This is a genomic window from Kribbella sp. NBC_01484 (genome assembly GCF_036227145.1).
Classification (GTDB): Bacteria; Actinomycetota; Actinomycetes; order Propionibacteriales; family Kribbellaceae; genus Kribbella.
The window spans coordinates 1651633-1761617 of sequence record NZ_CP109437.1 but is presented as its reverse complement, the minus strand read 5'-3'; the positions used below and the strand labels follow the sequence as shown (position 1 = coordinate 1761617).

The 109985-nt window shown below is 68.5% G+C and carries 121 protein-coding genes, 4 tRNA genes and 1 pseudogene (2 of these 126 only partly in view); 68 read left to right on the top strand and 58 right to left on the bottom strand.

Annotation, left to right across the window (positions count from 1 at the left end):
- The 4 genes from OG555_RS08650 to OG555_RS08635 form a co-directional block, all read right to left on the bottom strand.
- Positions 1-2283, bottom strand: partial view of a helix-turn-helix transcriptional regulator gene (locus OG555_RS08650; RefSeq protein ID WP_329482283.1) — the 5' portion only. Its footprint begins 639 nt before the window's first position; 2283 of the gene's 2922 nt are visible here — the first part of the coding sequence; the start codon lies at positions 2281-2283; its stop codon lies beyond the left edge, outside the window.
- A gap of 113 nt (positions 2284-2396) precedes the next feature.
- Positions 2397-2558 carry a hypothetical protein gene (locus OG555_RS08645; RefSeq protein WP_329482282.1) on the bottom strand — a complete coding sequence of 54 codons (162 nt, stop codon included), beginning with the start codon at positions 2556-2558 and terminating at the stop codon, positions 2397-2399.
- 13 nt (positions 2559-2571) lie between these two features.
- Positions 2572-2700, bottom strand: coding sequence for a hypothetical protein (locus OG555_RS08640; RefSeq protein ID WP_329482281.1), 129 nt, complete (start codon positions 2698-2700; stop codon positions 2572-2574).
- A gap of 230 nt (positions 2701-2930) precedes the next feature.
- Complete coding sequence (locus tag OG555_RS08635; protein WP_329482280.1) at positions 2931-3089, bottom strand: hypothetical protein; 159 nt, start codon at positions 3087-3089, stop codon at positions 2931-2933.
- A gap of 870 nt (positions 3090-3959) precedes the next feature.
- On the opposite strand from OG555_RS08635, the gene OG555_RS08630 reads away from it, so the two are divergent.
- Positions 3960-5042 carry an IS110 family transposase gene (locus OG555_RS08630; protein WP_329476941.1) on the top strand — a complete coding sequence of 361 codons (1083 nt, stop codon included), beginning with the start codon at positions 3960-3962 and terminating at the stop codon, positions 5040-5042.
- 808 nt (positions 5043-5850) lie between these two features.
- Here the strand turns inward: OG555_RS08630 and OG555_RS08625 are convergent.
- The 3 genes from OG555_RS08625 to OG555_RS08615 are packed head-to-tail and all read right to left on the bottom strand — an operon-like array spanning position 5851 to position 8530.
- A complete protein-coding gene (locus OG555_RS08625; protein ID WP_329482279.1) occupies positions 5851-6561 on the bottom strand; it encodes a GntR family transcriptional regulator in 711 nt (236 codons plus the stop codon).
- A complete protein-coding gene (locus OG555_RS08620) occupies positions 6558-7073 on the bottom strand; it encodes a cysteine hydrolase family protein (protein WP_329482278.1) in 516 nt (171 codons plus the stop codon). Before OG555_RS08620 ends, OG555_RS08625 begins: the two co-directional genes overlap by 4 nt.
- The gene (locus tag OG555_RS08615) at positions 7073-8530 is read right to left on the bottom strand and encodes a purine-cytosine permease family protein (protein ID WP_329482277.1); all 1458 of its coding nucleotides are present in this window, start codon (positions 8528-8530) and stop codon (positions 7073-7075) included. Before OG555_RS08615 ends, OG555_RS08620 begins: the two co-directional genes overlap by 1 nt.
- An 82-nt stretch (positions 8531-8612) precedes the next feature.
- On the opposite strand from OG555_RS08615, the gene OG555_RS08610 reads away from it, so the two are divergent.
- The 3 genes from OG555_RS08610 to OG555_RS08600 are packed head-to-tail and all read left to right on the top strand — an operon-like array spanning position 8613 to position 10709.
- Positions 8613-9458 carry an alpha/beta fold hydrolase gene (locus OG555_RS08610; protein ID WP_329482276.1) on the top strand — a complete coding sequence of 282 codons (846 nt, stop codon included), beginning with the start codon at positions 8613-8615 and terminating at the stop codon, positions 9456-9458.
- Between the two features lie 4 nt (positions 9459-9462).
- On the top strand, positions 9463-10020 hold the full coding sequence (locus OG555_RS08605; protein ID WP_329482275.1) for an NADH-quinone oxidoreductase subunit B: 558 nt from the start codon (positions 9463-9465) through the stop codon (positions 10018-10020).
- Positions 10017-10709, top strand: a complete 693-nt coding sequence (locus OG555_RS08600; protein ID WP_329482274.1) for an NADH-quinone oxidoreductase subunit C — start codon at positions 10017-10019, stop codon at positions 10707-10709. The genes OG555_RS08605 and OG555_RS08600 overlap by 4 nt, the downstream gene beginning before the upstream one ends.
- Here OG555_RS08600 and OG555_RS08595 read toward each other — a convergent pair.
- Positions 10700-11890: an NmrA family NAD(P)-binding protein gene (locus OG555_RS08595; RefSeq protein WP_329482273.1), complete on the bottom strand. Its 1191-nt coding sequence runs from the start codon at positions 11888-11890 to the stop codon at positions 10700-10702. The two genes, OG555_RS08600 and OG555_RS08595, sit on opposite strands and share 10 nt — an antisense overlap.
- Positions 11891-11975: 85 nt before the next feature.
- Between OG555_RS08595 and OG555_RS08590 the strand changes: the two genes are divergently transcribed.
- The gene (locus OG555_RS08590; protein WP_329482272.1) at positions 11976-12923 is read left to right on the top strand and encodes a complex I subunit 1/NuoH family protein; all 948 of its coding nucleotides are present in this window, start codon (positions 11976-11978) and stop codon (positions 12921-12923) included.
- A 45-nt stretch (positions 12924-12968) separates the two neighbouring features.
- Here OG555_RS08590 and OG555_RS08585 read toward each other — a convergent pair whose 3' ends face one another.
- Together OG555_RS08585 and OG555_RS08580 are read right to left on the bottom strand one after the other, a co-directional pair.
- Positions 12969-13415, bottom strand: a complete 447-nt coding sequence (locus OG555_RS08585) for a DUF6069 family protein (RefSeq protein WP_329482271.1) — start codon at positions 13413-13415, stop codon at positions 12969-12971.
- Between the two features lie 45 nt (positions 13416-13460).
- Entirely contained in the window at positions 13461-14492 is a 1032-nt protein-coding gene (locus tag OG555_RS08580; protein ID WP_329482270.1) for an RNA polymerase subunit sigma-70, read from the bottom strand.
- Between the two features lie 300 nt (positions 14493-14792).
- Between OG555_RS08580 and OG555_RS08575 the strand changes: the two genes are divergently transcribed.
- Positions 14793-15110: a nucleoside triphosphate pyrophosphohydrolase gene (locus OG555_RS08575; RefSeq protein WP_329482269.1), complete on the top strand. Its 318-nt coding sequence runs from the start codon at positions 14793-14795 to the stop codon at positions 15108-15110.
- Between the two features lie 51 nt (positions 15111-15161).
- Here the strand turns inward: OG555_RS08575 and OG555_RS08570 are convergent, their stop codons facing one another.
- Entirely contained in the window at positions 15162-16412 is a 1251-nt protein-coding gene (locus tag OG555_RS08570) for an MFS transporter (protein ID WP_329482268.1), read from the bottom strand.
- 180 nt (positions 16413-16592) lie between these two features.
- Here OG555_RS08570 and OG555_RS08565 point away from each other — a divergent pair, with 180 nt between their 5' ends.
- Together OG555_RS08565 and OG555_RS08560 are read left to right on the top strand one after the other, a co-directional pair.
- Positions 16593-16937, top strand: coding sequence for a YciI family protein (locus tag OG555_RS08565; RefSeq protein WP_329482267.1), 345 nt, complete (start codon positions 16593-16595; stop codon positions 16935-16937).
- Positions 16934-18136, top strand: a complete 1203-nt coding sequence (locus tag OG555_RS08560; RefSeq protein ID WP_329482266.1) for an RNA polymerase sigma factor — start codon at positions 16934-16936, stop codon at positions 18134-18136. Before OG555_RS08565 ends, OG555_RS08560 begins: the two co-directional genes overlap by 4 nt.
- A 29-nt stretch (positions 18137-18165) precedes the next feature.
- Here the strand turns inward: OG555_RS08560 and OG555_RS08555 are convergent, their stop codons facing one another.
- On the bottom strand, positions 18166-18426 hold the full coding sequence (locus OG555_RS08555; protein ID WP_329482265.1) for a hypothetical protein: 261 nt from the start codon (positions 18424-18426) through the stop codon (positions 18166-18168).
- A gap of 75 nt (positions 18427-18501) precedes the next feature.
- On the opposite strand from OG555_RS08555, the gene OG555_RS08550 reads away from it, so the two are divergent.
- The 7 genes and pseudogenes from OG555_RS08550 (at position 18502) to OG555_RS08520 (ending at position 25398) form a co-directional block, all read left to right on the top strand.
- Entirely contained in the window at positions 18502-19260 is a 759-nt protein-coding gene (locus OG555_RS08550; RefSeq protein ID WP_329482264.1) for a methylenetetrahydrofolate reductase, read from the top strand.
- Between the two features lie 231 nt (positions 19261-19491).
- Positions 19492-19683: pseudogene (locus OG555_RS08545) on the top strand (4Fe-4S binding protein); the annotation flags it as partial.
- Positions 19684-19823: 140 nt separating this feature from the next.
- Positions 19824-20318, top strand: coding sequence for an NADH-quinone oxidoreductase subunit J family protein (locus tag OG555_RS08540; RefSeq protein WP_329482263.1), 495 nt, complete (start codon positions 19824-19826; stop codon positions 20316-20318).
- A 1-nt stretch (position 20319) separates the two neighbouring features.
- Positions 20320-20676: an NADH-quinone oxidoreductase subunit NuoK gene (gene nuoK, locus OG555_RS08535; RefSeq protein WP_329482262.1), complete on the top strand. Its 357-nt coding sequence runs from the start codon at positions 20320-20322 to the stop codon at positions 20674-20676.
- Positions 20673-22436: an NADH-quinone oxidoreductase subunit 5 family protein gene (locus OG555_RS08530; RefSeq protein ID WP_329482261.1), complete on the top strand. Its 1764-nt coding sequence runs from the start codon at positions 20673-20675 to the stop codon at positions 22434-22436. The genes nuoK and OG555_RS08530 overlap by 4 nt, the downstream gene beginning before the upstream one ends.
- On the top strand, positions 22433-23950 hold the full coding sequence (locus OG555_RS08525) for a complex I subunit 4 family protein (RefSeq protein WP_329482260.1): 1518 nt from the start codon (positions 22433-22435) through the stop codon (positions 23948-23950). Before OG555_RS08530 ends, OG555_RS08525 begins: the two co-directional genes overlap by 4 nt.
- Complete coding sequence (locus OG555_RS08520; protein WP_329482259.1) at positions 23947-25398, top strand: NADH-quinone oxidoreductase subunit N; 1452 nt, start codon at positions 23947-23949, stop codon at positions 25396-25398. Before OG555_RS08525 ends, OG555_RS08520 begins: the two co-directional genes overlap by 4 nt.
- Here the strand turns inward: OG555_RS08520 and OG555_RS08515 are convergent.
- Entirely contained in the window at positions 25395-26243 is an 849-nt protein-coding gene (locus tag OG555_RS08515) for an arylamine N-acetyltransferase family protein (RefSeq protein WP_329482258.1), read from the bottom strand. The two genes, OG555_RS08520 and OG555_RS08515, sit on opposite strands and share 4 nt — an antisense overlap.
- A gap of 19 nt (positions 26244-26262) precedes the next feature.
- Between OG555_RS08515 and OG555_RS08510 the strand changes: the two genes are divergently transcribed.
- Positions 26263-26799: a GNAT family N-acetyltransferase gene (locus OG555_RS08510; RefSeq protein WP_329482257.1), complete on the top strand. Its 537-nt coding sequence runs from the start codon at positions 26263-26265 to the stop codon at positions 26797-26799.
- Between the two features lie 17 nt (positions 26800-26816).
- Entirely contained in the window at positions 26817-27830 is a 1014-nt protein-coding gene (locus tag OG555_RS08505) for a lactonase family protein (RefSeq protein WP_329482256.1), read from the top strand.
- Positions 27831-27870: 40 nt separating this feature from the next.
- Here OG555_RS08505 and OG555_RS08500 read toward each other — a convergent pair whose 3' ends face one another.
- Both OG555_RS08500 and OG555_RS08495 read right to left on the bottom strand, forming a co-directional pair.
- On the bottom strand, positions 27871-28164 hold the full coding sequence (locus OG555_RS08500) for a hypothetical protein (protein WP_329482255.1): 294 nt from the start codon (positions 28162-28164) through the stop codon (positions 27871-27873).
- Positions 28161-29024, bottom strand: coding sequence for a phytanoyl-CoA dioxygenase family protein (locus OG555_RS08495; RefSeq protein WP_329482254.1), 864 nt, complete (start codon positions 29022-29024; stop codon positions 28161-28163). Before OG555_RS08495 ends, OG555_RS08500 begins: the two co-directional genes overlap by 4 nt.
- Before the next feature lie 100 nt (positions 29025-29124).
- Between OG555_RS08495 and OG555_RS08490 the strand changes: the two genes are divergently transcribed.
- Both OG555_RS08490 and OG555_RS08485 read left to right on the top strand, forming a co-directional pair.
- Positions 29125-29910, top strand: a complete 786-nt coding sequence (locus OG555_RS08490; RefSeq protein WP_329482253.1) for an AraC family transcriptional regulator — start codon at positions 29125-29127, stop codon at positions 29908-29910.
- Positions 29911-29919: 9 nt separating this feature from the next.
- Complete coding sequence (locus tag OG555_RS08485) at positions 29920-30657, top strand: GNAT family N-acetyltransferase (RefSeq protein ID WP_329482252.1); 738 nt, start codon at positions 29920-29922, stop codon at positions 30655-30657.
- A gap of 47 nt (positions 30658-30704) precedes the next feature.
- On the opposite strand, the gene OG555_RS08480 is transcribed toward OG555_RS08485, so the two are convergent.
- Both OG555_RS08480 and OG555_RS08475 read right to left on the bottom strand, forming a co-directional pair.
- Positions 30705-31643: a phosphotransferase enzyme family protein gene (locus tag OG555_RS08480; RefSeq protein WP_329482251.1), complete on the bottom strand. Its 939-nt coding sequence runs from the start codon at positions 31641-31643 to the stop codon at positions 30705-30707.
- A 57-nt stretch (positions 31644-31700) separates the two neighbouring features.
- Positions 31701-32192: a YajQ family cyclic di-GMP-binding protein gene (locus OG555_RS08475; RefSeq protein ID WP_329482250.1), complete on the bottom strand. Its 492-nt coding sequence runs from the start codon at positions 32190-32192 to the stop codon at positions 31701-31703.
- 82 nt (positions 32193-32274) lie between these two features.
- Here OG555_RS08475 and OG555_RS08470 point away from each other — a divergent pair.
- Positions 32275-32357: transfer RNA gene (locus tag OG555_RS08470), tRNA-Tyr, on the top strand.
- A 119-nt stretch (positions 32358-32476) separates the two neighbouring features.
- On the opposite strand, the gene OG555_RS08465 is transcribed toward OG555_RS08470, so the two are convergent.
- From OG555_RS08465 to OG555_RS08415, 11 genes are all read right to left on the bottom strand, one after another.
- Positions 32477-33913, bottom strand: a complete 1437-nt coding sequence (locus OG555_RS08465; protein WP_329482249.1) for a site-specific integrase — start codon at positions 33911-33913, stop codon at positions 32477-32479.
- On the bottom strand, positions 33910-34110 hold the full coding sequence (locus OG555_RS08460) for a helix-turn-helix transcriptional regulator (RefSeq protein WP_329482248.1): 201 nt from the start codon (positions 34108-34110) through the stop codon (positions 33910-33912). The genes OG555_RS08465 and OG555_RS08460 overlap by 4 nt, the downstream gene beginning before the upstream one ends.
- An 86-nt stretch (positions 34111-34196) precedes the next feature.
- Positions 34197-35657 carry a YfjI family protein gene (locus OG555_RS08455; RefSeq protein ID WP_329482247.1) on the bottom strand — a complete coding sequence of 487 codons (1461 nt, stop codon included), beginning with the start codon at positions 35655-35657 and terminating at the stop codon, positions 34197-34199.
- Positions 35658-35836: 179 nt separating this feature from the next.
- Positions 35837-36721 carry a bifunctional DNA primase/polymerase gene (locus OG555_RS08450; protein ID WP_329482246.1) on the bottom strand — a complete coding sequence of 295 codons (885 nt, stop codon included), beginning with the start codon at positions 36719-36721 and terminating at the stop codon, positions 35837-35839.
- A 61-nt stretch (positions 36722-36782) separates the two neighbouring features.
- A complete protein-coding gene (locus OG555_RS08445; RefSeq protein ID WP_329482245.1) occupies positions 36783-36974 on the bottom strand; it encodes a hypothetical protein in 192 nt (63 codons plus the stop codon).
- 30 nt (positions 36975-37004) lie between these two features.
- Positions 37005-37271, bottom strand: a complete 267-nt coding sequence (locus OG555_RS08440; RefSeq protein ID WP_329482244.1) for a hypothetical protein — start codon at positions 37269-37271, stop codon at positions 37005-37007.
- 246 nt (positions 37272-37517) lie between these two features.
- A complete protein-coding gene (locus OG555_RS08435; RefSeq protein ID WP_329482243.1) occupies positions 37518-39797 on the bottom strand; it encodes a cell division protein FtsK in 2280 nt (759 codons plus the stop codon).
- A 41-nt stretch (positions 39798-39838) separates the two neighbouring features.
- The gene (locus OG555_RS08430) at positions 39839-41398 is read right to left on the bottom strand and encodes a DNA cytosine methyltransferase (protein WP_329482242.1); all 1560 of its coding nucleotides are present in this window, start codon (positions 41396-41398) and stop codon (positions 39839-39841) included.
- 11 nt (positions 41399-41409) lie between these two features.
- Positions 41410-42363, bottom strand: coding sequence for a hypothetical protein (locus tag OG555_RS08425; RefSeq protein WP_329482241.1), 954 nt, complete (start codon positions 42361-42363; stop codon positions 41410-41412).
- A complete protein-coding gene (locus OG555_RS08420; RefSeq protein WP_329482240.1) occupies positions 42360-42623 on the bottom strand; it encodes a hypothetical protein in 264 nt (87 codons plus the stop codon). Before OG555_RS08420 ends, OG555_RS08425 begins: the two co-directional genes overlap by 4 nt.
- Positions 42620-42868: a DUF6284 family protein gene (locus OG555_RS08415; protein ID WP_329482239.1), complete on the bottom strand. Its 249-nt coding sequence runs from the start codon at positions 42866-42868 to the stop codon at positions 42620-42622. The genes OG555_RS08420 and OG555_RS08415 overlap by 4 nt, the downstream gene beginning before the upstream one ends.
- 538 nt (positions 42869-43406) lie before the next feature.
- Here OG555_RS08415 and OG555_RS08410 point away from each other — a divergent pair.
- The 4 genes from OG555_RS08410 (at position 43407) to OG555_RS08395 (ending at position 47110) form a co-directional block, all read left to right on the top strand.
- Positions 43407-44585, top strand: coding sequence for a hypothetical protein (locus OG555_RS08410; protein ID WP_329482238.1), 1179 nt, complete (start codon positions 43407-43409; stop codon positions 44583-44585).
- Positions 44572-45135: an isochorismatase family cysteine hydrolase gene (locus tag OG555_RS08405; protein ID WP_329482237.1), complete on the top strand. Its 564-nt coding sequence runs from the start codon at positions 44572-44574 to the stop codon at positions 45133-45135. Before OG555_RS08410 ends, OG555_RS08405 begins: the two co-directional genes overlap by 14 nt.
- Before the next feature lie 58 nt (positions 45136-45193).
- Positions 45194-45625, top strand: coding sequence for a hypothetical protein (locus OG555_RS08400; protein ID WP_329482236.1), 432 nt, complete (start codon positions 45194-45196; stop codon positions 45623-45625).
- Between the two features lie 1275 nt (positions 45626-46900).
- Positions 46901-47110, top strand: a complete 210-nt coding sequence (locus OG555_RS08395; RefSeq protein WP_329482235.1) for a hypothetical protein — start codon at positions 46901-46903, stop codon at positions 47108-47110.
- Between the two features lie 12 nt (positions 47111-47122).
- Here the strand turns inward: OG555_RS08395 and OG555_RS08390 are convergent, their stop codons facing one another.
- Complete coding sequence (locus tag OG555_RS08390) at positions 47123-48586, bottom strand: hypothetical protein (RefSeq protein WP_329482234.1); 1464 nt, start codon at positions 48584-48586, stop codon at positions 47123-47125.
- A gap of 277 nt (positions 48587-48863) precedes the next feature.
- On the opposite strand from OG555_RS08390, the gene OG555_RS08385 reads away from it, so the two are divergent.
- The 8 genes from OG555_RS08385 to OG555_RS08355 all read left to right on the top strand — a co-directional run bounded on the left by OG555_RS08385 (position 48864) and on the right by OG555_RS08355 (position 56077).
- Positions 48864-49544 (top strand): hypothetical protein, encoded by a 681-nt coding sequence (locus OG555_RS08385; RefSeq protein ID WP_329482233.1) that lies wholly within the window; start codon positions 48864-48866, stop codon positions 49542-49544.
- 994 nt (positions 49545-50538) lie between these two features.
- Complete coding sequence (locus OG555_RS08380) at positions 50539-51330, top strand: class I SAM-dependent methyltransferase (RefSeq protein ID WP_329482232.1); 792 nt, start codon at positions 50539-50541, stop codon at positions 51328-51330.
- Between the two features lie 213 nt (positions 51331-51543).
- The gene (locus OG555_RS08375) at positions 51544-52197 is read left to right on the top strand and encodes a GPR1/FUN34/YaaH family transporter (RefSeq protein ID WP_329482231.1); all 654 of its coding nucleotides are present in this window, start codon (positions 51544-51546) and stop codon (positions 52195-52197) included.
- 317 nt (positions 52198-52514) lie between these two features.
- Positions 52515-53168 (top strand): hypothetical protein, encoded by a 654-nt coding sequence (locus OG555_RS08370; RefSeq protein ID WP_329482230.1) that lies wholly within the window; start codon positions 52515-52517, stop codon positions 53166-53168.
- Positions 53169-53225: 57 nt separating this feature from the next.
- Entirely contained in the window at positions 53226-53513 is a 288-nt protein-coding gene (locus OG555_RS42785; protein WP_442914491.1) for a response regulator, read from the top strand.
- Positions 53500-53898 carry a winged helix-turn-helix domain-containing protein gene (locus OG555_RS42780; RefSeq protein WP_442914490.1) on the top strand — a complete coding sequence of 133 codons (399 nt, stop codon included), beginning with the start codon at positions 53500-53502 and terminating at the stop codon, positions 53896-53898. Before OG555_RS42785 ends, OG555_RS42780 begins: the two co-directional genes overlap by 14 nt.
- Positions 53895-55259, top strand: coding sequence for a sensor histidine kinase (locus OG555_RS08360; protein ID WP_329482229.1), 1365 nt, complete (start codon positions 53895-53897; stop codon positions 55257-55259). Before OG555_RS42780 ends, OG555_RS08360 begins: the two co-directional genes overlap by 4 nt.
- A 260-nt stretch (positions 55260-55519) precedes the next feature.
- A complete protein-coding gene (locus tag OG555_RS08355; protein WP_329482228.1) occupies positions 55520-56077 on the top strand; it encodes a potassium channel family protein in 558 nt (185 codons plus the stop codon).
- Positions 56078-56115: 38 nt separating this feature from the next.
- Here OG555_RS08355 and OG555_RS08350 read toward each other — a convergent pair whose 3' ends face one another.
- Entirely contained in the window at positions 56116-56634 is a 519-nt protein-coding gene (locus tag OG555_RS08350) for a hypothetical protein (protein ID WP_329482227.1), read from the bottom strand.
- 208 nt (positions 56635-56842) lie between these two features.
- On the opposite strand from OG555_RS08350, the gene OG555_RS08345 reads away from it, so the two are divergent.
- The 3 genes from OG555_RS08345 (at position 56843) to OG555_RS08335 (ending at position 59078) form a co-directional block, all read left to right on the top strand.
- On the top strand, positions 56843-57937 hold the full coding sequence (locus OG555_RS08345; protein WP_329482226.1) for a hypothetical protein: 1095 nt from the start codon (positions 56843-56845) through the stop codon (positions 57935-57937).
- A complete protein-coding gene (locus tag OG555_RS08340; protein WP_329482225.1) occupies positions 57937-58383 on the top strand; it encodes a YciI family protein in 447 nt (148 codons plus the stop codon). The genes OG555_RS08345 and OG555_RS08340 overlap by 1 nt, the downstream gene beginning before the upstream one ends.
- A gap of 488 nt (positions 58384-58871) precedes the next feature.
- Positions 58872-59078, top strand: coding sequence for a hypothetical protein (locus OG555_RS08335; RefSeq protein ID WP_329482224.1), 207 nt, complete (start codon positions 58872-58874; stop codon positions 59076-59078).
- A gap of 113 nt (positions 59079-59191) precedes the next feature.
- Here the strand turns inward: OG555_RS08335 and OG555_RS08330 are convergent, their stop codons facing one another.
- Positions 59192-59617, bottom strand: coding sequence for a MarR family winged helix-turn-helix transcriptional regulator (locus tag OG555_RS08330; protein WP_329482223.1), 426 nt, complete (start codon positions 59615-59617; stop codon positions 59192-59194).
- A 92-nt stretch (positions 59618-59709) separates the two neighbouring features.
- On the opposite strand from OG555_RS08330, the gene OG555_RS08325 reads away from it, so the two are divergent.
- Entirely contained in the window at positions 59710-60612 is a 903-nt protein-coding gene (locus OG555_RS08325) for an LLM class flavin-dependent oxidoreductase (protein ID WP_329482222.1), read from the top strand.
- Here the strand turns inward: OG555_RS08325 and OG555_RS08320 are convergent.
- The 4 genes from OG555_RS08320 to OG555_RS08305 form a co-directional block, all read right to left on the bottom strand.
- Entirely contained in the window at positions 60587-61120 is a 534-nt protein-coding gene (locus OG555_RS08320; RefSeq protein WP_329482221.1) for a hypothetical protein, read from the bottom strand. The genes OG555_RS08325 and OG555_RS08320 overlap by 26 nt on opposite strands.
- A 43-nt stretch (positions 61121-61163) precedes the next feature.
- Complete coding sequence (locus OG555_RS08315; protein ID WP_329482220.1) at positions 61164-62045, bottom strand: aldo/keto reductase; 882 nt, start codon at positions 62043-62045, stop codon at positions 61164-61166.
- Positions 62042-62725: an RraA family protein gene (locus OG555_RS08310; RefSeq protein WP_329482219.1), complete on the bottom strand. Its 684-nt coding sequence runs from the start codon at positions 62723-62725 to the stop codon at positions 62042-62044. Before OG555_RS08310 ends, OG555_RS08315 begins: the two co-directional genes overlap by 4 nt.
- Before the next feature lie 101 nt (positions 62726-62826).
- Complete coding sequence (locus tag OG555_RS08305; RefSeq protein ID WP_329482218.1) at positions 62827-63366, bottom strand: AAA family ATPase; 540 nt, start codon at positions 63364-63366, stop codon at positions 62827-62829.
- Positions 63367-63501: 135 nt separating this feature from the next.
- On the opposite strand from OG555_RS08305, the gene OG555_RS08300 reads away from it, so the two are divergent.
- Positions 63502-64782 carry a bifunctional transcriptional activator/DNA repair enzyme AdaA gene (locus tag OG555_RS08300; protein WP_329482217.1) on the top strand — a complete coding sequence of 427 codons (1281 nt, stop codon included), beginning with the start codon at positions 63502-63504 and terminating at the stop codon, positions 64780-64782.
- On the opposite strand, the gene OG555_RS08295 is transcribed toward OG555_RS08300, so the two are convergent.
- The gene (locus tag OG555_RS08295; RefSeq protein WP_329482216.1) at positions 64758-65510 is read right to left on the bottom strand and encodes an isocitrate lyase/PEP mutase family protein; all 753 of its coding nucleotides are present in this window, start codon (positions 65508-65510) and stop codon (positions 64758-64760) included. The two genes, OG555_RS08300 and OG555_RS08295, sit on opposite strands and share 25 nt — an antisense overlap.
- Positions 65507-65803, bottom strand: coding sequence for a putative quinol monooxygenase (locus tag OG555_RS08290; RefSeq protein ID WP_329482215.1), 297 nt, complete (start codon positions 65801-65803; stop codon positions 65507-65509). The genes OG555_RS08295 and OG555_RS08290 overlap by 4 nt, the downstream gene beginning before the upstream one ends.
- A gap of 171 nt (positions 65804-65974) precedes the next feature.
- On the opposite strand from OG555_RS08290, the gene OG555_RS08285 reads away from it, so the two are divergent.
- Positions 65975-66769: a class I SAM-dependent methyltransferase gene (locus tag OG555_RS08285; protein ID WP_329482214.1), complete on the top strand. Its 795-nt coding sequence runs from the start codon at positions 65975-65977 to the stop codon at positions 66767-66769.
- A 98-nt stretch (positions 66770-66867) separates the two neighbouring features.
- Here the strand turns inward: OG555_RS08285 and OG555_RS08280 are convergent, their stop codons facing one another.
- Positions 66868-67686: a TrmH family RNA methyltransferase gene (locus tag OG555_RS08280; protein WP_329482213.1), complete on the bottom strand. Its 819-nt coding sequence runs from the start codon at positions 67684-67686 to the stop codon at positions 66868-66870.
- A 79-nt stretch (positions 67687-67765) separates the two neighbouring features.
- The gene (locus OG555_RS08275) at positions 67766-68764 is read right to left on the bottom strand and encodes a LacI family DNA-binding transcriptional regulator (RefSeq protein ID WP_329482212.1); all 999 of its coding nucleotides are present in this window, start codon (positions 68762-68764) and stop codon (positions 67766-67768) included.
- Positions 68765-68935: 171 nt separating this feature from the next.
- Between OG555_RS08275 and OG555_RS08270 the strand changes: the two genes are divergently transcribed.
- Together OG555_RS08270 and OG555_RS08265 are read left to right on the top strand one after the other, a co-directional pair.
- A complete protein-coding gene (locus OG555_RS08270; RefSeq protein WP_329482211.1) occupies positions 68936-70801 on the top strand; it encodes a glycoside hydrolase family 127 protein in 1866 nt (621 codons plus the stop codon).
- A gap of 2 nt (positions 70802-70803) precedes the next feature.
- Entirely contained in the window at positions 70804-70923 is a 120-nt protein-coding gene (locus tag OG555_RS08265; RefSeq protein WP_329482210.1) for a twin-arginine translocation signal domain-containing protein, read from the top strand.
- Positions 70924-71190: 267 nt separating this feature from the next.
- Here OG555_RS08265 and OG555_RS08260 read toward each other — a convergent pair whose 3' ends face one another.
- Positions 71191-72399, bottom strand: coding sequence for a TerC family protein (locus OG555_RS08260; protein ID WP_329482209.1), 1209 nt, complete (start codon positions 72397-72399; stop codon positions 71191-71193).
- A 101-nt stretch (positions 72400-72500) separates the two neighbouring features.
- Between OG555_RS08260 and OG555_RS08255 the strand changes: the two genes are divergently transcribed.
- Both OG555_RS08255 and OG555_RS08250 read left to right on the top strand, forming a co-directional pair.
- Positions 72501-73109 (top strand): acyl-CoA-like ligand-binding transcription factor, encoded by a 609-nt coding sequence (locus OG555_RS08255; protein WP_329482208.1) that lies wholly within the window; start codon positions 72501-72503, stop codon positions 73107-73109.
- 76 nt (positions 73110-73185) lie between these two features.
- A complete protein-coding gene (locus tag OG555_RS08250) occupies positions 73186-74745 on the top strand; it encodes an FAD-dependent monooxygenase (RefSeq protein ID WP_329482207.1) in 1560 nt (519 codons plus the stop codon).
- On the opposite strand, the gene OG555_RS08245 is transcribed toward OG555_RS08250, so the two are convergent.
- Entirely contained in the window at positions 74712-75275 is a 564-nt protein-coding gene (locus OG555_RS08245) for a helix-turn-helix domain-containing protein (RefSeq protein WP_329482206.1), read from the bottom strand. The genes OG555_RS08250 and OG555_RS08245 overlap by 34 nt on opposite strands.
- A gap of 39 nt (positions 75276-75314) precedes the next feature.
- Here OG555_RS08245 and OG555_RS08240 point away from each other — a divergent pair, with 39 nt between their 5' ends.
- Positions 75315-75836, top strand: coding sequence for a GNAT family N-acetyltransferase (locus tag OG555_RS08240; RefSeq protein WP_329482205.1), 522 nt, complete (start codon positions 75315-75317; stop codon positions 75834-75836).
- Here the strand turns inward: OG555_RS08240 and OG555_RS08235 are convergent.
- Positions 75833-76519 (bottom strand): M15 family metallopeptidase, encoded by a 687-nt coding sequence (locus OG555_RS08235; protein WP_329482204.1) that lies wholly within the window; start codon positions 76517-76519, stop codon positions 75833-75835. The two genes, OG555_RS08240 and OG555_RS08235, sit on opposite strands and share 4 nt — an antisense overlap.
- A 37-nt stretch (positions 76520-76556) precedes the next feature.
- Between OG555_RS08235 and OG555_RS08230 the strand changes: the two genes are divergently transcribed.
- Genes OG555_RS08230 through OG555_RS08220 form a run of 3 tightly spaced genes read left to right on the top strand, consistent with a single transcriptional unit; the run spans position 76557 to position 78889 of the window.
- Positions 76557-77219 carry a response regulator transcription factor gene (locus OG555_RS08230; protein WP_329482203.1) on the top strand — a complete coding sequence of 221 codons (663 nt, stop codon included), beginning with the start codon at positions 76557-76559 and terminating at the stop codon, positions 77217-77219.
- Between the two features lie 18 nt (positions 77220-77237).
- A complete protein-coding gene (locus OG555_RS08225; RefSeq protein WP_329482202.1) occupies positions 77238-78323 on the top strand; it encodes a sensor histidine kinase in 1086 nt (361 codons plus the stop codon).
- Positions 78324-78367: 44 nt separating this feature from the next.
- Complete coding sequence (locus tag OG555_RS08220) at positions 78368-78889, top strand: GNAT family N-acetyltransferase (RefSeq protein WP_329482201.1); 522 nt, start codon at positions 78368-78370, stop codon at positions 78887-78889.
- Between the two features lie 31 nt (positions 78890-78920).
- Here the strand turns inward: OG555_RS08220 and OG555_RS08215 are convergent, their stop codons facing one another.
- Positions 78921-79847 (bottom strand): M23 family metallopeptidase, encoded by a 927-nt coding sequence (locus OG555_RS08215; protein ID WP_329482200.1) that lies wholly within the window; start codon positions 79845-79847, stop codon positions 78921-78923.
- Positions 79848-80188: 341 nt separating this feature from the next.
- Between OG555_RS08215 and OG555_RS42775 the strand changes: the two genes are divergently transcribed.
- The 5 genes from OG555_RS42775 to OG555_RS08195 all read left to right on the top strand — a co-directional run bounded on the left by OG555_RS42775 (position 80189) and on the right by OG555_RS08195 (position 84400).
- Positions 80189-80263, top strand: a complete 75-nt coding sequence (locus OG555_RS42775) for a putative leader peptide (protein ID WP_405072118.1) — start codon at positions 80189-80191, stop codon at positions 80261-80263.
- An 88-nt stretch (positions 80264-80351) separates the two neighbouring features.
- A complete protein-coding gene (locus tag OG555_RS08210; protein WP_329482199.1) occupies positions 80352-82307 on the top strand; it encodes an FAD/NAD(P)-binding protein in 1956 nt (651 codons plus the stop codon).
- Positions 82297-83403 carry an LLM class flavin-dependent oxidoreductase gene (locus OG555_RS08205; RefSeq protein WP_329482198.1) on the top strand — a complete coding sequence of 369 codons (1107 nt, stop codon included), beginning with the start codon at positions 82297-82299 and terminating at the stop codon, positions 83401-83403. Before OG555_RS08210 ends, OG555_RS08205 begins: the two co-directional genes overlap by 11 nt.
- Positions 83400-84179 (top strand): DUF1684 domain-containing protein, encoded by a 780-nt coding sequence (locus tag OG555_RS08200; protein ID WP_329482197.1) that lies wholly within the window; start codon positions 83400-83402, stop codon positions 84177-84179. Before OG555_RS08205 ends, OG555_RS08200 begins: the two co-directional genes overlap by 4 nt.
- Positions 84176-84400, top strand: a complete 225-nt coding sequence (locus OG555_RS08195) for a hypothetical protein (protein WP_329482196.1) — start codon at positions 84176-84178, stop codon at positions 84398-84400. Before OG555_RS08200 ends, OG555_RS08195 begins: the two co-directional genes overlap by 4 nt.
- Here OG555_RS08195 and OG555_RS08190 read toward each other — a convergent pair.
- Entirely contained in the window at positions 84397-85029 is a 633-nt protein-coding gene (locus OG555_RS08190; RefSeq protein WP_329482195.1) for a DUF899 family protein, read from the bottom strand. The genes OG555_RS08195 and OG555_RS08190 overlap by 4 nt on opposite strands.
- Positions 85030-85158: 129 nt before the next feature.
- Between OG555_RS08190 and OG555_RS08185 the strand changes: the two genes are divergently transcribed.
- The 4 genes from OG555_RS08185 to rpmG all read left to right on the top strand — a co-directional run bounded on the left by OG555_RS08185 (position 85159) and on the right by rpmG (position 86658).
- Positions 85159-86103, top strand: a complete 945-nt coding sequence (locus tag OG555_RS08185; RefSeq protein ID WP_329482194.1) for an NAD-dependent epimerase/dehydratase family protein — start codon at positions 85159-85161, stop codon at positions 86101-86103.
- 124 nt (positions 86104-86227) lie between these two features.
- A tRNA-Thr gene (locus tag OG555_RS08180) sits at positions 86228-86300 on the top strand.
- A gap of 50 nt (positions 86301-86350) precedes the next feature.
- A tRNA-Met gene (locus OG555_RS08175) sits at positions 86351-86424 on the top strand.
- A 66-nt stretch (positions 86425-86490) separates the two neighbouring features.
- Positions 86491-86658: a 50S ribosomal protein L33 gene (gene rpmG, locus OG555_RS08170; RefSeq protein ID WP_325036947.1), complete on the top strand. Its 168-nt coding sequence runs from the start codon at positions 86491-86493 to the stop codon at positions 86656-86658.
- A 79-nt stretch (positions 86659-86737) separates the two neighbouring features.
- On the opposite strand, the gene OG555_RS08165 is transcribed toward rpmG, so the two are convergent.
- Positions 86738-87484, bottom strand: coding sequence for a hypothetical protein (locus OG555_RS08165; RefSeq protein WP_329482193.1), 747 nt, complete (start codon positions 87482-87484; stop codon positions 86738-86740).
- A gap of 80 nt (positions 87485-87564) precedes the next feature.
- Between OG555_RS08165 and OG555_RS08160 the strand changes: the two genes are divergently transcribed.
- From OG555_RS08160 to OG555_RS08150, 3 genes are read left to right on the top strand one after another with little or no spacing between them, the layout of a single operon-like run.
- The gene (locus OG555_RS08160; protein WP_329482192.1) at positions 87565-87987 is read left to right on the top strand and encodes an FAS1-like dehydratase domain-containing protein; all 423 of its coding nucleotides are present in this window, start codon (positions 87565-87567) and stop codon (positions 87985-87987) included.
- Complete coding sequence (locus OG555_RS08155) at positions 87984-88385, top strand: MaoC family dehydratase (RefSeq protein WP_329482191.1); 402 nt, start codon at positions 87984-87986, stop codon at positions 88383-88385. Before OG555_RS08160 ends, OG555_RS08155 begins: the two co-directional genes overlap by 4 nt.
- Complete coding sequence (locus OG555_RS08150; protein ID WP_329482190.1) at positions 88382-89407, top strand: UDP-N-acetylmuramate dehydrogenase; 1026 nt, start codon at positions 88382-88384, stop codon at positions 89405-89407. The genes OG555_RS08155 and OG555_RS08150 overlap by 4 nt, the downstream gene beginning before the upstream one ends.
- A gap of 142 nt (positions 89408-89549) precedes the next feature.
- On the opposite strand, the gene OG555_RS08145 is transcribed toward OG555_RS08150, so the two are convergent.
- Genes OG555_RS08145 through OG555_RS08135 form a run of 3 tightly spaced genes read right to left on the bottom strand, consistent with a single transcriptional unit; the run spans position 89550 to position 92395 of the window.
- The gene (locus OG555_RS08145; RefSeq protein ID WP_329482189.1) at positions 89550-90197 is read right to left on the bottom strand and encodes a hypothetical protein; all 648 of its coding nucleotides are present in this window, start codon (positions 90195-90197) and stop codon (positions 89550-89552) included.
- 13 nt (positions 90198-90210) lie between these two features.
- On the bottom strand, positions 90211-90840 hold the full coding sequence (locus tag OG555_RS08140) for a 2'-5' RNA ligase family protein (protein ID WP_329482188.1): 630 nt from the start codon (positions 90838-90840) through the stop codon (positions 90211-90213).
- Between the two features lie 13 nt (positions 90841-90853).
- Positions 90854-92395: a hypothetical protein gene (locus OG555_RS08135; protein WP_329482187.1), complete on the bottom strand. Its 1542-nt coding sequence runs from the start codon at positions 92393-92395 to the stop codon at positions 90854-90856.
- Positions 92396-92649: 254 nt separating this feature from the next.
- On the opposite strand from OG555_RS08135, the gene OG555_RS08130 reads away from it, so the two are divergent.
- Positions 92650-93153 carry a hypothetical protein gene (locus OG555_RS08130; RefSeq protein ID WP_329482186.1) on the top strand — a complete coding sequence of 168 codons (504 nt, stop codon included), beginning with the start codon at positions 92650-92652 and terminating at the stop codon, positions 93151-93153.
- A gap of 21 nt (positions 93154-93174) precedes the next feature.
- Here OG555_RS08130 and OG555_RS08125 read toward each other — a convergent pair whose 3' ends face one another.
- The 4 genes from OG555_RS08125 to OG555_RS08110 all read right to left on the bottom strand — a co-directional run bounded on the left by OG555_RS08125 (position 93175) and on the right by OG555_RS08110 (position 97465).
- The gene (locus OG555_RS08125) at positions 93175-94545 is read right to left on the bottom strand and encodes a TrpB-like pyridoxal phosphate-dependent enzyme (RefSeq protein ID WP_328526075.1); all 1371 of its coding nucleotides are present in this window, start codon (positions 94543-94545) and stop codon (positions 93175-93177) included.
- A 63-nt stretch (positions 94546-94608) separates the two neighbouring features.
- Entirely contained in the window at positions 94609-95190 is a 582-nt protein-coding gene (locus OG555_RS08120; protein ID WP_329482185.1) for a histidine phosphatase family protein, read from the bottom strand.
- A complete protein-coding gene (locus tag OG555_RS08115; RefSeq protein ID WP_329482184.1) occupies positions 95191-96228 on the bottom strand; it encodes an adenosine deaminase in 1038 nt (345 codons plus the stop codon).
- A 43-nt stretch (positions 96229-96271) separates the two neighbouring features.
- Complete coding sequence (locus tag OG555_RS08110; RefSeq protein WP_329482183.1) at positions 96272-97465, bottom strand: pyridoxal phosphate-dependent aminotransferase; 1194 nt, start codon at positions 97463-97465, stop codon at positions 96272-96274.
- A 372-nt stretch (positions 97466-97837) separates the two neighbouring features.
- Between OG555_RS08110 and OG555_RS08105 the strand changes: the two genes are divergently transcribed.
- The 5 genes from OG555_RS08105 to rplA all read left to right on the top strand — a co-directional run bounded on the left by OG555_RS08105 (position 97838) and on the right by rplA (position 100779).
- Positions 97838-97910: transfer RNA gene (locus tag OG555_RS08105), tRNA-Trp, on the top strand.
- Positions 97911-97966: 56 nt separating this feature from the next.
- Positions 97967-98209, top strand: coding sequence for a preprotein translocase subunit SecE (secE, locus tag OG555_RS08100; RefSeq protein WP_130384685.1), 243 nt, complete (start codon positions 97967-97969; stop codon positions 98207-98209).
- A gap of 353 nt (positions 98210-98562) precedes the next feature.
- Positions 98563-99489 carry a transcription termination/antitermination protein NusG gene (gene nusG, locus OG555_RS08095; RefSeq protein WP_442914522.1) on the top strand — a complete coding sequence of 309 codons (927 nt, stop codon included), beginning with the start codon at positions 98563-98565 and terminating at the stop codon, positions 99487-99489.
- Between the two features lie 12 nt (positions 99490-99501).
- Positions 99502-99933, top strand: coding sequence for a 50S ribosomal protein L11 (gene rplK / locus OG555_RS08090; RefSeq protein WP_328526079.1), 432 nt, complete (start codon positions 99502-99504; stop codon positions 99931-99933).
- A gap of 123 nt (positions 99934-100056) precedes the next feature.
- On the top strand, positions 100057-100779 hold the full coding sequence (gene rplA / locus OG555_RS08085; RefSeq protein ID WP_329482182.1) for a 50S ribosomal protein L1: 723 nt from the start codon (positions 100057-100059) through the stop codon (positions 100777-100779).
- A gap of 32 nt (positions 100780-100811) precedes the next feature.
- Here rplA and OG555_RS08080 read toward each other — a convergent pair whose 3' ends face one another.
- Positions 100812-101711, bottom strand: coding sequence for a methionyl-tRNA formyltransferase (locus OG555_RS08080; RefSeq protein WP_329482181.1), 900 nt, complete (start codon positions 101709-101711; stop codon positions 100812-100814).
- A gap of 13 nt (positions 101712-101724) precedes the next feature.
- Positions 101725-102768: an alpha-hydroxy acid oxidase gene (locus OG555_RS08075; RefSeq protein WP_329482180.1), complete on the bottom strand. Its 1044-nt coding sequence runs from the start codon at positions 102766-102768 to the stop codon at positions 101725-101727.
- A gap of 273 nt (positions 102769-103041) precedes the next feature.
- Here OG555_RS08075 and srmL point away from each other — a divergent pair, with 273 nt between their 5' ends.
- On the top strand, positions 103042-104163 hold the full coding sequence (srmL, locus tag OG555_RS08070) for a PheS-related mystery ligase SrmL (protein ID WP_329482179.1): 1122 nt from the start codon (positions 103042-103044) through the stop codon (positions 104161-104163).
- Here the strand turns inward: srmL and OG555_RS08065 are convergent.
- Positions 104160-104654, bottom strand: a complete 495-nt coding sequence (locus OG555_RS08065; protein WP_329482178.1) for a hypothetical protein — start codon at positions 104652-104654, stop codon at positions 104160-104162. The two genes, srmL and OG555_RS08065, sit on opposite strands and share 4 nt — an antisense overlap.
- Positions 104655-104819: 165 nt before the next feature.
- Here OG555_RS08065 and OG555_RS08060 point away from each other — a divergent pair, with 165 nt between their 5' ends.
- The 3 genes from OG555_RS08060 to OG555_RS08050 are packed head-to-tail and all read left to right on the top strand — an operon-like array spanning position 104820 to position 107447.
- Positions 104820-106097 carry a sensor histidine kinase gene (locus tag OG555_RS08060; RefSeq protein WP_329482177.1) on the top strand — a complete coding sequence of 426 codons (1278 nt, stop codon included), beginning with the start codon at positions 104820-104822 and terminating at the stop codon, positions 106095-106097.
- A 13-nt stretch (positions 106098-106110) separates the two neighbouring features.
- Positions 106111-106755 carry a response regulator transcription factor gene (locus OG555_RS08055; protein WP_329484785.1) on the top strand — a complete coding sequence of 215 codons (645 nt, stop codon included), beginning with the start codon at positions 106111-106113 and terminating at the stop codon, positions 106753-106755.
- Positions 106755-107447 carry a DUF4097 family beta strand repeat-containing protein gene (locus OG555_RS08050; RefSeq protein ID WP_329482176.1) on the top strand — a complete coding sequence of 231 codons (693 nt, stop codon included), beginning with the start codon at positions 106755-106757 and terminating at the stop codon, positions 107445-107447. The genes OG555_RS08055 and OG555_RS08050 overlap by 1 nt, the downstream gene beginning before the upstream one ends.
- A 7-nt stretch (positions 107448-107454) precedes the next feature.
- Here OG555_RS08050 and OG555_RS08045 read toward each other — a convergent pair whose 3' ends face one another.
- The 3 genes in view from OG555_RS08045 to OG555_RS08035 are tightly spaced (at most 1 nt apart) and all read right to left on the bottom strand, a layout consistent with a single transcriptional unit that may run on beyond the window.
- Positions 107455-108096 (bottom strand): bifunctional 4-hydroxy-2-oxoglutarate aldolase/2-dehydro-3-deoxy-phosphogluconate aldolase, encoded by a 642-nt coding sequence (locus OG555_RS08045; protein WP_329482175.1) that lies wholly within the window; start codon positions 108094-108096, stop codon positions 107455-107457.
- The gene (locus tag OG555_RS08040) at positions 108093-109700 is read right to left on the bottom strand and encodes an N-acyl-D-amino-acid deacylase family protein (protein WP_329482174.1); all 1608 of its coding nucleotides are present in this window, start codon (positions 109698-109700) and stop codon (positions 108093-108095) included. Before OG555_RS08040 ends, OG555_RS08045 begins: the two co-directional genes overlap by 4 nt.
- A 1-nt stretch (position 109701) precedes the next feature.
- On the bottom strand, positions 109702-109985 hold the final stretch of the coding sequence (locus tag OG555_RS08035; protein ID WP_329482173.1) for an amino acid deaminase. Its footprint extends 1024 nt past the window's final position; only the last 284 of its 1308 coding nucleotides appear in the window; its start codon lies off the right edge, out of view — the gene reads right to left on this strand; its stop codon occupies positions 109702-109704.

Here is a 109985-nt window from a genome sequence, read left to right as displayed (position 1 = left end):
GCCGAGCGCGGCGAACCGGATCCGCGCCAGGAACCATTCCGCCTGGAAGACGTCGGCACACAGCGCGGAGACGTCCGCGATGAGCTTTCCCGCTTCGGCCGGGTGACCCAGCTGCAGGTAGGCGTCCACGGCCGGCTGCAGCCCGATGATCGGCAGCATCACGTCGAGGTCCCACCACTTGCGCAGCCGCTCGAGCTCCTCCGCGACCGCCGTGTCGCCGCGCCCACTCCGGACGGCGAACTCGACCGCTCGCAGCGCCGCCGTCGAGGCCGCAGGTGTCATCGAGTCGGTCCGAGCGGTCGCGGTCGCCTCGTCCCATTCCCCGAGCATGAACTGGGTCAGCGCCAGCATCCGGCGCGCGTCGAATCCGTACACGGCCCATTGCCGCCCGAGCTCACCGGCTCGCTTCATCGCGAACGACAGCACGGACTTCGCGTTGAGCAGATCCCCCTGCTCGTAATGCGTCGACCCGAGCAGGAACCGGCTCCGCACCTCGGCGGCCGGGTCCCCGACGAGTTGCGCCCGGATCGCGGCCTCCTCCAACTGCTTGGCGGCGGTCTCCGGATCACCGGCCCGGCGGCGTAGCTGGGCGAGTGTGATGCCGGCGTCGCCGGCCGCGGACTCCTGTCCGGCCTCCCGGGCGATCTCCAGCGCCTTGTGGGCCCAGCGCTCGGCCTCCATCGGCCGGCCCAGCGCGTCGGACACCCGTGCGTACAGCGAGGCGACCTGGGCTTTGAAGACGGTGGACGGCTCGTCGTGCACCAGCTTGAGCGCCTGCGAAACCGCCTCGTTGGCCTCCTGGTCCTGGTCGATGATCAACGCGATGTCCGCGAGCGGCAGCAACAGCTGGGCTCGTTGCAGCTTCGGCGCGTCCGGGGGCAGGTCCGCGAGCGCCTTCCGGAGCAGCTTGAGCGCCCGCAGGTGCTGCGAGGACAGCGTGGCCGCCAGCGCGGTGTCGACGATCAGCCAGGTCTTGTCGATGGTGTTGTCCGGCGAGGCGTTCGGGAACAGCTCGAGGGCCATCTCGTAGTGCTTCAGCCCCTCCTGCGGGGCGGCGACGGAGATGGCTTCCTGGCCGGCCCGCACCCGCGCCTCGAACGCGGTCGCCAGGTCGTGCGACCGGGTGGCGTGACCGGCCAGCTCAGCCGCCGTACCCGCGACGGTCTGGTCTTTCAGCGCCTGCACGTACGCCGCGTGCTGGCGGACCCGCTCGCCCGGCAGGAGGTCGTCGTACACGGCCTCGGCCAGCAGGGCGTGGCGGAAGTAGTAGCGGTCGCTGGTCGGCACGTCGATGATGTGAGCGTCGATCAGCTCCCGCAGAGCGTCGTCGAGCTGGCGGTCGGGCAGGTCGGCGACGGCGGTGAGCAGATCGTGCGGGACGCGCCGGCCCGCGACCGCGATCACTTTTGCGAGTTGCCGGGCGTCGTCGGACAGCGGATCGAGCCGGACCAGCAGCAGATCGGCCAGATCCGGCGGTACGCAGTCGCCGTCGCCCATCGAGGCCGCGGCGGCCAGCTCCTCGGTGAAGAACGCGTTCCCACCGGCGCGGTCGAGGATGCGCCGTACTTCGGTCTCCGAGAGCGGCTCGCTGAGCAGCGAGTTCAGCAGGACGCGGGACTCGTCGGCGTCCAGGGGGAGCAGGTTGACCCGGCGCACCCGGGGGTTGCGGGACCACTCGGCGATCGGGCGGCGCAACGGGTGCCGGCGGTGCAGGTCGTCGCTGCGGTACGAGACCACGAGGGTCAGGCGCTGCGAGGTGAGCCGGGTGATCAGGAAACCGATCAGGTCCCGGGTCGAGTCGTCGGCCCAGTGGGCGTCCTCGATGATCACCAGGAGCGGCTCGCTGGTGGACAGCGCGGTGAACGCGCCGAGGACGGCGTCGAACAGCGCGGCCCGGTCGAGCTGGCCCTCCTGCGGCTCCCGCTGAGCGCCGATCAGGCGGTGGGTGGGCAGCAGCCGCCCGATCGCCGGGAAGTTGGTCAGCACGCTCTCGACCAGGTCCGGCCGGTCGCCGGCCAGGCGGCCGAACATCTCGGTGAACGGCAGGTACGGCAAGCCGGCGTCGCCGAAGTCGGTGCAGTGCCCGACCAGGACGCCGAAGCCTCGCTCGTGAGCGCCGGTCGCCACCTCGTCCAGCAGCCGGGTCTTGCCGACGCCGGCGTCACCGGACAGCAGAACGGCGCCGGCGCGACGCGTTCTGGCGTCGTCCACGGCGCTCAGCAGTGCGGCGAGCTCGGTCGAGCGGCCGACGAGAGGTGTCGAAGTCCAGGGCACGTCGTCCATTTTCGCCCCTGGCGCCGACACAAATCGACGGCATCCCGTCCGGTGAGCCTTCGCGGACGTGAAAACGCCGTCCCTGATCGCAACTTCCGGATCAGGGACGGCGGTCCCGGCGGTCATGCCGCCGTGGTGTATCGGTCGGCCGGGCGGGCGAGCCCCGGCTCAGGCCGCTCGGCCTGCGCCGCGCGTGCCCGGCGGCTCGTCGTGCGGAACTGGCGCTTGGTCCGCTCGAGCTTGTAGGCGGTCTCCGCCTTGATCGACTGGGGTGTCATGAACATGGTGTGCCTCCCTTCAGGCTTTCCGGCCGAACAGGTGGACGAGGTTCCGGCGGGTCCGGGTGGTCCGGTGCTGCCGGTAGTCACGGGCGAGGCGCTGCCTGCGGTAGTCGACCTCTGCCTTGACCGATTCGTTGGTGAACATCTGCTGTTCCTCCTGGTCTCTCGCCGGCTTCCTGCTGACACCCTCAATCTGCTCGTCTGAGGTAGCCCCGCACATCGGAACTCCTCCCTATCCCCGGACCTCAGCCGCCCTTAGGTGCCCTAGGTACTGCGTAAGTGGTGTCTAGGGAGCCTGGAAATGAGGGCGGCGCGACCGGCTCGGGGGAGCCGGTCGCGCCGCGGGGTGGGGGGTCTGCGGGGGCGCTCGCGCGGTCACATCGCGGGACGTGCGCGGAGCTCGGGCGCGCAGGGCACGGGGATCTGCGGCTTGGGCTTGCGCTGGAACCAGGCCGGGCGCTGGAAATCGCGCCGGATACGGTCCTGCCGGTAGCGGATCTCTGCCTGGAGTGAGTCGGTCGAGTGGAAGAACATGCTGATCTCCTCCGGGAGCTTGTCGATGAGAAGACAGTGCGCGCCTGAGGAGGACCCCCACATCGGCACTTATCCCTATGCCCCCGGCAACAACCGCCTTAGACCGCCTGCGGGCCACCCCAAGCCCCACTCCGCGCGGCTCCCACCCCACCCGACGGTCCTTCCGGGCTACCGCCTCAGCACTTGCGAGCTGCCACCCCACGACGACCGCCTCGTAGTGAGGTGTGCCGTGCATGGGCGACCTCACTCATCAACGGCTTTCCTGTCGTTTCCGTGGGTGCCCGGGACCAACCCAACCCAGCGGACACCACTGCGCCAGCCCCGGTCGCCGGTCGCCGCCACCCGGCCGCCCGACAGCCCCGCCCGACAGCCCCCGACAGCCCCGCCCGACAGCCCCGCCCGGCTGCCCCGCCCGGCAGCCCCGCCCGGCTGTCCGACAGTCCCGCCTGGCTGCCCCCGCCCGGCTGCCTGGCTGCCCCGGCCGGGCTGGCTTGGTCGGTCACTTTGTGCACCAGATCCGTACGGCGCCGGCCCTCCGGGTACGGATCTGGTGCACAAAGTCGATCTCTGCTGTGGCCGAAACCGGTTCGGCCAGGGTCCGGGCTCGATGCCGCGGTGCTGGCACACTCACAGTGAGGATGATGGGTGTGGTCCCCTGCAGTGGTCGTCCTGACTCGACCACTCACTGACTTCGGGTCTTGAATTGGATATGTCGGTCGACCGCTGCGGGGGTCACGTGCACTCACCGGACGAGGGTCTGTGACTTCATAGGAGCCTGTGCCAGCAGGCACCCATCACTGTCTTGTCCGCTCGCCTCGGCTGGTGCGTGCCGCCCTCATCCCTAGCCAGTGGAAGGACGGCAGTACCACGATGCCACGAGCAGGCGCCCAACCTCAGCTCGAGATCACCGGTGGTGTCGACACCCACCGGGATACTCACACCGCGGCCGCGGTCGATCAGACCGGCCGGATGCTCGGCCATGCCACGTTTCCCACCACCCGGGCCGGCTATGCCGCGCTGCTGGCCTGGCTGCAGTCGTTCGGACTGCTGGTCCTGGCCGGAGTGGAGGGCACGGGCGCCTACGGGGCCGGCCTCACGACCTACCTGAGCGAACAAGGCATCACGGTCGTCGAGATCGATCGGCCGAACCGCAAGACCCGCCGCCGGGCCGGCAAATCCGACCCGATCGACGCCGAGGCCGCCGCCCGCGCCGCCCTGGGCAAAGTACGCACCGGAACCCCCAAATCCCGCGACAGCCAGGTCGAGGCGCTGCGGAACCTGCGAGTCGCCCGCACCAGCGCCGTCGACCAACGTGCCGGCTGCATGCGCCAGATCAAAGCCTTGATCGTGACCGCACCCCACGCCCTGCGCGACCAGCTGCGCGGTCTCACCACCGCCCGCCTGATCCACACCTGCCACAACCTAAGGCCCGATTCCACCCAGATCGGCACCCCGGAACAAGCCGTCAAAACGGCGCTGCGTTCACTGGCACGCCGCTACACAACCGCCCAAGAAGAGATCGCCGAACTCGACACACTCATCACCACCCTGATCGAAACGATCAACCCCGCCCTTCTCCAGCTCACCGGAGTCGGCCCCGACACCGCCGGCCAACTCCTGGTCACCGCCGGCCACAACCCCGAACGGATCCACTCCGAAGGCGCCTTCGCGATGCTCTGCGGCGCCGCACCCATCCCCGCGTCCTCAGGTCAAACACAGCGCCACCGCCTCAACCGCGGCGGCGACCGCCAAGCCAACAAAGCCCTCTACATGATCGTCATCAACCGACTCCGCTGGGACCCCCGCACCCACACCTACCTCGCGAAACGCACCGCCGACGGCCTCTCCAAGAAAGACACCATCCGCTGCCTCAAACGACTCATCGCCCGCGAGATCTACTACACCCTCCGCCAAACACAGCCCACACCAAACCAGCAACCGGCCACCGCTTGACATCTATAGGAGCATCCAAGCAACGCGGTCCTGCCCCGGTCACGCCCCGATCCGGGCCGGCGGTGAGCTGACGGTTCGGGTTGGTGAGTGTCTCAGGTCCGCACCCGCACCGATCCCCGCAACAGCGGCGTCGACACCGCCAAGATCGGGCAGCCACCGAGACGCCACAACGCCCGGACAACCCCTCGGCTCGGAGGGTTCTCCCCTCGGACGCCCGCAAACGACCCGGCGCGCGTTCGGATATCGGCTCCACCGTCCAAGGCGCGTTGGGCGGGCGGGGGCGCGGCCATCAGGTCGGGGCTTGGGACAACTCATGCCCTGTCCCAGGTCCCGACACCGGGTCCCAGCTCCCTACTCCGGCTCGAAATCCCCGCCCGCCGCCGCCCGCGCCCGCCGCCGTCGTCCGCCGCCCGCGCCCGCCCGCCACCCGCCGCCCGCGCCCGCCCGCCGCCCGCCGCCGTCCGCCGTCCACCGCCCGCCGCCGTCCGCCGTCCACCGCCGATCGCCGGCGTCGGGCTGGTGGTGGTTGTCGTTCCGCCTGGGTGTGCATCAGTCGAGCGTCGCGGCGGCGGCTCGGTGCTTGATCGGTGGACAACGCCAGGCGGGCCCGAGACCCACGGAAAAGACAGGACGGCCTCATGAACGAGTAGGGGGCACCACGAGGCGGTCGATCGCGGGCGGTAGCCCGCATGGTGCCCGCGGCAGCCGGCGAGGGTGCACCGGCGATAAGCCGGGGGCGGGTGGGAGCGCGCGTAGCTGCCGCGAAGAGGAGCGGAGCGACCAGAGGTGGCTGCGCAGTACGCGGGGGCTAGGTGCCGTAGGAGAGGCTTAGTTCGTAGTGTTCGGGGTCCAGGAGTTCGTCGGCGTACTCGGCGAAGCGGTCGTCGGCGGTCCAGCTGGTGCGGGTGGTGTGCAGGAACCAGGCTCCCTCCGGACGGCGGAGGAGTTCGGCTTCACCGGGGCTCAGTGGGCGGCCACGGAGACGTTGCTCACAGTGGTCGAGGTAGAGCCCGGCGCGGTTCAGGGTGGTGCTGATCGAGCCGTTGTCCAGGCCGCGTCCGGGCAGGTCGCGCAGCGCGTCCAGCGCCGGGATCCGGCTGCGTTCGAGCGAGATCGCCGTACCGTCGGTGAGTTGCCGGACCCGCTCGATCACGATCACGTCGGGGGACTCGAGTCCGGCCCGGTCGGCCAGGTCGGGATCCTGCGCGAGCGCGATCCGCACGGTCCGCATCCGGGTCTCCACGCCCTGCTCGGACAGTGCATGGGTCCAGCCGAGCCGCCCGTCCAGCGGCCGCCCGTCGAACAACACGAACGACCCCTTGCCGGTGCGCGTCGTGATCAGGTCGTCCTCGGCCAGTACGGCGAGCGCGGCCCGGACCGTGTTCCGGCTGACCGAGAACCGCCGTGCCAGCTCGACCTCCCCGGGCAGTTGGGCACCACGCCGTACGACGCCCGACCGGATCTCCCGGGCCAGCACCGCCGCCACCCGCTCGTGCTTCAACGAGATCCGGCGCATCATCGCAACTGGTCGACGCTGACGATCTCCAGCATCGGTGCGTACAGCCGCATGATGTCGATCGCCTTGCGATGGTTGTCGTCGGTGGATCCGGCGCACGCCTCTTCGACCACTTGCACGTGGACGCCGGCGTCGACCGCGGCCAGGGCGGTGCTGATCACGCAGCAGTCCGTGGCCACGCCACCCAGGACCAGCCGCCCGTCCGACCGGGCCGCCAGCTCGGGACCCCAGGCGCTGAACGTGGTCTTGTCCAGCGTCGGAGCGCCCTTGAACTCGTCGACGAGCTGGTAGTCGTCCGCGTCCGGCGGCTGCAGGGCGAACGGGAACGCTTCGTAGTACGGCACCCAGGCACCGGCCGGTTTCTCCGGGGCCACGAAGCGGGTGAAGACGACGTGCGGTGCGAAGAGCTCGATCAGCGCCTTGGTCGGCTCGATCACCCGGTCGAAGTCCGGCGTGGCCCAGCCGGAGTCCGGGTCGGCGAAGATCCGCTGCAGGTCGATGAGCGCGAGGACCATCAGGCGATCGTCTCCTGCTGACGTACGGCGGCCGCGCCGGCGAACCGCTGCACGACGAAGCCGGCCACCAGCGCGACCAGGACACCGAGGTTGGCGAAGGCCCAGTCGCCGGTCTTGCCGCCGAGACCGAACGGGCCGAGCAGGTAGCCCTGCCAGGTCAGCCAGGACGCGAAGGTGTTCGTGACCAGACCCCAACCGATGCCGGTGGCAACGATCATGGTGAGCACCGGCAGCCACCGGATGTCGCCGTACCGGCCGATGGGGGTGTAGAGGTCGTCGTCGGTGTAGTCGCGGCGGCGGGTCGCGATGTCGGCGAGCATGATGCCGCACCAGGCCGCGATCGGGACGCCGAGCGTGATCAGGAAGCCCTGGAACTGGGCGAGGAACTCACCGCCGTAGAACACCACGTAGATGGTCCCGGCGATCATCACCAGGCCGTCGATGAAGGCGGCGACGTACCGCGGCACCGGCAGGCCGAGCGACAGCAGAGCCAGGCCGGACGAGTAGATGTCCAGCACCGCGCCGCCGACCAGGCCCAGCACCGCGACGATCACGAACGGCACCAGGAACCAGGTCGGCAGGGCCTCCGCCAGCGCGCCGATCGGGTCGGCTGCGATCGCTTTGCTCAGGTCCTCCGACGAGCCCGCGAGCAGCAGACCGAAGACGAGCAGTACGACGGGGGCCACCGCGCCACCGAACGTCGTCCAGCCGACCACGCCGGCGCTCGACGACCGGCGCGGAAGATACCGGGAGTAGTCCGCGGCCGCGTTCACCCAGCCGAGTCCGAAGCCCGTCATCAGGAAGACCAACGCGCCGATGACCTGCTGTGCCGATCCGCTCGGCAGCGCCGACACGGTGCTCCAGTGGATCTGGTCGGCGACCAGGATGATGTAGACGACCGTGAGTACGCCGGTGACCACGGTGATCACGGTCTGCGCCCGCATGATCAGGTCGAACCCGAGCACGCCGCAGGCCACGATCAGTACGCCGACCACGATCAGCGCGACCAGCTTCGTCAGGTCGCCGCCGCCCCAGCCGAGGCGCTCGAAGACGGTGGCGGTCGCCAGCGTCGCGAGGATCGTCAGCACGGTCTCCCAGCCGACGGTCAGCAACCACGAGACCAGCGAAGGCAGTTTGTTGCCGCGGACACCGAACGCCGCCCGGCTGAGCACCATGGTCGGCGCCGAGCCGCGCTTGCCGGCCAGCGCGATCAGCCCGCAGAGCAGGAACGAGAAGACGATCCCGATCAGCCCGGCGATCACCGCCTGCCAGAACGAGATCCCGAACGCGAGCGTGAACGCGCCGTAGCTGATGCCGAGCACGGAGACATTCGCCGCGAACCACGGCCAGAACAGCTGCGCCGGCCGGCCCTTCCGTTCGGCCTCCGCGATCACGTTGAGCCCGTTGCTCTCCACGGAGAGCGCGCGGGTCTCCTGCACCTCGAGCCGGTCAGCCATGGTGTCTCCCCACCGGAATGGACCTGTTCAGTCCTGTTCAATCACGGTAAGCCCGGTCCCTCGGGTGGTCAAGAATGAAGACATGCTGAGCAACGTGGTGGACGGATTCCGGCTGGCGTACGACCGGATCGGCGACGGTCCTGCGGTGGTTCTGCTGCACGGGTGGCCCGGTGACCGCACCGACTATCGGGTGCTGGCGCCGATCCTGGCCGAGCGCGGCTTCGAGGTGGTGATCCCGGATCTGCGCGGATTCGGCTCGTCGGACAGTCAGTCGCTGGATCCTGCGCAGTACGGCGTGGCCGCGCAGGGTCGGAGCGTGGTCGGGCTGGTCGAGGAGCTCGGACTGGACCGTCCGGTGCTCGCCGGGTACGACGTCGGCAGCCGGATCGCGCAGGGGATCGCCCGGAGCCGGCCCGACCTGATCGAGGGCCTCGTGGTCGCGCCGCCGTTGCCGGGGATCGGGAAGCGGGTGTTCTCCGAGCACGCCCAGGCGGAGTTCTGGTACCAGGCCTTTCACCGGCTGCTGGTGATCGAGGAACTGATCGACGGCAACCCGGATGCGGTCCGTTCCTATCTGGGACACTTCTGGACCCACTGGTCCGGGCCGGGGTTCGAGCCGGAGCTGGATCACCTGGTCGAGGTCTACTCGGCGCCGGGCGCGTTCACGGCGTCGATCCAGTGGTACCGGGCGGGTGCGGGGTCGGTCGCGATGTCGGCGGCCGAGACGGCGCCGGCGTCGTACGACCGGATCGCGGCACCGACGGTGGTGCTGTGCCCGGAGTTCGACCCGCTGTTCCCGCGGGCGTGGTCGGACCGGCTGGACGACTTCTTCAGCGATGTCCGGCTGCGGTTCGTCGACGGGGCCGGACATTACGCGCCGCTGGAGTACCCGGAGATCCTCGCGGAGGAGATTGTCGGACTAGGCTGACCATATGTCCGAGACCGAGCTGGGGATGCCGACGGTGCGGCCGGCAGTCGGTGCGCTGGCGAAGCTCGCGCCCGAGCCGGTTCGGTACCTGCTGAACTGGGGCCGCAAGTACTCGCTCTGGGTGTTCAACTTCGGCCTGGCCTGTTGCGCGATCGAGTTCATCGCGGCGTCGATGGGCCGGCACGACTTCATCCGGCTGGGCGTGATCCCGTTCGCGCCCGGGCCGCGGCAGGCCGACCTGATGGTGGTGTCGGGCACCGTGACGGACAAGATGGCGCCCGCGATCAAGCGGCTCTACGACCAGATGCCGGAGCCGAAGTACGTGATCTCGTTCGGCTCCTGCTCGAACTCGGGCGGCCCGTACTGGGACTCGTACTGCGTGACCAAGGGCGTCGACCAGATCATCCCGGTCGACGTGTACGTGCCCGGCTGCCCGCCGCGGCCGGAGGCGTTGCTGCAGGGGATCCTCAAGCTGCAGGAGAAGATCGCCGGCGAGAACATGACGAGCCGGTACGACGAACCGTCCGCCGCGGCGCTGACCCGCGGCCTGGTGACGCCTTGAGCCACGACGCTCTGGATGCGCTGACCAGCGCCGGGATCGCCGCGACTGCTGCGGACAGCTTCGGGCCGGTGACGATCGACGTACCCGCGGCGTCCTGGGTGGCGGCGCACGAGGTGTTGCGGGACGCGGTCGGGTTCACGTTCTTCGACTTCCTGAGTGCTGCGGACGAGCTGACCGACGGGTTCCGGGTGGTGTCGCATCTCGCGGACTTCTGGGGCGGCTCGCATGTCGAGCATGTGCTGGTCCGTACGCTGATCCCGCGCGACAAGCCCGTGCTGGCGACGCTCTCGGAGGTGTACGCCGGTGCGAACTGGCACGAGCGCGAGACCTTCGAGATGTTCGGCGTCACCTTCGAGGGCCACCCCAACCTGATCCCGCTGCTGCTCCCCGACGGCTTCGAGGGCAACCCGCTCCGCAAGGAGTTCATCCTCGCCTCCCGCGTCGCCAAACCCTGGCCCGGCGCCAAGGAACCCGGCGAATCCGACCACGCTCCCGCCGGCGCCCCCAGCCGCCGCCGCACCCTCCCACCCGGCGTCCCCGACCCCGAAACCTGGGGACCCCGACCACCCGGCTCCCCCGACCCGGACCCCTTGGCGCCGGCTCAGGCAGCCGCCACCCCGGCCCGACCACGCCGAGCCGGAGCAGAACGCCGTACCCGCCAACAGGCGGACCCACCACCTCAGGAGTGAGGTGGGGTGAAGTAGAAGACTTCCTCGCGGGTGATTCGGCCGGAGTCGACCGTGCAGAGGGAGAGTTTGGTGGTGCGGCTGCGGGTGCCGGTGCGGACGTTGAGTTGGTCGAAGGTGAAGCGGATGGCGAAGCGGTCGTCGAGGACGAGAGGGCCGAGGAGCTGGACGCCCAGGTACTCGATGTCGGCGTTGAGGCGGCGGGTGTTCTCGAGGATGGCTTCCGCGCCTTTGAGCTCGATCTCTTCGCCGCCGGTCTCGAGGGGAGCTACGCGGACGACCTCGGGAGCCGACAGGGCCAGGGCCGCGTCGACCCGGCCGGTGGAGAGGGCGTTGACGTAGCGGTCGGCGACCTCGGTGGTGGAGAGGATGCGGAACTCGTCGGCGTGTTCGTCGGCCCAGGTGGCGAAGGTCAGCGCTGGGCGGCCGGTGAGTTGGGTGACGGTGGTGGTGACGGGCTCGGGGTTGTCTACGAGGGTGGACCAGTAGGTGACGGCGCTGTTGGCGATGGCGGCGGGGGTGCCTTGGTCGAGCATGGCCTGGCGCGCCTCGTCGCCGGTGAGCCCTTCGATGCGCATCGTCTTGCCGACGGCGCGTGCGATGGTCTCGACCTGTTCGGCCTGGGTCAGGACCTCTGGGCCGGTGAGCTCGTAGGTCTTGCCGATGTGGTGGTCGTCCAGCAGCGTGAGTACGGCGACCGCCGCGATGTCTCGCTCGTGGATCAACGACCGACCGGCCTCCGGGTAGGGCAGCCGAATGACGTCGCTGGTGCGGAACTCCGGCGCCCAAGCCTGCGCGTTCACGGCGAAACCGCCGGGTCGCACGAACGTCCAGTCCTTGCCCGCGTCCCGCAGCAACTGCTCGACCTCGCCCCACACGCCGCCGTCCGAGGCGTTGAGCGAGGACAGGTACACCACTCGCCGCGGCAACTGGCCGACCACGGCCTTCGCGCCGGACGCGTCGAACGACGGCCACAGCAGGAACGCCGCATCCACGTCGGCCGCAGCCCGTCGTACGGCGTCCTCGTCGTAGAGGTCACCGCGGACGAGTTCGACGTCCGGCGGTAGCCCGGCGAGGTCCGGCGTACGGACGAGGGCCCGGACGGTCGCGCCCGCCGCGCGCAGGCCCGCGACCACGTGGCGGCCGACGCGCCCGGTGGCTCCGGTGACAAGAACTGTGGTCATCTGAGTCTCCTTCAACTGGTTGACGCGACCCACCCTTGGACCTCAACGCTGGTTGAGGTCAAGTCGGAGTCGATAGGGTGCGGTCATGCTGGAGTTCGTGGTGCGGGTGGTGGGCGTCCTGGTCGCCTTCCTGGTGGCGCCCTTGCTGGTCGGTCAGGCCGAGCACAAGGTGATGGCGCACATGCAGTCACGGCTCGGCCCGATGTACGCCGGCGCGTTCCACGGCTGGGCGCAGTTGGTCGCGGACGGCGTGAAGTTCGTCCAGAAGGAGAGCGTGGTCCCGACCGCCGCGGACCGGCGGGTCTTCGAGTTGGCGCCGATCGTCGCGCTGCTGCCGTACCTGGCCGCGCTCGCCGCCATCCCGCTCGCGCCCGGCATCGTCGGCGCGGACCTCGACTCGGGCCTGTTCTTCGTGCTCGCGGTGATGAGCATCGGCGTACTCGGCTCGCTGATGGCCGGCTGGGGGAGCGGCAACAAGTACAGCCTGCTCGGCGGGCTCCGGGTCGCGGCGCAGCTGATGAGCTACGAGCTTCCGTTCGTGCTGTCCGCGGCGAGCGTCGCGGTCGCGGCCGGCTCGCTCAACCTGACCGGTATCGCGCACGCGTGGAACCCGTGGTGGTTGCTCTGGCAGCTGCCCGGCATGGTCGTGTTCTTCATTGCGGGGCTGGCGGAGTTGCAGCGGCCGCCGTTCGACATGCCGGTCGCTGACTCCGAGGTGATCTTCGGTCCGTACACGGAGTACACCGGGCTGCGGTTCGCGATGTTCCTGCTCGCCGAGTACGCCGGGATCGTCGTACTCGCGGGTCTGACCACGGTGCTGTTCCTCGGCGGCTGGAGTGGTCCGGGGCCGGAGTCGATCGGCTGGATCTGGACGATCGTCAAGGTGGCGTTCGTGTCCCTCGTGGTGATCTGGGTGCGGGTCTCGTTCCCGCGGATGCGCGCCGACCAGCTGCAGAAGCTCGCCTGGCAGGGCCTGGTGCCGGTGGCGCTACTCCAACTCGCCCTCACCGGCATCGGCGTCACCGTCTTCTAAGGCAAGCCCCGCGGGCAAATGGCAAAGAACGCCGTTGCGGGATCGTCAATCGGTTCGGGTGCGGAGGCTCCGCGTCAGGGTGGGGATCATCACCGTCGCAGCGACGAGGTGTAGCCCGAGAAGGGCGGCAGTGGTGGCGGTGTTCGCCCCGGAGAGGAGGGGTGGGACGAACGAGATCGCGGTCAGCGACACTGCCGTCCACACGAATCGCTTGGCCGGGTTAGCGCTCCAACGAAGAAGAGCGACGGCGATGACGACGCCCACGACCGAGAAGAAGCCGGTCACCACGGCGATCCCGGACAACGGGATCGTCTCGCCACCATCGGAGACCTCGAAGTCGACGCCAACGGCCTGGGCAAGCGCAGCGGCGAGAGTGGTGGCTGCAATCGCTGCGAGCGTGGCAATCAAGCCGGTACCGGCGAGCCCGCGGAGTCGGTGGGTGTGGCTGGTCTGGCCCGATGCCGGGCCTGCGACGGCCCCGGTGTCATTCATGCTGTTCCTCCATCGTTCGGTGACTGGCGAGCGTGCACACCGGGACTACTCCGTGCAGTCCGCCGGCAGGCGTTCCGGCAGCCCGAGTCGCGGGAACTGGTCGGCGTGGAACGTGACGATCTCGGTGATCGCCCCGCCGGTGATACGCAGGACGTCGATCGTCAGCGGCAGGTACGCGCCCTCCCGCTCCTGCCAGAGGTAGAAGGCGACGGCGGGCTGCCGGTTCACGGAGGTGAGGACGGCGCGCAGGTGCTTCATGCCCTCGAAGCCGCTCTCGACCCAGTCGTTCACGACCGCGTCGCGGCCGACGTACAGGCCAGGCGTGGGCGGCATCGAGCAGCGGACGTCGTCCCGGAGCAGTGCGGCGATGCTGTCGATGTCCGTGGCCACGCTGGCGTCGGTGTACCGGCGTACCAGCTCGCGCGTCCCGGCGTCCTCCTCGCCGCCGCCGGTCCAGTCCTGCCGCTCGGAGGGCAGGTGCTCCCGCAGGCCGGAGCGGGCCCGCTGCAGCGCGCTGTTCACGGAGTTGACGGAGTCCCCGAGGAGCTCCGCGACGTCCTTCGCCGGCCAGCCGAGCACGTCCCGAAGGATCAGCACGGCCCGCGGGCGCGGCGCGAGGTGCTGGACTGCGACCAGGTAGGCCAACTCGATCGTCTCTCGCGCCACGGCGACGGTCTCCGGCTCGTCCGCGTCGCCCGCGGGCAGCTCGTCGAGCAGCCGGTCCGGATAGGGCTGCAGCCACAGCACCTCGCCGCCGGTCGCAGGCTCCGGGCGGCACTTGGCAAGCAGGTCCAGGCAGGCGTTGGTGGCGATCCGGTACAGCCAGGCCCGGAACGTCGACCGCCCCTCGAAGGTCTCCCGCCGCCGCCAGGCACGGAGGAACGTCTCCTGCACGGTGTCCTCGGCATCCTCGAACGACCCGAGCATCCGGTAGCAGTGCACGTGCAGCTCCCGCCGGTGCCGCTCCACCAGCCCCGAGAACGCCGGCTCGTCGACCTCGCCCAGACCACTCCCGCCCAGACCACTCCCGCCCAGCCCGCTCACGCCCAGCTCCTCCAGCCATGTGTCCGCACTCATCAAGTCATCCTTCCGTCTCGTCGTGTCCCGTCGTAGGTATGACGGGTGTGGGCGCGACAACTCATCACTGGGGTCGGTCGGCACGGCTGAGCGCTCTTCGCCACGCCACCGACCTGCACCGTCAGGTTGGAGATGGCTCGATGTGCAGTGCGGTGAATCGCCGGGCGACGTCGTCGACCCAGGCTTACGGCGTTCGGTGATCCGGTAAGGCTGGGAGTGGCGTTGTCGGTGTGGTGCACTGGTCCACGCCCGTGAGATGGCTCGCGCGGCCGATCGATCCTTGACGGTGCGGAGGAAGAGATGAGTGCGGACGCCAAGCTGGTAAGGGATCGGATTCCCGAGATCATTCGTGCGAGCGGTGGGGAGCCGGTCACCTATCGGGCGGAGCCGAACGAGTACCGCCTGCGGCTGCGGGAGAAGTTGGCCGAGGAGGTTGGCGAGTTTCTCGCCGCCGACGATGAGAATGCCATCGAGGAGCTCGCGGACGTGCTGGAGGTCGTGTACGCGCTCGCCACCGACCTGGGGACCGACAAGGCTCAACTGGAGCGAGTGCGCGAGGACAAGGCCGGCCAGCGGGGCGGATTCGCCGAACGGATCGTATGGACGGGTCTCCGCTGACGGTGACTGGACTGCCACCACCACTGACTGGCCGTGTCGGTAGTTGCCATTTCAGTTCTTTGTGGAGAGGCGTAGTAAGAGTGGCGAGGCGATGAGGACGCCGGCGGCTACGAGGATGGCGAAGGTGAGGAGGATGACCTTGAAGGTCACGTACTGCAGTGCGATTCCGGCGCCGACGACGGGGACCGAGAGGCCGACGTAGCCCACGACGAAGAACAGGGCGAGGGCGGCGGCACGTTCGTTGGGCGGTGCGGTCGAGATGACCACCGACAGCATGCTCCGGAAGATGCTGCCGCTCCCGACTCCCACCAGGGCTGCGCCGGTCAGGAAGAAGGCCAGGCTCGGTGGGTGCACCCACGCCGCGGTCACGATCACGGTCAGCCCGACGATCAGCACGGGAATGCCGAGCGCGAGCAGGCGGCGCAGTGGCCAGGTCGCGGTCGTGACCTGAGTGAGCGCGCCGACGCCGAAGGCGATGAAGACGGTCAGGCCGGCCAGTGCGGGCGAGGAGCGGTGCAGCGGCCCGGACAGGAACGCGGAGGCCAGCCCCGCGAACACGCCGTACACGGTGAACACCAGGAAATCGCCGGTGAGCGCCGCACTGAACTGGGCCCGGGCGGTTCCAGGAATGGCCAGCCGTTGCGGGCGGTAGCGGGGCCGGGGCGTAGGCAGCGACCTGACCTCAGGAGACCGCCAGGTGGCGGCCAGTGCGAGCACCAACAGCGCCGCGAAGGTGAAGTAGATCAGCCGGGGGAGGCTGGGTACGTACGTCGCGAGCAACCCGGCCGCCAGGGGCCCGACCGCCAGGCCGCCGACGTTCGCGACCGTGGACACGATCTGCGATCGCCGGGTCGGGACACCGTTCGGCCCCGAGTCCAGGTCGGTGAGGTAGGCGCCGGCGGTGGCGGTGGCCGCCCCCAGGGCCAGTCCTGTCAGCACTCGCCCGGCGAACAGGGCAGGAAGCGAGGTGGACGTCGCGAAGATCAGCGCAGCCACCAGGCCCGTCAGTAGAGCGGGGAGGAGCACGGTCCGTCGCCCGTACCAGTCCGAGACATGGCCGACGAGGAGCAGGCTTGTCACGACCCCGGCGGCGAAGACGGCGTACACGACGGTGATGGTGATCGACGACAGGTGGTCCTGTCGTCTGTAGAGCCCGTAGAGCGGGCTTGGCGCGGTGGAGAAGGCGGTCAGGATCGCCATGCTCGCGGCGATCGCCCAGAAGCCGGCGGACCGGCTCAGTCGTCCCCGCCTCGTCTCCCCGGTCGCGGGCGCGTGTTCGATGTGGACAGTTGAAGTGGTCATGTCACCGATCGTCTGCGCCGACGACCTCGGTCGCGCCAGTACTGCCCACGTGCACAACCACGGGTCGCGCGGCCGGTGGCGCCAGCCCTGGGGCCGGCGCTGAAACTAGTGTGTTCGCGGGTGTCGATCTGGAACGGCGTAGTTCGTGTAGGTGGTGACAGCACTCACCAGGAGGTTGGGATGAATCAGTACCTGCTTAGCATTTACCAGCCGGATGGGCCGCCGCCCGGGCCTGAGGTGCTGGGGCCGATCCTGCGGGATCTGCAGGCTCTGAACGAGGAGATGCGGGCGGCGGGGGTCTGGGTGTTCGCGGCCGGGTTGCATCCGCCCGAGACGGCGACGGTGTTGAAGGCGTCGCAGGGGGAGGTGCTGGTGACTGATGGGCCGTTCACCGAGGGAAAGGAACACCTCGGCGGGTTCACGGTCATCAATGTCGACGACCTTGATGCGGCGCTGGGCTGGGCTCGGCGGTTGGCCAAGGTGCTGAGTCCGCTGTCGGTCGAGGTGAGGCCGTTTCAGTCGTGACTCCTGACATCGCCGGGGTGTTTCGGGCTGAGCACGGGCGGGCGGTGGCTGTGCTTGCCCGGGTGTTCGGGGACCTCGAGATCGCCGAGGACGCAGTGCAGGACGCGTTCGCGGCGGCGGTGGAGAAGTGGCCGGACATCGGCGTACCGCCCAGCCCGGCGGGGTGGATCATCACGACCGCGCGGAACCGGGCGATCGACCGGCTGCGGCGGGAGTCGGCGCGCGCGGACAAGCAGGCCGAGGCGGCGCTGTTGCATGCCCAGGACGAACCAGTGGAGGAGGGCGCCGTGCACGACGACCGCCTCCGGCTGATCTTCACGTGCTGCCACCCGGCGCTGGCGCTGAACGTCCGCGTCGCACTCACCCTGCGGATGCTCGGTGGGCTGACGACCGCCGAGATCGCCCATGCGTTCCTGGTCCCGGAGCCGACCATGGCGCAGCGCCTGGTCCGCGCCAAGGCGAAGATCCGCGCGGCCGGCATCCCGTACCGCGTCCCGTACGAAGCCGATCTGCCCGAGCGCGTCCGCGGCGTACTCGCCGTCGTCTACCTGATCTTCAACGAGGGGTACGCCGCTTCGTCCGGCGACAGCCTCGTCCGCGACGAACTGAGCACCGAGGCGCTGCGTCTCGGTCGACTCCTGGTCGAGCTGATGCCCGACGAGCCCGAGGCCGTCGGTCTGCTCGCCCTCATGCTCCTGCAGCAGTCCCGCCGCCCGGCGCGGGTCGCCCGCGACGGCTCGCTGATCCGCCTCTCCGACCAGGACCGCGACCTCTGGGACCGCGCGCTGATCGACGAAGGCCAAGACCTGGTACGCCGTTGCCTCCGCCGCAACCACCCTGGTCCGTACCAACTCCAGGCCGCCATCAACGCCGTCCACTCCGACGCCGCCACCGCCGAAGACACGGACTGGCGCCAGATCCTCCAGCTCTACGACCACCTGCTCACCCTCGACCCCACCCCGGTCGTAGCCCTCAACCGAGCCGTCGCGGTGGCCGAGGTGCACGGCCCCGCCGCGGCCCTCACCGCTGTCGACGACCTGGACCTGGGCTCCTATTACCTCTTCCACGCGATCCGCGCGGACCTGCTCACTCAACTGAACCGGCCCGCCGACGCCCGCACCTCCTATGCCGCCGCCCTGGAGCTCACCATCAACCAGGCCGAGCAGAACTTCCTCCAGTCCCGCCTCGACACCCTCTAGATCACCTGCGGTCCACCGACCCGCGCGGTCTAGCGGTGCTTGCGCTTCTCGCGGTCGCGGCGGGTGGTGTACGGCGAACGCCGCGCCGGTGGGCGGGTCACGCGGAGCAACAACCCACCGATGGCGCCGGCGGCGGCGCCGAAGAGGGCTGCGAAGGGGGCCAGGGCGATGGCGGAGTGGCTCCAGTCCTGGTGGTCGGGGCCGCTGGCGAACCACGCGAAGGCGATGCTGACGACAACCATCGCGAACGCGCCGAACACCGCGCCCGACACCGCTTCACGGCTGCCCATGTCACCAAGGTAAGGGCGCCGCCGCGATGTGGAATCCCGACCGGGCGCGCCGCCGGATTCAGTAGGGTCTCAGGTGTGCGGGGATTCGAGCTGGTGTGTGAGGTGGAGCCGCCGACGCGGCCGGATCTGAAGAAGGTGCGGCACCAGATCGGGGTGATGAGTCCGATCGCTGACGCCTTCCTGATCCCGGACAACCACATCGGCCGGGCGACCGTGTCGAGTGTCGCGGTGGCGAACGAGGTCCAGGCGATGGGTTCGCGCGGCATCGCCTGCCTGAACTCGCGGGATCGCAACCTCCTGGGCTTCCGGCGAGATCTCCTGACGGCGGCGGCGTACGGCGTCGAGCAGTTCCTGTTCGTGCACGGCGACGACCCGGCCGAGGGCGCGCGGACCAGCCAGCTGACGGTCCGGACGATGATCGAGCAGGCGCGTGCGACGTCGTACCCGGGTTGCAGTCCGTTCCAGGTCGGCGCGGCGACGCGGCTGCGGCCGGTGCCGGGGTGGAAGGCGGAGGCGGACTTCCTGTACGTGCAGGTCAGCTACGACCTGGACGAGCTGCTGCGCTGGCGGGACAGCGTCGTACTCGACATCCCCGTGTACGCCGGGGTGATGGTGCTCGCGAGCGCGAAGATGGCCCACAACCTGGCGGCCCTGCCCCAGCTCTCGATCCCGGAGACGCTGATCGACGCCGTCGAGCGGGATCGCGATGCCGGTGTCGACCATGCCTGCGAGCAGATTCTGAAGATCCGTGACTCCGGGGCGTTCGACGGCGTTCATCTGATACCGGTCAGCCGCTACCGCCAGGTTGCTGCCCGGCTCGAGCGGGAACTCTGAGGTGGGTGGCACCGGAATGAGCCGGAACCGACTAGTGTCCTGCTAGCAGCGGGTTACGACGGGAGGTGGAAGGTGGGTGTCCCTGGCAAGGGGTTGATCGAGGGGCTGAAGGTCACCGCGAAGACGTTGGCTCGCCGGTCCGTCACCGAGCAGTACCCCGACGTCCAGCCGGAGCTGCCGCCGCGCAGCCGGGGCGTGATCGCGCTGTTCGAGGAGAACTGCACGTCCTGCATGCTGTGCGCCCGGGAGTGCCCGAGCTGGTGCATCTACATCGACTCGCATACCGAGACCGCGCCGTCGGTCGGTGAGCAGGCCCGCGAGCGCAGCCGGAACGTGCTGGACCGGTTCGCGATCGACTTCAGCCTGTGCATGTACTGCGGGATCTGCATCGAGGCCTGCCCGTTCGACGCCCTGTTCTGGTCGCCGGAGTTCGAGTACGCCGAGACCGATATCCGCAACCTCACGCACGAGAAGGACCGCCTCCGCGACTGGATGTGGACCGTCCCCGCACCGCAGCCGATCGACCCCGGCCCCACGGTCACTCCGGCGCCGGAGGACGAGGCGTGACGACTGCCCTCTTCAGCGTCGCCGGAGCAGTCGCACTCGTCGCTTCCGTGTTCGTCGTCACCTCGCGCCGGATCGTGCACGCCGCGCTCTGGCTGGTCGTTGCCCTCGGCGCCGTCGCCGGTTGCTTCGGCGCGTTGCACGCCGAGTTCGTCGCGCTGGTCCAGATCCTCGTGTACGTCGGCGCGATCGTCGTACTCGTGCTCTTCGCGCTGATGCTGACCAAGGCGCCGACGAACCCGCTGCCCGGCCTGACCTCCGGCCGCAGCCCGTTCGCGGCGGTGGTCGCGGGGGTGCTGGCGATCCTGCTGGGTACCGGCGTGGTGCTTGCCTTCGGCAACGAGAAGGTCAGGGCCGTGCCGGACGGATCGCCGGATGCCGTCGGGACCTCGATCTTCAAGACCTGGGTGCTGCCGTTCGAGGTGCTCTCGGTGCTCCTGCTCGCTGCGTTGGTCGGTGCGATCGCCCTGTCCCAGCGCAAGAAGGAGGACTGACGTGCCGCTGATCCTCCCCCTGCTGCTGGCGGTCGCGTTGTTCTGCATCGGGGTGTACGGCGTGCTCGCCCGGCGCAATGCGATCACGCTGCTGATCTCGTTCGAGCTGATGCTCAACGCGGTCAACCTCAACCTGGTCGCGTTCGACGCCTGGCGGCTCGACGGCCTGGCCACCGGTCAGACGCTGGCGGTCTTCGTGATCACGCTGGCCGCGGCCGAGATCGGGCTCGGGCTGGCGATCGTGCTGCTGCTGTTCCGCGGTCACGGCAGTGTCGACGCCGACGCGGCGCGTGACCTGGCCGAACAGGACCCCTCGGTCGAGCTGGATGCCGCGGTCGAGCCGGAGAAGGCCTCGTGATCGCGACCGTCTGGCGGGTCGTCGGGGTTGGCTTCTCGCTGCTCGACATCCTGGCCGCCGCCCTGCTGTCCGGCGCCAGTCCGGATCAGGCCGCGTTCCTCAACTCGTCCGTCGGCGACCTCACCATCGGCTTCGCGGTCCGCACCGACGACCTGACGGTCGTCATGCTCGCGGTCGTCGGCGTGATCGCGACCTGCGTCCAGGTCTACTCGCTCGGCTACCTGCACGAGCGCCCGGCGTCGTACCACGCGCTCGTCACGCTGTTCACCGCCGCGATGGTGACCGTGGTGATCTCGGACAGCCTGTTCCTCCTGCTGATCGGCTGGGAGATGATGGGCGCCTGCTCGTACCTGCTGATCGGTCACTACTGGGAGCGGCGCGACGCCCGGTACGGCGCGGTCAAAGCGTTCCTGATGACCCGGCTCGGCGACGTCGGGTTCCTGTTCGGCATCTTCGTGCTCGGCGTCGGCGCCGGGACCTTCCGGATCTCCGAGCTCGACCCGGCCGCGATCTCGTCCGGCGTCCTCACCACCGGGACCCTGCTGCTCCTGGTCGGCGTGGTCGGCAAGTCGGCCCAGGTGCCCTTGCAGACCTGGCTTCCGGACGCGATGCCCGGCCCGAGCCCGGTCAGCGCGCTGATCCACGCGGCGACGATGGTTGCCGCCGGCGTCTTCCTGATCGCCCGGCTCTACACCATCTTCTCCGCCTCCGAGACCACGTTGACCGTGCTGGCCGTGATCGCCTGCGTGACCATGCTGTTCGCCGCCCTGTGTGCGATGGCCGCGGTCGAGGTGAAACGCGTGCTCGCGTGGTCCACGGTGAGCCAGTTGGCGATCATGTTCGCCGCGCTCTCCCTGGGTACGGCGGACGGCCGGCACGCAGCGCTCTTCCAACTCGTCACGCATGCGGCGTTCAAGGGATTGCTGTTCCTCTGCGCCGGTGTGCTGCTGCATCAGGTCGGCAGCGCGGCGTTCGTCGTACTGCGCCGCTACACGCGCCGCGGGCGGTTGCGGAAGGCGCTGCGGGTCACGTTCGTGACGATGACGATCGGGCTCGCCGCGCTGGCCGGCGTGCCCGGGTTCGCCGGGTTCTTCTCCAAGGACGCGATCATCGAGGCGGCCTGGGAGCACGCGCGCGACGGTTCGGTCGTCGGGTGGATCGTGCTCGTGTCGGTGTGCCTGACGGTGGCGTTGACTGCCTTCTATTGCGTGCGGTTGTGGTTGTGGGTGTTCTTCCGGACGCCGGCGCTCGCCGGTGCGCACGGCGCCTTCGAGGACGACGACGCGATGGCCGATCTCGACGAGCCCGACACCTCGAAGCTGCGTGACGCGCCGTGGGTGATGCTCGCGCCCATGGTGCTGCTGGCGATCGCCTCGATCGTCCTCGGGTACGTCGACGGCCTGCAGCTGAACTGGGTGGTCGGGTTGGTGTCGACCGCACTCGTGGTGCTCGGCGCGATCCCGGCGTACTCGTTGTGGTCGCGGGGTGCGGATCCGCGGCCGGTGGTGCTGGAACGTGAGTTCGGCGTGGACACGGCGTACCACGGTCTGTTCGTCGTTCCCGTGCGGTGGTTGGCGAAGCTGACGGTGGCGGGGGACCGGGACGTGATCGGGGGCTATGTGCGGGCGGCTGGGCGGACCGGGACGCTGTTGTCGCAGGGGCTCCGGCGGTTGCAGACCGGGAACGTGCAGACCTATCTGACCGCGGCCGTGATCGGCGTGGTCGCGCTCGCGGTGCTTGCTGGGGTGATCGGCTCGTGAACGCGATTCTGCTGGCGATTCTGCTCCTGCCCATCCTGGCCGCGCTGGCGTTGTGGGCGATCCCGGCCGGCATCGGTGATCGACTTGCCGCGGCGTACGGGTCGGTGATCTCGGGGCTGGTGCTGGTCGGGTCGGTGGTGCTCTGGCCGCGGACCGGGGGATGGTTCGCCTACGCCCCGTTGCAGAACGAGGACGTCCGGCCGCTCCGGGCCGTGACCGACGTGCCGTGGATTCCTGCGCTGGGAGTGCGGTTCCACGTCGGGGTTGACTCGATCTCGATGCCGCTGATCGTGCTGACCGCGCTGCTGACCTTTCTCTGCTGCCTGTACTCGCTGAAGATCACGCCGCGGATCGGCCGGACCCGGTCGCTGATCGCCTTGCTCCTGGTGATCGAGGCCGGTGTGATCGGCACGTTCTCCGCGATGGACCTGATCCTGTTCTTCGTCTGTTTCGAGATCGTGCTGATCCCGATGTGGCTGGTGATCGACATCTGGGGTGATGACCACGATCCGGTCGGCCGGAAGCGGGCGGCCTTGACGTTCGTGCTGATGACCGTGCTCGGGTCGGCGCTGATGCTGCTGGGATTCCTGCTGGTCTTCCGGCGGGCCGGGACGTTCGACATCGTCCAGTTGAGCAACCAGCCGGTGCTCGGCGGTCACGGCGTACCCCTGGCCGCGGCGCTGCTGATCGCGGTCGGCCTGGCGGTGAAGGTGCCGCTGTGGCCGTTGCACATCTGGCTCCCGGACGCGCACGCGAAGGCGCCGACGGTCGGGTCGGTCATTCTTGCGGGCGTGCTGCTGAAGCTGGGGACGTACGGCCTGATCCGGATCCTGGTCCCGGTGCTGCCGGACGCCACCGTGACGATCGCGCCGTACCTGGCCGGCTTCGCCGTCGTGGCGATCATCGCCGGGTCGCTGGCGTGCCTGGCGCAGACCGACGTGAAGCGGCTGATCGCGTACTCGAGCGTCGGGCACATGGGCTTCATCGTGCTGGGGATCGCGACGCTGTCGCCGGCCGGGCTGCGCGGCGCGCTGTTCGCGAACATCGCGCACGGCATCATCACCGGTCTGCTGTTCTTCCTGGCGGGTGCGATCAAGGACCGGCACGACACCAGCGATCTGCGGGCGATCGGCCGGGCGCTGTACGCGCGGCTGCCGCGGATCGGCGCGCTGCTCACCTTCGCCTGTCTGGCGTCGCTCGGGCTGCCGGGGCTGGCCGGGTTCTGGGGCGAGATGCTGGTCCTGCTCGGCGCTTACAACCCGGCCCCGGTGTTGCCTCGGACAACTTATTTGGTGTTCATGGTGATCGCAGGACTCGGCACCGTGCTCACCGCGGCGTACTTCCTCCGGCTGATCCGCGACCTCTGCCAGGGTGACCCGGCCGAGAACCCACCGGCCGCGTTCGCCGTCGATCTCAGTCGCATCGAGCTGATCACCTGGGCCCCGCTGATCACACTGACCGTCCTCCTCGGCGTATGGCCCGCACTCCTTCTGCATCAGTGGGTGACCCTGTGACCCTGCACTGGACCGATTGGCAGGCGATCGCCGTACCGCTGGTGCTGGCGATCGGGGCGGTCGCCGTACTGCTGGTCGACAGCTTCTGGCGCAGCGCCCCGCAGCAGCTCCGGCACACGGTCGTCACGTTGCTCACGGCAGCGGTGATTCTGTTCGGGGTCGTGTTCGCCTGGGCGCAGCGGGACGACTTCAAGCCGGCGTTCTGCCATCCGGCGGTCGAGGGGCCGGCCGAGTGCAGCTTCGTGTTCGAGCCGTTGACTGCTGGGCTGTGGGCGGTGTTGCTGGTCGGCGGACTCGGAGTCGTCGGGTTGTCGGCGTACCGGCTGCTGGCTTCGGATATCCCGATCGGGGAGTACCACTTCCTGCTGCTGAGCGTGCTGGTCGGTGCGACCGTGCTGGCCGGGGCGCGCGATCTCGCCACGATGGTGATCGCGCTCGAGGTCGTGTCGCTGCCGAGTTTCGCGATGGTCGCGCTGCGCCGGGATCGCCGCGGATCCGAGGGTGCACTGAAGGCGTTCCTGGTGTCGGTGCTGTCGACAGCGGTGATGCTGTTCGGGGTCTCCTATCTGTACGGCGTGACCGGGTCGCTGTATCTGACCACGATCGCGAACCGGCTGAGCGGGCTCGATCCGGACCTGAGCCGGGTGGCGTTCGCGGCCGGGCTGTTCGTGATCGTCGGGTTCGCGTTCAAGATCGCGGCGGTGCCGTTCCACGCCTGGCTGCCGGACACGTACGTCGGTGCGCCGGTCGAGGTCACGGCGTTCCTCGCGGTGGTGTCGAAGTCGGCCGGCGTCGGTGGTCTGCTGGTCCTCGTCACGGCCGGGATCGCACCGGACGGGTCGAACCTGCGGACTGTGATCGCCATCCTGGCCGCGGTGACGATGACGGTCGGGAACCTGGCCGCCCTGCGTCAGGTCGAGGCGGTCCGGCTGCTCGCGTGGTCGTCGATCGGTCAGGTCGGGTTCCTGCTGGCGCCGCTCGCGGTCGGCGATGCCCAGGCGGTCGTCGGGTATCTGGCGGCGTACGTCGTCGTCACACTCGGCGCGTTCGGATCGGTCGCCGTGGTTCAGCGGCATCGGCCGGGTGGCTTGCTGACGGACTACCGCGGGATGGTGCGCTCCGAGCCCGGACTGGCCGCCGCGTTGATCTTCTTCCTCGTCGTCCTCGCCGGTCTGCCGCCGGGTCTGGCCGGCCTGTTCACGAAGTTCGCCGCCTTCCAGGCCGTCATCGACGCCCATCTCGGCTGGCTCGCGATCGTGATGGCCGTCAACGTGATGATCGGCCTGGCCGTCTACCTCCGCTGGGTCGCCGAACTCTTCCGCCTCCCCGCCGACGACCCCTTCTCCGTCGACATCGAGACGCCTGCCGTCACCATGATCTCCATCTGCGCCGCCATCGCCGCCGTCTTCTCCATCCTCCCCAGCACCCTCTTCGCCCTGGCCACCTAACTGGTCTGCTTGGCCAGGAAGTCCTCGTACTGCGACCACACGCGGCGCCAGAGCTCGTTGCGTTGAGGGGTGTCCAGGTGGGGGAGTGGGAGGTGGAAGACGTCGGCGAGTACGGCGAAGTAGTCGGTCGGGTTCTCGATAATCGAGTTGTCGATGCGGTCGGCGTACGTCTCCATCAGGCCGACGGAGCGTAGGACGACCACTGAGGTTGGCTTGCGGCGGAAGGCGGAGGCCAGGCGGCGGAAGGGGGAGTCCGGGTTGGCCGAGAGGTTCGCGTGCTGAGCGGCGAAGGCGTCGAGGCCCACTGCGGCGGACTCGAAGTCCATGCCGACCATGTTGGCTCGCGGGTCATGGTCGAGTCGCCATCCGTCGGTCTTCTCGGATGGACGCAAGCGGAGGTTGAACGGCTCCTGATAGGCGGTGCCCGGCTCCAGCGGCAGTGGCTCGCGCAGCGTCTCGCCGAGGCCGGCGTCGACCAGCCAGACGCGGTCCGGATCCTCGACCAATCCGCTCACGGTGAGCACCAGGTGGCTGGCGTCGACATCGCCGGCGCGGGTCGGGGTCTCCGCCCCGCCGCGGTGCATCGTCACGCGGTAGCCGAGCTCGGTGAGCAGCAGGGCGAAGGTCCCGTTCAGCTGGAAGCAGTATCCCCCGGTCTCCCACGCGATGATCCGCTTCGCCGTTTCCTCCGGGTCGAGCGGTCCGCCCGGCGCCAGCTGATACTGCACCGACTCGTACGGCACCTGGTCCACGAAGGCTGCGTGCAGCTCGGACAAACCGTCCAGCCGCGGCGGACCGTCGTACCCGGTCACTCCGATGCGTTTCAGGAATGCCTCAGTGTCCATTCGGCCTAGGCTATGACAGGTGATCGACGTCCTCGCCCCAGCCGAAGCCATCCACGCCGCCCCCGAGCTGGGCGCCGTCTACCTGTCCGCCTTCGGCGCTCCGGGGTACGACGAGGAGCCGGCGCGAGCCGAGGAGTTCGCCACCGAACAGATCCCGCTGCACTCCCAACGCGACGACTTCAAACTCGTGGTGGCCCGGGACGCGGGCAAGCTGACCGGGTTCGCGTACGGGTTCACCGGGCATCGCGGACAGTGGTGGTCGGACCGGGTCGCGGCGGCGGTGAGTCCGGAGCTCGCGGACGAGTGGATCGGCGGTCACTTCGAGGTGGTCGAGCTTGCGGTGGTTGTCGAGGCACAACGCCAGGGGGTCGGCGCCGAGTTGATGGCCGCGCTGATGACCGACCTGCCGAACCGCAAAGCACTGCTCACCACGTTCGCCGACGACCGTCCGGCGCCGAGGCTCTACCGGCGGATGGGGTGGAAGGTGCTGGTGCCCGACCTGGGCTGGGACTCCGCGCTCTACGGATTGAACCTGGGAGTGCCACTCGGCCACTGACCTGGCAGGGTAGGCCCATGACTTCTGAGCGGATCTATGTCGGGAGCTACACCAGTCAGCCGGGTGCCGGGGACGGGATCGGGTTCGGGCCTCTCGACGGGATCGAGCTGGTGGTGACGACTGCCGATCCGTCGTTCCTGGTCAGGTCCGCGGACGGCCGGTTCCTGTACGCGACCGGCGAGGTGCACGGTGGCCGGGTCAGCGCGTTCGCGGTCCAGCCGGACGGCGGGCTGGAGTTCGTCAACGAGCAGCCGAGCGGCGGCGCGGACCCGTGTCACCTGGACATCGACCCGTCCGGGCGGTACCTGCTGTCGGCCAACTACACCTCGGGCGCCGTCGCGATCCACCCGATTCAGGACGACGGCTCGCTCGGCCAGGCGACCCAGTTCCTCCAGCGCTCCGGGACCGGGCCGAACGCTGAGCGCCAGGAAGGGCCGCACGCCCACCAGATCGCGTTCGACCCCGCCGGTGCGTACGTGTTCGACATCGACCTCGGCTCGGACACCGTCTACACGTCCACGCTGACCGACGACGGGCAGCTGAAGGAAGTCGACCGGCTGCACATCCATCCGGGCGCCGGTCCGCGGCACATGGTGTTCCACCCACGCGCGGGAGCGGCGTACGTGATCAACGAACTCGACTCCACGCTGACCGTGTGCGGCTACGCGGACGGGAAGCTGCAGGTCGTGCAGACCGCGTCGACCCGGCCGGCGGACTCGCCCGGTGAGAACTTCCCGGCGGAGCTGCTGATCTCCGCCGACGGCCGGTACCTGTACGGCTCGAACCGCGGCGACAACACGATCGCGGTGTTCTCGACCGCCGCCGACGGCCTGTCGGTCGAACTGGTGCAGACCATCGGCGCGGGCGGCGACTGGCCGCGGCACCTTGCCTTCAGCAACGACGGCACCCGGCTGTACGCCGCCAACGAGCGCTCCGACCAGATCGCTACCTTCACCATCGCCGACGGCCGCCTCACCCAGGAGGGTGACCCCGTCAGCTGGCCGAAGCCGGTCTGCATCCTCCCGGTGTGACGCACCAGGGCCCTGGCGCGCTGCCGGGGCCCTGGTCAGCTCAGGCGAGCTTCTCGAAGAAGAACTCGTGCTTGAGGAACGACACGTCGTACTCGTGACCCGGCTGCGGCGGCAGCAGCTGCGCGGCCTGGAACAACCGCCAGCCGTCCTTCAGCGCGTCCAGTCCGGTCGCGTACGGCGGCTCGTCGCTGTCACCCGTGGTCGGGTGCGTCTCGCCGGTTCCGTCGTACTCCGACCACCCCACGACGCGGGAGTCGAGCGCGGACGAGGCCAGGTAGAGGACGAGCACCTGCTGGCGAAGCGTCTGCTGTCCGATGGGGGCGGTGGCGGTCATGCCATCTCCTTCTTCGCGGCGTGCGGGTTGAGGCTGCGCTGGGTGACCACGCGCTGCGGGCGGTTCGAAACCCTGGTGACCCAGTACTCCGGGTCGAAGGTGTCGTCACCGGTGAGTGCCTGCCACAGCTTGATCCGGTTGTACTTCTCCAGCCGGCCGGTGGCGTTCTCGTACCAGGGGAACGATTGGTCGAGCTCGCGCGCGACCTCGTCGTCGTACAGGTCCTCGAGGTTCCACAACCGGACCTGGCGGACGGTCGGGTTGAAGCGGATCTTGAACATGTAGCGGTCGATGGCGCTGTCGTTCTTCCGGCCGCCGTGCCAGATGCCGTGGTGCAGGAGCTGCACGGTGCCGGCCGGGCAGACCAGCCGGGTCTGGCCGAGCAGGTTCTGGTACCGGCCGGTGTCGGACTCGTTGGTCCGGCGCAGGTGGCTGCCGGGCACGCTCAGAGTGCCGCCCATCTCGAGCGTCACGTCCTGCGGGTAGTACATGAGCTGGACGTCGAACGCGTCCGGGCGGACGTCGATGATCGCGTCACCGTGCAGGTTCTGCGCCTCGCCCTCGTTGGCCTTGCGGATGTGCACGGCGTGGTGGTCGACCGTCGGCTCCGGCCCGACCAGGCTGTGGATCGCGCCGGCCACCTCGGGCAGCTGCACCAGCCGCTGGACGAACTCGCTGTCCACGAACGCCTCCGACAGCGGGGTGCCGTAGGGGACGCCGGGAATGCCGGCCTTCAGGACCTCGATCGCCTGCTGGTTCATCTCCTCCGGTACGACGGCGTCCATCCGGAGCGACCCGGTGGCCACGAAATGCGCCATCTGAACCGAGGTGAGCAGGTTCTTCTGATGCGGATGGGGCATGAGACTCCCTCTCGGGGTGGTGGTTACTACTCCACCAGGCTAAGTTCGGACAGCGCTTACTCGCGTGGGCTGTGTTCACCACTAGTGGTAATTTCTCACCATGATCGAACTGCACTTGGCCGCTCCGCCGGAGGTGGTGAGCGTCGGCGTCGGGATTCACGGCGTCCGCAGCCTGCGGGACGTGTTCCGGCTGCCGGACCTGTGGCAGCTGCATGTGTACGCGTATTCGGCCGATCTCAAAGTCGCCGGTACGACGTACTCGGTGGCGCCGGGATACGTGTCGCTGACCCCGGCCGGGACGCAGGTGCAATTCGACTACCGCGGCCGGTCCGAGCATCTCTACGCCCACTTCCGGCCGGTGGTGACGGGCGAGCCGTCGTACGTCCCCGTCGTACAGGACGCCGGGGATGCCGCGCCGGTGCTGTCAGGTCTGTTGCGCTCGGCTGTCGAGGCCTCGCCGTCTGGGTCCACGCGGATGACGGCCGAGGTGTGGACGGCGTTGTGGCGGATCGTGGACCTCCACGCGGTCACCACCGAGGGCGACTCGCGGCACCCCGCGGTCTCCACCGCCATCGCCTATATCGAGGCCAACCTGGCCCAACCCCTCACCATCCCCACGCTGGCCCGCCTGTCCGGTGTCTCCCACAACCACCTGACGCGCCTCTTCCAGACCGAGACCGGGCAGACGGTCATCGCCTACATCCGGGGTCGCCGAATGGCTCGCGCCCGTCACCTGCTCGTCTCGTCGACCCTCTCTATCCCCGCCGTCGCGGCGTCGGTCGGCGTCCCCGACCTCCAGGCCTTCAACAAGACCTGCCGTCGCGAGCTCGGCGGCTCACCCCGCGCGATCCGTAATGCGGTGGCCGGTCCGGTCGCCGCGGGTTAACGTGCGCTCGTGTTCGAACTCATTCCAGTAGTGCAGGCGCCGCAGTACGACGAAGAAGCCGAGCAGCGGTTCGCCGAGGAGTGGCCGGAGTTCATCTTCCACGACGTCGAGGTGCGGAAGTACTCCGAGCGGCGCAGGGAGTTCTTCCAGCAGGACTGGGAGTTCTACCTGGTCTCCGACGACCAGCGGCTGATCGCCGGCTGCTGGGGTGTGCCGATCGCCTGGGACGGGACCGTCGACGATCTGCCCGCTGGATTCACCGGCTCGCTCACGCGAGCCGTGACGGCGTACGAAGAAGGCGTCGTGCCGAACACCTTCGTCCTGATGGCGGCCGCCGTACGCTCCGACGAACAGGGCCGCGGCCACGCCTCGCGCGTCATCACCGCTGTCCGGGAGCGTGCCGTGGCGGGCGGCCTGGATCGGGTGATCGCGCCGGTCCGGCCGACGCTGAAGTCCCGCTATCCGCTGACCCCGATCGAAACCTTCATGACCTGGACCCGCGACGACGGCCTGCCGCTCGACCCGTGGCTGCGCACGCACGCCCGCCTCGGCGCGACCATCATCGCCCCCGCAACCGTCTCTCAGACCATGACCGGAACCGTCGACGAGTGGGAGAAGTGGACCGGCCTGGCCCTGCCGTCCTCAGGCTCCTACGTCATCCCCGACGGCCTCACCGTGCTGGAGATCGATCACTCGACGGACAGCGGCATCTACCGCGAGCCGAACATCTGGATGCGCCACGCTTAGCTCGTTCAGGCCGAGTGGGTGCGGGGTCGCTGCTCGGCACTGAGCGGCTACGAGACCGCCAGTGCGGCGAGGCCCTTCGTGAGGATGCCTTTGGTTACTTGGAGGGCATAGGCGTTGTCGGGACCGGTGATGACCTGGTCGGACCACATGACGACGTCTTCGAGGGCCCGGACGTGGCGGTAGTAGCGGATCGCGTCGTGGTCGATGGGGTGCGGGCCGTAGCCGGTCAGGAAGGCGTCGAGCTGTTCGGAGGTGGTGGGGCCGACGTCGCCCATGCCGCCGAGCATGAACATCAGGTCCTGTTCGCGCGGCGCGAGAATCACGTCGTCCCAGTCGATCAGGTGCAGGTGGTCGTCGACGAGGACGTTGCCGAGATGCGGGTCCCCGTGGCAGACCACGCGGGGGCCGGTCGGTTCCGGTGGACGGGCCCTGAGCAGGTGGGTGATGGTGGCGTCGTACTGCTTCCAGACCGCGGCCAACTCCTCCTCGACCTCGTCCTCCGGCGCCTCAGTGCTGAGCCGCGTCTGCAGTTTCTCCGCCACCGCCGGGACCCGCGCGTCGATGTGACTTTGCTTCGGAAGCGCATCACGCAGCCTCGGCGGCGGCTCCGCGTCATGCACCCGCCGGATGAGTACGCCGTACTCGGTCCACTGCTCGTCGGTCAGTCCGCTCTCAGCCGCGCGTACGCCGTCGATCCACGGAGTGATCGTGAGCCGCTTCTTCTTCCCGTGGAAGGTCCACAGCCCGCCCTCCGTGGTCCGGATCATCTCCGGGACGCCCGACAGACCACTGTCCGCCAGGAACGCGGCCACCTGGTGCCCGGTGTTGGTACCCGCGCCGCTCCACTTCACGGCGTACCTATTGGTGGCCGTCGTCGCATTCCACACCTGCGCGGCCAGATCGGCCCCGTGCGCCACCGGTGAGAGTTCCACCACATCCAGCCCGAAGTCGTCGAGCAACCACCGCCGCAGCAACGTGTCTCCCACGCCGCCAGCATGCCCGGCAACCGGCCGCTTAAGCGACCCGATTACCAGGCCCGGCGGTCAGCGGTAGTTGACGAACTGGACGGCGAAGTCGAGGTCCTGGCCCTTGATCAGGGACTGGACGGCCTGCAGGTCGTCGCGGCTCTTGCTGGACACGCGGAGCTCCTCGCCCTGGATCTGGGCCTTGACGCCCTTCGGGCCCTCGTCGCGGATCAGCTTGGACAGCTTCTTCGCGTTCTCCTGGGTGATGCCGGCGCTGATCGTGGCGTTGATCTTGTAGATCTTGCCGGACAGCTTCGGATCGTCGGCCTCCAGGCCCTTCAGCGAGATCTGCCGCTTGACCAGCTTGTCCTTGAGCACGTCGAGGACGGCGTTGACCCGCTCCTCGGTGTTCGCCTGCAGGTCGATCGCCTCGCCGGACAGCTTGATCCCGGCGTCCACGTTCTTGAAGTCGAACCGCTGGCTGATCTCCTTCGCCGCCTGGTTCACGGCGTTGTCCACCTCCTGACGGTCGACCTTGTTCACAATGTCGAAGGAGGACTCCGAAGCCATGGGCAGTTCCTTTCCGATTTGCTGTCAGGGGCACTCTCTGTTGTATCGTCTCCCACGCCGGTTCACGAACCGGCACCACCCTGGCGGGTTGCCCGAGTGGCCAAAGGGAGCAGACTGTAAATCTGTCGGCTTATGCCTACGCAGGTTCGAACCCTGCACCCGCCACAGGGACTGAAACCGCCCCTGACCTGCGCAAACGCAGGTCAGGGGCGGTTTCGTTGTGTCCGGCCATGTCCGGCTAGCTACGGCGATCTACGGGTATCCGTGTCAAATACGTGTCGAAGTTAGCTCGCAGCCTCCGGCTTGCTGGTGAGCGCTGCCTCGATCCGCCGCTTGGCTGCTTCGTCCTGGCCGTCGATGCATGTCGCGTAGACCCGGAGCAGCACGTTGACGCTGTGCCCGGCCCACTCGGCTACCTGTGTGGCTGGCACACCCGCGTTCAGCCACAGGCTCACGCATGCATGCCGCAGGTCGTACGGCCGGCGGGCGAGCGGTGAGTGCCGCTGAGCTTCGCTCAGAGCCTTCTCCCTTGCTTTGGCCCAGAATCGCGTCGACGTGTTGGGGTGAACGGGGTTGCAGTACGCCTTCAGTGGCACGCGACCGAATGGACCCGTCCGGGTCACGAACAGCCGCCCGTCCGGTCCGGTGCCGAACTTTTCGAGGTGGCGTCTCAGGAGCGCGACGAGCTCCGGGCAGGCAGGCACGACACGCGTACTCCGAGCCGACCTGTGCTTGAGCGGGCGGTCCTCACGGGATGCGCCTGTGTCGCTCCAGACTTGCCCGGTCTGCTGCGTGGACCCGACCAACAGCAACTCACCCCACCCCTCATCCGGCAACTTCAGATGCCCTTCGGTCAGGTGTCGGACTTCTGCGGGACGAAGAGCGGCGAAGTACATGCACCCGTAGTAGGCCTCCAGAGACGGGTAGATCTTTCGCACTGCTGCGAGCAACTCCCGAGCCTGCGTCGGGTTGACCACGACGCGCCGGTCAACCTCTTCGTCATGCTTAGGGCTCGACCAGCTGACGGTGTCGATGGGATTGGCAGCGAAGAATCGCAACTCGACTCCGTACTGAAGCGCACCGTGGAAGGTCGCCCGCCGCCGGGCGACGGTGCTCGCTGCTGCCGCCTTGCCGTCCTGGCGAATCGACAGGGCATCGAGGACTCGGCGCGTGACGCTGGCCGCTTCGAACTCCGACAGGTCAACGGTGTTGTCGTTGAGCCACCGGATGACATGCCCCAGATCCTTGGGCGGCGTAGCGCTTCGAACGTCCCTCCCATCGCGGGCGGTCTTGCTGAATGCCCAGCTGTGCAGTGCTCGACGGATGAGCGCGTCGTCTGGTTTGCCGCGCTCGCCGACCAGGAGCGAAAGGGTCGCCTGCGTCAGGGTTTCGGAGATGCCTCGGCGGTGGCCAGGAGAGATGTGCGGCCACTTGATATCCACGTACTCGCAGGCGTGCTGGAACCAGCTACGGCGGTTGAGCAGCTTAGCCATGGGAGCGGGCAGGCCCGACCGGACATCGAACGGGACCCCCTCGCGCGCAGCGGTAGTTAGCTTCGCCTGGAACGACTCAGCGAGCTTCTTTGTCGCGTGGGTTTTAGCGAACATCTTCCCTGCGACAGCCCATCGGACTCGGTGGGTCGTTCTCCGCTTGCCGACATACTCGTCTGGCTTGTAGAGACGGACGTCGTACGAGAGATCATTGCTGCTGGTGTCGCTCACGCGGCATCCTCCAGAGTCTGAAGCCAGTTCTCGAAATCGACCCGGCGAATGCGGATGTCGCCGTTGGGGAGCTTGATGCAGCGGGGCGCCTTCTTGGCCGCTCGCCAGTCGTAGAAGGTCGAGCGGGCTACGCCCAGCTCGGCACACACGTCAGCGATCGTCAGGTGCGCCCGCCGGATCGGGGTTGGCGTGGTCACGCAGGTGTCTCCTTCGGGTGGTCGAGGCCCTGACAAAACTGACAAAACTGACAGAACTGGGGGTTTTGTCGGTTTTGTCGGTTTTGTCATGGGGTGGTGAGGACGGTGGGGTGGACTTCGTAGGCGGTCGACGGGCGGCCGCCCTTGCTGGACTTCTCGGAGGTCTTGGGTCGGATGTGGCCGTGGTCGGTGAGGACGTTGAGGGCGGGGTCGAGGTCGGCGGCGGTGGCGAATCGTGTGCGGCCTTGGAGGGAGCGGAGGGCATCTCTGCGGCTGAAGGTGTCGTGGCCGTGTTTGGTGATCCAGGCGAGGAGTTCGCGGGCGTCGTCGAGGTCGGGGTGGGATTGGCCCATGAGGTCGTATACGGCTAGGGCGTGGTCGAGGTAGTAGCGGCCGATGCGTTCGGCGGCGTGCATGGTGTCGGCGGTGATGGGTCGGGCGTAGCCGGTGGTGAAGGTGTGGGCGAGGTGGAGCAGGGCGGCGAGCCGGACGACGGCGCCGGCGAGCTTGGAGGCCCAGTCGGTGATGGGTGCGAGTTGCCCGGTGTGGGGGTGGAGGCGGGGTTCGATCCAGTCTTGGAAGTCGAGCAGGATCTGCCGCGCGTCGGGGGCGAGGTCGAGGGTGTGCGGGGTGTCGTGGTCGGCGAGGAGGAGGACGAGGGTGCGGAGCGCGTCGCGGTAGGTGGTTTCGACGGGCTCGGGCACGGAGTCGGCTCGGTTGTTGCGGGTACCGACGGTGTTGACGGGCAGGCTGTAGAGGATGCGGGCCAGCACGCCCCGGTCACGGAATCCGGGCTGTGCGGCCAGGCCCTGAAGGGTTCCCGGCTGGGTGGTGACTCCGAGCGTCAGCGCGGGCCTGTCGATCGATTCGGACTCGCGGCCTTTGCGGTCGACTTGGAGCTTGTCGCCTGCGTGGCCTTTGAGGAACACACCGAGGTTGGGCGCTGCGGAGTAGCGGGTGCCGGTGAGGGTGGCGAACACGTCACCTTCGGCGGACAGCACGGCCAGCCGGCCACCGTGAGTCGCGAGCAGCGAGATGCACGACTCGGGAGTGACGTCGTCGGTCATCAGCCGGGCCAGTTCGGGCACGACGATCTCGGCGGCCTCCTTGGCTGCGGCCGTCGCGTCGGCCAGGGCTTCCTGCGGATTCGCAGTCGCACGTTCGGCCTTCTTGGCCAGGTCCTCGGCGCGGGCGTAGGCGATCCGTGCGGCGAGCTCGGTCTCGATCCGTTGCTCTGCTGCGGCCTCTTGCAAGGCCACTTCGGCGTCGGACAGTGGTGCGGTCATGGCCCGGAACACCGGCGACTTGCGGGAGCCGGGCGGGAGCGCGGTTACGGTGTAGAGGTTGACCTGTTCCAGCCAGGACCGATCGACTTGCACGAGGACTTTGCCACCGGCCGCGGTGGACAGGCAGGCCAGCGCGACGGACCCGGCCAGATCGGTCGGGGTCTGGGTGGCTTCGGCGACGGCGTTGACCTGGTCGGCCAGCCAACCGGGGAACACGTCGACCGGGAACGGCCTGAGCAGCCGGTCGGTCTTCAGCGGCACGGGAGCGCCTTCCCACACCGGCCCCGTGGGCGCCAGCGCATCAGCGGCCTCATGATCGTGATGCATAGGTGTGAGCTCAGGTTTTTGGGTGTTTCGAATCGGTGTCGGCGGGGTCGGTTCCCATGGGTCTTCGGGTGGCTCGGTCAGTGGGGGTAGCCAGTCGGGGATGTACTCGGCGCTCATGCTGCAGCGATCCCTTCGTCACGGAAGCCTCCGGTGATGGCAGCTCGGATTTCTCGGTCGCTTTGCTGTGCAAGGTGGCCGACGTCGGTCAGGGCGGCGACGGCGTCGGTGTGGTCGATCGCCCCGGCCGCGACGAGTCGCGCGACGCCCCTGGCGGCGCCGTAGAGGGTGTTGCGGCGGCGGCCTTCGGGGGCGCGGCGTACGGCGTCGAGGTGGGCGGCCAGCAACTTGGAGGGGTGGGAGATGCCCCCGCCTTGCCGGATGGTCGGCAGGCCGGCGAGCGGGCTGCTGACGGCCGGAGCGGGCTGGCACGCGGTGACGAGAGCGGGGGGCATCTCCACCAGGTCGCGGGCGGTGGTGCCCCACTGGTACGGGCGGTGGGTGCGGTGGTGGATGGACGGGGGCAGGACGACGTAGCCGCCGTCTGCCTTGATGTCGATCCCGGCCCGGTGCGGCATCGGCCGCGACGGCAGGTGCTGGCCGGGGTGGCGGTAGTACAGGTGCAGGCCACCGGAACCGGTGTGGACGTGCAGCGTGCGCGGCACCAGCCGCGCGGTCATCAGGTCGGACAGACTGCTGTCGCCGCCGTGCGCGGGGTCCACATCGACCACCACCAGGCCGGACACGGCCCCGCTGCGGACCGCGAGCTGTCCGCGTGGGACGGCGGCCACGATCGCGGCGACGCGGTCCGGGTCGGTGGTGGCGGCGTAGAAGCCGTGGCAGGTCAGGTGCCCACAGCTCGCCGGGTCGTGATCGCTGCCGGTCTCGGCAGCCTGACGGCAGGGTTCGCAGTTGGCGACGGGCCGCTTGGAGCGACCGAGCACGAACACCGGCCATCCACGTCCAGCGGCTTGCAGGGCGGCGGTCAGCAGGTCTGTCACGGGAAGGTCCTCTCGAGTCGCGGTTCTTAGACGGCTGTTGAGTGGGCGGTGCCTGCGGTCGTCAGAAGTGCCACCAGCGGCGGCGCTGTTCGGCGGTGTCGAGCCGGTTGCGGGCCGCGAGTGCTTCGGTGGTCTGGTTCTCGGCCGAGTAGGTGTTGAAGTCGGCGAGCGCGGCCCGGTACTCCTCGGCCGGGGTCAGCGCCTCGTCGTCGGCGGGCTTGCGGGTGCTGGTCTTGCGGGGTTTGCGGGCCATGGGGTTGGGGTCTCCCTGAGTGCGCGGTGGTCAGCGGTTGCGGGTGGCGTGGTGGTCGAGGAGGCGGCGTCCGATCCGGGTCCGGCGTCCGGTGCCTTTGCAGCGGGGGCAGTTTCGGAACGATTTGCGGGTCGGGGAGCCGGACTTGCCGGAGCCTGAGCAGCGGGGGCAGTTGGCGTAGGGCCAGATCCGGCAGCCGAGCAGGTAGCCGACGACCAGGACCAGCGCCAGCGCGGCGAGCAGCAGGACCGATCCGGCGGTGACGAGCGCCAGGAGTGGCGGCATGGACTCAGTCATTCCAGTCACTTTCTGTAGTCGATTGACGGCATGTCGGTCCTGCGCGGGCACCGTGGGCGGTGGCCGCCCTGGCGATTGGCGGGGTGGTTAGCTGCCGGTGATCGGGTTAGGTTTCTCACTCAGCGGGTCAGATGGGCCGATTGTGGGCCTGACCTGCGGGAAGTTAGCGAGTGAGCCGAGTTAACCGGGGGCCGGAACGCCCTGGTCGGAGCCGCTGGCGGCGGTGTTCCGGCCCCCGGCGTCGGGTTAACTCGCGAGCTGGCCGGCGCCGTTCTCATCGCCGTCGTCGGCCTGGTACCGGTGGGCGATGGCGTCACGGACGGTAGCGGGGTCGAGGGGGTAGCGGTTGCCGGTCGCGGGGACCTTGATGCCGTGGTCGGCGTCGAGGATCTCGCGCAGCGCCTTGCCGGTCAGGCCCTGGTACGGCGTCCAGGTCGGCGCGAGCCGCTTGAGCAGGGCGGGCACGTTCGCGACCGGCACCGGGTCGGTGCCGAGGACCTCGTCCAGGTCGGCCAGGAGATCGCGGGTCTCGATCTGGATCGGCGCGGCACCGGGCAACGGCTGGTCGCGTTCTTCGATCGCGGCGAGGGCGCGTTCGATCAGCGGTGTCACCTGGTCGTTCTCCTTGGCCACGTCGAGGAAGTACCACTGGAGGATTTCGGAGCGTTCGCCGCTGAAGCCCTTGACGATCGAGGTTCCGCGGTCGGTGCCGGGGATCAGTTCGGTCGCGCGGTGCCCGGCGGTGTAGGCGCCCTGGCCGAGCAGGGCGTCGTTGGCGACGTGGTCGGACACGGCGAACGCGATGCCGTTGGAGCAGTTGCGGGTCACGTCCCGCGGCATCGACGTGGCGGTCGGCGCCTGGGTGGACACGATCAGGTGAATCCCGCGCTTGCGGCCGAGTTTCACGATCTCGATCACGTACTTTTGGATCTCCTTGCCGAACGTGTCGTCGTACAGCGCGACGTGCGCCTCTTCGAGCAGCCCGACCAGCGGGTGCAGCCCGACGCCCTTGTTCGCGATTTCCCGTGTGACAGAAGGGATTTCGTAGCGCACGAGGAGTTCACCGCGGCGCTGGACCTCGTCGTACATGGCTTTCAGGTCGTCGCGGATCTTCTCGATCGATTCGGCGTCGGCGCCCATCACGTACCGGGAGCAGCGCGGCCGGAACACCTCGAAGTCGTAGTTGGTGTCCGGCACCCAGATCCGCAGCTCGGCGGTCGGGTCGAGCGCGGCGCCGATCATCAGTACCCGCGCCGAGGCGGACTTGCCCTGACCGGGGATGCCGCCGGTGATGGTGTTGCGTTCGGCCATCGGCGCGAGCATCGGCTCACCCCGCAGCGTCCGGCCGGCCGGGACGCCCTTGAAGAAGTCGACCAAACCGCCTTCCAGCAGGGGATACGCGCCCGCACCCTCGGCCAACGCGCCCTTGTCAGCGACCCAGAGGTCCAGGATCCCGGCCTCTGAGCCAGTGGTCGGCCACACCTCCTTGGTGGCCCGGTGCAGGCCGGTGGCCAGCTCCGCGCGGCGGCGGGCGATCTTCTCCGCCGTGACACCGGCAGGCAGCCGCACCACCGCGTGAGTACCGCGCCCGTCCACGCGGGCAGGGGTGATGAACTGCAACAGCAGCCCCTGCTTCAGGTACTGCGTGATCGACGGGATCCGCAGCGCGTTCAGCGCCTGGGCGATCGTGTTCTCATCGATCGCCACGTCGAAGTCGGTGTCGCCAGTCGTGACCAGCCACGCGGGCGGCGTGGCGCGGCGCTTGCCTTCGCGCCACGCGGCCAGCACCAGCAGGAACGGCAAACCGATCGTGAACAGTCCCCACACGAACGCGACGGCGGCGATCACGAACCCGATCGCGGCGAAGAACCCGCTCCATACGCCGGTGAACGATCCGTTGCCGGTGGCCTTGGTCAGGACCGCGATCACGAAGACCGCCATCGGGATGCCGATGAATGTGGCGGCGAGCACCTTCACCAGGCCGATGAACAGCCGGGGGAGATCCATCAACCTGCGGTGGCGTCGCTCGGTGGCCATCTCCTTGCGGTCGGCCCACTCCTTCAACGTCTCCCTGTCGCCGACCGCCTCGGCGGCCTTGATCTGGCGCCGGTAGACACCCATCGTGGACGCGTCCCACGCCCGCTTCGCCCACGACTCCACCCCCTGCACGACAGTGAACGAGTGCCGCAGAACCGCCTTACCCGCGGTCATCGTCGGCTCGTGCCCCTTCACCGCCACAGCCGCCGACCTCGCCACCCGCGCAGGTGCCATCGCGCGCCGCACCACCAACGCACTCCGCGAGGACAACCGGCGGTCGAGTTCGGCCGATTCCTCGTCGGTCAGAACCTCACCCTCGATCACGTCGTGGACCTCGGTCGGGTCGTCGACCGGGACCCGCTCGGCGTCCTCGTGAACGATCTCCTGAACGCCGTCCTGAACGTCGCCGTGAACGCTGTCCTGAACGGTTTCGTGATCGGTGCCGTGTAGCCGGTGGACGTTGTCACGGTTGGTGTTGTGGTCGTTCACGGGTGCCTCCTTCGGGTCGTGTCCGTTGGGGGTTGCGGTGTTCATCCGGCCACCGCCTGACGGGCGGTCAGGTCGCCCAGGTCGTGTCCGAGTGCTTCGGCGACGGCGGCGATCAGGTCGCGGGCGGCGGGCGGGGTGACGGCGTTGCCGAGCTGGCGGACTCGTTCGCGCTTGTTGCCGAGCACGACATAGCCGGGGGTGAACGCCATCCCGGCGGCGATCTCGTGTGGCTCCAGCATTCGGAACAGGCAGTCCTCGACGGCCGGGGTCGAGTACTCGAGTAGCGATTGGTGCCCCGCGGTCGTCAGGGTCCGCAGCGGTTCACCGACAGGCGTCGACATCTCGGCGCCATCACCCTTGGCGGTGTTGTTGCGCATCACCAGCGCGAACCGGTCATGCGCGGTGAAGGTGCCGTGCGGGTCGTCGGTGCTGCGGGAGGTCGCGTTGCCGTAGTAGGGCATCAGCAGGCCGTGGTGGTTGCCTGCGGCGGCGAAGGTGTCGAAGACCTGCCCGACGCCCTTGGCGGTGTTGTTCGCCCGCAGCGGCACCACCAGCGCTTCGGACTCGTTCGCGGTCCGGGTCCGCATCACCTCCACGACACCGGTCGCGGCGTCGTTCCAGGTCCCACCGGCCGGGACCAGCAAGGCGGACTCGTTGCGGGTCGTCTGGGTTCGCAGCACCGCCGTCACCGGGGTCGGCTGCTTGCCGTCGCGGCCCTCCATCGGCACCACCAGCGGCGCGCCGACGCGGGCCTGGCGGTCGAGGGCGGCGGCGATGCGCTGCATGGTCTTGGCGGCCAGCGGGCGGGCCTTGTCCCCGATCCGCTGCCCGGGCAGGGTCCAGTCGATCGCGGACGCGGCAGGCAGCCACCCCGGCTCGACCACGGCGTTGCGGCACGCGACGCGCGGGCAGCGCCACACGTACTGCGCCCGGTAGCGGCCCCACACCTTGTCGGGCTTCTTCCACGCCTGCATCGCGGCCACCAGCTCGTCACAGCCGGGGCAGTAGGCCAGCGGCCGGGTCCACCGGTCCAGATCCGGGCAATGGGTCTTGTGCAGGTGCGCCACGACGTACATCCGGTCCCGCGATTGTGGCGCGGGCCGCCCGCCGGCCTGGGCGTGCATCGAGTTCAGGTAGACGACGTGCAGGCAGTACCCGAGCGATTCCAGCGACGCCCGCCACGACGGCCACAGCACCCATTTGGCCGCGTCCACGACGTTCTCCACGATCACGGCCGCGTAGCGGTGGTACTCGGCGAACCGCACCACGTCCCACATCGTCGCCCGCGACCGCTCGGCCGCCTCGTCCGGCAACGTCTCCCCGAACAGGTCCGGGGTTCGGTCCAGGTTGCGCTTGACGCCCTTGGCCTGGGAGTGGTTCGTGCACTCCGGGGAGAACCACGCGCCATCGGTGCGCGGGTAGCGGCGCGGCTCGACCTGCGACAGGTCCGCACAGTCGTGGTCGGTGGTCGGGTGGTTGGTGTTGTGGCTGTCCACCGCGAGCCGCCAGTGGTTCGCGGCGAGCACCACGTGTGCACCGGGGACCTGGATCGCGCCGGTGGTCGTTCCGCCGGCCCCGCAGAAGAAGTCCGTCCAGCTCATCGCGTAACTCATCAGGCAGCCGTCCTCTCGGTCAGTGCCACCGCGGGCGTGGGGGCGGTGAGGTGGTCGCGGACCCCGGCGGCGACCTTGGCCGACAGCCCCGCTGAGCACCCTGTCGTCTTGCGTGCCCATGCCGGAGTGAGCGCGTCGGCGTCGGTGTCCGGCTCGACAGCGGCCAGGCCGGCGGCGACGTAGTCGGCCAGCAGCATCCGGCCAGCCTTGGCCGTCTTCTTGCGGGTCTGCGGCTTGCGCGGCGACCGCGTGCCCGCCGTCCTGACGGTTGCTCGGGGAGATGCATCGCCCGCGGCAGTGGGAGCCGATTCGAGAGCCTGCGGAGCGGGGGGCATCTCCTGGGTCACCACCGGCGCGGCCAGCGGCTCAGCGGCCTTATGCGGGTCGGCCAGCGCGGCAGCCTGCTCAGCCCGCAATACCGCCTCAGTCAAGCGATCCCGCAGCACCGGCGCCGTCTCGGCAGCGCAGAACACCAACACCGGTGGCACCGAGTGCAACACGATCCCCGCCACATCGCCGTGCCGGAACGACGCCCACGTGTTCATCGCGTACGTCGCCGCGAACGCGAACCGCTTGGTCCGGCCGATCCACATAGTGTGGTCGCTCACCTGGTAGCGCGCGGTGATCTGCTCCGCGCGTAGCACCGCGATCAGCACCAGAGACACCATCGGGTCCAGCAGCCACGCGGCAAACCACGGCAGCGACCACAACACCGCGCCCTGAGCGGCGAACGCCTGAACGTTCACCATCGTGAACGCCAGACCGAGAACGATCCCGACCCACATGCACCGATCGACCTGCGTGCGGACCGACTCGACCCGCAGCGCCACGACATCCGGGTGCGTCGATAGCGCCCGAACCTGCGACGCCTCAGCCGCGGCCGTCCGCAGCCGGATGACGGCCGACGCCTTCTTGTCGGGGTTGCTCGGGGCAACCAGTTCGGCGGTGGTCATCGAGACACCTCCTCGTCGACCAGGAGGCGCCGGGCGTCGGCCAGGAATCCGGCCAGCACCCACAGCTCGCCGTACGCGGCCGCCGCCTCAGCCGATGCCTCACCCGGCTTGGTCACGGCGCCTGCCAGCACATACCGCGACAGGTGCTCGAAGCGCTCGGCCAGCTCGTCCCCGATGCCGTCCGTGCTGTCGATCCCCAGCCGAGCGGCCCAGGCATCCTTCAGCACCAGCATCCGGCGGCAGCTCTCGCGGCGATTCATGCCGCGCCCTCGGTCTGCGGGTCACGGTCGGCCAGATCCCGGCTGACCTCAAGCACTCGCCGCTCCGCCCGGCGGACGCGACGACGGTCCAGCACCGACAGCTCCGGACCCGCGTTGATGAACGCGATCTCGGCATCCAACAGGTCCAGCTCAGCCGCGATCAGCGGCCACTCGGCGTCGATGGCGGCCAGCTCGGCGTGGGACGGACCCTCACTACCGACCGCCGAAAGGTGGATGATGCTCATTGGGGTTGTGCTCCTCTTCATTGGACTAGCGCGACCCAGACGCCTCGGCGGTTGCACCCGCCGGGGCGTCACTTTTGTGTTTCAGATCTCAGTTTCGGATCTCTGTTTCGGATCACGGTAGCGCGAAGGATCTGAGTTTCGCAAGTGTGGTCCGATACCATGTGACCGTGGCTGACATACGGGATGAGCTCGCAGACGCAACCCGCCTCTACCGACAAACGGAGAGCGCCCACAAGGCCGCTCAACAGGGAGTCATCGCCGCTGCGCTCGCGGCCCTCCGAGCCGGCGTCACTCCGAACGAGGTGGCGGAGCTGTCGCCGTTCACGTCGGCATACGTGCGCCGACTCGCCCGCGCTGAGGGCATCCCACCGGCACCGCCAGGCCCGAAGCGACGGGCTGTCAGCTCGGAGCCGCGATGACGTTGCATGCTTGCTGTTCATGGCATCCAGCTTGTCGCCGGCTGCGCACTGTCAGTAGTCGACAGCGGCAGACGGATCTGGACATGACCACTGTCCTTGGACATGGGAGGACGTGATCGATGTCCACTACCGCCCCAAAGCCGATCTCAGCACGCAACGGCGTACTCATTCAGCAGCGCCAGGCGAAGGGATGGGGAAGAGGCAGGCTTGCTGCTGAATTCGAGAGGCTTGGGCGCGATCTAGGCCTCAGCATTCCATCCCGGAGTGCTATGGAAAAGGCGATCTATCGGCACGAGACCGGCGAAAGTCATGTCACGGACACGATCTATGTTCGCCTCTACTGCGCAGCGTTTGAATGCTCGCCGCACGAGCTATTTGGCGGACTGGCCGAGTCTCCAGACTCAGATGCGCCAGAGTTTCATCTCACCAGCAACAAATTCTCACCCGTCTACGTTGGCCCGGAAGTTGTCGCGCGATTAGCTGCGACCTTGCCAGTCGAGCCTGCGATTGTCGAACAGGTTGAATGCTGGTCAACTAGGGTCGATCACCCTCGTGGTGAATGCACGCTCTATGGCTTCCCTTGGGGATGCCTCGTTTACCACATTAAGGAACCGCTCAGTAAAGACTCTGTTGCCGATGTCGCCGTATGGCGACACGGTTCCTATCCGCGGGAACTCGAGTGGACTGATCAGCATGTGAAATCGCTTCTCGGCGGATCCCGCTCGGGACCTGAGTACGTGTTCAGCGCATTTTGGGTGCATATGCCGAAGTGGAAAGGCGAACAGCTTGTTACAGCGATGAGACTGCTCTGCGCGCAGAAGACCTTGCTAGATCACGGCGACGAGGAGCCGTCCCGACCGCACGCGGAACTCGTTGAGCAGGCCTTCATGCGAGACGGCTTTTCGGACCCGCGAATCTTAGAGTTTGGCGTCAGCGGAATATCTTTCGGATACGCGAGCTGGTCGTCGGTCGCATACCACCCGCTAGAGGGACGCAGAGGACTGCCGCAGCAAACGATCGTGGACTTTGAAATCATCGTGCAATCGCTGTGGTGCTTCTGTCATCACGTTCGATCGCAGATCGAGGCTGGACGCGACCCTGAGGTCTCCGACGGGTACGATTGGCGCTGGCTTCGCGGCATGACATCGAGGCTGACAAATGCGCGGCCACGCGAGTCCGCTCAACATGTCGCCATGAGGATTACGATCCTTCAGTCCAGCGAGCTGCAGAATCACCTTAATGCCACCCTTGAAATCTTGAAGGATTCCTCAGAAAGGCAACAACGTGATCTCTGCTGACGATAGCGTTCTCGTCCTCATCGACATGCAGAACGGCTTTGTGTCGCCGCGCTCAGCACATGTTGTCCCTCGCATCGCAAAGTTCACACAGGAATGGGCCGCAGCCGGACGGCCGTACGTTATGACGCGGTTCATCAACTACCCGCAGTCATTGTTCGAGCAGCTCATCCGGTGGAGCGCGATGATGCCGGGAACGCCAGAGACCGAGATCGTCGATGAGCTTGCCGACATGGTGCCGGGTGCGGTTGCCGTCCTGGACAAGCCGACCTACTCACTCTTCAACGACGACGGCACGGAACTGGTGACTCGCAACGGCTGGAAGCACGTGGTCGTCGTCGGCCTCGACACCGAGTCCTGTGTCCTCAAGACGGCCGTTGACGCGTTCGAGCTGGGGCTAGTCCCGTGGGTCGTCGAGGATCTGGTATACAGCCACGCCGGCCAGGTCGAGCACGAAGCTGGGCTACTCGTGACGGGCCGATTCATCGGTCGCGGCCAGCTCATCCAGGCGCGCGACATCCTTCCGGCCGGAGCAACTGCCGCGTCAGCCTGACTGTCGGCGGTGGCGGCAGAAGTTGCTAGCGTCTGCCCTGGTAGCTAAATTCGAACATATGAGCGATCGATCGCGGCGGTTCCGATACGTTGAGCGGTGGGATCCGGATGCCCCGCAGGGGAGCGCTCCGTTCCACTACGGCGTCTGGGATGAGGTCAAGCGCGATTGGGTCGCGCGCAGCTTGACCGGGCCGGTCGCGGGCATGCACGCTGCGGTCTTGAGCCTGCGCTTCGAGCGATCCACCGAGCGTCTGGGCGAGGCCGCACGCTGGGTTGGTCCGCCTGTGCACGTCGAACTGACGATCTCGCCGACCACGACAGAAGTTGCCCTGCTGCACATGTGGGCGCGCGAGCAGGACGGCTGGCATGGCTACGTGACCTACCTTGAACGGCATCCGCTCGACCCCGGTCGATGGGCTCACGCATCAGCGCTACGACCTCTCACACACGACGAGATCGAGGCCTTCTCCAAACGGCCGGCATCCCGATGATCCTCCTGACACTCGGGCGGAAGGGAGCCTGTAGATAACCGTCGACGCCACAGGCCCGAAACGGGGCAGACTCCATTTCAGCTCCGATGAGGCCACCGGGCGAGGACGCTGGCCCAGGCAACAGGCATTGGGAGGGCGCGGCGCCGGAAGGCCACCGGATCGCATTCATTGCGCCCCGTTATCTAGCTTCCTCGCGCGACCTTAATGAGATCCATAACAGCTTGCAGCGTGGGCGCTACGTCGGCGTTCACAGGCGTCTCAGCGTGGAACCAGTCGCTGGGGACACCGCACCAGGTCAGGGCGCCAGTCGCTGCCTTCAGTAAATTCGCCTCAGCCGCCGGCCAGCCAGTTTGGAAGTGCGGCCGATCGCCCGCGTGGATGGGGTCACACACCTGAAATGCACCCCTGTAATGCCCCATGAGTGACCGCCAGCGACCACTGCTTAGGGCACGTGGAGGGCACGCCGAGCGGCCGGACAACTTACCCTGGAGCGGTGGAGCCTGAAGGCACGCTCATCGTCCTGGTGCTCTCACTGGTTCTCGTCGTACGGGCCATTGGCTATCCCAGCGAACCATGGTGGTCCCGTTGGGCATCCGTCGCGATCCTGGCTGTGTGGGCTCTCCTCGACCTTGTCGGAGTCGACCTCATCGCTGGACCAGCGGCGGTGCTCTTCGTCGCTTCGTTGGTGATCCATGTCAGTTGGCGGCTTGGCGAACGAGGTCGGCCGTGGACGATGCCGAGACGCCGCACAAAGTCTCGCGGCGATGTGCCCTGACGCCACACTTGCCTCGTCTCCCTGATAGCTGCCAAACCCAGGCCAGCGCGGCGCATGTCAAGAGTCGGCTTGCCGATCCGTAGGACGCGGAGCGCTCTTGACATGTGTCGTGGTGGCCGGACAATCGAGCGGCCAGGGGGACGGGCTTACCGGCGGTCAGACGCCAGGACGCGGCTCGTGGCAGTTGGGATCGCGTGGACGGGAAGCGTCCTGCTCCTGGGCTCCGGCGAGGACGGCGCCCCAGCGCCGCCCGCAGCCGGGGCCGCGCGCCGAAGGCGCGCCCTTGATCCATAAGAGCCAAACTCGGCAGAGCAGAGCGGATCAGGCGTGTCCTCCGTCGGGTGATGCGCGACCCTCGTCCGCGAGGTTATCTGCGACAGTGCGAAAGCGCGGATCGCGGCTAGATCCGGGCGCCGCCCTCAACGCGGCAGATGAGTGCGTTCCGTGACCCTGATCGCGTGGCGCCCAACCGGCGGCGGACCTTCTCTCAGCCTGATCACGTGACCGGCGACGACGATCATGACGACACCTACCACGAGGTGCTGCTCGACCTGTGCCCGATCGACGCCGAGTTGCCGAACCTGATGCATGACCCGCCCCTCGAATGGGAAGCCGTCCTCGGCTCGACCGGAAAACGCATCCTCCGCCTGTCGGAGCCGGCGTTGTGCAAAATGGCAGAGCGTGTCGCACCCTGTGAGCGAGGACGGTGAGCGGCGTGAAGTTCACCGCCCACGTCGGTTCGGTACCTGCATTGATCCATAGAACATCGCCCACACCTGCTTGCGGTGGAGGAAGACCCAGGACCGAGCCCGCGTGCTGTCCAAGTCCTTCCACAGCCACCAGCCGCTGGTCGGTACCTCCTCCTCCACACCGGCCTCGAGTTTGTCGCGGTGGTCGTACAGATAGCTCGCAACCGCGCCAGGAATCGCCGGCACCTCCGACTGATCCGTGGCGTGCATCACCGCGACCATAAAGTCGAACATTGCCTGACCGCCCGGCTCCGCCCCGGGGTACATGAGGTCGCCGGTGACGGCGACGCTGATCTGGTTGACGTCGCTGAGCCGCTCGACTAGCACACTGATCTGCTTCGTGATCACCTTGAGGGCAGGCTTGATGTACAACGTGGTCATCAGGCTCATGTGCGGGGGCAGGCCGACGGCGGGCAGCGACGCCAGGTCCGTGGACACGTTTACGACGTCGTTCAGGTCCTTCATGCCTTGTTCGACTTCAGTGGCTCGTTTGCTCCGGTCGCCGATCGTCAGCGCGATGTTGATCGTCGCCAAACCGCGACCCAAGGTGCCGAGCATGGCGGTGTACTTTCCGACGTTGACGATCGTGACGTTAACCCTGCCGATCTGGGACGACCAGGTATCGACCATCATCTTGGTCCCGGACGGGACCGGCAGGCCCAGCAGGTCGGTTGTGATGCTGGCGGCTAGCGACCGTATGTTGCGACCGATGCTCAGCGCGCTCTTCACCGTACTCACGGCGTCTTTGACCGTGCCGCTGTCGCCCTTGCGGAAGGCGGCCCGCATGGCGTCGTCGAGCGTTGGTTGCATCGCCTCTACTTCTGCAGCCGCTTTCTCCGCCGCGCGCAGTTCCGCGCGAAGCGCGTCCGCGAGCTGGGTGTTCTTGTCTATCTGGACCTCCCGTCGAATCGCCGTGAGCCGGTCGATCTGGTGATTGACCAGTGGCACCATGCTTGCGTCGATCTGTTCGGCGCCGTGCCGATCAAAGTAGGGCAGGGAGGCCTGGATCGCGGCTATCCATTCCTTGACGTCGTTCCTGACCTGGTCGGACTCGACGTCGGTCAGGTCGCTCTCCAGCGACGAGATGGCCAGCCGCGCGACCGCGGCCAGCTGCTCGTTGGTCTGGATACCGCCCCCGCTGAGGTCCAACCAGCCGAGATCGAGATTGATCTTCGCGCGCGGCTTCGTCGACGCGGTGCCGTCACGCTGGAGGGCACCGCTGACCGCGCTGTTGCCGGCCGCTCGCTGAAGTGCGAGGACGTGCTTGGCCGACAGTGTGCCGTTAGCATCTGCCTGCTGCGCCGCGATCTCTGGCGTCGAGCCGGTGGGATCGGCGCGTCCCTTGGTGGACGGCTGACGGAGGGGCGGCGGGCGCACCGCGACGTCGCGCCTTCGCGCGACCTTCCCGGCGGGCGGTTCGAGTGCGTGTTGACCCATAGTCCTGTTTTACGCCAACAGACTCATACCGAACAGACAGAGTTTGTTGCCCCTAAGGGCAGCGGCCCGGCAACGTTTCGAGTGCCCGCACATCGGCAGTTCCGAGCGTTCAGTGTCCGCGGCAATTGCGGTCACTTTGCCGAGTAGAGGCGGGGCGGGCCTGGCGGCTTCGGGTCGTTCCGAACCCAGCTGGTGCGAGAAGAGGGACCATGGATTCATGGCGGCCAGGGATTTGGTGTTCGAGGCAGGGGATCGAGTCCGGACCCGGGGTCGGTTCATGGCCGGTCCGGACGGTGATTGGCTGGACCTGGCCCGCGTCCATGCTCTGACCTTCAAACCGCCGGGCTGGAAGTCGGATCGGTCGATCCGGCTGATCTGGGCCGACGCCGAGGCGGTACTTACCGAGTTCGCAACGAACCGAGGCCCGGGCTATGTCTCGGTGGTCGGGACATGGCGCGACGAGAGCATCGAGGTCGAGGAACAGTCACCGGACATCCCTGCTCGGGAGCCGCGTGCGGATTTTACGGACCCACCGTGCCCGCCGCCACCCGGCGGCTGGCGGCATGACGCCTTGGTCTTTGGCCTGGATTACGGCGACCTGGCATCGTCCGGGGCGATGGTCACCCGGGTGATCTTCCGTCCCTCCGCAGGCCAGGAAGTCCTCGTCGTCGCCACCACCGATGTCGACGCGGTGACCCAGCAGCTATCCCCGCAACTGCAAAATCAGCTCTGCGTGGTACCCAGCCGGTTCACCCGCGCTCAACTCGACGAGGTCCGCGACGTCCTGCTGGCCCGTTGGAGGGAGTGGCGCATAGAAACGTTCGACACCAGAGCGGACGCGCAAGCTCAGCCATTCATCAGGGCTGAACTATTCCGGGTCACGGCCGAGATGGCCGACTGGGCCGACAGTCTGCCCGATGGACTGCTCCGCCTCCGCCCAGCGCTGAGCCCTGCCTGACAACCCGGTCCGGCACCGGAGCGATATGCGCCCTGAGCACATCGAGCAGCCGAGGACCATCATCGGCATGGTCGTGTTTCACTCTCGGCGGCAGATGCGCGCGTTAGGCAGGGGGCATCGGACGCGCAGGTCTCGGCGGAGGCATTCGGCGGGCAGCATCGGGCGACTCATCCAGCACGCGCTGGCGCCATTCCTCCAGCAGCACTATGAACTCCTCAGCAGGTACACGGTCCACCGAGTCGCTGTCGACAGGGTCGAAGTCATATCGCGCCTCCACCTGAGTCCCCTGCAACTGGAGATACGTCAAGTTTCCAGATGCGAATGGCTCAGAGCTCCCGTCCTCCAAGCGACTTCGCAGACCGGCGATGGCCATGTCGATCCAATAGGTTGAAGGGCCGTCCTGAGGTGCACCCCGCGGCGGTCGGCTGTCGAGGCTGTCCTGCAACGCGTCGCGCATCAAGGGGAGGTCATCCTCCAGAGCAATCTCGACGAGCCCCTCGGTCGTGCGATTGAGGTGATACCGCACTGTTCCTCCATGCGCGTCCGGGTACGAGCCAGCCTTGCACAGACGCCCGCTCATCGGCAGATCCGTGCGTTGGCGCATCCGTCATTGGTTGGCAGGTTTCGAGACCTGTCGCGCCTCCGGAGAGAGCCAGCGCGCTCCTCTGTCGATGGCTTGTCAATCGGGTCGGCGTAGCCCCCGACACTGCAGGTCAGGGCAGGTCTTGGCCCAGTCTGTAAATCTGTCGGTGTATGCCTACGCAGGTTCGAACCCTGCACCCGCCACCAGCACCAAAAGAGCCTCTGACCTGCGGAAACGCAGCTCAGAGGCTCTCTTGCCATGTCCGACTGTGTCCGGCCAGCACCGGCGATCTAGGGATGTCTGTGCCCTATTCCTGCCCTGGTTTTCTGGACCTACGCCGCCTCGCCCTCGTCCTCGTCCACAGCAGCCATCAGCCGCCGCAACGAGCCCGGCGCGGCTAGCATTCGGCGCATGAACGAGCCGCACACAGATCCTGTCGCCCACAACCGCCGCGCCTGGGACCGCGAGGTGGAGAAGGGCAACGAGTGGTCGCGGCCGGTGACACCCGAGGTGGTCGCGAAGGCGCGGGCCGGTGAGTGGTCCATCGTCCTCATGGGGTACGAGCCAGTCGACCCGACCTGGTTTCCTCCGGACATCGCCGCCTGCGACGTGCTCTGCCTCGCCTCCGGTGGCGGGCAGCAGGGGCCGGTGCTCGCCGCGGCCGGCGCGCGGGTGACCGTCTTCGACAACTCGCCCGGCCAGCTCGCGCAGGACGAGATGGTCGCCGCGCGGGAGGGGCTCGACGTGCGTGCCGTACTCGGCGACGCGCGCGACCTGAGCGCGTTCCCGGACGCCTCGTTCGACCTGGTCGTACACCCGGTCTCCAACCTCTTCATCCCCGAGCTAGCCCCGGTCTGGCGGGAGTGCCACCGCGTGCTGCGGCCGGGCGGCACGCTGCTGTCCGGCTTCGTCAACCCGGACGTCTACCTATTCGACGCGGACGCGATGGACACGCGCGGCGAGCTGGTCGTGCGGCACCGCCTGCCGTACAGCGACGTCACCCATCTGGAGCCAGGCGAGCGGGAGCGGCTGTGGGGCGCCGACTCGCCGCTGGAGTACAGCCACACGCTCACCGAGCAGATCGGCGGGCAGACCGCCGCGGGGTTCGCCATCACCGGCTTCGCCGACGCGCCACACCAGTCGGAGGTAACGGCCGGTTGGCTGCCTGGCTACTTCGCCACCAAGGCGGTCAAAGGGTCCTAGGCCCGTGTCCAGTTGTGAGGCGCCGAGCCCCCGCTCAGAACCGCGTTGATGTGTTGGGGTGGACGGGGTTGCAGTACGCCTTCTGGAGCAGCGTGGCGTGCCCCTTGAGTACTGCGTGAGTGCCGGGCCGAGCGGTGCCTCAAATCGAGACATGTGCCGGGCGCGCAGCGGCATAAAGTTCCAGCGTCGGGATGCGCCCGAAAGGAGCTTGCCATGACGACTATCGACGCCGATGCCCAAGGTGCGCCAGAGGTACGCTCCCAACCTGCCGCTGAGGCCGCGGTCCCAGCGGTGACCGGAGACCCATCCCTGATCGGTCTCCCCAGTTTCATCGTGGGATCGGTCGCGCTCGGCCTCGTCCTTGTCGGCTACGTGCCTGCGGCGGCGGTGGGGGCGTCGATCCCCGTGATCGTCGCGGCCACCGGCCTGGGCCTGGTGATCGCGGCCGTCTGGGCGGCAGCTGTCGGCCAGAGCGCGGTCGCCGGGGTTTTCGGCATCTTCGCCGGTTTCTGGCTGAGCTACGGAATGCTCGTACTGGGCCTGACGCACAACTGGTTCGCCATTGTCGCTGCGGACGCCCTCCATACGCAGGGCGTTTTCCTGATCTCGTGGCTGGTGGTGATCGGGATGCTGACTCTCGCCACACTCCGGCTGCCGATTGCCTACACGGTGCTCTTCGTGCTCATCGAAATTGCCTTGGTGCTGGTCTTGATCGGCACGTTGCAGCAATCAGCCGGCACGCTGAAGGTCGCCGGTGTGGTGGTGTTCGTCTTCGCCGCGGTGGGTGTCTACCTGTTCTTCAGCTCGGCCTCGCAGGCGACAGGCGGTAAAGCGCTTCCGCTCGGACAGCCTCTTCTCCATAGCTGAGCCGCGGTTGATGGTGTCCGGCGGGATGCCACCAGCACCAAACCAGCCTCTGACCTGCGGAAACGCAGACCAGGGGCTGCTTCGTCGTGTCCGGCTGACAGCGGCGATCTACGGGCGTCTGCTCGCTGACGGACCGAGCTCGTGCGGCCTAGGACAACTCAGCTCGTTTCTTGGTCGCGTGAGCCTCCACTGACGTCTGCGGGCCTCCTCTAAGGAAGCTCTAAAGCTGGCTGAAACCACACCTGAGGCCGCGCTGTTTGTGTTGTTGCCACGGCGCCGGTTCTCGTCCGGCGCGCTCGTGGACGAAAGGAATCACGATGATGAAACGCACACGGCTGGTCGCGGCCGCGGCAACGCTCGTCGCACTGGCCACAACCGGTACTGCGTCGGCGGCGACGTCCGGTTCGGATCCGAAAGCCGGCGCCGCGAAGTCCGGTGCCGCCGTGAAGGTGGAGGTGGAGGGTAAGTCCAAGCCGACCGGGAATGCCGACATCGCCGCGGCCGCGGCGAAGCTCGGGGTGACGACCGCCCGGCTCGACGCCGCGCTGGTCGCGGCCAAGAAGTCGCTGGCCGGCTCGACCACCGTTACGCCGGAGGCATTCGTCAGGGCGGTCGCGGCGAACCTGGGGCTGCCGGCCTCGCGGGTCAAGGCCGCCGTGGAACCGCTGTTTCTCAAGCCTGGGCGCCCTCGTGCCGACGACAAACACAAGAACGACGGCAAGGGCAAGAAGGGGGCGGACGACCCGCGGAACTCGCCGTTCGCGAGCAACGCCGCAGCGGCACGGTTGGCCGCGGCCCTCGGCGTCAGTCAAGCCAAGGCCAAGGCCGCCCTGGTCGCTCTGGTCTCGGCTCCCGACGGAATCGTTCCGACGTCCAAGGCCTTCCGTGATGTCGCCCACTCGCTCGGGGTCAGCGCCGACCGTTTGAAGACCGCGTTGGGGGATCTGAAGCAGTCACTGGCCAACGGCTGACAGCGGCCTAGTCTCACATCATCACAACTTCATGATCGACGGCGAGGATGGACGACCATGCGGATACTTGTCGTGGACGATGACCCGGGTGTGCGGCGGTCCTTGGAGCATGCGTTGGGCCGCGACGGCTACGACGTGGCATCCGCCGCTGATGGGGCGTCCGCACTCGCCGAGCACGGCGTGTTCCGCCCGGACGCGGTGGTGCTCGACGTCCTCATGCCCGAACCGAACGGGCTCGAGGTATGCCGGACGCTGCGTTCGGGCGGGTACGACACGCCGATCCTGATGCTGACGGCCCGGGACCTGGTCACCGACCGGGTCGCCGGGCTCGATGCGGGGGGCTGACGACTACCTGGCCAAGCCCTTCGCTCTGGAGGAGCTGCGGGCCCGACTTCGAGCCCTGCTGCGGCGCAGCGGCGCAAGAGACGAGGTGCTGCACTTCACCGACGTCGAACTGGACTTGAGCGGCCGCCGGGCCGAACGCGCCGGCCGGCGCCTGGAGCTGACCAAGACGGAGCTGTCCCTGCTGGAGTTGTTCCTGCGCAATCCCCGCCGCGTCCTGAGCCGGACCCAGATCTTCGAGTCCGTCTGGGGCTACGACTTCGGCCCGGAGTCGAACGCGCTGTGGGTCTACATCAGCTACCTGCGAAGCAAGCTCGAAGCGGACGGCGGCAGCCGACTGATCCAGACGGTGCGCGGCCTGGGGTACGTCCTGCGCGAGGAGCCATGAACCTGCGCACCCGGCTGGCCATCGCCGGAGGGTCCATAGCCGCTGGTGCGATGCTGCTCGTATCGGTGGTTCTCTATCCGGCCGTGGAGGCCAATCTCCGCGGCCAGATCGACAGCTCCCTGGTGGCGGCGGCCGGCCAGGCACCGGACGTGGCGAAAGCCATCAAGGAGAAATTCCGGGGGACGTCCAACGAGTCGGTCTTCCCAGCTGTTCCGCTGGGGATCGGGAGCACCCAGCTGCAAATCGTGCCGGGCCCGGTCCAGGCCGGGCCGTCGGCGCAGTTCGTCGACCTCACCGTCCGCGACGTCGGGGTCGCGAACGGAACCGCCGCTGCCTACTTCCGTAACGCGGTCTACGGCGGCGTCGCCTACCGCATCTACACCGCCCCGTTCCCAGGAGCACCCGGCACGCTGGTGCGCACCGCAATCCCGCAATCCGATCCCGCACCCAACCTGCGCCGACTCGCCTGGCTGCTCGCCGCATCGACGGTGGCCGCCGGACTCCTGGCAGCGCTTGCCTCACGCCTGGCCGCACGCCGCGTCCTACGACCCGTCCGCGGGCTCACCGAGACCGTCGAACTGATCCGCACGACCGGCGACCTGGCCATCCCGATCCCCGCCGACAGCCAGGACGAGATTGGCCGGCTCGGCTCTGCGTTCGCCGGGATGACCGCCGCCCTGGACGAGTCCGTCGGCGCTCAGCGCCGCCTGGTGGCCGACGCCTCGCACGAACTGCGCACGCCACTGACGAGCCTGACCGTGAACCTCGAACTGCTGGCGGAAGATCTGGCCGACACGCAGGCCCCACACCTCGCCGCCGAAGCGCTCGACCAGGCCGGCGAACTCAAGACACTGATCAACGACCTGGTCGACCTGGCCCGCTACGGCCAGCCCGCTTTCCACACTGAAGACGTCCGCCTGGACCTCGTCGCCGAGCGCGTCGCGGCCCGCGCGACACGTCGGGCAGCGCAGATCGGATTCGACCTGACCTGCGCGCCCACCCTCGTCCACGGAGACCCCGACGCGCTGGAACGCGCCGTTGCGAACCTGGTCGACAACGCCGTGAAATGGAGCCCGTCCGGCGGCCGGGTCCTGATCAGCGTCAAGGAGGGCACTCTCGACGTCGCGGACACCGGCCCCGGGATCCCTGACAGCGACCTCGAGTTCGTCTTCGACCGCTTCTACCGCTCACCCGCTGCCCGCGCGCATCCCGGATCCGGACTGGGCCTGGCCATCGTCCGACAGGTTGCCGAGGCGCATGGCGGGACGGCCGAAGTCGTGCCGTGTCAAAGCGGCGCGGTACTGCGCTTGAAACTGCCGGTGTGTAGCGAACACGCTGAGCCCTGGGCAACACCGAGTTGAAGGTCTGGCTCTGCGTTCTCAGGAGAGCGCGGCGATCCAGTTGCGCAGGTTCGCGTGGCGGCGCCCTTGAAGTCGAGGCCGACCGGAACGGCGAACGTTCCCCCGGCACGCCGGAGCTGAGTCAGAGCCTCACGCAGTCCGACCTGTGCTTGTGGGCGGTCGACACGGGATGCGCGGAAACTCGTTGTCACCAGGAGATCGTCCGCATCGTGGTCTACGAGGACACTGGTGGACAGTGATCCCCGAGCAAAGGAGGCGGCATGCCCGACCCTGCGGAGATCCAGACGCCGATGCCGGCTGACCGGCGTCGGGTGTTCGCGGTCGCTCTTGTCCAGGGCCTGAGCACCCTGACCGTCCTCCTGGTGGCGTACTTCCTTCTGCCGCTCGACGAGGTGGCGAAGCTGCCGTTCGGCGTGATTGTCGCCGGCGGTATCGTCATTCTTTCCGCCGTGACTGTGCTCGAGGTGCGCTCGATCATCCGGGCTGCCCACCCCGCGGCCAAGGCGATTCAGGCACTGGCCGTGATCGGACCGACGTTCCTGTTGCTGTTCGCCTCGACCTACTACATGATGTCGCAGGCCAGCCCGGGGAGCTTCAACCTGACAGCGCTCACCCGCGGCGACAGTCTCTACTTCACGGTCACGGTCTTTTCGACGGTGGGCTTCGGCGACATCGTCGCCACCAGCCAGAACGCCCGCGCGATAGTAACTACCCAGATGATCCTCGACCTGGTCCTGCTCGGTGCCGTGGTCAGGGTGTTCGTTCAGGCGGTCAAGATCGCACCCAAGGGTCCGGGGACCCCGACCGCAGGCGCCTGACATCTGCATTTCGGGAGTCAGCCTGCCGATTTGTGGTGTCATGCCTCGGGTGGGTTGCGGGGGCGGAATCTGGAGCGGAACTTCGAGTCGTACTCCAGGTGCACGTAGCCCGAGGAGTGGACGCCTACCGCGACGCAGCCGACGGCCAGGAAGACGATCCCGGCAATGAAGGAGATGTGCCAGAAAGCTGCGGCGATGCCGGCGAACGCGGAGCCTTGGGCGATCGCCTTGGCCACGCTGACGAGTGGCGACTTGCTGGTCCGGCGACGGAACTCCTCCTGCCGGTTCAGCACCAGGAGCGCGGCGAGTAGCGGTATCGAGACGGCGAACGCGATCACGCACACCAGCGCCGACGGGTCGAGTGAGGTCTCGGACAGGAACGGCTGGACCACGACCAGGCCGGCGGCCGCCAGCCCGCCGTAGATCAGGTTGGACTGACGGATCCATTCCTGCACGGCGGCAGGGTCCGAGGTGACGTCCTCGGCTTCCTGCCGGATGCGTTCGGCCTCGGCTTCCATCTGATGTGCTTCAGCCAGGAAGTCCTCGTCCTCGTTCATGGGCTCATCCTCCCCGAAACTGCCGTCTGTCAGGATTGGCGGGTGGCTGGACTGCGAGAGCTGTGGACCGACGCCGTCCCGGACGCGGGGCCGTTGGCCGACGACCTGGTCGGGCGGTACGCAACCCACGCCGCCGCTAGGTGGGGAATAGCGTTGGGACAGCGAGCGGTTTGCTATTGATTGACCAGGTTCGTGACCGAGGAGAGCGATGAAACCCACTGAGTTCGTGAAGGTGAATGGGCAGTTCTGGGGGGATCACCTGCGGAGCGTGAGTGAGCATCTGCCCACGAGTCACCGCAATGAGCTGACCGGGCCGCTGCTGTTCCCGCGGATGATGGTGCTGACCGAGACCCCGGACTGGAACATCCTCGAGCTCGTCGGGGTGAGCCGCGAGTACCGCTCGCTCGAGGTCCGGCGGCAGAAGGCGCAGAGCGTCGAGGAGTACTTCGGCCTCGGCACCGGCTCGCCCGTGGTCAAGCTGTCGGGGGAGAACCTGTTCAAGGACGCGACCATCGCGACCGAGACCGGCCGGCGGGAGCTGGACGGCCGGTTCCCGAGCGCGGTGACGATGCTGGGGCAGGAGTTCGTGGGGGCGGGCGACCAGCTGCTGCAGTTCGCGCCGGGCAACTACTCGACCTTCGACCGCACCCTGCTCGTGCACACGGCGAACGAGTCGATCCGGTTGCACTGGACGTTCTTCGCGATCGCGATCCACCGGTCCGAGCCCGCGGACAAGTACCTGACCTTCCTCCAGAACTACTCCGCGGCCCGACCGCACCTGGACCCGATCGGCACCCTGAGCGTGCCGGCGGACGCCGCTGACCTGAAGAGCGACGCCTTCGCCAGCACCTACCTCGCGCACGGTCTCCAGGATGCGACCGTCGACCAGTTCCTGGACGCGAACGAGAGCATCCTGCTGTCGGCGTTCGACGCGACCCGGCTGATCCGCCAGCCCTTCCTGGACGACCTGCAGCCCGACTTCATCCTGGAGCGCGCGGACGGCAGCCACATCATCGGCGACCTCAAGCTCCCGGTCGCCGACACCACCAACGGCAAGAAGCGCCGCCGTGCCTTCAAGGCGCCGGTGCCGGAAGGCGCCGCTCAGCTCGCTCGGTACGCGGAGTACTTCGACTCCGCCGAGAACCGCGCGTTCGCCCAGACCAAGTACGCCGTCGAGGTCAGCGACCCGCGCAAGCTCCTGATCATCCCGACCCAGGAGACTGTCGCCGCCGGCGAGTTCGCCGACGCGGGCGTGGAGATCGTCGACTACGACACGATCCTGCGCCTCCACCTCGCGACCTGATGCAGTACTTCGTCTACGGACGCGACCGGCCCGGCGGGTTCGGCCTCAAGGTCAACCTGACCGAGGAGCACTGGGCGTTCATGGACGGGTACGCCGACGCCCTGATCGCCCGCGGCCCGACCCTGACCGAGGACGGCGAGGAGACGACCGGCAGCCTCCACATCGTGGATCTGCCGGACGTCGCGGCGGCGCGCTCCTTCGCGTACGACGAGCCCTACTACCGTGCCGGCGTCTTCGGCGAGATCCTGCTCTGTCGCTTCGACAAACGCGTCGGCACCACGATGTGGGACTTCACCAGCGCCGTCGAGGGCTCCCGCCGCTACCTCGTCCTCACGCAGGACGAGCCGCGGCCGGTCGAGTCGCCGTACCCTGATCATGTACGGCGACCTGCTCGACCTCACCGAAGACACCCACCTCGGCCGCGCAGCCCTCGTCGAAGCACCTGACGCCCAGCACGCCGCCGTACTGCTGTCAGCCAAGCTCACGGACGTGCACCCGTGGGAGTTCGGTGGCCGGCGGGACTGAGAAGCCTGCTGCGGCCAGTTCTGGCCGTGGCCAGATGGGGCCGCGCAGGTTCCTGGACACCCGGTCCCGGCGCTGACGAGACTGCTGGACGTTGCGCCCGGCCGCTAACGTCCACCGGGCGAATCCTGACCTGGAGGTTTCGCATGCCGGCTCCGCTGCCACGTCCGTCCTCAGCTTCCGGGCGAGCTGTGTCGTCAGGGCGAGGCTCGATGGTTCGCTCGCCGGGTTCGCGACGGGGACGGCGCTGGATGCGCGGCGCCGTACCGGCAGTGCTTGCCGGGCTGTTGGCGTTGCAGTTGGTTCCGGCGCCGGCCGTCGCCGCAACAGCGACACCTACGCAGACACCGCCACAGCCTTGGCAGGCCAAGGTGACCACCGGCCTGCTCGCCGGTCTTGACGCCGGGAAGAGTTGCCGCTCAAGCTCGCCACCTTCGACCGCGAGGTGGCCTTCATTCCCCAGTCGGCGGACCAGCGCGACATCGCGAGCGCGATCGTGGTCCACCCGTGCAGCCTGCTCGACGTACTGCTCTATGTCTTCGACCGGCTGTGGGATCAGGCGACCCCGCTGACGTCCGCAGAGCCCACTTCGCGACCGAGCAGCCAGGGCTGGTTGTGATCGGCGCTAAACCTTCGAGACCTTCACTCTCCATATCAGCACGAGCGCCGGGCCGGTACAACTCACCCGGTAGGCGATCCGGGCGTCGTGCGAGGCGACGTACTGGTACTGCGTCAAGCTCGGGCGAGGATCGTCTGCAGCGTGGTCGTGAGCGTCTGGCGGGCAGTTGCTGGAAGGTCGGAGGTCAGGGCTTCGATGCGGTCGACGACGGCGTTGTGGGCGTCGTGGGCCAGGGAGCGGCCGGCGGGGGTGAGCTCGATGTGGCTGGCGCGGCGGTCGGCCGGGTTGGCGGTCCGGATGACCAGGTCGCGGCGTTCCAGGCGGTCGACCATGCTGGTGAGGCTCGAGCGCTCGATGCTGAGGATCCGGCTGAGCTCGGTCATGCCGAGCGGGCCGCCGAGGAGAACACAGAGCAGGTGCGCCTGCTGCGGCGTGAGGCCGAGCGGCCGGCTGGTCTCGGCGTGCAGATCCTGCAGCCGATGCATCGTCTGGACCAGAGCCGCGGCCAGCTGCTGATCCCGTGCCGTCGTCGTCGCCATGTCTGCCATGATAGTCCGGCAGCCGGATAGTTTGCAGGCCTAACAGTTCGTGGTACTACTATTTAGATGTACGAACTATCTGGAGGACTGCGATGACTGTGAAGTTCGGATATGGCTCACCCGACAAGCTCGGCGACGTGCCCGCGATCCTGCGGCTCGCGGAGCGGGCCGACCGCGACGGGCTCGACCACGTCAGCCTGTCGGATCACCCCTATGTCGCCGACCTGCTGGACGGGTATGCGGCGATTGCCTTCATCCTCGGCCGGACCGAGCGGCTGTCGGCCTTCGTCAACGTGACCAATCTGCCGTTGCGTCCGGCCCCGGTGCTCGCACGTACGGCGTCCGCCCTGTCGGCGTTGTCGGGTGGGCGATTCGTCCTCGGCCTCGGCGCCGGCGGCGCGTGGGACCGGATCACCACGATGGGCGTCCCGGAGCTGAGCCCGGCCGAGGCGGTCGAGGCCTTCGAGGAGGCGATGCAGCTGGTCCGTTCGATGTCCGACGGCGGCCGCCCGGCCCCGACCAAGCACTACCCGATCGGCGACCTCCGACCGGCTGCCGTCGCCGCGCCGCTCATCTGGACCGGCTCGAAGGGCCCGAAGTCGCTCGCCGCGACCGGCCGCCAGGCGGACGGCTGGATCCCCGGCCACGCCGCGGACTGGCTGAGTGACAGCTTCCGCTGGTCCCGCCCGATCATCGACGAGGCCGCGCTCTCGGTCGGCCGCAAACCCGCCGACGTCGCCACCATCTACAACTTCCCTGGTGCGATCACCGCAACCCCGGTACGCCGTACCCGCGACGCCGAAGGCCGCTGGATCGGCGGCTCCCCGGCCCAGTGGATCGAGGAACTCACCGACGCCATCCTCAACCACAACGCCGCCGGCTTCACCCTCTTCCCCCGCGGCTCCGACCCGTACGAGACCCAACTGGCCCGCTGGTCCGAGGAAGTAGTCCCCGCCATCCGCGCCGCAATCAGCCAGCCGAGCCCGGTTTCGTGAGCGAGTAGACGCCAGGCACGGTCTGCATGTGCTCCCGGAAGCCATGCCGGTAGGTCACACGCAGTCCGGACGCCGTCAGTGGGCGCCGGCCGGTGGTCACCCGGAAGTGCGCGAACATGACCTTGCCGTCGAGGCCACGGTGTCCCGATATCCGGTAGCCGATCGCCGGAACGGAGGCGACGGTCTCCGGGGTCCACAGGCCCCCGTCGCCCGGCGTCCAGGTGGCCGGGACGCCGCCGATGAAGTCGTCCCAGGTGTAGATCCGCGCCTCGACGAACTCCAGGCCGTCGGTGATGACGTCCGAGTCGATGGTGACTACCGTCAGCGGGCCGCCACTCCTATTGGTCAGGCCGAACGTCATGAAGTAGACATCCGTGCCCACCATCGGCGCGCCGCTCTCCGGGTAAGTGCCGCCGGTCTCGAGTGCGCCGCCGTGCCGGTTGTCTGCAAACCAGGCAAAGAACAGGACGGCGACGACGATACCGCCGATGATGATGCGCTTCCGCATGAGTTCCCCCCGACACCAGCTGGTCACTCAGCGTACGGCGGGGTCAGGTCAAGGTGGCGAGTTCTTCAGGGGACAGGTGGAGGGTGCCGGCGGCGATGTTCTCTTCGAGGTGGGCGGGGTTGCCGGTGCCGGGGATGGCGAGGACGTTGGGGGACTGGTGCAGGGTCCAGGCGAGGCGGACCTGTTGGGCTGTGGCGCCGTGCTTGTCGGCGATCGCCTGGATGGCGTCGGAGTGGTTGGTCGCGGCTCCGTCTTCGCGGGAACCGCCGGCGATCGCGAAGAAGGGCACGTAGGCGATGTCCCGCTCCGCGCACAGCTTGATCAGGGCGTCCTCATCGCCGCGCAGGTCGATCGCGTAGCTGTTCTGGACGCACACGACCGGCGCGATCGCGAGCGCCTCGTCGACGTGGTCGGCGCGGATGTTCGACACGCCGAGCTGACGGATCAGCCCGGCGTCGCGCATGTCCGCGAGCGCGCCGAACCGGTCGGCGATCGAGTCCGCTCCGGGCTTCTTCATGATGCGCAGGTTGACCACGTCGAGACAGTCGACGCCGAGCTGGCGCAGGTTCGTCTCCACCTGCGTGCGCAGCTCGGCCGCGGTCGTCGCATGGTAGAAACCGCGGTCAGAGTCCTCGCCGGGTCCGACCTTGGTGGTGATGACCAGACCCTCTGGGTACGGCGCCAGTGCCTCACGGATCAGCTCGTTCGCGTACCGCACCGGCCCTTCGCCGACCCGCAGCGTTCCGCCCGGCGACACGTAGAACGCCGCCGTGTCGATGTGATTGACGCCGAGCTCCACCGCGCGACGCAGTACGCCGATCGCCACCGAGCGATCGGGATTCGCGGTGATCCGCATGGCACCGAAGCCCATCCGGTTGACCGTGACGTCGCCCAGTTTCCAGGTACCGGCGGCGGCTGCACTCATTCTTCGATCGCTCCTCGGACTAGGCGCAGGTGCTGGCGGAAGGTCAGGGACGGGTCGGCGGCGCGCACGAGCAGATAGTCGGCGAACCTGACCTGCTCGCGCAGCGACCGCCCGGCGCGGATCGCGTCGGCCTGCTGGTGCTCGGTGTCCCGGATCGACTCGGCCAGCCCGAACAACTCCTCGACACGGTCGGCCGGGACGAAGATCGCGCCGTCCTCGTCCGCGAGTACGACGTCCTCGCGGGTCACCGTCCAGTCGCCGATCGTTGCCGTGGACAACGCATCGGCCGGCTGCGGGTCGAGGCGGAGCGGTCCGGTCGGCAGCGCGCCGAGGCTGAAGACGGGAAGGCCGATCGCGATGATGTCGACCGTGTCGCGATGCAGGCCCCAGATCACGATGCCGGCGACGCCGGCAGCCTTGGCTTCGAGGGCGACCAGGTCACCCACGCACGCCTCGTCCCGCCGGCCGCCGTTGTCCACGACCAGTACGTCGCCCTCCGCGGCCGACTCGAAGGCCTCCAGGAACACGTCGACACTGCCCACGTGCTGCGCCGGCAGCACCCGCCCGGCGACCCGGCCGCCTGCCACGGCCGTCAACGACACCGTGCGTACCGGCACCCCGGCCCGGACACAGGCGTCCGCCATGTGCGCCGTGGTCAGTCCCTCAAACCTGTTCAGCATCCAGATCCCCTCTCTAACGACAGGAGGTAGTCCACCATGCCCGGCCGCGCTCCGCTTAAGCACCACGCTCGCAGCAGCCTTGAGCCGACTACCTCCTGTCGTTAGGCATTCAAGAAGGCCAAGATCTCGTCGAGTGGTGGATTGGCGGTGGTGTCGATGGTCAACGCGGGGACCGGCAAGTCGACCGACTGGAAGGCGTTGTGGGTCCGGAGCCGGGCCTCGGCGCTGATCTGCGCGTCCTCGTGGGCGGTCCGGCGGTGGTCGGTCGTCGTACGGGCGTTGATCCGGGCCAGCGCGACCTCGGCCGGGACCGTGCAGTGCAGGATGCGGACGTCGGCTCGACCGAGGAGTGGGGCCAGACCTGGGTTCCACAGCCGGTCCTGGAACGCGGCCTCGGCGACCACCGTCGTACCGCGGCCGACCAGCAGACCGATCACGTCGAAGAACGTCGACAGCGTCCGCATCGTCAGTGGATCGCCCGGACCGGGCACGAACCCGGGGGTCGCGTGCACCATGCCTTCCTTGATCTCGTCCCGGCAGATCGCCGGGCACCCGATCGCGGCCGCCACCCGGTGCGCCAGGGTCGTCTTCCCGGTTCCCGGCGGACCACTCACCACAACCACCATCGGTTTCGACTGCACCGCCGCACCCTAGCGACCCCGGCCCGCGATCTCCACCGAACGTAAGGCGCGCGTTCAGGAACTGTCGGTGGAGATGGTTAGCGTGATGTCCGGATGTGGCCGGACTCCCCGTGGGGCGGAGGTGACAGTGGATCGATGACGACCTATTCGGCCGTGCGTACGACGGGGATCTACTGCCGCCCGGGCTGCGGCGCGAAACCCCTCGCGGAGAACGTGCGGACCTTCGAGCTGCCCGCCGCCGCGGAGGCCGCCGGGTATCGCGCCTGCCTGCGCTGCCGGCCGTACCGGGTGGCCGGGGCGGTGGCGGACGACGCGCCCGAGCTGGTCTGCCGGGCGGTGCAGCTGATCATCGCCGGCGTGCTGGACGAGTCGGGCGAGGCGGCGCTGAGTGCGCGACTGGGGTTGTCGGCGCGGCACCTGCGCCGGATGTTCCACGAGCACCTGGGCGTCACGCCTGATCAGTTCGCCCGCTCCCGGCGGGCGCATTTCGCGCGGCGGCTCCTGGACGACTCCGAGCTCGGCATCGCGGACATCGCGTTCGCGGCCGGCTTCGGCAGCTTGCGGCAGTTCAACCGCGCCATGCAGGAGGTGTTCCGCGCCAGCCCGCGCGAGTTGCGCGACCGCCGGCGGCGGACTGATCGCCTGGTCGCCGACGGCGGTCTGGTACTGCGCTTGCCGTATACCCCGCCGTACGACTGGGACGCGATGAGCGCGTTCCTCGCCGAGCGCGCGATCCCGGGTGTGGAGTCGGTAGAGGACGGTATCTACCGGCGGACGATCGCACTGGACGGCGACCCTGGGCTGCTCGAGATCGGCCCGGGAGGGTCCGATCACCTGCTCCTGCGTGCACATCTGCCGTACTGGGAAGGCGTCATCCATGTCGTCGACCGCGCCGCCCGCTTGGTCGGGCTCGACGCCGAGCCGGTCCTCGCGAAGACTCTCCTGTCCGGCGATCCGGTGATCGGCCCACTGATCGCGGCCCGCCCCGGCGTCCGCGTCCCCGGCGCGTGGGGCCCGTTCGAGGTCGCCGTCCAGGCAGTCGTCCGCGACCAGCTCCCAGGCGACGATGCGTACGACGTACTCCACAAGCTCGTCGCAGTTCACGGGATGCCGGTCCCCGGTCTTGGCCACAGCCTGACCCACGCCTTCCCGGGTCCGCGGGTCCTGACCGAGGCAGAGCTGGTCGGCCCGCTCGCGCAGGAAGTTGCTGCAGGCAACGTCGTGCTGGACGGCGGAGAGGACGCCGAGGCGCTGATCGCTTCGCTGGAAGCGGTGCCCGGCGTCAGCACCAAGGCCGCACACCAGGTGGCGATGCGGCTTGGTGCTCGGGACGCTTGGCCGTTCGACGACGACGCCGAGCGGCTACGACCGTGGCGCTCGCTCGCCGCCGTTCACCGGGTGCTCAGCGACTCGTAGGTGCCGCTCGACAGCAGTTCCTTCGCCGCGGCGGTCGCGAATCCGTACGCGGCAGTGGTGATGGCGGGGCCGACGCTGATCCTGGTCACGCCCAGCGCGGTCAGTTCGGCGACGGTCGGTGCGCCTGGGCCGACCATCACGTTGAGAGGGAGTGGTGACTCCTTCACGAGCTGTTCGATGGTCGATGGGTCGACGACGCCGGGCACGAACAGGACGTCCGCGCCGGCCTCGGCGTACGCCTTGGCTCGGTCGGCCGTGCCCGAGCCGTCGCCGAACAGGTACGTGTCGGTGCGGGCGTTGATCACGAGATCGATGCCTGCAGCAACTGCTGCGGCGCGCGCTGCCGCGATCCGGGCGGCGTGAACCGCGGGATCGTCGAGCCCGCCGCCCGTGCTGTCCTCGAGGTTGATGCCCACGGCACCGGCTTCGAGGGCAGCCGCGACCGTTGCCGCCACGTCGTCGTACCCGGCCTCGATGTCGGCGGTGACCGGGACCGACACGGCCGCACAGATCGCGCGGAGTGCCGCGATCGCCGTCGTACGGTTCAGGCCGCCGGCGTCTTCCACCCCGGCGGCCCAGGAGACGCCGGCGCTCGTCGTCGCGATCGCGGCGGCACCGGCGGCCTCGATCGCTCGCGCCGAGCCGGCGTCCCAGGCGTTCGGCAGCACCAGCGGCGGCTGGGCGTGCAGCGTGCGCAGCCGCCGGGCCAGATCGGTCTGCGTGGTCACAGGCTCACCACCAGTTCGTGGTCGGTCTCTACGAACTCCACGATCAGGTCCGCGAACTTGCCCGCGATCAACTCCTGGTACGCCGCCGATCCGGTGTGTTCGTCGTACGCCGCCTGGTTCGCGAAGTGCTCGACGAAGAGCAGGTAGTCCGGGTTCCTCGGGTCGCGGTACACGCGGAACGAGAGCGTCCCTTCCTCGCCGCCCGGGCCTTTCGGCGCGAACTCCCGGACGAGTTCCTCGGCCGCCGCCTGGTTGCCGTCCTTCAACTTGATCGGAAACACCTTTGCCAGCACTTGATTCCTCCTGAGGTCTGTCTTCAGCCCCTCAAGACTCCCGCGCGGGACCACCGCGGGTCTGGCCATATTCGGCCATCTCCGGCAGTCCATTATCCGAGACGATGTGTCTCATAAAACAAGATTCTGCGCTAGCGTGGATCCTGTCGGCAAGGGGCAAAGGAGCCTGGGATGAACAACGTGTACACGCACGGCCACCACGAATCGGTACTGCGCTCGCACAGCTGGCGCACCGCCGGGAACTCGGCCGGCTATCTGCTTCCCCATCTTCGGCCCGGCATGTCGTTGCTCGACGTCGGAGCGGGTCCCGGCACCATCACCGCCGACCTGGCCCGCCTGGTCGAGCCCGGCCGGACCACCGCGCTGGAAGCGAGCGAGGCGGCGCTCGACATCACCCGAGCGACCTTCGCCACGCTCGACGTCCAGGTGGAGTTCGCGGTCGGCGACGGACACGCCCTCGACCTTCCGGACGACACGTACGACGTCGTGCACGCACACCAGGTCCTGCAGCATGTCGCGGATCCGGTGCAGGCGCTGAAGGAGATGCGGCGCGTCTGCAAGCCGGGCGGGATCGTCGCGGTCCGGGACTCCGACTACCACGGCTTCGTCTGGTATCCGGAGCTTCCCGAGCTGGACGAGTGGATGGCGCTGTACCAGCGGATGGCTCGCGCGAACGGCGGCGAGCCGGACGCCGGCCGGCGACTGCTGTCCTGGGCGCTGGCGGCCGGCTTCGAGCAGGTCGACGCGACCGCGACCACCTGGACCTTCGCCAACGACGAGGATCGCGCCTGGTGGGGTGGGATGTGGGCGGACCGCATCCTGAAGTCCGCCCTCGCCGAGCAGTCCCGCGCGGCCGGCGTCCCCGAGGAGACGCTCAGCGCCATCTCCAAGGCCTGGCAGACCTGGGCAGCTCGGCCCGACGGCTGGATCTCGATCCTGCATGGCGAACTGCTCTGCACCGCGTGACCGCCAGGCCATCACAACTGCAGGATTCCCGCCTGGCCTGACGTGGGTGTGCGCCTGACTGTCAATTGTGATGGCCTGGAGATGCGAAGACCGCGAGGTTACCGGGTCTTGGACGAAGGGGAACGCTGCCGCGAGACCTCGTACAGGACGGCGGTCGCTGCGTTGGCCGCGTTGAGTGAGCTGGCTGAGCCGGTGATCGGGATCCGCACCAACTGGTCCGCGGCCTCCTTCCACGCGGCGCTCAACCCGCTCGTCTCGTTCCCGATCAGCACCAGGGCCGGCTGGGTGAAGTCGAAGTCGAACACGTCGACCGACCCGTGCTCATCGGTGCCCACGACAACGATCGGGATCGCGGACCGCCGGACCCAGTCGAGCACCTCACGGTGCGACGGCACACGTACGGCGGGAACCGCGAAGAGCGACCCGGTCGTCGCGCGCACCGCCTTCGGATCGTAGACGTCGGCGGCGTGCCCGGTGACGATCACGCCGCGGGCGCCGAACGCGTCGGCGGACCGGATGATCGATCCGATGTTCCCCGGTCCGGTCGGCCGGTCGAACACGACCCCGAGAAACTCGGGTCCGACCTCGATCCGCTCCAGATCGTCCGGCGGCAGCTCGAGCACAGCGATCATCTCCGGCGCCGTCTCGTCCTTCTCGCCGAGCTCGGCCAACAGCTCCGGCGCCATCGCGACGCGCTCGACGCGGGGCAACCGCTGCAACAACTCCTGGGCCCATCGCGACAACGGCCGCGACGCATCGGTGATGACCGTCCGCACCGGCCACCCGTTGTCTACGCCAAGCGAAATCGGCCGCACCCCTTGCACCAGGAACTCCCCGGCCCGCTGCCGCTTGGTCCGATTGGTCAGGCACGCCTGCCACACCTGAAACCGGGCATTCCGCGCCGAGATCCGCTGCACCCCCCCACCCTACGGCCGACCGTGCGCTCGCCGCCGTCTCGACCGCACCAACGGCGGACGAACGGGCGACCATCCGGTGTCAGGTGCCGAGCGTCGACTCCCGGGTGACCAAGCGGGTGGGCAACTCCATCAGGCCGGGATGCGGCGACCCGGCGATCGCGTCCAGCAACAGATTGGCGGTACGGCGGCCGAGCTCCTCGAGCTCGAGGTCGACAGTGGTCAGCGGCGGCCGGCTGGCCAGCGCCATCACGGACCAGTTGTCGTAGCCCGTGACGGCGATGTCGTCGGGCACCGAGCGGCCGAGCTCGCGGAGCCGATCGCAGACACCCCGCGCGATCTGGTCGCTGCCGCAGGAGATCGCGTCGAGATCAGGTGTCGTGCGCAGCAGTACGTCGACCGCGTGCCGCCCCCATCGCTCAGTCCACTCGCCATGCATCGGCTCACCGGCCAGCGCGTCGCCGGCCGCCTCGACCGTCGCCGCGGCGCGATCCCGCGCACTCTGGTGGGTCGCCGGTCCGGTCACGTGTGCGATCCGCTGCCGACCGAGCGAGAGCAGATGTCGCACCGTTGACCGCGCCCCTCCGTGATCGTCGGCGACCACCGAGGTGTCGGCCGGATCGGTCGACGGGCTGAAGGCGTAGACCACCGGAATCGGTACGTCGATCGGCGCGCGTGCCTCGGTCCGGCGACCGGTCACGATGATCCCGTCCACCCGCCGCGACACCAGGGAGCGCAGGTAGTGCTGCTCGCGCAGTGGGTCGTCCCGCGTGTCGCACAGCACGAGCGCCATCTCGCCCGCGCTCAGCGCGTCCTCCGCGCCGAGCATGATCGGGATGCTGAACCGGCCGGAGCTGTCGGTGGTGATCAGCCCGACCGTGAAGCTGCGGCCGGACGACAACGCCCGGCCCCGGCTGTCCGGGGTGAATCCGAGCTGCTCGGCGGCCCGCCGTACCCGCTCTCTGGTCTCCTCGCGGAGCTGGCCGGTGTCGTTCAGGGCCTTCGACGCGGTGCTCGTCGAGACTCCCGCCAGCGCGGCCACATCCGTGATCCGGGGCAGCGAGGGACCGCGTGACGGCATCCGGCAACTCCTTTCCGAACTTTCCGGAAACAGTACCGCAGGCTGACCGCTCTGTCCGAACCTTGCCAGGTCCGACAGGTCCGAGGGGTTGACCGAGGCCTGGAACCTCTCTAACTTCGTGTAGGAAAACGTGTTCCGGATTTTCCTAACCTTCCCCAGGAGTCACGTCCTATGACGGAAGCAGTCACCACCTCCCGCAGCCCGGCCGCCGCAACCAACGGCCGCTGGCGGCCCCTCGGACTCGGCCAGGCGAAGATCACCGGCGGCTTCTGGGCACCGCGCCAGGCCCGCAACGGCGAGGACGCGATCCCCAGCGGTCAGGACCAGTTGGAGACGGCGGGCAACCTACAGAACCTGCGCCTCGCGGCCGGGCTGCGTACGACAGAGGGCGAGGGCGAGGCCATCGGCCCGGTGTTCGCCGACTCCGACGTCTACAAGTGGCTCGAGGCCGCCGCCTGGGAGTACGGGCGCAATCCGAACGACGACCTGCTCAAGCGCATCCGCGACCTGACCTCGGTGGTCGCCGCCGCGCAGCGCGAGGACGGTTACCTCGACTCGGTCGTCCAGCTCCGGTACGGCGACGAGGGCCGCTACCAGCAACTCGTCTGGAGCCACGAGCACTACTGCGCCGGCCACCTGATCCAGGCCGCCGTCGCGCAGGTCCGTTGCACCGGCGACCGTGCGCTCCTGGACGTCGCGGTCAAGCTCGCCGACCACTTGGTCGCGACCTTCGGCGACGACAAGACTGTGGACGTCGACGGCCACCCGGTGATCGAGATGGCCTTGGTCGAGCTATATCGGGAAACCGGTACGACGGCCTACCTCGACCAGGCCAGGTGGTTCGTCGAGGCCCGTGGCCACGGCATCATCAAGAACCACGGTCACGAGCCGGCGTACTTCTCCGATCGCGTCCCGGTCCGCGAGGCCACGTCGGTGGAAGGGCACGCGGTGCGCGCGGTCTACCTCGCGGCCGGAGCGACCGACGTCGCCCTCGAGACCGGCGACACCGACCTGCTCGACGCGCTGAAACGGCAGTTCGAGCACATGTGGTCGACGAAGACGTATGTCACCGGCGGTCTGGGTGCGCGTTGGGAGGGCGAGGCGTTCGGCGACGAGTACGAGCTGCCCGCGGACCGCGCGTACGCCGAAACCTGTGCGGCGATCGGCGGCATCCAGTGGGCTTGGCGGATGCTCCTCGCCACTGGTGAGGCGTCGTACGCCGATGCCGTCGAGCGGATGCTCTACAACGGCTTCCTCGCGGGGGTCTCGCTGAAGGGGACCGAGTACTTCTACGTCAACCCGCTGCAGTTGCGGGGTGGCGCCCATGCGGATAACGGCCGCAGCCCCGCGCACGGCCGGCGCGGCTGGTTCGACTGCGCCTGCTGCCCGCCGAACATCATGCGTACTCTCGCCAGCCTCGACGGCTACCTCGCGACCACACGCGATGGTGCGATCCAGATCCACCAGTACGCCGCCGGCACGTTGACCGTCGGCGACACCGAGCTGACCGTGGACACCGCCTACCCGTGGGACGGCGCAGTTCGCATCACGGCCACCAAACCAGTGGCAGTGCAATTGAGGATCCCGGCCTGGGCAGATGGTGCCACCGTCAACGGTCAATCTGTGCAAGCGGGCACCTATGCCGACGTGAGTGCTGACGCGATCGACCTGCAGTTGCCGATGGCAACTCGCGTGGTCGGCGCCGATCCACGCGTCGACGCCGTCCGCGGTTGTGTCGCGCTGGAACGCGGGCCACTCGTCTACGCGGTCGAACAGGTGGACCAGGACGAGAACGTCGACGACCTGCATCTGTTGCCGGAGGCATCAGTTGCCGCGAGCCACGACAACGACCTGCTGGACGGCGTCACTGTGCTCAGGACGCGCGGACGGATCGGCACCGGTCATCATGACGGCTGGTCGTTCACTCCCTCGGCCCAGGACGACACCGGCGACGAGGTGGACGTGGTCGCGGTGCCGTACTACGCCTGGGCCAACCGCGAGATCGGCGCCATGCGCGTCTGGCTGCCGAGGGCCTGATCATGCTCACCCGGCGGACGTTCCTCGGCCTGGCGGCCGCGGCGACCACGGCGAGCGCCGTACCGGGCTGTAGCTCGGTCCTGGCCGAACCCGACGTCCAGGCCTCCAACGCTTCTACGTGACAGGCCTCGCCTCCGGCGCGGTCAAAGGCTAGCCAGGCTCCTCCCCTTGGGCGAACCCACTCAGAATCCGAGCGGGCAACCCTCCAACTCACGGGGTAACCCCTCGAACTCGAGGCAACCCTTCAGCTCGTGGGTTATCCCCTCCGCTGGAGGGTTGCCTATTCAGAATCGGAGGGGGCAAGCCGCCGGCTCGGGGGGCATCCCCTCAGTTGGAGGGTTGCCTGTCGTGAATCCGGGGGCTGCCGGCTCGGGGTGGCAGCGGCGGAGTTAGAGGCTGGGGCGGACTTCGTGGTCGGGGTGGGCGGCGGCGTGGGCGTCGGCAACCTGGCGGCACAGGGCCATCAGTTCGGTCTCGTTCTTCACCTGGCGCCTGGCCTCCGGGCCGAGGTCGATGATGTGGTCGCGGGCTCGCAGCAGCCGCTGGAAGACCCGCTCGCGCTCGTGCGGGTCGTCGGTGTATTCGGCATCCAGGTAGGCGGTCGCGTCGCGGCGGATGTGGGCCATCGCGGTCTGCGTCCGGCCGCGGGTGCTGAACAGGGACGCGAAGATCGTGATCAGCAGCACGACCAGGATGACGAGCAGTGACAGCCCGGTGCTGATCTCGACCACGTCGACGGGCTCGCCGCCGTTCACGAACGGCAGGTTGTTCTCGTGCAGAGCGTGCAGGATCAGCTTCGTGCCGATGAACAGCAGGATCGCGGCCAGCCCGAAGGACAGGTAGATCAGCCGGTCCAGCAGCCCGTCGAGCAGGAAGTACAGCTGCCGCAGGCCGAGCAGGCTGAACGCGGTCGCGGTGAACACCACGAACACGTTCTGGGTGAGGCCGAAGATGGCCGGGATCGAGTCCAGCGCGAACATCACGTCGGTGCCGCCGATCGCGATCATCACCAGCAGCATCGGCGTCATCATCCGGCGCCCGTCGACCACGGTGGTCAGCCGGTCGCCGTCGTACTCCTCGCTGGTGCGGAACAGCCGCCGGCTCAGCCGGACCACGATGTTCTGCGCCTGGTGTGACTCCTCGGTCTCCGGCTTGAGCATGTTGCCGGCGGTCAGCAGCAGCGCCATCCCGAACAGGTAGAACACCCAGGAGAACGTGTGCAGCAGCGCCGAGCCGACGAAGATGAACGCGGACCGGGCGATCAGCGAGACCACGATGCCGATCAGCAACACCTTCTGCTGGTTCTCCCGCGGCACCCGGAAGCTCGTCATGATGATCAGGAACACGAACAGGTTGTCCACCGAGAGCGCTTTCTCGGTGATGTAGCCGGCGAAGTACTCCGAGCCCATCGCCGTCCCGCCGAACACGAGCGTCCCGAGGCCGAACAGTACGGCGATGCCGACGTACACCGTGGACCAGATCGCGGCCTCCCGCAGCGTCGGGACATGTGCGGACCGGACGTGGAAGAAGTAGTCGAACAGCAGCAGCGCGACGATGCCGAGCAGGGTCAGGATCCAGACCACCGGGGACACGGTCATGGGCCCAACCCAACCATGCCCGATGGGCGTCTGTCCCTGAATCAAAAATTTGCCCAAAAGGCATCTTTGCCTAGAAGGCAAAGTTTGCTACGGTCAAGAACATGACCGAAGGGTTGCGGGAGCGGAAGAAGCAGGAGACGCGGATCGCGCTGAGCTGGGCGGCGGTGCGGCTGACGGTCGAGCGCGGGCTGGCCAATGTGCGGATCGAGGACATCGCGGCCGAGGCCGGGGTTTCGCTGCGCACGTTCCGGAACTACTTCTCCAGCAAGGCCGAGGCGATCGCCGCCCGGGAGGTCGACCGCAGTCTGGCCATCGCCGCCGAACTGCGGGCGCGGCCGGCCGACGAGCCGCTGTGGCCCGCGATCCGGGCGTCGATCGAGTCGCAGATGGCGCTCGGTGTGGAAGGCCACGGCGGCGACCAGCCGCCGGACCAGCGGTGGCTGGCCGGGATCCGGCTGATGGTCACCGAGCCGTCGTTGCAGGGTGAGATGGCGCGGGCGTATGCCGCCGCGAGCGAGGAATTCGCCGCCGCCGTCGCGGACCGGACCGGGACCCGTGGGCTGTATCCGCATCTCGTCGCAGAGGTCGTGGGCGCGGCCAGGGCGGCCGCGAGCGCCGAATGGCTGCGTGGCGATCCACCTCGATCCATGACCGCCCTGCTGTCGGAGGCTCTCGACCAGATCACCGCCGGCCTCCCCGAACCCGACTAGAACCCACACCCCAGCAGATACCCCGGCGCCGCCGGGGCAGTCAGTCACGCCCATTTTCACTGGAAGGACACGTGCCATGGATGCAGATGTCGTCATCGCCGGGGCCGGACCGAACGGCCTCATGCTCGCCTGTGAACTGCGGCTGGCCGGAGTGCGGCCGATCGTACTGGAGCGGTTGCCGGAGGCCAGTGAGGTGCCCCGGGCGAACGGCCTGGTCGGCCAGGTCGTCCGCATGCTTGACCGTCGCGGCCTGTACGAACGCCTCAGCGGTACTCCGGGTCCACCGCAGCCGCAGCCGCGCTACATGTTCGGCGCGTTCCCACTCGACCTCAGCACGATCGAGCCGAACCCGGTGTACATGCTGCCGGTGCCGCAGCGCCGGATCGAGGAAGTCCTCCAGCAACGGGCGCTCGAGCTCGGAGCCGAGATCCGCCGCGGCCATGAGCTGATCGGGTTCGCCCAGGACACCGACTCCGTCACGGTCGAGATCTCCGGCCCGGATGGCCCGTACCACGTGACGGCTCGCTATCTCGTCGGCGCGGACGGCGGCCGCAGCCTCACCCGCAAACTGGCCGGCATCGACTTCCCCGGCATCACCAACGACACGATGGTCTCCCGTACGGCGAACGCGCAGGTGCCACTCGAGTACGTCGATCCCGGCACCGGAGCCCTGTCGATCCCCGGCTACGGCGTGATCCCCGGCCTGATGCATCACCGGACCGAGCGCGGCCTGTTCTTGTACGGCCAGCTGCCCGGCCGGCCGCCGGTCGTCAGCACCGGTGAGTTCGACGTACCGCCCGAAGGCCCGATGACGCTGGAGGAGTTGCAGGACAGCGTCGACCGGGTGCTCGGGGTCCATCTCCCGCTGACTCCGCCGGACGGCGACGGGCCGCACCTGCTGCGCCGGGTCGTAGGAGGCAACAGCCGCCTCGCTGACCGGTTCCGCGAAGGCAGGGTGCTGCTCGTCGGGGATGCCGCGCACGTGCACTCCGCGATCGGCGGCCCGGGACTGAACCTCGGCCTGCAGGACACGGTCAACCTGGGCTGGAAGCTAGCCGCCGAGCTGCAGGGCTGGGCTCCTGACGGCCTGCTCGACAGCTACGAGTCGGAGCGCCGGCCGGTCGGGCAGCGGGTCGTGATGCAGACCCAGGCCCAGTCGGCACTCATTGCCCCAGGCAACGACGTCACCAGGTTGCGGGAGCTGTTCGGTGAGCTGCTGACCGAGCCGCGGAACGTGCAGCGGATCGCGGACCTGATCACCGGCGCGGACATCTGCTACCACGACGGCCCGCATCCGCTGATCGGCCGCTGGGCGCCGGATCTCATGGTCGACGGGACTCGACTGGCCGAGCTGATGCGCACCGGCCGTCCGCTGCTGCTCGACCTGACCCCGGAGGCGCCCTTCGCCGCGGGCGTGACATCGGAGGCGTCGTACGCCGCGACCGTGGCCAGGGATCGGGTCGACGTTGTCGCCGGACGCGGTGAGTCGCCGATCGCGTTACTGATCAGGCCGGACGGTTACGTCGCCTGGGCCGCGGAGCAGGACGGTGTCGCGGAGCAGGACGGCTTGCGGGACGCGTTGGCCCGCTGGTTCGGCGTACCTCAGGAGCGGCCCTTGACCAGCGCCACGAGGTAGCGGCAAGGGGTCGTCTCCGGATTGTGAAATGTGGTGGCCGACGGCGAGCCGAGCTGGAGGCAGTCGCCGGTGCGCAGGTCGTGGACCAGCGGGCCCTCGTGGAAGCGCAGGTGTCCGTCGAGGATCCAGAGCTGCTGGTACTTGAAGATGTAGGCGTCGGCCGGATACGACACCGAGGCACCGGCCGGCAGCTCGACCTCGACCAGCTCGAGCGGGCTGTCGGTCACCGGTGAGACGGCCCGCCGCCGGTATCCGGTGGCCGGGTCCGTCCAGACCGGCTGGTCGCCGGCCCGCCGGAGGAGTTCACCGGTGTTCTCGGCGCGGGCGACCAGCTCGGACAACGTCATGCCGAGCGCGCCGGACAGCCGGCCGAGCAGTACGGCGGTCGGTTGAGCCTCACCGCGTTCGATCTTGCCGATCATCGCGCGGGAGACCCCGGAACGCTCGGCGAGCGCGTTCACCGACAGGTCCTGCGCGACCCGGGCAGCCTGCACGGTCGCCGCGAGTGAGGCGGACAGCTCATCCAACATGCTTGCCACTATAGCGTCAGTTGTGGCTACTATCGTGACATGCCAAAGATCAGAGACGCCTCCGAGCTCGATGCCGAGGCTTGTGTGGCGATCTACACGCCCTATGTCACCGATACGGCGATCACCTTCGAGATCGAGCCGCCGTCCGCCGCGGAGATGGCGGCGCGGATCGCGACTGCGCAGGCGACCCACGCCTGGATGGTGCTGGAGGACGACGGTCGCGTCGTCGGGTACGCGTATGGCGGTCCGATGAAGCCGCGAGCGGCGTACCGCTGGTCCTGTGAGGTGAGCGTCTACCTCGAGCCCGGACGCCGCCGGACCGGCGGCGGGCGAGCGCTGTACGAGGCGCTGTTCGAGCGGCTGGCCGAGCGTGGGTTCCGGACGGCGATCGCAGGTATGACGCTGCCGAACGACGCCAGCGTCGGGCTGCACAAGGCGCTCGGGTTCGAGTCGATCGGGACCTATCGGCAGATCGGCTGGAAGCTCGATGCCTGGCACGACGTGCACTGGCGTCAGCGTCCCCTCGCCGTACTCCCGGATCCGCCGGAGGAGACCCGCTAGGAAGCCGTCCTGGTCATCGGTGGGCAGGTCCCGTCCGGGGTGGTGACGAGCTCGAAGTGCCACCTCTCGTTGGACTGGGTCTGGCAGAGCCCGAAGCGGTTGCCCTTACGGATCAGCCAGTCGTCCGCGGCGGTCGGGCCGATGTCGACCGCGTGACCGGTGACGTGGTGCGACTCGTCGGGCGTGGAGACGAACTCGAGGGCCTTCTTCTTGCTGCGGTACTTGCGGACCGCCTTGTCCAGCAGCTCCTGCTGATACTTCTTGCTCCGCCATCCAGTGGTGACCTGCATCGTGATGCCGTCCTCCTTCATCGTCTGCTCGGCCTGCTGGACCGCTTTGCGCAGCGCCGGGGCGAGGTTCGCGACGCCGGGCAGGCTGGTGTCGAAGGCGGAGGTATGGTCCGGCAGGACGCCGTCGGCGGCGCCGGGCGGGCCGCTGCGCGCGCCGCGGGTCGCGGTGCTCGGGATGCCGGCCGGCGCGTCGGCGGTCGACGGTGCCGGGTCGCCCTGCGCAGAGACCGCAGTACAGGAGGACAGGGTCAGGCAGGTGACGGCGGCAACGATCGCCAGGGCGGTGAGGACCGTCAGCCGGTATTCGCGTTTGCGGGTGGCTACGAGTTGATCGGTCAGCATGGCCACCAGTCCAGCCGGACCGATGTTGCCGGAGCGTCTGCGTTTCGGCATACGTTTTCGATACGTCCGGCCTGGTTCAATGGTCGGTATGCGGGTGCTGGTCGTCGAGGACGAGGTCTATCTCGCCGAGGCGATCCAGGCCGGGCTGCGGCTGGAGGCGATCGCCGCCGACCTGGCCTTCGACGGGAATGCCGCGCTGGAGGCGGTCACGGTGAACGCGTACGACGTGGTCGTGCTGGACCGTGATCTGCCGGGAGTGAGCGGTGACGAGGTCTGCCGGCAGATCGTTGCGCAGGGCATCAGCTGCCGGGTGCTGATGCTGACCGCGGCCGGTGATCTCGACGACAAGGTGATCGGCTTCGAGCTCGGCGCCGACGACTACCTGACCAAACCCTTCGAGCTGCGGGAGCTCGTCGTCCGGCTGCGAGCCCTGGTCCGGCGACCGGCGGCGGCCGCGCCCACCGTGCTCGAGTACGCCGGGGTCCGGCTGGATCCGTATCGACGGGAGGTGTACCGGTTCGGGCACTACGTGAAGCTCACGCGGAAGCAGTTCGCCGTACTGGAGGTGCTGATGGCCGCCCGCGGTGGGGTGATCAGTGCCGAGACACTGCTGGAGAAGGCGTGGGACGAGAACGCGGATCCGTTCAGCAACGCCGTGCGGATCACGATCTCGGCGCTGCGGAAACGGCTCGGCGATCCGTGGGTCATCCACACCGTCCCCGGCGTCGGCTACCGGGTCGGCGAAGCGTGAGCGACAGGCGGTGAACGCGTGAGTGACGAACAGTTGATGAGTTGGCGGCCGCGGTTGACGGTCCGGTTGCGGCTGACGCTGAGCTACGCGGGTCTGCTGGTCATCGCCGGTGCCGTCGTCTCGTGCATCATCTGGCTGGTCTTCAGGATCGTGCCGAACTACCCACTCAACGGCGCCAACCCGCGCGATCGGCGCGTGCTTCCGCCGTCGCGCGGGGACATCCTCCACCTGGTGGTGACGCTGTCCGGGTGGGCGCTCGGGTTCCTGGCGATCGCCGGACTGGTCGGTGGGTGGTTCCTCGCGGGGCGGATGCTGAAGCCGCTGCAGGAGATCACCGCGGCGGCGCGGAAGGCGGCCAGTGGGTCGCTCGACCACCGGATCGGGCTCACCGGGATCCGGGACGAGTTCACCGACCTGTCGGACACGTTCGACGAGATGCTGGGTCGGTTGCAGCGGTCCTTCGAGCAGTACCGGCGGTTCGCGGCGAACGCCTCGCACGAGTTGCGGACGCCGCACGCGGTGATGAAGACGATGCTGGAGGTGGCGGCCGCCGATCCCGATCACCAGGACGTCCCGGAGCTGGTGAAGCGGCTGGCGGAGACGAATCAGCGCGGGATCGACATCGTCGAGGCGCTGCTGAGCCTGACCGCACTCAACAACCGGTCGGTCGAGCTGGATCCGCTGGATCTCGCGGCAGTGGTGCGGTCCGCGTTGCCGGCGCTCTCCTCGGAGGCGCGCGCCGCCGAGGTCGAACTCACCTGCGATCTCGCGGAGTCGGTTGTCGAGGGCAACGAGGTGTTGCTGCACCAGGTGGTCGTGAACCTGGTGCAGAACGGGATCCGGCACGGCGGCGGCTCCGTCGCGATCACGGTCGCGCCCGGGCGGCTCGTCGTACGGAACACCGGATCGGTGCTCCACCCCGCGCGGATCCGCACCTTTACCGAGCCGTTCGCCAAGGCCCGGTACGGCGCCGGCCACGGACTGGGGCTCGCGCTGGTCGACCGCATCGTCGAGACCCACCACGGGAGCCTCGACCTGGCGCCGATCCCGGGTGGCGGGCTGACCGTCACCGTCGTCCTCCCGACGGCCGACCTGGTCGGCTGACGGCCCTGCGTGGGCTGACCTCGTCGGCGGGCGAGGATGGTGGGGTGAGTGAACACCGCCTGCCCGCTGACCGCTCGACCGACCAGCCGTTGACCGTTCGCCGTGCGGTCGAGGCCGACGACGCCGCGCTGCTCGCGATCGACCGGACCGCTTGGGACGCCTCGTCCGGATTCCCGTCGTACCAGGAGACCATCAAGGACACCTTCTTCGCCCGCTGCGGGCCGGAGGCACACCTGGTCGCCGAGTACGACGGCGAGGTCGTCGGCTACCTCCGGCTCCAGGACAAGTACCCGTTCCCCGAAGGCGCCGGCGTCCTCACCATCAATGGCCTGGCCGTCGCCCAGTCAGCCCGCGGCCGGGGTGTGGCGAGCACGTTGCTGGCCGCGGCCGCCGCGGAGGGCAGACTCCGCGACGCGCGCAAGATCAGCCTTCACCTCCACAGCACCAACACCGCCGCCCGCCGCCTCTACGAACGCCACGGCTACGTCATCGAAGGCACCCACCCGAACGAGTTCCTGATCGAAGGCACCTACACAGCCAGCGTCGACATGGCCAAGACCCTCTGACGAGAAGCCAGGAGGAGCAGGTTCCTCGGTACTACGGGTTGAGGCCGTGCTCGCGGAGCCAGGGCTCCGGGTCGATCGGAGCGCCGCCACCCGGGAGGACCTCGAGGTGGACGTGCGGGCCGGTGGTGTTGCCGGTCATGCCGATCGCGCCGACCTTGGTACCGGCCTGGACGTGCTGACCGACCGAGACGTCGAACTCGGACATGTGGCTGTACGACGTGACCGTGCCGTCGGAGTGCCGGACCTTCACCTGGCGACCGTAGGCACCTTCCCAGTCGGCCTGGATGACCACGCCGGCCATCACCGAGCGCACCGGCGTACCCATCGGAGCCGCGAAGTCGAGACCCGTGTGGTTGTGCGCCCAGCGGCCACCGGCCTGGTTGAAGCGGGCGGTCAGGTGGTAGCCGGTGGTCGGGAGGACGACCTTCGGCGCGGCTGCGGCCGCAGCGGCGGCGGCCTTGGCCTTGGCGATCGCGGCGGCCTTCGCCGCGGCGAGCGCGCGCGCCTTGGCGCCCGCCTTCTTGGCGTTGGCCGCCTTGGCCGCGGCCAGCGCCAGGGACCGGCGCTGCGTCAGTGTCGCGGTCGCGGCCAGCCGGGCGGCGCGCTGCTTGGCGATCTGGTCGGCCTGGGCCTTGCGGGTCGCGGACAGGTCGACCCTGGACGCGTCCCGGGAGCCGAGGTCACGTCGTTCGATCCGGGCCGCGGTCAGATCGCCGGCCTGTGAGGGGTTCAGGCCGGTGGTCGTGGTGGCGGACGGTCCGCTCGCGGAGGAACTGAGGCCGACGGCGGTGGTGCCGGCCGCGGCAGCGAGTGCGGCGGTCAGGCCGATCAGCTGGGTACGGCGTTTGCGGCTTAGTCGGCTTAGTCGGGAGGAACGATGCTTGGCCGCCCGACGCGGTGCATCCGGACGACGCGGTGCCGGCCGTTCTGCTCCGGGCACGTCGAGGTGAGAGGGCACGAGAAACCTTCCAGGGAGGGGCAGCCGTCGCTGGGAGGGGGTGCGACAGCCTCATCGACCATAACGAGGCGGTCCGAGGCCCTCAAACGCAGACTGCCAACAGATGAACGAAATCGCACACACACCGTGAAGGTTTCCTACCGCCGCGTACGCGCTCAGGCGTGAACCCGACTGCCGGGTAATTGAAAGCGGGCGTGATGCGGATCACCCGACTGACGGCGCCGAGCCGCCCCTCCGGACCTGTATAAGCCGTCCACATAATGAGAGCTTTGTCGACCAAGTTACTAATCTTTCAACGCCATCACATACTGGGATGACACGAGCGACGAGAGGAGACGGAGATGACGCGCGAACTGCCGTACTACCGCCTCCACGTCGACCTCCTCCGCGTCTCCAGCGCCCTCTGTCAGCGCTGACCTGAGCTCACCTCGCGCACCTTTTCACGGCGTCCTTCCGGACGCCCGCCCCGCCATGCCCGCGATCCTGCCCAAGCCAGGAGTCCCCATGCCCGCAAGCCCTTACCCGCTACGCCCCACCCCACCATTCATGACCGGCACGACGCTCCGCGTCCACCCCGAGTGGAACGACGCGGCGTCCGTTGTGTTCGTGGGTGGTGGGCCGCGGACTGTCGGGTTGTTGGAGCGGTTTGCGGCGAGTGCGGAGGAGTTGCTGGGCGGGCGGCCGGTGGAGGTTCATGTGGTGGATCCGTATCCGGCGGGTGGGGGGCGGATCTGGCGGCGGGAGCAGTCGCGGTTGTTGTGGATGAACTCGATGACGTCGGACGTGACGATCTTCACCGACGAGTCGGTGGAGTGTGAGGGGCCGATCACCCCCGGCCCTGATCTTGCGACCTGGGTGGCCGGGGAAGGGGCTGTGGTTCTGGAGAAGGCGGGGCTCGACCTGCCGGGGCCGATGGACTTTCCGCCGCGGCTGGTGCAGGCGGAGTACCTGGCCTGGGTCTGGGAGCGGGTCGTGCGAGACCTGCCGGCGACGGTCACCACGCATCTGGAGCGGGCGGTCGCGCTGACCACCGACCATCGAGTGATTCTTGCCTCGGGCAAGGAGATTCGCGCCGACGTCGTGGTGCTGGCGCTCGGCTATCTCGATCGGTTGCCGACAGCATCGGAAGCGGCCTGGGCCGCGCAGGCGGCGGACGCTGGTCTGACCTACATTCCACCCGGCTATACCGCGGACGTCGACCTCGATGAGTTGTGGCCGGCCGAGAATGTCATCGTCCGTGGGTTCGGCCAGGCCTTCATCGACCTGATGGTCCTGCTGACGGAGGGTCGCGGCGGCTGGTACGACGAGTGCGACGGCGTGCTCACCTATCACCCGTCCGGTGACGAGCCCGTCCTGTACGTCGGCTCCCGCCGAGGCGTTCCGTATCACGCGAAACTCGGCTACACGGTCGCCGGAACCAAGCCGGTGCCGACCCGCTATCTCACCGAGGCGGCGCTGGCCGAGTTCGGTGCTGGCGTGCTCGACTTCCAAAGCCAGATCGCCCCGCTCATCGACAAGGAACTGGCCTTCGCCCACTACCAGCAACTGTTCACCGCCCACCCGGAGCGGACCAGGTGGCCATGGGAACGGTTCGCCGAGGCCCTCGACAGTTGGCGACCCGGCGGCCCCGGAGCCGATGACGCATTCGGGGTGGCTGTGTGCGCCGCCGTACCGGATCCCGCGGATCGGTTTGTTCGATCCGAGGTGGATCGGCCGCTGGGTGGGCGGTTCTTCGGGGACCGGGAGCGGTTCGAGCGGTTTCTCACCGGGCTGATCGAGACGGATCTGCTGCGCCGGGCGGATCCGGCGTACTCGGCCGATCTGGCGGTGTTCAACGCGTTGCTGAGCATCTACAGCGTGCTGTCGCAGGCGATCACCGAGGGCCGGTTGTCTGATGAGGATCGGGTGCGGCGGGTGGAGACGGAGTGGCACGGGTTCTTCTCGTTCGTGGCGAGTGGTCCGCCCCCGCGCCGGCTCGAGGAGTTGCTTGCGTTGCATCGCGCGGGGATCGTCCGTTTCGCCGGGCCTGACCTGGAAGTTGACATCGACAACGATCACTTCGTTGCCCGCAGCACCGGGGTGGCCGGGGAGATCCGCGCCCGCGCGTTCGTCGAGGCTCGGCTGCCACGTCCCGACGTCCTCGCCACCACCGATCCGCTGCTGCGGGGGCTGCTGGAGTCCGGCGTACTCGCGGCCGACGAACTGTTCGCCGCGGACGGGACCAGCCTCGGCGGCGGTCAGCTCAAGGCGGACTCGCACTGCCGGGCGATCCAGGCTGACGGCACCGTCCACCCGGCCCTGTTCCTGCTTGGGCCTTCTGTCTCCGGCTCGGCCGGATCGTCCGGCTTCTCCCGGCCGCACTTCAACGGTCCCGGCTTCCGCCAGAACGACGCGGTCGCCCGGCACCTGCTCAGCCTGCTCGCACCGACCGTACGGAAGGAAGAACGTCATGCCAGTTGAGTTCCTGGGGATGGGCGGGACCAACCCGGCCAGCGAGGTGACACCGCGAACCGGTGGCCCGCTGGACCTGGAGTACACCGCCAAGCTCGCCCGCGCGCACGAAGACAACGGCTGGGACCGCATCCTGTTCGCCTACCACTCGGGTTCACCCGATCCGGCTCAGGTCGCCGCGTACGTCGCCGGCCGGACCGAGCGCATCAACCTGGTGGTCGCGCACCGGCCGAACGTCGCCTACCCGACGCTGACCGCGAAGACGTTCGCGACGCTCGACCAGATCAGCGGCGGCCGGTTCGAGGTGCACGTGATCACCGGCGGGTCGACCGCGGATCAGGCCGCGGAGGGTGACTTCCTGGCCAAGGACGATCGGTACGGGCGCACCCGCGAGTTCATCCAGATCCTCAAGCGGGCGTGGACGTCGGACGAACGCTTCGACTTCCATGGCGAGCACTTTCGGTTCGACCAGTTCGTGGCCGACATCAAGCCGCTGCAGCAGCCGCGGCCGCGGATCTCGTTCGGTGGCTCGTCGGCCGCGGCGTATGCGGTCGGAGCCGCTGAGGCAGACATCTTCGCGCTCTGGGGCGAACCGCTGGCGGGTACCCGCGAGCAGTTGTCGACAATCGACAAGGCGGCTGCCGACGCCGGACGAGCGGATCGGCCGACGATCCAGATCGCGTTCCGCCCGATCCTCGCGCCGACCGAGGAGCTGGCGTGGGAGAAGGCCGAGAGCATCCTCGGCCGGATCAAGGACGTGCAGGCGGGCGGCGCCCCGTCCCGCCTTCGCTCGAAGAATCCTGAGAATGCGGGATCGCAGCGGTTGCTCAAGGCCGTCGCGGAAGGCGAGCGGCACGACCGCGCACTCTGGACCGCACCGACCGGCCTGACCGGTGGCGGCGGGAACTCGACCGCCCTGGTCGGTACGCCAGACACCGTCGCGGCCGCCCTGCTCGACTACTACGATCTCGGCATCCGGATCTTCTCCGCCCGCGGCTACGACATCTACGACGACGCGATCGATTTCGGCCGCTACGTGATCCCGCTCGTCCGCTCCGAAGTCGCCCACCGAGAGCAGAACATCCGGAAGGACGTCGCCTCATGACCGTCGTCTCTGATCTTGAGCAGGACTGGCAGACCTGGCACGCGGCCCGCGAACAGGATCTGGACACGGACTACGGCTGGCTGTCCATTGCCGCCTTCGATTGGTTGCCCTCGGCACCGACCGCCCTGCCCGGATTGCCCGGCAGGTGGTGGGCTGACGCCGAACGGGCGCATGTGCGGGCCGAAGGTGAGCTGACGCTCGGCGGTGAGCCGGTGCACGGTGAGACCGCGGCCAGCGTCGCGGAGGCCGGCTCACTGAGCTGGCTGCTGCACGGCGACCGCCTCGCCGAGCTCGTACTGCGTGGCGGACGGTACGCCGTTCGCCAACGCGACCCACGGACGGCGACCAGGCGGGACTTCACCGGCGTACCGACGTACCCGGTAGACCCGGACTGGATTGTGCGTGGGTACTACACGCCCTATGCGACGCCACAGAAGGTAGAGGTCTCCACGGCGCGCGATGACCTGCGTCAGCACGTCACTGCGGTCGGGACTGTGCACGTGGCGCTCGGCGGGTCGGCGTACGAGCTGGTGGCGACGGCAGCCGGGAGTGGACGGCTCGCGCTGTCCTTCCACGACAAGACGAACGGCGAGGAGACGGCTCCTTGGCGCACTGTGACCACGGGGATCGTCGAGCGTGACCAGTCGGTGCTGATCGACTTCAACCGGACCATCAACCTGCCGTTCGCGTTCACGGCGTACGGGACCTGCCCGGCCCCGGTCGCGGGCAACCGACTCGGCCTGCCCGTGACTGCCGGCGAGAAGAAGGTCCGGTGAAGTTCTGTACGTACACGCTGATCGACAACTCGCCGGGGTCGCCGGAGCAGGTGATCGACAAGTTCGGCCGGTACCAGGCCGCGTTCGGGCACGAGCTGTCCGGCATCTCCCTGGAGGTGGCCGGGCTCCCGGAAGACGAGAACCGGGCCTCGATGGAGGCCTTCGTCACGGAGGTGATGCCGGTACTGCGCTCGTCGTACCCCGGCCGTGTTTGGGTTTAGCCGTACGTCGGGTATTGCGGCCAGCCCTCCGGTGAGTCCTCCCACGCCTCCTGCCGGCCGTACGGCGCCAGGTCCAGCATGTTGTTGACGAACAGGATGCGGTCGACGCCGCGCTGGCCGGTGGAGTAGGTGCGGTAGACGTCCTCGCCGTCGCGGAGGAACAGGTTGAGGAGGAAGCCGCCGCCGGCTCCACAGTCGGCGGAGAACGTCGTACCGGCCGAGGAGGCGAACGGCACCGTCCACTCCTTCTGCTTCCAGTAGCCGGCCATCTGGTCGAGCGGCATGTCCGACACGGTCGCCCAGGCGAGGCCGTTCCGGGCCAGTCCGTCGAGGTCGGTGACCTGCTTGGTGAAGTGCGTGCAGCCGGGGCAGAAGTGGTCCGGGCCGTTGTGCATGAACTGGTAGAGCGCGAGCTGCTGGTGCTCTCCGAACAGGTCGCGCAGCGTCACCGGCCCGCCCGTCGACGCGAACGTGTACTCACCGAACCGCACCATCGGCAGCCGTCGCCGTTGCGCCGCGATCCGGTCCTGCGCCCGGGTGGCCTCCTTCTCGGCGGTGAGCAGCTCCGCCCGGGCCTTCTCCCACTCCTCGGCCGACACGACCGGAGGCAGTGCCTTGTTGTCAGTCATGGTTCGTCCTCTCGTCTGGTCCTGACCGTATGACGAAGCCGGGGGCCGAGTTTCGACATCGACCGTCACACGTCTGCTGACCGCAGACGGTGCTTCACCGCCGCGATGCCGACGGGTAGGACTGGGTGCATGCGGATTGCGATCTTGGGCGGCACTCGGTTCATCGGTCGGGCAGTGCTGGAACGGCTGGCGGGGGAGGGACATGAGTTGCTGGTGGTGCACCGCGGGGAACACGAGCCGGCCGGGCTGGTGGACGTCGAGCACGCGCACGTCGACCGGAACGACGGCACGGCGTTGGCAGCGGCGCTGAAGCCGTTCGATCCCGAGGCGCTCGTCGACATCTCCGGGATGAACGCGGTGGCGGCCGACGCGGCTCTGGAGGCAGTGGGTTCGTCGGTGAAGCTGGTGGCGATCTCCAGCTGTGACGTCTACCGCGCGTACGACGGCCTGCACTCGGAGCGGACCACGGACGCCGTGCCGCTGACGGAGGAGTCGCCGTTGCGGACACGGCGCTTCGTCGACGGGCCGAAGTACGAGAACCTGGAGATGGAGGAGCGGTATCTGCCGCGTGGGGCGACGGTGCTGCGGCTGGGGGCGGTGTACGGCGAGCACGACTATCAGCAGCGGTTCGAGTTCGTCCTGCGCCGCGTGCGGGCCGGGCGGTCGCGGATCCCGATCGGGTCGGGGCAGTTCTTGTTCAGCCGCGTGTACGTCGGGGATGTCGCCGCGGCGGTGTCGTTGGCGCTGTCCGGGGATCATCGCGGGGAGGCGATCAACGTGGTGGAGCCGGCGACGGCGCCGTACCGGCTGCTCGCCGAGCAGATCCTGGCGGCGGCGGATGCGTCGGACGTGGAGCTGGTGAAGGTCCGGGACGACCTGCTGCCGGCCGATCTGTCGCTCACCGGGGCACTCAGCCAGGACCTCCTGCTGGACTCGTCGAAGGCTCGTGCCGTGCTCGGCTGGTCGCCGGTCGATCCGGTGGAGACCCTGCGCACGTCGGTCCGGTGGTACCTGGAGAACCCGCCGGCCGATGCGTCCGGCGACTTCTCCGCGGATGACGCCGTACTGGCGTGAAAATTGGTCAGAAGCACTCTCTGGAACCCGGTATGCTTTCCGGGACGGACTGAGGGGCCCGCAAGGTGCGCCCGGCTCGATTTCACATCGGGGCGGCGGACCGTGTAATCTCTCTCCTCGGCCCGCCCCTTTAGCTCAGTCGGCAGAGCGTCTCCATGGTAAGGAGAAGGTCTACGGTTCGATTCCGTAAAGGGGCTCTGAGCACGCCATCTCACCCGGTCCGCCGGGTGGGGTGACGGACTCTCCCGGCGGGGTAGCTCAGGTGGTTAGAGCACACGGCTCATAATCGTGGTGTCGCGGGTTCGACTCCCGCCCCCGCTACCTATCAACGCAGTACCTGAGAGTGCGATCACCCAAGTTGCGCACTCCTGACAAGAAGAGGCAGCAGTGGCCAAGTCAACCGACATCCGCCCGAAGATCACGCTGGCGTGCACCGTCTGCAAGGAGCGCAACTACATCACCAAGAAGAACCGGCGTAACGACCCGGATCGTCTTGAGCTGAAGAAGTACTGCGCCCGCTGCAACGACCACACCGACCACCGCGAGACCCGCTGACCTTCAGCACTTTCGCGAGGGCCGCTTCGGTTTGACCGAAGCGGCCCTTTCGCTGTGCCCGACGAGCACTGTGCGTGTCTTAGACCGTGAGGATCGGGCGGCCGCCTTCGTACGCGGTGAGACGCTCGTCACGCGGCGTCAGGCAGCAGGATCCGCAGAGCGTGCCGGTGCCGACCTCGCTCGTGTAGTAGAGGCAGCAGGTGTTGCGGAGGTAGACGAGCTTCCCGGCCGCGATCTCCACGTCACCGAGCCGCGCCAGACCGCCCGGGGCCTTGGCTACGAAGGTCCGCCAACGCTCCAGCAGGTACGCCGGCTCGACTGTCACTTCCTCGCGGGTCGCAGCGCAGAACCCCATCGCGCACCCCGCCGCCACGCCACCGTGCAACTGGCGCAGACCGGCTCGCGTACGGCGGTGCAGTTCGGCGGACAGAGGTAATAGGTGCTGCTGGAGAACCACGTCGTACAGCGTCTCCAGACCGCCCGGGAGGAAGCTCGCGGAGCGTACGGCGACCGCCGCCAGTCCGTGCCCGTCATGGGGGCGCACCCAGAGGTTGTGCGGGCGGATGTCGAGGACATGACCCTCCAGCGCCCACAGGAGCAGCGCGGTCGCGGGGGCGCGACCGGCGTAGAAGGACATCAGGCTCAGCGCGTTGGCGTGGTCCGTCCGGTGGCCGCTGGCGTCGTGGTCGCGCTTGAGGAGCTCTGTCAGCTCGGGACTGTCCGGCTCCAGGATCCGGTCCACGCGTAGGCACTCGGAGCCCGTAGGTTCGCCGATCTCCAGTCTGTACCGAGGCGCGTACCTGGCCAGCGCCGTCACTGCCGTCACGTTCAACCTTCCCCAGTCGGGTCTCCCGGTGAGTGGGTGGCGGCACTCGGGGTCTCAGTGTGCCAGTAGGCTCTTCCGATATGACGATCGACGCCACGATGGTCGGCCGGAGCTACACGGCCGCCGAGTCCTACCAGGTCGGCCGGGAGAAGATCCGGGAGTTCGCGGACGCGATCGGCGACCCGAACCCGGCGTACCGGGGCGACGACGCGATCGCGCCGCCCACCTTCGCGTTCATGCTCGGGAGCCGCGCGCTGGAGCAACTGCTGACCGATGAGGAGCTCGGCCTGCGGCTGGACCGGATCGTGCACGGCGCGCAGAAGTTCACCTACACCCGCCCGATCAAGGCCGGCGACGACATCGCCGCGACCGCCGCCATCACCACCGTGCGCAAGGCCGGTGACGTCGAGGTGATCATGTACGAGACCGCCCTGACCACGGTCGACGGCGAACCGATCGCCACCTCGACCTCCACGATCTCCCACAACCGGGCGGACGCATGATCGAGGTAGGCACCGAGCTCCCGCCGCTGACCGTCACCCTCCGCCGTGAGGACCTGGTCCGGTACGCCGGAGCCAGCGGGGACTTCAACCCGATCCACTGGAGCGACCGGATGGCCGCCGCACTCGGGCTGCCCGGTGTGATCGCGCACGGCATGCTCACGATGGCGTCCGCGGCCCGCGTGGTCACCGACTGGCTGGACGACCCGGCCGACCTGGTGGAGTACGGCGTACGGTTCACCAAGCCAGTCGTCGTACCGGACGACGACAAGGGTGCGAGCGTGACGTTCTCGGCCAAGGTCGACAAGGTCACCGACGGGCTGGCCGAGATCGACATCACCGCGATCGCCGGCGAGGAGAAGGTGCTCGGCCGGGCCAGGGCGGTCGTGCGCGTCTCGTGAGAACGCAGGTACCCCTGGCCGAATTCACCACCCTGCGGATCGGCGGGCCGGCCGACAAACTCCTCGAGGTCAGCAGCGAAGACGACCTGATCACCGCCGTCCGCGACGCCGACGCCGCCGGGGAACCGGTGCTGCTGCTGTCCGGCGGCAGCAACGTGGTGATCGGCGACGACGGCTTCCGCGGCACCGTGGTCAAGATCGCGACTTCCGGTATCCGGGTCGATGCGGATGCGTGCTCCGGGGCGATGGTCCACATTCAGGCCGGTGAGGACTGGGACGCGGTGGTCCAGCGCGCGATCACCGAGGAGTGGAGCGGTCTCGAGTCGATGTCCGGGATCCCGGGCCTCACCGGTTCCACCCCGGTCCAGAACGTCGGCGCCTACGGTCACGAGGTCGCGGAGACGATCGCGTCGGTCCGGGTATGGGACCGGGTCGACAACCAGGTCCGCACGGTCTTCGCCGCCGACTGTGGATTCAGCTACCGGAACTCCCGCTTCAAGGCCGACCCGTCGCGGTACGTCGTACTCGAGGTCGCCTTCCAGTTGAAGCTCGGCGACCTGTCCGCCCCGGTCGGGTATGCCGAACTCGCGCGAGTGCTCGATGTCGAACCGGGGTCGCGGGCGCCGATGGCCGACGTACGCGAAGCCGTCCTCGGCCTGCGCCGCAGCAAGGGCATGGTGCTGGACCCGGCCGACCACGACACCTGGAGCGCCGGCTCCTTCTTCACCAACCCCATCCTCGACACCCCCGCCGAGGTCCCCGCCGGCGCGCCCCAATGGCCCCAGCCCGACGGCCGCGTCAAAACCAGCGCCGCGTGGCTGATCGAACACGCCGGCGTTTCCAAGGGCTTCACCATCGGCAACGCCGCCGTCTCCACCAAACACACCCTCGCCCTCACCAACCGCGGCACCGCCACCGCCAAAGAACTCCTCTCGCTGGCCGCCCACGTCCGCACCCAGGTCCAGCAAGCCTTCAACATCACCCTGGTCAACGAACCAGTCCTGGTGAACTGCACCCTCTGACGTACCGAAGAACGGGTAGTGGTCCCCGTCCGGCGGTTCGTCACGCGGGGCCAAGCCTGCTCCGACGCGTCGAGCGGGGACTACTACCTGTCCTTCGGTCGCAGCCCTGAAAAGGCCGGCGGAATGTCGGGCGCGGCGGCGGTCAATAGCGCCACTCCAGTTCGTGGTCTTGCATCCAGGCGAGGAGAGGGGCTGCGGTGGCGGTCGGGGCGGCTCCGGTGAGGAGGTCGGTGAGGACTTGGGTGGGCGCTGCCAGGCGAAGACTGGTGGTGGTTTTGCGGGGGCGCGAGTACACGACATCGGTTGACGGCGTCGCGAGTACGACGTTGCCGGTCGCGCTCGGGATGAGGTTCCAGGCTTCGGCGGCGGCGTGGGCGTCGGAGGTGTAGACGGTCAGCGGGTTGGCGGGAGTTGCGCCGACCCAGTGGTGCGCTGCGAAGGTGCCGGTGACGACGTACGGCACGGTGGTGGTCGGGATCCGGTCGAGCAGGGCGCTCAGGCCTCCGACGGATTGCCAGTGGGTGACGGTGTTCTTCTGGTCGAAGCGGAAGTCCTGGCTCCAGCGGCGGAGGAGAGCAGTCCAGTCGGGTACGGCGACGATCGCGCCGGCGGTCCGCGTCACCAGGTCCTCGTGTTCGAGGCAGGTGACGACGCGGTGGATCGTGGGTGCGGGGACCCGGCTGAGGGCGACCAGGTCGTGGGTGGTCCAGACGCTGCGGAAGTCGAGCAGCGCCCGGATCACGCCGGCGGCCGAGCTGTGGGTCAGGGCCGTAGAGGTCTTGTCTGTCACGGACATCTCCTGGTCAGAGCTGACTGGGGACGCCCAGGCGCACTGTGGCGTAGGTCGTCCACTCGTAGCAGTCGTGGTCTCGGTTGAGGTTGATCAAGCTGGCGTGAGTGACGTGCGTCTTGGCGATCTCGCCTCCCAAGGCGGCCACACGTTTCTTCAGTGGCTCGGTGTCGGCGGCCTGATTCCAGTAGCCGAGGGAGATGTGTGGTTCGAGCTCGGGCAGCGCAGGGACTGTGTCGGGGCCCCAGACGTCGGTGATCGCCGCCCGGAGTTGGGCGCGGAGCCAGCGGAGCCGGTCGACGGACTGGGCCGGGAGCTGAAGGCTCTCCACATCGACGATCGCCGGCCCGATGCGGATCTCGAACGGGGGGATGAGTACGAGCCTGCGCTGGGCGGCGTCGACGATCGGGTCGAGGTCCTCCTGCGTGACCTTGTCGGCGAACCCGACGCCCTGCATGGTCAGATGCAGCCATTGCACCGGGACACGAGTGAGACCGGGAAGCGATCTGATCACTGGCTGGTAGGCCGCGTGCAGATCGCTGAGGATCGGATCGTTCTCGAAGGTGATGTGCCAGGTATAGAAGGAGCGCCCGGCTCGCCAGCCCGGCCGCCAATACCAATGATCGCGAACTCGGTCGACCATGCGACCGCTCCTCTCAGCTATGCGGCACCGCACGAGCCCGCTGAACATCGGGCTGCTGCGGTTCAGGTCGGTGGTCATCGGATCCGCGCGGATCGGAAGCCTGCACGTCCGTCGGGTGCACGTCCGCCGGGTGTGCGTCCGTCCGTTGGGAGCCTGGCTGTTGGGGTTTGGGTGGCTCGAGCGGCTTCGGGTCCTTGGCTGCGGTTGCTGCTTCGGGGCGCTCCGACCCCGGCTTGCGGCGGCGGGTGCGGGTTGGGCGGGCGGGGAGGTCGGGGTGCTGGGTGAAGTCGCGGATTTGCTCGCGGAGTTGGCGGGCCTGCGGGGTCCGGGCGTACGGCGCTGTGAGGACCGCGACCTCGCTGATGCGATGGATCAAGGGGCGGACCCGGTATTCGAGGGGTGTGCTGAGGACGGGCTCGAGGGTCTCGGTGGCGCCGTCGAGTTGACCGAGGGTCAGGCGTGCCTTGGCCTGTTGCAGGCGGACCATCCGTTCCGAGCCGAAGTTCCGGACTAGATGTGGGGCTGCCTCGAACATGGCGACGGCGCGGTCCGCGTGACCGAGGGTGTGGCGGGCTTCTCCCAGCGCGAGATATGCGTCTGACCAGATGCCTTCGGCGCGTTCCGGCGTACAGATGAACAGGCCGGGTGGTTCGGAGTCGGCTGGTGTGGCGGGCATTCGTTTGGCCTGGCCGAGCGCGTCGCGGGCGTCGTCTGCCCGTCCGCAGCGGGCGAGATCGACCGCGGCTGCGCTGGCGAGGAACAGGGCCGACGTGCCGGCGGCGTACCGCAGGCCGTCCTGTGCGTACGCCGCGGCGCCGGCGAAGTCGTCCTGCCAGAAGGCGGCGGTGTGCTGGGTGGCGCGGATCCAGGCGCGCAGTACGTCGTGATCGGCGGCCTCGGCGCAGGCCCAGGCCGTCCGGGTGTGGCGCTCGGCGACGTCCGGCCGGCCGAGGTCGACGGACATCCAGGCCAGCAGGGTGATCGCCCAACCGGCGGCCGAGTAGAGGTCGCGGGACTGCTTGGGCGATTGTCGGCCGGCCAGGAGCCGGAACGCACGGTCGCGGACGCTGCGGCTGCGGACGAACAGCGGCCGGGTCGGTGCGCGGAGGTAGTTCTGGGCGATGCCGAGGATGTCGGCATGTAGCTGCTCGACGGTGAGGTCGCCGACATTGGACTGCTCCGCGAACGTGAGGAACGAGATCGACTCGTCACCGGCGTCGCTCACGTCGTCCTCGAGCCCGACGGTCGACGGCAGCGTCAGCTCCGGCTCGGTCACCACCACTCCAGGCGGCGGACTGAAGCCGAGTTCGTTGTCTGAAGCAACGTTCAGGACATAGCGCAGCCCAGAGCGGTACGCCGCGCCAGGCCAGCGAACGGCGCCGCGTTCCAGCTTGGCGATGTAGTGACCGTCCAGCTCGTACCTGACTTCCGTGGTGTCCCACAACCAGGCACAAACCGTCTCGGCGAGCTCCGCCCGGGACATGTGTGCACCCGGCGCGCGGCGCGACGGCGTGTGCTCCCGCGCGGTGCGCAACAACTCGTTGGCCTCTGACATGGCGGTAACTGTAGGTGTGCGCACACCCTCTGCGACCACGAAAATCGCCGCTGTGGACGAGCTGCCCCACGATGCCCCGGAATGCCCCGGGTTGCCCCGGATTTCCCACGGTGTAAGGGCTTTCAGGGCATCGGTCAGGGGGTGTGGGCGCCGTCCCGTCAGCCACCGGGTGGCTGCGGTGCTCTAGCTGAGCGTGATCGGCCGGGGCAGGTCGGGGCAGATGGGGGCAGGCCCGGTCAGATTAGAGTGGCCGCGTGCCCGAGGAAGCCGTGACCACACTGCGCGCCGAGTTGGACCGCTTCGAGCGGGCCGAAGAGGGATTCGCCTTGCTGGAGGTGTTTCTCGAGGTGGCGCGGCCGCGGTTGGGGGCTGTGGTGCTGGATCCGGTGGGCTTGCGGTTGCCGGACGAGATGACGGACGACCGGGCTCTCGTCCAGGAGCTGATCGCGGGAATCGAGGGTGAGCCGCGGGCGAGCGGCCGGGTGGTCGAGCGTGGCTTCGACATGGAGGATGCGCAGGCGCGATGGGACTACGTGCGGCTGGCGTACAGCTCCAACCAGGCGACGGTGTGGAGTGCACGCCACCGCACGACGTACTTCGAGGTCGTTGGGCAGCACAGAGCGACGTACTGGTTGCCGGACAGTCTGAAGGCCGAGTACTTCCAGGCGTTGACCGCTCGGGGGTGGGGCGTTCCGGATGACTGGCTGGCGGCCGTGGCCAAGCGGCCCAAGCCGTGGTGGAAGCGCGGCGGGCAATAGATAGTGGAAGCGGTCGCCCTTCTAACTGAGGACGGGGAGGCGGGACAAGGCCTGGGCTACGGAGGATTGGATATCGGCGTCGTCCCAGGAGCGGTCGGTCATCGCGCCGGTGAGGTAGGCGTCGTAGGCGGCCAGGTCCAGGTGGCCGTGGCCGCAGAGGGCGGTGAGGATGACCTTCTCCTCGCCGGACTCCTTGCAGCGTTGGGCTTCCTCGATCGCGGCGGCGAGGGCGTGCGTCGGCTCGGGCGCCGGGACGATGCCCTCGGTGCGGGCGAACTGCACGCCGGCCGCGAAACACTCGGACTGCTGCTTGGCGATCGCCTCGATCTCACCGGTCTCGTAGAGGTGGCTGATCAGCGGGCTCATGCCGTGGTAGCGCAGGCCGCCGGCGTGGATCGGGTCGGGAACGAAGTCGTGGCCGAGGGTGTGCATCTTCATCAGCGGCGTCATCCCGATCGTGTCGCCGAAGTCGTATGCGTACGTCCCCTGGGTCAGTGATGGGCACGCGGCCGGCTCGACCGCCCGGATGACCGGGGACATCCGGCCCGCCCACCGCTCCCGCAGGAACGGGAACGCGAGACCGCCGAAGTTCGACCCGCCGCCGGTGCAGCCGACCAACAGGTCCGGTGTCTCGCCGACCATGGCGAGCTGGATCAGGGCTTCCTCACCGATGATCGTCTGGTGCAGCAGCACGTGGTTGAGCACCGAGCCGAGCGCGTAGTGCACCTCGGGATCCTGGACGGCGGCCTCGACCGCCTCGCTGATCGCGATCCCCAGTGAGCCGGGGGAGTCCGGGTCCCCGGCCAGGATCTTCCGGCCGGCCTCGGTCAGGTCCGACGGGCTCGGGTGCACGGTCGCGCCGAAGACCTGCATCATCGTCCGGCGGTACGGCTTCTGGTCGTACGACGCTCGCACCTGCCAGACCTCGCACTCCAGCCCGTACTGCGCGCAGGCGAACGCCAGTGCGGTCCCCCACTGCCCGGCGCCGGTCTCGGTGGTGAGCTTCCGAACACCGGACTTCGCGTTGTAGTAGGCCTGCGGTACGGCGGTGTTGGGCTTGTGCGAGCCCGCGGGCGAGACGCCTTCGTACTTGTAGTAGATCCGCGCCGGCGTATCGAGTGCCTTTTCCAGCCGGTGCGCCCGGTAGAGCGGACTGGGCCGCCACAGCCGGTACACGTCGAGCACGTCGCCCGGGATGTCGATGTATTGCTCCTGCGAGACCTCCTGCAGGATCAGATCCATTGGGAACAGCGGAGCCAGATCCTCCGGACCGATCGGTTGCCCCGTCCCCGGATGCAGCACCGGCGGCGGAGGCGTCGGCAGATCGTGCAGCACGTTGTACCAACGGGTCGGCAGTTCGTCCTCTGGCAGCAGGATCTTGGTCGGCGTCATGCCTGAAAACTACGGCGCGCTCCGGTGCCCGGACAATGCCCTGCCTCGGAACCGAGCCGGCACTTATTCTGCCGCGGTCAGCGCATCGAGTTCGCCGTCGGAGCGCACCCGGTAGATCAGCTCGGACGACTGCCGGAGCTGCAACGAGTCCGCTACGCCCAGTTGCCTCAACAGCATCCGTCCGATCATCTCGTGCGAGACCAGCAGCGGCCGTCGCGCGCCGCTTCGAGCCACCTCCGCCAGCGCCCGCCCGGCCCGGACGTCGGCGTCCGCGTAACTTTCGCCGTCGGGAAAGCGGAAGGCGTACTTGTCCTGCTCCCGGGCTGCCCGCTGACCGGGCCAGCCTGCGTCGATCTCGGCGGAGGTAAGCCCGGACCAGGCACCGTGTGCGATCTCGGCCAGCTCGTCGAGCACCTGGATCGGCAGACCGAGCGTCTCCCCGACGATCTCCGCCGTACGGCGGGCACGGCCGAGTGGACTGGTGAAGATTGCGTCGATCTGGTGGCTGCTGAGTAGGTCCGCGTTGCGGCGGGCTTGGCGGAGGCCTCGAGGTGTCAGTGGTGAGTCAAGGCGGCCCTGGCGGCGCCCTGCGACGTTCCACTCCGTCTGGCCGTGGCGGGCCAGGTAGACGGCTTCGAAGTACACCTAGTACGCCGGAACTGCGGCAGGAGCACCGAGCCAGTGGTCGATCTCGGTCAGGAGGGCCTTCTGGACTTCGGGCGGGGCAGTGGATGCCAGGACCGAGCCGCGAGCCAGGTCGGCGAGCTCTTGGTCGGTGAAGTTGTGGACTGTGCGGGCGGTTTCGTACTGCTCGGCGAGGCGGGAGCCGAAGAGCAGGGGGTCGTCGGCGCCCAGAGCGATGCGGGCGCCGGCCTCGTAGAGCTGGCGGAGCGGGACGTCCTCCGCGCGGTGGTAGACGCCGAGCGAGACGTTGGAGGCCGGGCAGACTTCCAGGGCGACCTGGGCGTCGACGACTCGCTTCAGCAGGTCGCGGTCCTCGATCGAGCGCACGCCGTGGCCGATGCGGCCGGCTCCCAGCTCGTCCAGGCAGGTGCGGACCGTGGCCGGCCCACACAGCTCACCGCCATGCGGTGCGGCGAGCAGTCCGGCATTCCGCGCGATCCGGAAGGCCGGGGCGAACTCGGAGGTCGTCCCGCGGCGCTCGTCGTTCGACAGGCCGAACCCGACCACGCCACGCCCGACGTACTGCGCCGCGAGCCGCGCCAGCGTCCTGGCGTCGAGGGGGTGCCGGGTGCGGTTGGCCGCGATGATCACCTGTACGGCGATGCCCGTCGAGGCGGATGCCTCCCGGGCGGCGTCCAGGACGAGGTCGGTGAACGGCGTGATCCCGTGGAAGCGGTTCGCATACCCGGACGGGTCGACCTGGATCTCCAGCCAGCGGGAGCCGTCGGCCCGGTCGTCCTCGGCCGCTTCGCGGACCAGGCGCCGTACGTCGTCCTCCGTGCGGAGCACCGAGCGCGCGATGTCGTACAGCCGCTGGAACCGGAACCAGCCGCGCTCGTCGGCCGCCGACAGCTCCGGCGGCCAGTCGGTGCGCAGCGCGTCAGGCAGCCGGACTCCGTGCGTGTCCGCCAGCTCGACCAGGGTCAGGTGCCGCATCGACCCGGAGAAGTGCAGATGCAGGTGTGTCTTCGGCAGCACCCGCAGATCCCGCTGCGTCATTACCGAAGGTTACCGATCCCGTACCGTCCCGGAGAAATCCGGGTCAGCTCAGCAGCTTGGCGATCCGGCCGACACCCTCGGCCAGGTCGGCGTCGCCGAGCGCGTAGGACAGGCGAAGGTAGCCGGGCGCGCCGAACGCCTCGCCGGGGACCACCGCGACCTCGGCCTCGTCCAGGATGATCTCGGCCAGCTCCGCCGAGGTCGACGGCGTCCGTCCGTTGATCTCCTTGCCGAGGACGCCCTTGACCGACGGGTAGGCGTAGAACGCGCCGGTCGGTTCGGGGCACTCGACGCCCGGGATCTCGTTCAGCAGCGTGACCATGGTCTGCCGCCGCCGGTCGAAGGCCTTCTTCATCTCCTCGACCGCCGACAGGTCACCGGAGACCGCGGCGATCGCGGCCCGCTGGGCGACGTTGCAGACGTTCGAGGTCTGGTGCGACTGCAGGTTCGTCGCGGCCTTGATCACGTCCAACGGGGCGATCATCCAGCCGACCCGCCAGCCGGTCATCGCGTACGTCTTGGCGACACCGTTCAGTACGACGGTCTTGTCGGCCAGCTCCGGCACCGCGACCGGGATCGAGGTCGACTTCGCGCCGCCGTAGGTCAGGTGCTCGTAGATCTCGTCGGTGATCACCCAGAGGTCGTGCTCGAGCGCCCAGCGGCCGATCGCCTCGATCGCCTCCGGGCTTTCGACCGCGCCGGTCGGGTTGGACGGCGAGCAGACCAGCAGGGCCTTGGTCTTCTCGGTCCGGGCCGCCTCCAACTGCTCGACGGTGACGCAGTAGTTCTGCGACTCGTCGGCGAGCACCTCGACCGGGACCCCGCCGGCCAGCCGGATGGTCTCCGGGTACGTCGTCCAGTACGGCGCCGGCAGCAGCACCTCGTCGCCGGGGTCGAGCAGGGTCGCGAACGTGTTGTAGACCGCGTGCTTGCCGCCGTTCGTGACCAGGACCTGGGCGGCCTCGATCTCGTAGCCGGAGTCGCGCCTGGTCTTCTCGACGATCGCTTGCTTGAGCTCCGGCAGGCCACCGGCCGGGCTGTAGCGGTGGTTCTTCGGATCCCGGGCCGCCGCCACGGCGGCCTCGACGATGTAGTCCGGCGTCGGGAAGTCCGGCTCGCCGGCCCCGAACCCGATCACCGGTCGACCGGCCGCCTTGAGCGCCTTCGCCTTGGCGTCGACCGCCAGCGTCGCCGATTCACTGATGGCGCCGATCCGCGCCGAGATCCTGGAACCCATGTGCCCATCCTGGCACTGCCTCACGGCGGCGCCTCCGCGGGGCCGGACCGCCAGGCCATCGCAATCGCGCGATCCGGCCGGCTCCAGGCGGGAGCGTCGGCGAGGGGGCGAATTGAGATGGCCTGGCGGTTCGGCGTACGTCGTACCCGAAGGACTGTGGTCCCGGGAACACGCGGGGGGTGTGGTCCGTTGGGACCGGGTGGAGGCTGTATGGTTCTGGTCGCGGTACGGCGCCCGGTGGGGGGTCGTTCGGGTGGAGCCTCAGTTCGACCAGGTGGCTCGGACCCCGTACACTCTTCTAGTCCGGGCGTTGGTGGCCCTGATCCGGCATGCCCGAGATCAGGTCCCGCGCGGCGTCCGGAGGGATTGCAGAGGGCACTAGCTCAACTGGCAGAGCATCGGTCTCCAAAACCGAAGGTTGGGGGTTCAAGTCCCTCGTGCCCTGCAAATCCTGACCGGCGCAGGGCCGGTCAGGCCGCCGCTAGCGAAAGAGGTCAGGTCGTGACGGAGACGCGCACCCCGGCACCGTCCGGCGCCGGCAAGCCTGCGGAAGGCAAGCAGGGCAGGGGCCTGCTCCGCTTCTACCGCCAGGTGGTCGCCGAGCTCCGCAAGGTCGTCTGGCCGACTCGCAAGCAGCTGTCCACCTACTTCGTGGTCGTCCTGACCTTCGTGGTGTTCGTCATCGCGATCGTCTCGGTTCTCGACCTCGCCTTCGGCTGGGCGATGTTCAAGATCTTCGGCTGAGGCCGCCGAGCCCACGAACGCCCTAGGTCCCGGGCCCCGGCCCGACCCGAAGCCAGACAAGACCCGATGCAGAGATGACGGAGTACAACGTGTCCGAGCGCGACGACGAGATCCTCGACCATGAGGACGAGTTCGACGTATCCGCTGACTCCGACGACGAAATCGACCTGGACCTCGATCTCGACCTGGACGACACCGACGACGAGGACGACGACGACCTGTTCGCGAACCTCGACGACGATGACGACGAGGCCGACGTCGAGGTGGGGGACGAGGACGTCGAGGAGTACGCCGCCGATGACGAGGCCGAAGAGCCGCCGGCGGACGAGGACGACTCCGAGGACGAGCCGGTCGTGGTGGTCGCCGCCGCCGACGACGCCGAGGACGCCGAAGTGGTGACCGAGGGCGACGTCGAGGACGCGGCCGAGGAACTGGCCGAAGAGACCGCCGAGACCGCGCCGGAGAGCACCGAAGAGGTGCCCGCCGCCGCCGACGAGCTGGTCTTCTCCAGCAACGACGCCGGTACGACGCCGGACGCGGACGAAGCCGACGACGACGCGGATGTGGAAGCGCTCGCCGTCGCGGCCGCCGCGGCCGAGGCCGACGATGACGCTGCCGACGAGACTGCTGCTGACGAGGACGCCGAGCCGGAAGAGCCGGGCGACCCGCTCGAGGAGCTGCGCGGCCGGCTGCGCTCGCAGATCGGCGACTGGTACGTGGTGCACACGTACTCAGGGATGGAGAACCGGGTCAAGGGCAACCTGGAGAACCGGATCAACTCCCTGAACATGGAGGACTACATCTTCGAGATCATCGTGCCGACCGAAGAGGTCGCCGAGATCAAGAACGGGCAGCGCCGGATGGTGAAGCGCACCGTGCTCCCCGGCTACGTGCTGGTCCGGATGGACCTGACCGACGAGTCCTGGTCGACCGTTCGGCACACGCCGTCGGTGACCGGCTTCGTCGGGAACAGCCAGAAGCCGGTTCCGCTCAGCCTCGAAGAGGTGGAGAAGATGCTCGCTCCGGCCGTCGTGGCGGCGGCGGAGCAGGCGGCTGCCGAAGCCGGCGCCGCACCCGCCAAGACCGCGGCCAAGAAGAAGGTCGAGGTCGCCGACTTCGGTGTGGGCGACTCGGTCATGGTGGTCGACGGGCCGTTCGCGACCCTGCACGCCACAGTCACGGAGATCAATGCCGAGGCCCAGCGGATCAAGGCCCTGGTGGAGATCTTCGGCCGGGAGACCCCGGTGGAACTCAGCTTCAACCAGATCCAGAAAGTCTAAGGACCCGACAGAATGCCTCCCAAGAAGAAGATCGCTGCCCTGGTCAAGGTGCAGCTCCAGGCCGGCGCCGCGACGCCCGCCCCGCCGGTCGGTACCGCGCTCGGTCCGCACGGCGTCAACATCATGGAGTTCTGCAAGGCGTACAACGCGCAGACCGAATCCATGCGTGGCAACGTCGTGCCGGTCGAGATCACCATCTACGAAGACCGCTCCTTCACCTTCGTCACCAAGACGCCGCCGGCGCCGGAGATGATCAAGAAGGCCGCCGGTCTGCAGAAGGGCTCGGCCGTCCCGCAGAAGGACAAGGTCGGCAAGATCACCAAGGACCAGGTCCGCGAGATCGCCACCACCAAGATGCCGGACCTGAACGCCCGCGACATCGACGCCGCGATGAAGATCATCGAGGGCACCGCCCGCTCGATGGGCGTCGTCGTCGACAAGTAGTAGCTCCAGCCCGCGTACGGCGGAATCCGTCGTACGTGTGGCGCGTTGGAATGAGTAGTAATCGAAGCAGTTGTGGCAGGGCGAAGCGCCGCCCTATCGACCACACCCCAGAGAGGAACAGACATGGCACAGCGCAGTAAGGCTTACCGCTCGATCGCGGATCAGATCGACTTCGACCACCTGTACACCCCGCTCGAGGCGATCAAGTTCGCCAAGCAGGGCGCGACGGGCAAGAAGTTCAACTCCACCATCGACGTCGCGATGCGCCTCGGGGTCGACCCCCGCAAGGCCGACCAGATGGTGCGCGGCACCGTCAACCTTCCGCACGGTACTGGCAAGACGGCACGGGTCCTCGTCTTCGCCACCGGTGACAAGGCCGAGGCCGCGAAGGCCGCCGGCGCCGACTTCGTCGGCGACGACGACATGATCAAGAAGGTGACCGACGGCTGGCTCGACTTCGACGCCGTCGTCGCGACCCCCGACCTGATGGGCAAGGTCGGCCGTCTCGGCCGGGTCCTCGGCCCGCGTGGTCTGATGCCGAACCCGAAGACCGGCACGGTCACCCCGGACGTGGTGAAGGCCGTGAACGACATCAAGGGCGGCAAGATCGAGTTCCGGGTCGACCGGCACGCGAACCTGCACTTCATCATCGGCAAGGTCTCGTTCGACGAGACCCAGCTGGTGGAGAACTACAGCGCCGCGCTCGAGGAGATCCTCCGGCTCAAGCCGGCCAGCTCCAAGGGCCGCTACATCAAGAAGACGGTCTTCTCGACCACGATGGGACCGGGCGTCCAGGTTGACCCCAACCTGACCCGCAACCTCACCGAGGAGCCGGCCGAGGCCTGACCTCGAACCCAGCACCAGAAGGACCCCGGGCGCTACGCGGGGTCCTTCTGTTTGTCAGGTCCGGGCGCCTGAGTGAGGCGGAGGGGTAGGTCGGCGGTTTGGACGGTCCAGCCGTCGCCGTGTTCTGCGAGGACGGCGCCTGGCTCGGCCGTGCCGACCGACCCGGCCGGTACGACGTCGGTCCGGGTGACGACGTACGTCGTACCGGCGAGGCGGACCTGGGCCTGGGGCGACGTCACATTGAGCGCGGCGGCCTTGCGTCGCACGACGGCCGACGGCTCGGTCAGGTCGAGGAGCAGCTCCTCCTCGGTGAAGAGCGGAGCCTCGCTCGCCGCGGCGGGATCTTGCGGTACACCTGGATCGCCGGCGACCAGGCCGGGCACAGCCTCGTCCAGGCACTGGCTGAGCAGCTCGCCCCAGACCTGCATGATCCCAGTGCCGTTGAGGTCGTCCGGGAGCGGCGCGATCCGCTGGGCGAGGATCGCGCCCGTGTCGAACTCGGCCGCCGTCCGATGCACAGTCGCCCCGATCCGCTCGTCGCCTTCATAGATCAACCGCTGCGGCGTCGGGCCCCGCCCGGCCGGCAGAGGTGACGGATGACAGTTGATCGCGCCGTACTTCGGGATCTCCAGGATCTCGGCCGGAATCAGCCGGGGGAACGCCGCAGAGATGACTACATCCGGGCGCAGCGCATCGATCACCGGTGCGGCCACCGTCCGTAGCTTCCGGGTGATCAACACGTTCGTCTCTTCCGGCAGCCCCGCCACCATCGGCTGCACGGCAGCGCCGTACCGCCCGGTCTCGGGCAACGTCACTACCAGCACGACCTCGTGCCCGTTGCGCGCCGCGAAGTCGTGCACCAGCCGGTGTCCGGGCAGGAACGCGTTCAGACTGACGATCCGCAAACCTTCCACACCGCTGGATACGCTCATCAGACGGTTCCGATCAGTTGGTGAAGCGGGTCGTTACGAGGTCTGGGGTCAAGGAGGCCGGCGTAGGGTGGCCGGCTAGGCGGAGGGTGTGATCCAGCTCGGTGGCGAGGTCCGTGAGGAGGCGGGTGACGCCGGCGGCGGAGCCGACGGTCAGGGCCCAGAGGGCGGGACGGCCGACGAAGACGGCGCGGGCGCCCAGGGCCAGAGCGGTGAGGATGTGTTCGCCCCGGCGGATGCCGCCGTCGACGTAGATCTCGGTGCCCGTGCCGGCCAGGGCTTCGGCCACCTCGGGCAGAGCCTGGGCGGTGGGGATGGAGCCGTCGAGCTGGCGGCCTCCGTGGTTCGACACGATGACACCGGCGGCACCCGCGTCCGCGCACCGCTTGGCGTCGTCGCCGCGCAGGACGCCCTTCACTACCACCGGAAGGCCGGTGCGATCGGCGAGCCAGCCGATGGCATCCGGGCTCAGGTCGTCAGCCTTCTCCAGATCGTCGTCGGTCCATTCACCCTCAGGCAGGTTGGCCAGCAGTTGCCCAGGCTGGACGAGATCCCAGACTGTCTCACCCTCGTCCTCCTTCCGGCCGACTACCGGGGTGTCGACGGTGAGCACGATCGCTCGTGCGCCGCCCGCGACCGCGGCGTCGAGCATGCGCTCGGTGATCTCGCGATTGCGCACGATGTAGACCTGCATCCACCACGGCACTCCGGTCGCGCCGAAATCGGCGAACGTGGTCCCCGCGTTGCTGGAGACGCCGAGCACCGACCCGGCCGCACCTACGCCTCTTGCCGTCGCGACCTCGCCGTCGGGATCGGCCATCCGATGCAGGGTCGACGGCGCGACCAGGATCGGGGCGTCGACGGGGGTGCCGAGCACGGTCGTGCGCAGGTTGACCCTGGAGACGTCGTTCAGCACGCGGGGACGGAAGCGGTACGCCGACCAGGCCGCGGTCGCCTCGCCGACGCTGACCCCGCCGGCCGAACCCTGCCGGAAGTACCGATGCACGGCCTCGGGCAGCTTCTCCGCAGCCGCGGCTTCGAGAGTGTCGATCCATCGCATGCGCCCCATCGTTGCACCCGTTTCGCCTGCCTGGGGGTGAGTTTCCGGAAGAATGCGCGGAGAATGCCGGTCCGGTTCCGGGAGAAATCCGGGGCGGAGGTGTTGAGGCAACAGGTACAGTGGTGGGCATGACGCAGTACGGGCGGCGATTTCCTCGCCCCGGCCGGCACGACGGTGCCGACGGGGTGAGCTGCTGCTGCGCTCTCTCCTGAGGTGACCGCGGCCGACCGGGGTGTCTCCCCCCGTCGAGACCGTCATTCCGGAGAGAAACTCATGTCTGTCCTCACTTCTGAAGAACTGCACGCTGCCCTCGCCCTGCGCGACCTGGCGGACCCGGCTCAGGGACCCCACGCGATCCAGCTGATCGTCGACTCCTTGCGTACGGCGCTCAGCACGGCCTGGCCCTATACCGAGATCTGGACCCGCCGCGACCATCCCGTGGTCACGCTGGCCGACAACTACGACAACCTCGGGTACGCCGGTGACGCGGTGACCCGGGAAGCCCGCTACACCCGCTACGCGTCGGAGACCGAAGTACTGCGAAGCCATACGTCGGCGATGATCCCGCCGGCTCTGCGGGACCTCGCGAAGTCCGACTCGTCCGACGTACTGATGATCTGTGCGGGCATCTGCTACCGCCGCGACTCGGTGGACTGGCAGCACACCGGTACGCCGCATCAGCTCGACCTGTGGCGGATCAGTCGCAACGTCGCGCTCGGAGAGCCCGAACTGGAGGACATGATCGCCCGCCTGGTCGACACGGTCCTGCCCGGTCAGACCTACCGGACGGTCCCGGCGGTGCACCCGTACACGATCCATGGCCGGCAGATCGACGTACTGCTGGACGATCAGTGGATCGAGATCGGTGAGTGCGGTGTCGCCGCGCCGCATGTGCTTCGGCGGGCCGGTCTGGACGACAGCTGGACCGGACTGGCCATGGGACCAGGCCTCGACCGGCTTCTGATGCTCCGCAAGGGGATCCGGGACATCCGGTTGCTCAGGTCAACGGATCCGCGCGTGGCGGGTCAGATGCGAGACCTGGCGCCGTACAAGCCGGTCTCGTCGATGCCGCCGGTCCGCCGCGACCTGTCCGTCGTAGTCGGCGCGTCGACCGACGTGTCGGCGGAGGTGCTCGGTGACAAGGTGCGCGACGCGCTCGGAGTGGACGCCGATGCCGCGGAGTCGCTGGAGGTGCTGGGCGAGACGTCGTACGACGACCTGCCGGCCGCGGCTGCCCGTGAGCGTCTCCAACTGACCCCGGGCCAGCGGAACCTTCTGGTCAGATTGATCCTCAGGCCGGTGGACCGCACGCTCACCGACTCCGAGGCCAATGCCCTGCGGGACAAGGTCTACCAGGCACTGCACGAGGGGCCGGTGCTGGAGCTGATTGGTTAGCGCTTCCGTAGCTCGCGAGCGGCGACGAGGAACGCGCACAGGGCGAGTGGGAGCTCCAGCAAGAGGGCCTCGGCCACGGAGAGGCTGCGGTCGAAGCCACCCGCTGTGCTGACGTCGAACCAGGCGTCGGCGATCAGCAGCGTTCCAGCGGCCATAGCAGTCAGGGCGGCGTAGCTGCTGCGAGTGTGCAGCAGGTACGCCGTCAGTCCGGCAGCGATCGCGGTCCCGCAGTCGAGGCCGATCCAGGTGAGCTTCCAGTGGTCGGCCTGGTAGGTGCTCGGCAGCGTGGCCGCGAGGATCAGGCACCATGGGAGCAGTACCGCCGCGACCCCGGCGACGACAGCGGTGGCCAGGCCGCCGGGGGAGCGGAGTGGACGGATCCTCCCGTCCAGCCGCCCTTCGGCGATGTAGTCCTCCAGCGCGTCGGCCACGCGGTCGTCGATCGCGTCCCCGAGCCTGCCCTCCACCGTGTCCGCAACTGTCGTCGTCATGTCTTCGAGCATTCCGGCCGCGGACTTCCGGCGCAGTCCGGTCAGCCCACGAACCGGGGTGGGGTTAACCCCCGGCGAGATCGGTGGATGTCCTCATATGGGCCGCCGCGTCGGCGACGTAGGTTGTGTCGTGCGAGCAGCGCGCTGACACAGGGAGGTGATCGGGTGACGGAGATCGCGAGTCCGGTCCCCCGGGCGCCGTGGCGGCTGTGGCGGTCGCCGTACTTGTGGTTGGCAACGATCCACCTGCTCGGCGACGCGTTCGTCGTGCTCACGTCCGGTCTGCTGGTGCTGGGTGCGGTGACGGTTGCCGTCCTGGCGCGGCCACTCGCGTACGTCGGCATCCCGCTGACCGTCGGCGCGAATCGACTCGTGTACGCGGTGGCCGGGTGGGAGCGGACGCGGGCGCGGATCACGCGGGGGCAAGAGGTTCCGCCGCTGGTGCCACCGGCGCCGACCGGGTCGCGGATCGCCGACGCCCGGGCGGCGCTGACCGATCGGGGTTTGTGGCGGCAGTTCCTGTACTACGTCCTGCTGTTGCCGATGGCAATAATATGGCTCGGGGCGATCTTCTTCGCCTGGTCGGTGCCGCCGGTGCTGATCGGATTGCCGGCGTACTACTGGCAGTTCGCCGCGTCGCAGGCGCAGCTCGGGCCGTTCGTGATCGACACGATGACGAAGGCCTCGGTGGCCGCAGTGATCGGTGGGATCTTTCTGCTGGTGGTGTCGCCGTTGTTGATGCGCCAGGCGTCGGCGCTGGACGGACAGCTGGCGCGGACGTTGCTCGGCCGGTCCGAGACCGGTGCGCTGGCGGAGCGCGTGACGCAGCTCGTGACGAGCCGCCAGCAGGTCGTCGACTCGGTCGAGGCCGAGCGGCGGCGGATGGAACGCGACCTGCACGACGGAGCCCAGCAACGGCTGGTCTCGCTGGCGATGACCCTCGGCCGGGCGAAGAACCGGCTGGGCGGGAAGGATCCCGCAGTGCGCTCGCTGATCGAGGAGGCGCATTCGGAGGCGATGCAGGCGATCGCGGAGATCCGCGATCTGACGCGAGGACTGCATCCGCCGGTGCTGTCGGACCGCGGTCTCGACGCGGCGATCTCGGCGGTCGCCGCTCGGTCACCGGTACCGGTGCGGGTGACGGTCGACGTGGACCCCAGGCCGTCGCTGACGGTCGAGTCGATCGCGTACTTCGTCGTGACCGAAGCGCTGACCAACGTCGCCAAGCACGCCGCCGCGGCCCAGGCGTGGGTCACGATCACGCGGGTCGGCAGGTTCCTCAAGATCGAGGTGCGTGACGACGGGCAGGGTGGTGCGAATGCGGCCGCCGGCGGCGGGATCCGTGGATTGGCCGACCGGATCTCGGGTGTCGATGGAATCCTCACCCTCGCCAGTCCACGGGGTCTCGGGACCCTGCTGATCGCCGAGGTGCCCTGTGACTGAGGAGGCAGAAGGAATGCGGGTGGTGATCGCCGAGGACTCGGTGCTCTTGCGAGAGGGCATCGTGCGGTTGCTCTTGGAGCAGGACTGCACGGTGGTCGCCGCGGTCGGTGATGGAGACGCGCTCCTGAAAGCGGTCGACGAGCACCGGCCGGACGTGTGCGTGGTCGACGTGCGGATGCCACCGACCTTCACCGACGAGGGTTTGCGCGCCGCACTCGTGATCCGCGAACAGTTCCCGGCGATCGGCGTACTGGTGCTCTCGCAGTACGTCGAGGAGCGATATGCCAGCGAGTTGATCGGGGGCAACCCCGGCGGGGTCGGGTATCTGCTCAAGGATCGGGTCGCGGACGTGGATCAGTTCATCGACGGGTTGCGCCGGGTCGGCGATGGTGGGGCCGCGCTCGACCCGGAGGTGATCTCGCAGTTGCTGGTGCGGTCGCGCCGGGTGGATCCGCTCGCCGTGCTGAGTCCACGGGAACAGGACGTTCTCCGGGTGATGGCGGAGGGCAAGTCGAACGCCGGGATCGCGCAGGCTCTCGTGGTCGGCGAGGGAGCGGTGGAGAAGCACATCAGCAACATCTTCCTGAAGCTCGGACTTGCGCCGACCGACGGGGAGCACCGTCGGGTGCTCGCCGTACTCAAGTTCCTGGAGTCGTGATGACGGTCGCGCAGCGGAGGATGCTGATCATCGGGCTGGTGCCGTTGCTGGTGCTTGTCGTTACCGCGGCGGCGGTGACGGTGTCGTTGATCCGGGGGAAGTTGCCGTACAGCTACTCGGCTTCGTTCGTCCCCGGGTCGCAGGGGGTGCAGGTTGTGTCGGATGTGCCGGCGCAACTGCTGGCCAGTGCGGATGCTGAGGTGCACGTGACCGTGGACGGGTCGTATGCGGTCGCGCGGCCCGCGATCGAGGTGACGACGATCGGTGGATTCCTGACCGTGCACACGAGTTGTCCCGATCCACACTGCGCGGTCGACCTCACGGTGGAGGTGCCGACGGCGGCCGCGGTCCAGGCGAAAGTGGAGCGGGCGTCGCTCGACGTGGCCGGGGTGTCTTCGCCGCTCACTGTGGACGTGAGCGACGGATCGGTCGACATGAATCGGTTGCGGACTTCCCGGGTCTCGGTGGACGTCCGGCGTGGTTCGATCAACCTGTTCTTCGACAGTCCGCCGGACCAGGTGACTGCGACGGCCAGTGATGGCTCTCTCACCGTTCAACTCCCACGGACAGCGACCTATGCGATCGATGCCGTCGCGGCCCAAGGCTCCAACCAGCTCGACCTCCCCAACGACCCGGGCTCCACCCACCACCTCTTCCTGCGGACGAGCTACGGCAGCATCACCGTGCAGTAGCGAGTTGCTAGAGAGCTAGGGCGGCGCAGAACGTCTGGGCCTTGGCGGTGATGGTTTCCCAGTTCGCGGCGGCGATGTCGGCGGGGGAGACGACGTCGGTGCCGGCGGAAACCGCCAGGGCGCCGGCGGCGAGGTAGTCGCGCGCGTTACCCGCGTTGATGCCGCCGGAGGGGACCAGGGGCACACCGGGGAAAGGGCCGTTGAGGTCCTTGAAGTACTTCGGCCCCAGCTGGTGGGCGGGGAAGATCTTCACGGCGTCGGAGCCGAGCGCGAGCGCCGTCATCACCTCGGAGGGCGTGAAGGCGCCGAGGATGACCGGGATGCCGGCGCTGCGGGCGGTCTCGGCGATGGCGGCGGCGTCCGGGCCCTGGCCGGGAGTGACGAGGAACTGCGCGCCGGCGTCGATCGCCTGCTTGGCCTGCGCCCCGGTCTGGACGGTGCCGGCGCCGACCACCGCGCCGGTCTCCGCGGCCGTGGAAGCGGCGCGCTCGAGGTGCCGGGGAAGGTCGGGCGTGGTGTAGGTGAGCTCCACGACATGAATGCCACCGGCAACCAACGCCGCGCACAGGTCCCGGGCGTCGGAGATCTCCGACGCCCGGACGACGGTCAGCACCCGGTCGGCACGGAGCAGGTCCAGGGTGGTGGTCATGAGCTTTCCTCTCGGACGGTGGTACGACGGACTGCGCGGCCCGGAAGCGCGTCGGTGCGCCGGCCGCCGTCGATGACGGGGACGCCGTTCACGAAGACGTACGGAATCCCGGTGGCCTGTTGGCGGGGGGTCTCGAACGTGGCGGTGTCCTGGACGGTGTCCGGATCGAAGAGGACCAGATCGGCTCGGTAGCCGACGCGGACGAGTCCGCGGTCGGGGAGACGGAGACGACGAGCCGGACGGCCGGTCAGGTGGTGGATGCAGTCGGGCAGATCGAGCACGCCGAGCTCGCGGACGTAGCGGGCCAGGTAGCGCGGGAACGTCCCCCACGAGCGCGGATGTGGTTTGCCGCCGACGAGGATCGCGTCCGAGCCGCCCGTGTGGCTGGGATGCCGCATGATCGCCCGTACGTTCTCCTCGTGGCCGACGTGCTGCAGGATCGACGTGGCGAGGTCGTCGGCGATCAGCAGGTCGAAGAACACGTCCGCAGGCGGTCGGCCGGTCGAGGCGGCCATCGCGGCGATCGTGCTGCCGACGGCGTCGTTCAGAGCCGGGTTGCGGACGCCGCCGATCTCGATGGTCTCCCACTCCACCACGCAGCCGTGGCAGCCGTCCGAGCCGACCTGCTCGAGCTCGTAGGCGATCCGGTCCCGTGCGGCCGGATCCCGGAGCCGGGCGAGCTGGGCGTCCGGGCCGCCCTCCGCGGTCCAGCTCGGCAGGATCGCGGCCAGAGTGGTTGCCCCCGGCAAGTACGGATAGGTGTCGGTGGTGACGTCGATGCCGGCCGCGAGGGCCTTGTCGATCATCGCGACCAGGTCGGCCCCGCGGCCGGCGTTCGGCGCGAAGTTCATCACCGCGTGCGTCAGGTGCAGCGCGCATCCGGAACGTCGGGCGACCTCGACCATTTCGCCGTACGCGTCGAGTGCGCCCTTGCCGTACGACCGTTGGTGTGGCCCGTAGTAGCCGCCGTACTGCGCGACGACCTCGCAGAGCTCGACCAGTTCGTCGGTGGTCGCGAACATGCCGGGCGTGTAGGTGAGGCCGCTGCTCATCCCGACCGCGCCCTGCTGCAGTCCTTCGGCCAGCAAGGCTTTCATCGCGTCCAGTTCGGCGCGGGTAGCCGGCCGGTTCGAGGTGCCGACGACCATCATCCGTAGCGTTCCCTGCGGGACCAGGTACGCCGCGTTGCAGGCGATGCCCTGGTCGAGCCGGTCGAGGTATCCGGCGACGGTCGACCAGCTGAAGTCGAAGTCGTCCGGCTCACCGTTCCAGCCGGCGATCTGGCGACGTACGGCAGACCGGGTCGGGTCGTCGATCGGCGCGAACGACAGGCCGTCCTGGCCGAGTACCTCCAAGGTGACGCCCTGGCTGACCTTCGCGGTGTGATCCGGATTCACCAGGATCTGCAGGTCGGAGTGCGCGTGCATGTCGATGAACCCGGGCGACAGCACCAGCCCCGCGGCGTCGATCGACCGGGCCGCCGACGTCGCCAGGTCGTTGCCGATGGCCACGATCCGGCCGGCCTCGACCGCGACGTCGGCGCGGACGCCGGGAGCGCCGGAGCCGTCGATGACGGAGGCGCCCGTGATCAGCAGCTCGGCCATCTCAGAAGAACGTCCGGACCAGGTCGACCACGACCGGATCGGCCGCGTCCGGGTCGTCCACGACCGGGATCAGCCCCCACTTGTCGAACGCCGTACACGGATGGGACAGCCCGATCCGGAGCTCGTCGCCGATCACCACCGGGACGCCGTCGAAGTGCAGGAAGCCGTGCTGGTCGTTGAGGTTGGTCACGGTCATGCCGTCGGCCGCGAGGACCGGTTCGCCGTCCGAGCGCGGCCGGATCAGCTGCGGCTCGGGCAGGTCCTGGTCGAACGGCAGATCGCGCC

Coding starts and splice junctions, on each gene's coding strand:
- OG555_RS08645 (WP_329482282.1), bottom strand. CDS start 2,558: ATGTTCATGACACCCCAGTCGATCAAGGCGGAGACCGCCTACAAGCTC.
- OG555_RS08640 (WP_329482281.1), bottom strand. CDS start 2,700: ATGTTCACCAACGAATCGGTCAAGGCAGAGGTCGACTACCGCAGGCAG.
- OG555_RS08635 (WP_329482280.1), bottom strand. CDS start 3,089: ATGTTCTTCCACTCGACCGACTCACTCCAGGCAGAGATCCGCTACCGG.
- OG555_RS08630 (WP_329476941.1), top strand. CDS start 3,960: ATGCCACGAGCAGGCGCCCAACCTCAGCTCGAGATCACCGGTGGTGTC.
- OG555_RS08625 (WP_329482279.1), bottom strand. CDS start 6,561: ATGATGCGCCGGATCTCGTTGAAGCACGAGCGGGTGGCGGCGGTGCTG.
- OG555_RS08620 (WP_329482278.1), bottom strand. CDS start 7,073: ATGGTCCTCGCGCTCATCGACCTGCAGCGGATCTTCGCCGACCCGGAC.
- OG555_RS08615 (WP_329482277.1), bottom strand. CDS start 8,530: ATGGCTGACCGGCTCGAGGTGCAGGAGACCCGCGCGCTCTCCGTGGAG.
- OG555_RS08610 (WP_329482276.1), top strand. CDS start 8,613: ATGCTGAGCAACGTGGTGGACGGATTCCGGCTGGCGTACGACCGGATC.
- OG555_RS08605 (WP_329482275.1), top strand. CDS start 9,463: ATGTCCGAGACCGAGCTGGGGATGCCGACGGTGCGGCCGGCAGTCGGT.
- OG555_RS08595 (WP_329482273.1), bottom strand. CDS start 11,890: ATGACCACAGTTCTTGTCACCGGAGCCACCGGGCGCGTCGGCCGCCAC.
- OG555_RS08590 (WP_329482272.1), top strand. CDS start 11,976: ATGCTGGAGTTCGTGGTGCGGGTGGTGGGCGTCCTGGTCGCCTTCCTG.
- OG555_RS08585 (WP_329482271.1), bottom strand. CDS start 13,415: ATGAATGACACCGGGGCCGTCGCAGGCCCGGCATCGGGCCAGACCAGC.
- OG555_RS08580 (WP_329482270.1), bottom strand. CDS start 14,492: ATGAGTGCGGACACATGGCTGGAGGAGCTGGGCGTGAGCGGGCTGGGC.
- OG555_RS08575 (WP_329482269.1), top strand. CDS start 14,793: ATGAGTGCGGACGCCAAGCTGGTAAGGGATCGGATTCCCGAGATCATT.
- OG555_RS08570 (WP_329482268.1), bottom strand. CDS start 16,412: ATGACCACTTCAACTGTCCACATCGAACACGCGCCCGCGACCGGGGAG.
- OG555_RS08565 (WP_329482267.1), top strand. CDS start 16,593: ATGAATCAGTACCTGCTTAGCATTTACCAGCCGGATGGGCCGCCGCCC.
- OG555_RS08555 (WP_329482265.1), bottom strand. CDS start 18,426: ATGGGCAGCCGTGAAGCGGTGTCGGGCGCGGTGTTCGGCGCGTTCGCG.
- OG555_RS08515 (WP_329482258.1), bottom strand. CDS start 26,243: ATGGACACTGAGGCATTCCTGAAACGCATCGGAGTGACCGGGTACGAC.
- OG555_RS08505 (WP_329482256.1), top strand. CDS start 26,817: ATGACTTCTGAGCGGATCTATGTCGGGAGCTACACCAGTCAGCCGGGT.
- OG555_RS08500 (WP_329482255.1), bottom strand. CDS start 28,164: ATGACCGCCACCGCCCCCATCGGACAGCAGACGCTTCGCCAGCAGGTG.
- OG555_RS08495 (WP_329482254.1), bottom strand. CDS start 29,024: ATGCCCCATCCGCATCAGAAGAACCTGCTCACCTCGGTTCAGATGGCG.
- OG555_RS08490 (WP_329482253.1), top strand. CDS start 29,125: ATGATCGAACTGCACTTGGCCGCTCCGCCGGAGGTGGTGAGCGTCGGC.
- OG555_RS08475 (WP_329482250.1), bottom strand. CDS start 32,192: ATGGCTTCGGAGTCCTCCTTCGACATTGTGAACAAGGTCGACCGTCAG.
- OG555_RS08445 (WP_329482245.1), bottom strand. CDS start 36,974: ATGGCCCGCAAACCCCGCAAGACCAGCACCCGCAAGCCCGCCGACGAC.
- OG555_RS08440 (WP_329482244.1), bottom strand. CDS start 37,271: ATGACTGAGTCCATGCCGCCACTCCTGGCGCTCGTCACCGCCGGATCG.
- OG555_RS08430 (WP_329482242.1), bottom strand. CDS start 41,398: ATGAGCTGGACGGACTTCTTCTGCGGGGCCGGCGGAACGACCACCGGC.
- OG555_RS08425 (WP_329482241.1), bottom strand. CDS start 42,363: ATGACCACCGCCGAACTGGTTGCCCCGAGCAACCCCGACAAGAAGGCG.
- OG555_RS08420 (WP_329482240.1), bottom strand. CDS start 42,623: ATGAATCGCCGCGAGAGCTGCCGCCGGATGCTGGTGCTGAAGGATGCC.
- OG555_RS08415 (WP_329482239.1), bottom strand. CDS start 42,868: ATGAGCATCATCCACCTTTCGGCGGTCGGTAGTGAGGGTCCGTCCCAC.
- OG555_RS08410 (WP_329482238.1), top strand. CDS start 43,407: ATGTCCACTACCGCCCCAAAGCCGATCTCAGCACGCAACGGCGTACTC.
- OG555_RS08400 (WP_329482236.1), top strand. CDS start 45,194: ATGAGCGATCGATCGCGGCGGTTCCGATACGTTGAGCGGTGGGATCCG.
- OG555_RS08390 (WP_329482234.1), bottom strand. CDS start 48,586: ATGGGTCAACACGCACTCGAACCGCCCGCCGGGAAGGTCGCGCGAAGG.
- OG555_RS08385 (WP_329482233.1), top strand. CDS start 48,864: ATGGCCGGTCCGGACGGTGATTGGCTGGACCTGGCCCGCGTCCATGCT.
- OG555_RS08380 (WP_329482232.1), top strand. CDS start 50,539: ATGAACGAGCCGCACACAGATCCTGTCGCCCACAACCGCCGCGCCTGG.
- OG555_RS08375 (WP_329482231.1), top strand. CDS start 51,544: ATGACGACTATCGACGCCGATGCCCAAGGTGCGCCAGAGGTACGCTCC.
- OG555_RS08370 (WP_329482230.1), top strand. CDS start 52,515: ATGATGAAACGCACACGGCTGGTCGCGGCCGCGGCAACGCTCGTCGCA.
- OG555_RS42785 (WP_442914491.1), top strand. CDS start 53,226: ATGCGGATACTTGTCGTGGACGATGACCCGGGTGTGCGGCGGTCCTTG.
- OG555_RS42780 (WP_442914490.1), top strand. CDS start 53,500: ATGCGGGGGGCTGACGACTACCTGGCCAAGCCCTTCGCTCTGGAGGAG.
- OG555_RS08360 (WP_329482229.1), top strand. CDS start 53,895: ATGAACCTGCGCACCCGGCTGGCCATCGCCGGAGGGTCCATAGCCGCT.
- OG555_RS08355 (WP_329482228.1), top strand. CDS start 55,520: ATGCCCGACCCTGCGGAGATCCAGACGCCGATGCCGGCTGACCGGCGT.
- OG555_RS08350 (WP_329482227.1), bottom strand. CDS start 56,634: ATGAACGAGGACGAGGACTTCCTGGCTGAAGCACATCAGATGGAAGCC.
- OG555_RS08345 (WP_329482226.1), top strand. CDS start 56,843: ATGAAACCCACTGAGTTCGTGAAGGTGAATGGGCAGTTCTGGGGGGAT.
- OG555_RS08340 (WP_329482225.1), top strand. CDS start 57,937: ATGCAGTACTTCGTCTACGGACGCGACCGGCCCGGCGGGTTCGGCCTC.
- OG555_RS08330 (WP_329482223.1), bottom strand. CDS start 59,617: ATGGCGACGACGACGGCACGGGATCAGCAGCTGGCCGCGGCTCTGGTC.
- OG555_RS08325 (WP_329482222.1), top strand. CDS start 59,710: ATGACTGTGAAGTTCGGATATGGCTCACCCGACAAGCTCGGCGACGTG.
- OG555_RS08320 (WP_329482221.1), bottom strand. CDS start 61,120: ATGCGGAAGCGCATCATCATCGGCGGTATCGTCGTCGCCGTCCTGTTC.
- OG555_RS08315 (WP_329482220.1), bottom strand. CDS start 62,045: ATGAGTGCAGCCGCCGCCGGTACCTGGAAACTGGGCGACGTCACGGTC.
- OG555_RS08310 (WP_329482219.1), bottom strand. CDS start 62,725: ATGCTGAACAGGTTTGAGGGACTGACCACGGCGCACATGGCGGACGCC.
- OG555_RS08300 (WP_329482217.1), top strand. CDS start 63,502: ATGACGACCTATTCGGCCGTGCGTACGACGGGGATCTACTGCCGCCCG.
- OG555_RS08285 (WP_329482214.1), top strand. CDS start 65,975: ATGAACAACGTGTACACGCACGGCCACCACGAATCGGTACTGCGCTCG.
- OG555_RS08275 (WP_329482212.1), bottom strand. CDS start 68,764: ATGCCGTCACGCGGTCCCTCGCTGCCCCGGATCACGGATGTGGCCGCG.
- OG555_RS08270 (WP_329482211.1), top strand. CDS start 68,936: ATGACGGAAGCAGTCACCACCTCCCGCAGCCCGGCCGCCGCAACCAAC.
- OG555_RS08265 (WP_329482210.1), top strand. CDS start 70,804: ATGCTCACCCGGCGGACGTTCCTCGGCCTGGCGGCCGCGGCGACCACG.
- OG555_RS08260 (WP_329482209.1), bottom strand. CDS start 72,399: ATGACCGTGTCCCCGGTGGTCTGGATCCTGACCCTGCTCGGCATCGTC.
- OG555_RS08255 (WP_329482208.1), top strand. CDS start 72,501: ATGACCGAAGGGTTGCGGGAGCGGAAGAAGCAGGAGACGCGGATCGCG.
- OG555_RS08250 (WP_329482207.1), top strand. CDS start 73,186: ATGGATGCAGATGTCGTCATCGCCGGGGCCGGACCGAACGGCCTCATG.
- OG555_RS08245 (WP_329482206.1), bottom strand. CDS start 75,275: ATGTTGGATGAGCTGTCCGCCTCACTCGCGGCGACCGTGCAGGCTGCC.
- OG555_RS08240 (WP_329482205.1), top strand. CDS start 75,315: ATGCCAAAGATCAGAGACGCCTCCGAGCTCGATGCCGAGGCTTGTGTG.
- OG555_RS08235 (WP_329482204.1), bottom strand. CDS start 76,519: ATGCCGAAACGCAGACGCTCCGGCAACATCGGTCCGGCTGGACTGGTG.
- OG555_RS08230 (WP_329482203.1), top strand. CDS start 76,557: ATGCGGGTGCTGGTCGTCGAGGACGAGGTCTATCTCGCCGAGGCGATC.
- OG555_RS08210 (WP_329482199.1), top strand. CDS start 80,352: ATGCCCGCAAGCCCTTACCCGCTACGCCCCACCCCACCATTCATGACC.
- OG555_RS08205 (WP_329482198.1), top strand. CDS start 82,297: ATGCCAGTTGAGTTCCTGGGGATGGGCGGGACCAACCCGGCCAGCGAG.
- OG555_RS08200 (WP_329482197.1), top strand. CDS start 83,400: ATGACCGTCGTCTCTGATCTTGAGCAGGACTGGCAGACCTGGCACGCG.
- OG555_RS08190 (WP_329482195.1), bottom strand. CDS start 85,029: ATGACTGACAACAAGGCACTGCCTCCGGTCGTGTCGGCCGAGGAGTGG.
- OG555_RS08185 (WP_329482194.1), top strand. CDS start 85,159: ATGCGGATTGCGATCTTGGGCGGCACTCGGTTCATCGGTCGGGCAGTG.
- OG555_RS08160 (WP_329482192.1), top strand. CDS start 87,565: ATGACGATCGACGCCACGATGGTCGGCCGGAGCTACACGGCCGCCGAG.
- OG555_RS08155 (WP_329482191.1), top strand. CDS start 87,984: ATGATCGAGGTAGGCACCGAGCTCCCGCCGCTGACCGTCACCCTCCGC.
- OG555_RS08140 (WP_329482188.1), bottom strand. CDS start 90,840: ATGGTCGACCGAGTTCGCGATCATTGGTATTGGCGGCCGGGCTGGCGA.
- OG555_RS08135 (WP_329482187.1), bottom strand. CDS start 92,395: ATGTCAGAGGCCAACGAGTTGTTGCGCACCGCGCGGGAGCACACGCCG.
- OG555_RS08125 (WP_328526075.1), bottom strand. CDS start 94,545: ATGACGCCGACCAAGATCCTGCTGCCAGAGGACGAACTGCCGACCCGT.
- OG555_RS08115 (WP_329482184.1), bottom strand. CDS start 96,228: ATGACGCAGCGGGATCTGCGGGTGCTGCCGAAGACACACCTGCATCTG.
- OG555_RS08110 (WP_329482183.1), bottom strand. CDS start 97,465: ATGGGTTCCAGGATCTCGGCGCGGATCGGCGCCATCAGTGAATCGGCG.
- rplK (WP_328526079.1), top strand. CDS start 99,502: ATGCCTCCCAAGAAGAAGATCGCTGCCCTGGTCAAGGTGCAGCTCCAG.
- rplA (WP_329482182.1), top strand. CDS start 100,057: ATGGCACAGCGCAGTAAGGCTTACCGCTCGATCGCGGATCAGATCGAC.
- OG555_RS08080 (WP_329482181.1), bottom strand. CDS start 101,711: ATGAGCGTATCCAGCGGTGTGGAAGGTTTGCGGATCGTCAGTCTGAAC.
- OG555_RS08075 (WP_329482180.1), bottom strand. CDS start 102,768: ATGCGATGGATCGACACTCTCGAAGCCGCGGCTGCGGAGAAGCTGCCC.
- srmL (WP_329482179.1), top strand. CDS start 103,042: ATGTCTGTCCTCACTTCTGAAGAACTGCACGCTGCCCTCGCCCTGCGC.
- OG555_RS08065 (WP_329482178.1), bottom strand. CDS start 104,654: ATGACGACGACAGTTGCGGACACGGTGGAGGGCAGGCTCGGGGACGCG.
- OG555_RS08055 (WP_329484785.1), top strand. CDS start 106,111: ATGCGGGTGGTGATCGCCGAGGACTCGGTGCTCTTGCGAGAGGGCATC.
- OG555_RS08050 (WP_329482176.1), top strand. CDS start 106,755: ATGACGGTCGCGCAGCGGAGGATGCTGATCATCGGGCTGGTGCCGTTG.
- OG555_RS08045 (WP_329482175.1), bottom strand. CDS start 108,096: ATGACCACCACCCTGGACCTGCTCCGTGCCGACCGGGTGCTGACCGTC.
- OG555_RS08040 (WP_329482174.1), bottom strand. CDS start 109,700: ATGGCCGAGCTGCTGATCACGGGCGCCTCCGTCATCGACGGCTCCGGC.